Consider the following 115,343-nt stretch of genomic DNA (forward strand, 5'->3'; position numbering starts at 1 on the left):
GCCAAAGGTCAAAACCGTCGAGCAACCAGTTCAGTTCCTGGACGCTCAATACGATGGCTTCGTCGGTGACGTCGGGCGAGGTTTTGAAACGCTCGGATTCCAGGCGCTTGAGCCAAAGACAGAAGCCGTTGCGCTCCCAATAGAGGATTTTCACCCGGTTGCGGGAGCGATTCAGAAAAACGAAAAGTACCGGGTCGAAGACGGCCACCTTGATATCCAGCTCGACCAGGGCGGCCAGGCCGTCGATGGATTTTCGGAAGTCCACGGACTTGGGGTAAAGGTAAACTTTTTCGACTTTGGCGTCGGGACGCATCATGAGGTGCTGGCTCCAGAAAGAGATCGGGAGAGCAGCATCGGGCTTCAATGGGCGGCTTTGAATGTGTGGGTGATGGATCGGTTACTGAGCACATAACTCAGCTAGTGCTCGGACCTCTGGCAGATCCGCAAACTCACAAGCCCCCAGCGGGGCCTGCCCCTCCTTACCAGTAATCTGATGGTATGCGTGCCCTTCGCCCGCCAGCAGGACATCCCGCAGATTTGCGTAAAGGGAGCTGAGCACCAGGTGCGGAATACGTTGGAGAAGGCTTCGGTAGATCCGAAACGCCTCTAGATCGAAGTCTCCCCAGAACTCGATAACCGAGTGGGTAAGCAAGCTGCTTAGTTCAGCTACTTCGGGATTTCTCCGCAATTGGATCAGGTCCGCCCAACTACCACTCAGGAGGCTCTGCAGCTGCTTCTCATACGCCTCACCGCTCCTGGAAAGCCCATATCCGCGATCTCAATTCCCAGCTACGGCATATCCAGCGGCTGTGCCAAACAAATCCCCTGACGCCGGTTGCTCCGGGTCAGATCCATGACCACCACGTGGATCAGACTACGTCTTTCCTGTGGAATAAGTTCAATCAAGGCATTACGCATTTCTTCAGCAGAGGTCGGAGTCTCAACTCCCTTTGGGGGGCTGCATGGAAGACTATTTTGCGAAACCCGTGTTCCGAACCATAGCACGCAGAAAATACCCCTTTGGTCCGAGCGCCAATCAATCAGGTATTGGCGATCCAACTGGCTACTTGCCGCATGCCATACTTTTGAGTGCCATTGCCCCTTGACCTCTAGTGGCAGCTGAATAGTGCCGCAACGAAACGCGAGGTCCACCCGCTTGTTTTCGGGCATATCTACTTCACTCATCATTGAGACTTCATACCTCTCCAGACGAGATCGCAACATGCCTGCAAGGTCGTCGCGACAGCGGTTTTCTTCACGAGGCTCTTCGCTGTCATTCCAGAACATGCGTACTGGATCAAGCTCATCACCCTGTAAAATGTTCTGCACGACCGCGAGCTCCTCCACGATCAGCGTCTTGAGATCCTCAGCGTTGCAAGGCCGCTCACCGCCTAGAAGTAGCTTCAGCTGCTCTGGCTCGATGGGCCTGAACATTTCCTCTGTATTCTTTTGTCGCTGGCTAACCTGTGCGTGCTTCAGCAGTTCGCTGTAGCTGTCGCTGGGTTCTGAAACCAATCGGGAGATTGCCCAGCAGGCATCGTCGGTCGTTTCTGCAGACAGCCGTTCGATGAGCAGGATAATGAAGCGAGACGCCTCGTCAGCATCGTCTTGATGTCGCACCCTTCCATCTGAGGGTAGGATCGGCCAGAAACGCCGGAACTGCGAAACAATCCACTCGGCCTGTCCTGCGCTGTGCTCCACCAACCGTCGGTTGCGCTCCAGCGTGAAAACGTCGCGCAATTTCCAGATAAACTCCGGTGCACTCAGCCTGTCGGCAAACTGGGCTTGCGCGTCTTCAAAATCGATCAGTACCTTCAACGCCAACCACTTTGAGTCAATTTTGGGGTCACTGCCCCTCCCATACAAGCGTGCATTGGCAATCTGGAGTAGTCTGTTTGACTCTCCTGAATCTAGGAGAAATAGAAATAGCTGCTTTTCTACTTCCGCATTCAGCGAACCCGCCCGAGCAAGCCATTCAGCTGCTAACACTATCGTCGTCGATCGCCAACTTTCAATAGTGACTAACCGGGTAATTCCCGGAATTACGCTCTGATCAACTTGCAGCGCTGGTTCTATCCACAGTCGGGCGAACGCTTCACGATCGTATTCTGTGCTAAGTACGATTTTCTCAAGCTCCAGACTAAGGTTGTATCGGTCTGGGTCGTTGGGCATTCGCCCCTGCTGATAACACAGCAAAAGCCCGGTTTTCAATAAATCGTGGGACAGGTCGGTAAACCCCACCTGACCACGCAGCCGGCACAAGAGCGCGGCGAAGATGGGTAAATTGAAAAGGTAATGCCGATTCTGAGCTAGCGCTTTAGCAACATCGGCTGCTGATGGCAGATCAGTCCGCTGTAACACAGCCTCAAAACCGATCAGCGCATCACGCGTCAGAGCCTTGCCGCACCAAAGTTTTAGCCGCTCCAACGCTGGGAGGGCTGTATGGAAAAGGCGTAGCGATCCAAGATAGTGTTTGGCCGGAAGTTCGATGAACGGAAGCTCCCCCGCGCGCAACTCGTTTTTGTGCTGACGATAATAACAGCGCAGCGAACGCCTCTCCTGGAGAGTTTTTCTGCGCTCACACGAAATAGCAAGTTCTTCACGCTCTCTCGAGCTTGCTGCTGACTGGGCGATTGAGTCGATCCTCCGCTCAATAAAATCTGCAAGTTGTGAGCAACCCGCTTCAAATTTTAGGCTCGCCGAGCGTAGCTCTTGGTCAATTCCACAGGAATAGGCTGCCGAATCAACCAAACCCTGCCAATCCTCACGCATGCCCCCGTCCTGGTTGCTGAACGTAGCGAGATACTCCATGAAATGAAGGTGGTCGTCCGCCGTTAGTTCTATCAGGTGCTCCTGCAAGATGGTTGCCTGGTAGAGGAAGATGTACCTACGTGCGTCTCCGAATAGAGCGTGGTGCTGAACGGCACGGCGCAATTGATTATCACTCGCCAATAGGCGTAGCAAAGACATCATCGCGAGCCCATTGCGGTCTGCGTGGGAGAGCATGCCAAGCCACTCCCATAGCACGCTTGGATTACTGCGGGTGACGACTCGTTCCGCAATCGCTCGCGTCACCAGCGAGGCAACGAGTTCGTGAATTTCGAAGGTGGCGGTGAAGTCCCGAGCATCTACCAGATCAATACGATTCGCAAGTAAGGCCAAAACCGGCGCCAGTTCAGACGTTGAAAGCTGGTCCGACAGCGATGAATATTCGCCTAGCCTATGCCCTTGGGGCTGCGGCGATCGGGGCAGCTCACAAAAACTCACTCCCAACCTTGCCAGTGTAGTTTCGACCAACAGTTCGGAATTTATTGTGAAACCGAGCATTTCGATAATCAGATAGGCAAGCTCGGCGGAGTTTCTTCTGATTTGAAGCAGCAATGCAGCAATTAAATCCTCCCACTCATCGCATTTGTACAGTGGCTTTAATGCAAGTGCAGAGGCGTATCGTTCGTGCATCGTACGCTCAGCGTTCAACATTACGTCGCACAACGTTTGTTGCAGAGAACGGGCAAGCAGAGTTCCCCGGATACTTTCTATCAGCAATGAAGACAAGTGCACATTGTCTCTTGACCTGATAGCTGCATCGACTTCACTCAACATAGCCTCGATCATTAGGCTTTTAGCGGAGAGGCCTTTCCAATCATGATCACGAAAATAAGGGTCCGTTTGCGCAATTGCTTGAAGAGATTTGAGTAGATACTTGAGCTGAGCATTAGTCAATTTCGTCGTATCGGCATATTGCATTACACCTAGCGGATCCGCAGTTATGACGTCTTCTGCCAGTTCATCTCTGTGAACGGTCAGCCAGGCATGCAGTCCCCGAAAACTGGCCGGCACCCTGCCACTACCCTGGAACTGGGCTAGCAACCGACGTTGCTTACGAGGATTGTCAGCCTGCCGGCTCAGCCAGCGAGCCCCCAGAAACTCCGCGATCACCCTATGGATTGGCTTGGCACGATATAGTCCCTCACTGTTGAACAATTTGCACCGCACAATCGCTCCAGCCGCTACCGGGTCGATAAGCGCACTGAGATGGGCCAAGCCGATATCGCTGTCAGCCACTAATGCAGGCCTGGCCAGACCAATGGCCTCCTTTCCCGCTAGCAGCAGCCCGGCCATGAGTGCACCTGCTGTATCCAGTGCTTGTTCGGTGGTTAGATGCCTCAACGCATCCGCTGCGCGCCCCTCATTATGCTCTGCCCAGAGCAGCCCACAGACTCGCTCGAACAGCGCTGAGCGCGAACTGGGCAAATGGGCGTCGGTTCTTGCAACTTTCCCCATCATTTCCAGCGTCAAGGGATTGTGATAAAGCTCCGAAATGCAATCGACATCCATACGATTGAGCACTTCGCCGACCTGGCTGACGTCAAGGACTTCAGCGAGGAGTCCTTCTGCTTCAGCCCGGTTCAAAGGCTCCAGATGAAAGACAACGGCCTGCTCCGAGTAAACTTCCCCGAGCTTCACCAGCGCATAGTCAGGCCACTCCCGAGCTCTGCAGGCCAGAATGAAATCGGGATTGTCTAGGTTTTCCAGCTTCGACAGAATCTCGTCGACAGCTGCGCATTCGTCGCTGGCGATAGCCTCGTCCACACTGTCAATCAAGAGTGGCTTGCCGGACTGAATCCCTTGTAGGACTGCTGATTGCCGCATGAAGCGGCTGGCCGACACTGCCTTCACTCCCAGCTTAGCAGCGAGCGAGCTGATCAGTCTGGTCTTACCCATCCCAGGTTCGCCCAAAATTATCTTGGGAGCGCTCACGTCGAGTAGCCCGGCTTCATCAATTACCAGCTGTTTGTTATCAATGTGATAGCTGAGACGTCGTGAAATGTAAGTAGGGGCCATGACCGGCATTCTCTCCTTAGCAACCGGACTTCAACGAAAGTGAAGCATTTTGCCCTAATGGAGAAACTATCGGTAGGGACTTGACCGATGAGTGCCCTGAGAAGCGCGCTGGTCCAACAGTGTAACTGCCCCCCTACCAGCCCCCTCTCATGCGGCGATGGCCAGTATCAAATCGTCATTTGCTCCGAACTATCGCGCACCGCCAAGAGACCGAGACCAACCCTAGCCGTTAGGAGGCGCTGATCACAAGCACCGCCTAGATATGAGGTTCAGCTAAAGATACGATTTTTTAGCGCTGACGCGCCGTCTCAACCATTTTGATCATTGCTTCGAGACTTCCACGCGGCCTATGCCCTTCGCAGTAAGCGTCCGGCAGGCTTCGCCTAACTGACTCGTCCCTTGGCCAAATCACCGTCCACGCTGGAGTTAGTAATGAAGACATAGCGACGACTGCTATCGGCAAGCAGCTGAGCTTTGGCTCGGGATCGCGGCTTCGACCCCTTGCCCCCCCCTTCGCCCCCTTTTCGTTGACTGCGCTCGCAAACTCCTTGGCGCTCCAGGCGCCAGCGCCCTTGAACTTGATTTGCACATGCAATTCGTCGCTAGCGATGATTTTGAGGCTGGCTTCGGCCGTTTCCTCCGGCACTGCTAGAAGCGCCATTACGTCGTCGTGAGATGCTGGCTCCACCACTACTTGGTCAGTGACGGCACCCGGACCAAACATTAGGCGCAACGCCACCCAGACAGTCACCAATTTCTGGTAGTCGTAGCCGTAGTAGGACGCGTTGGCCCCACCTTCGTTGTTTCCTATGGTCATAGAGATGCTTTTCCGCTCAAGATAGTGCAACCGGCCTCAAAGACCTGACTATCCCTCTTCTTGGCCGCTGGGTTGACTTGCCAGTTTGCTCCAATCCGAGGTATAGGTGACAACGGTGCCGGTTTCGGTACACGTCAAAGAGATCTCTGCATTTAGGTTGACGCTCAAATCATCGCCGCGAATTCCCTGCCACTGTGCCAAGTACCGTAATGAACCGAACTTTCGCATTTTCTTCAACGTTCGAGAAGCGCCGCCTTTCCAGTTCAATACGGGGAGAACACCGGCCCTACACTGCTCCGCCAACTGCGGGTCTCTCCGAGCAAGTCGGCGGCCAATTTCCCAGCAGTTAATCAGTCCTCGGTCACACTCTTCCCAAACTTGCTTCCAGCTCAGGCCTTCGCGATCTGGCTCGCAGATAGACCGATAAAGTATAAGGCGTGTAGGATCCGAGCGCTCTACTATCTCTGAGCTTTCGACACCCGAAAGTTCGTCTGGGACAACGTTAATCTCCGACTCCGCGAACCAGCCACTTGTTTTTATTTTTGCCAGCGCCAACTCCGGGTTTGAAGACCAGAGCACTAAAGCCAGGCTTTCACGTGCGCGACTACAAGTGACGTAGAGCAAGCGCAACGTGCGGTCGATGGACGTCTCCCTTTTTTGCTCTACATTATTTTCATCAGTTTCGCTTAAACCCTCTGCTCCGAATATTTTGTCATAAGAAAACAGAAAGCCGCCTGCTTCCTGATCATCCATGACAACTAGGACATGCTCGAACTCCGAGCCCTTAACTACTTGATGAGTAGATAGGTTGGAGTTTCCCTCAAGATAACTTTTGTATCTCCCAACTTCACTCCAGCGCGCTTTGAACAAAGCATGCCAGCCTCGTAGCCTTCTGTCTTCAGAAGACTCCGGGACGCCACGACCAGAAACTTCGGAAGGCGGCTCGATATCTCGAAACGCCTTAGCAAGACGATCATCAATATCGAATAGACCGGCACTAATAATTGGCTCGAGGATTTGTCTGACGGTCGCATCCGTCTTTGCACATAACTCTGCAAATTCCTTGACCGCAATGTTCATCTTCGCAAGCTGCTCTTTTTGAAGATCGGTATCGATTGATAACCGGCTTAGTCGATCAAATCGGTGCAAAACCTCCATCACTAAGAACTCATCCACATCAGATCGCCCATCGAAGCAAGCAGCCAATGCCGTGACTTCACGTAGGAGTACCCGCACCGCAGCAGGCCCTGTATTCTCACCACTGCCTTGCGGAGCAGTGGAGTCGGGATCTATAAGCAATAGTGCATTGAAGACTTCAAGAAATCCCCCGCGACGGGCGGCAAGTCGGTGCTCCAAAGCTAAAATCTGAAAACCCTTACTTGGACTACCCCATTCGCGATGGCCTGAAATCTCAGTCATTGCCTGAGCGCATCGAGCTTCGCCGGCAATCTTTGCGTCGGCCGACTGGGCTGTATTACCGATGAAAATCCGTACGGTGCCTGCATTTTTTTCTATTCGTGAATGTTGCTTCACGCCTACCACCGGTTGCGTCCGGCCATCCATCTCGGTTTCCCAGATGTGATTGATCAACTCCACGATTCGCTTCTGGCTACGGTGATTCATCTGCAATGCAGGACGTGCCCACGCTTCGGGTATCAATCCGGGTAAATCCTGGTGACCATCAGCATAAATCCGCTGGCGGTGGTCCCCAAGAAAGCCTAGAGCCAATCTTGTTGACTTTTCTTCCGCTACTTTCATTAGGGCACCAAGCATTCCCTTCATCGTATCTTGAGATTCGTCGATAAGAATTACAGGATGTCGATCCGCTAAAATTTGCCTGAGCGTAGGGCGCTCCGAAAGCAGCCATTCCGTGATTGCAATGATCTGCGCATGTTGTAGGGCACCTTCACCATAGGTATTACGGTCTGGGTGATAGATAAATCTCGGAATGGCTTTGATGGCTTCGGCTTTTTCCTGGAGGTCCTCAAGAATACGTTTATCCTTGGGGGTAGGGCCTCTCACCCGCTGCGCAGCGGTCTCTTTTGCCTTTTCAAGATTCTGAGCATTGATGCCAAGCAGCGCTTCTCGAATGTCGTCATCGAATCCCCCGATCAACCCCCAGCAAAACCCATGAATGGTGGACACCTTAGTAAGGTCATTCTCGCCAAGACGACCGTTTATCACGGATATCGCATTTCTGGTATACGTGATTACACGGATTGATTGCCCGCGGGACCGCAGCCGAGCGGCAAACTGTGTACCAGCGTCGTGAGCTTCCACTCCCGTCAGCCGGCGCAGGGTCTCAACAAGCGTCCGTGTTTTACCGGAACCGGCACCCGCAAACAAAAAGAAACTTCGAGGCTGGGGGGCGGCCAAGTAGGCAGTGACTTCGTCGACAACACTCGCATCACGATCATTTCCCTCTAATAGCATCATGGCTGCTCACCCGTTGATACTGGATTCAACTCTGATTCCAGCCATGCGAGTGCATCAGTAATGTATCCGGGACAAGCAAGCGGCGCCCCAAGGGAAAGCTGTTCAAAAAGGGTCGCAGCAAAATCACCCTTTTTGAAAGACCCCCGAAGCATTTTATGCAGACTCAGGTTCAACAGCTGTAGATCGGAATGCTCCTCCACCTCCCGAGCAGCTCTCCCCAAAGCGCCCTTCTCATCGATTTTGGATTTAAACCACTCAAGATTGGTTAGGATGAAGGAGTCTTCGAACGAACTCGGCCATGGACCGCCAACTGGAATCGGGATCTGCCAGGCAAATAAAACACGATTACCCTTATGACCAGTCCAAATCTTCTCATCTAGCTTGAGCTCAGCATAACTCGAGAAATTCTTTAGTTGAGGATGCCATTGAGCAAGCGTGTCATTTGCCGACATCAATATTGCCGAATCGGAAATTGCGGTCGCGACCCAGGTGGTCTTACCCTTCTCGCTTTTCGACTCACTAACGGGGTCAATATCCGTGATAACCACAGTAGGTATGCCCAATCGCTCTACTAATGGTTTTAGTCGGTGAGCATGGCTCCCTCCCACTCCTAGGAAAGACAGATAACGACTGCTCAATTCCTCAAAGTCACGATCTATGAAAAACGGAACAAGCATCCTCTCGGCGGTCCCCTCAACGAAGATAGCGGCGTCCGCAAATAGAAGGTCAGTATGTTGTACCTGAAAATATCTCTCCGCAAATATCCGGGTAGCTGCGTCGGCGCCAAAGGTATCCGCCAAGTTGATAACCTCAGCACTGGGCATTTCTTCAGGCTTGGTCGCCCGAACACGACGAACGTAACGGAGGCGACTGAAGCTCCCTGAGTGGGCCATATGACTCGAATGAGTACTAAGCAAAATCTGGCTGGAAAGGTGAGCGTCCGCAATTTCCTTTGGCGTGATGAGCTCAAATGCTCTCTTGGGGAAAATCCTCTGAACCTGAACATGAAGATGGGCTTCTGGCTCCTCGATTAGGACAAGATGCACCGCTGCCGGCGCGCCTTTTTCGGGACGAAGGCGAGTTTCCCGAAAGGACACCAATTGGTAACTGAGGGATTGAAGATTCTGGTAGCCAAGACCAATCGCATGCTCGGGAAGAAACTCATTGGGCTGACCGTCCAGGCGATACTGCACAGCGGTGCTGTGGTCTAGCAGGTCGGCGGTCTGAATTCGAGTCCGAAAGTGAATTTCCTGAGGATCATGAAGCCCTGGGTAACCAAGTTTTCTGACATCCTTGATCGAAGGCTCTAGGGCAGTTCTGATTTTTTCATCAAGTGCCCCTTGGGCGTTGGCTACCGCCAGTACCAATTCGGGGTGATGCCCAGCGCCAGATGTAGAACTATTCAGATGACGACGAGCATATTGCAGCATCTGGTTCGAAAAAAGCCCGACGCGATGCGGGTCGGATCCAGGACGTGCATCAGCTTCCTCTGACCCAAGTCCTCGCTGCGCGGCAATAAAATTGACCTTGATCAACGACGAGAGATGCGTGCGCTCGATCGGTTTCGCGTATGGAGAAAGATCCTGTGGCTTGCTTGACGGATTTCCTGACAACGGCCCTTTCGCTGGATCTAGCCTATACGCGATCACGTGGCTGAGATCACCAGGAAAGCGCAGCCAGTAATCCAACAAATCCGTCGGCCATGGCCTTGCAGCAGAATCCAAGGAGCGAACAAGCTGTCGAGCTTCACGGTATCGCCACGCGAGCTGTTGAAGATCATCAATGGTAGTCGCTGGCTCTAGCCGTAAACGGACGCCTACAGCGCCACCAGCCCATCGTAAAGATGGCAGGAAAGGACTGACTACATGGTAGGCGCCAGCCTGCGCATTGAACCACAGGTCTAACGTTGGCATGGTCGCCAAAAGATCCTGAAGGTACTGATGCCAGATCTGTGGGCTGGTATCACTCGATGCAGGTGGTTCGTCAAGCGCTTCCCAAACTTCACCAAGCCTGCGTAGCGTGGACCACTGATCCACGCTCAAGTCAAATGCGCCAAAAGCAGGAGAATCAGCTAAGAATTTCCTCAGGGCCAATAGAATTGAGGTCTTCCCGCTGTTGTTCGCTCCGACCAAGATAGTGGTTTGAGGATCAATCTTGAGCTCGATAGCCCCTAATCGACGAAAGCGATTTATCTCGACGTACGCGAGCTGTACATGTGGGCTGACAGCAACATTTTTTTCTTCGCCAGACATCAATACTCTTCCTTGAATACAACCGCATTGGGGGAGCTCAATCTGAGGGAGCAGAGTTTAGCTCGCTTTTGTAGCGGCCACTGGCTCAAATGATGGCCAATTGAAACCAAAGGAGCAAGCGTTGCCGCTCCTCGCCGTAGCTGGGCTACGACTCCTCGCGGCGCCTTGCCTGAACATGAAAATCGCTCGGCATTGTTACTTGCGAAAAACCACTCTAGTGCCGACGTTTTCGTCTGCACTGAAGCCCCCCGTCCTGCCGCCTGAGCCATTACAGCCAAGCATTCACAATGCAATGTCCTGTAAAAAATAATTTTACATTTTTTGTAAGCTACATTTTTCGTAAGCTATATTCGATGTACGCCATGGTTGGCGACCATTACTCCGAGCCAGTGAATCCTCATGATCAACGAGCCAATCCAGCGTTCCGAACTCCTCAAGACCTTGCTGTTGTGGGGCGGTCGACTCGGCAACGCACGCCTGCGTGAACTGTTAGGAATGAAGGTCACTCGCGTCAGTCAGATCATGAGTGAATTTCATAGCGAACACCCCAACTGGATGGAGTGGGACTCCGTCGCCCGAAGCTATCGGGCCACTCCAGCGGCTTACCGCACAAAGATTGACACCTCTTCATCGCTGGATCGTTATCTGTCATTGGTAGGGATTTCCCATACCCAGAACGAGTCGTCCAGCCAGCAAACGATATGGAATGCGTTTCCCGACATTTCCACACCTGTGCCGCGTGTGTTTGCCCAGATCAGCGAAGCCATCGAGCTCTCCCGGTGCATCCAAATCAACTACCGCTCGATGAGCAACCCTAGACCCCATCGGCGCGAGATCTCGCCTCACAGCATCGTGCGAGCCGGCCGTCGGTGGCACGTGCGTGCGTTTTGTTCGACCCGCCAGGAGTTTCGCGATTTCGCGCTGGGACGCATTGACTCCCCAAAGCTGCTGACCACCCCTGCCGCACGGTCAGCGGACGATGACCACCCCTGGAACACACAACTTCAGGTTCGGCTGATCGCCCATCCTAGATTGAGTCAAGCGCAGCAGGAGATGATCCGGTTCGAATACTTTTCAGGTACGGCGGAGCGGGTAGAGCGCTGTCGTGCAGCGATGGTCTCGTACTTCATACAGGACCTGCGCGCAGCAACGAATACGTCGAAACAGCTCCCTCCGGAGTTTCAGTTGGCTGTCGAGAATATGGAGGATCTACGACAATGGATGTTCACAGTGTAGGAGGCGCTGGCGCGAAGCTGTTCGAGCGCATACCTGATCGATTGTTCAGCCCGCTCGCCTCTACCAACCGGCTTCAGTACTGGTCGCTCCTGTGTTACCTGTACCGACGCCGTTTTGGCCCAGATGCACCGTTACCACCGAGCCGCGGCTTTGCACCGCGGGACCTTTTACAGGATGTCGAAGACCATATCCGGTACGCGCCCGATTGGCATCTGGAGGACGGCGATGATCCAGGGCTTAGCGTGGACCAGCGGGCGTCGAACTACTTCCGCCGCTTAGTACAGGCCGGCTGGTTCCGCACCGAGAAGCATGGGCTCGCTCAAACCATTTCGATGGCGCCGCCCGTGAACCAGATGCTCACGTTGCTCATCGATTACGCGGACAAGGACCCGGTCTTCGTCTCCGGAAAAATCCACTCCATCGATGCGCTGATCACCAAAGTAATGCAGGGCGAAGGGGGCGGGGACCTGTTTCGCGAGGCAGCAGAGCAATGCCGGAATCTGCTCATCTACATCAGGACCACCGGGACCAATGTACGCGACCTGATGGCCTCGATTTCCACTCAGGAGACCACCGCAGACTACGCTCGCCGCTTCTTTCAGGACTACGTCGTCAACATGTTCATCGGCGACTACAAGGAGCTGCGCACCCAAGAACACCCCTTGGCCAAACGCCCGCATATTTTGCAGGCGGTCGAGAAGCTCGCCACGATCCCCGAACACCGGGCCAAGCTGATGAATTGGTACATCACTCGACTGGCCGACGGAGACGAGACAAGAGCCGCTGCGGCTTTTGGCCGCGACCTGCGACGTCTGGAGGAACTGAATCGCGTCGAGGAGTATCTTGAGCGCCTAGACGATGAGGTCCGCAGCGCAAACAAATGCGCACTGATCGTTTTGCAGTATCGACTTCAAACGATCCGTCCCATTGACGATCTGCTGCGCCAAGCCATCGACGGGCTGCTGGGCAGCGGACTGGAAGGCGGGTTTGAAGGTGCCATGGACGCCTTGCCGCAGGTGTTCGCACCGGATGCGCTGATGAGCGCTGCCAGGCTTGCACAACCGCGCAAGGAAATTCAGCGCCTACCTCCGGCGCCCCTACGAAAGGCTGTGTTGTCGGAACACACCCGGGCCGTGGGCAATCTAGTCCGACGCGCTCAGGAGCGCAGGCGCATTACTCCGGCAAAACTACGCGACTATGCCAAGGCAGCGTTAGGTGAACACGACAAGGTCAAAAGCCAGGACTTGCCCGTCGACAGCATTGAAAACCTGCGCGCCTACCAAAGCTTCAACAGTCTGGCGACGGCTCTCAAATCAAAAATCGCCACCTCCGGAATACAGGCCCGAAAGCAGATACCGGGCTTCGATGTGGTGTGCGACGAAGACGGTACGAGCGAGCACCCCTTCCTCATCGCGCAGTCATTTCAAATCCGTCTGCGCAAAACAAAATCCGACCACAAAAGGGAATAGCCATGAACAGCCACTGGCAAGATCTGGCGAGCAATTCGAATGGATACTACGAAGAAGACGATTTTGCTGCGGCCACCTATCGTTTGGTCACGGATCAAGTGATCTATCACTCAGACCTAAAAGGGCGAAAGATCTACTCCATCATCGACCAGTACGAACGCCATATCGCCAAGGCTCTGGCACCGCTGGGAGTGACCATCGGTGTGGATCGTCAGTTGCTGTACGCCTATGCCCTTCCCCAACACCCCAGCCTCACGACAGCAACGATCCCGCAGACGATGTTCGCCCTGGTATTACGCGGGCTCTATGAGGATGGCATGCGCGCGGGCCAGGTGTCGGACGACAGTGGGGAAATCATCTGCGACTTCATCGAGCTGCAGGAAAAATACCGCCTGATGACCAACCGGGAGCTGCCGCCCAAAGGTGAGCTTGAAACCCTGATCCGCACGGCCAGACGGTGGGGCATCGTTCGTCGGCTGGAGGCCGGCGACACCCATCTGTCAGGACTGAACATCGAATCCGACGATGGTGGCATCGCGATCCGCCCCGCCATACGGGTCATCCTCGGCGAAGCCGCTCTGCAGCAGCTTGCCCTGTGGGGAGCCAAGGACCGCGACGTCGAACTGCCGCCTGCAGAAGACAGCGATGCCCAACAGCCTAGCCCGGACGACATCCCATGAAGCGCCTTGAAAGCATCAAGCTGGTCCAGTTTCTATTGTACGAAAGCGAAGAATTCCCTGTAGGAGAAACCAGCGGCATCTTCGGTCCCAACGGCAGCGGTAAAAGTTCGGCGTTGGATGCGGTCCAGATTGCGATGTTCGGGGCGAACAAGAATCACATGGCCTTCAACGCCCAAGCCGACTCATCGGGGGTCAAGATGTCGCGGTCGCTTCGCTCCTATTGCCTGGGGCAGTACGGCGACGAAATCACCCAGTGCGCACGCCCTAACGCCACGACCTACATCACTCTAACCTGGAGAAACACCGAAACGAACGAGCCGACCACGACCGGCATCTGCATTGAAGCCTCACTCGACAGTGAGGATGCGACGGTGGTGGGTCGCTATGTGGTCAACGGCATTGAACTGGCCATGGCCGACCACCTGCAATCCATTGAAGGTGACCTGACCCCCCTGCCCTGGAAGAGTTTTCGCACCCGCTTGATGGAGCGCGCGAAGATTCTCGGGGAAAACCCGTTCTACGATGACCCGTCTAGCTTTACCAAGCAGGTCCTGTTCGCGTTGAGGGGCAGGAATGGGCAACCCTCCTACGATGCCTTCATCCGGGCGTTCCGCTTCGCGCTGAGGATGAAGTTCGACAAGTCTGTCGATCACATCGTCCGCAACGATGTGCTGGAGAGAAAGCCGACGAACATCAAGAAGTTCAAGGCCATTGTCGACACCTTCAAACACCTCAATCTGCTCATCGAAAACGTTGAAAAGAAAATCGCTCAGGGCAAGAAGGTCGCCGGCCGCTACCTCGAGGCACAGACCAAGCTACGCCGTGCAGTCTCATGGCGTGGCCTGGCAGCCATTGCTCAGGAGGAGGAGGCTCAACTCGCTTGCGAAACCGCCGAGGAAGTTCTTGAACAGGCCAGAAGAACGACTCAACAGCTCAATACTGCCAGCCAGCACATGAGCGATTCGCTGGCTGCCTCGGAGGGCGAACTCAGTCACCTGAGCACGCGTCAGCAACTGCATGCCGCGCACAAGGAAAATGCAGACGCCCAGCTGGATCAGCAAAATGCTCAACAGCAGCTGGCCAGAGAGACAGAAGTATTTAATGGAGACTTTCAAAAGGTCAGCAGCGCACTGGAGGGTGTTAGTCGCCTTATCTGACAGCGCTGCAAGAGCAGGCTCGATCACTTGCGGCGCGCCTGCGCTTGTTGGTCGCCACTCCGGGCTTGGCCAGCGTAGAGACCCTACGAGCGCCGCTGGACGCCATGGCAGTATTAGGGCAAGAGATCAGGGCAAAGCTGGAGACCGTCCATCAGGACCTTTCGGATCAGGCGTCCGATTTCGCAGATCAGGTGCGCATTCTGGAAGGCTCACTCAAACGGGCCGAAGAAGGACGGGCACCGCTGAGCAACTATGCCCAGATTCTGTTGGAAGAGCTGCGGGATGAGGGGCTCCATCCGACCCCGGTGTGCGATCTGGTGAAGATCACCGATGTACGTTGGCAACCGGCAATCGAAGCCTACCTGGGCAAGAACACCGAAGCCTTGTTGCTGCCTGAAGATCAGGAAGAGCAGGCGTTTGCGATCTACCGCGGCTTGAAGGGGCGCCGAACGGCCTTCGGTGTCAAGATCGTTCGCAGCAACCAAGTCAAAGTGGCCCCTATGAATCTGAACGGTCTGGCCGCAGAATTGATCGAGGGCACCAATCCCATCGCCGTCGCTTATCTGCGCGGTCAGCTCGGCAACCTGAAGCGCGCCGAGAAAACCGGCGATGCGCTCAAGGGTGAAAGAACTCTGACCGTGGACGGCATGTATGTCAGCCCGCGGGACTTTGAACGGCTCAAACTCGATGATGACAGACTGCGGATCGGCGCGGGGACGCGAAGCCAGACCGAACGAATCAAGGCCGACTTGGCATCTGCTACGCTCAAGCTCAAGCAGACACGGGAGCAACTGAGCGCTGTCAAAGACACGCTGGACCTTACCAACGGTTTCGGCAGCGAGCTTGCCAGCCGCCTGCTCGTTAGCCGGATGACGGCGTACGAACAAGCCGTTCGCCAGAGTGAGCTTGCTGACCAGCGGGTGGCCAACATCGCAGACGCGGAATACCTCGAGATCTGCGAACGTATAGCGACACTTCAGCGTGACGTGAATCAGCTCAAGCTGAAGGAGCGAGCAGCCTCTACAGCCGCCGCGAGAAGCGAATCACTTATTCCCGGGCTGGTAGCCGCTCATACCAGCAGCAAGCTTCATTATGAGCAATGCGTTCTGCTCAAGCAGCAATGCCGTGAGCAGGTCGACTATGACGCCGGTTTCGTGTCTGCCGAATGGAGCCGACTGATCGAGCGTTTCGAATCGCCACAGGCGATGGTTGCCCATTGCAACCGAGAGTCCCAGCAAGACGAGCAGGCCGGAACCAAACTGGCAACCAGCGCGCAAACCCAATTGTGGGCCTACCTTCAGGAACACCGAGAGTCCCTGACTCAACAGGATCTAGAGGATTGGCGGATCGCCAAGGCCTGGATCGACAGCTATGTACAAAAGCTCGAAGTCACCGAGCTTCCCGAATACAAAGCGCAGGCCCAAGATGCGTATCAAGCCTCTCAGGAAACGTTTCGGCGGGACGTGGCCATCGCGCTCAACACCAACGTTGTGTTTCTTCGACAGACCTTCGAACGGCTCAACGCAGCCTTGAGCAGTACTCCACTGTTTACCAATGGGGAGCGCTACCAGTTCATGTACAAGACCCGGCCACAGTACAAAACTCTGCTCGATTTCATCAAAAAAGTCGCTGACTACGGCGTAGACGGCGGGCTGTTTGGTGAGGCTGGCACCATTCCGCCTGAGTTTGAAGAGTTACTCAAGGAAAAGGCCACTGCTGGCAATGCAGGCGAGAAAAGCCCACTGGATGACTATCGTGAATTCTACGAATTCGATATTCGCATCGAGCAGGTCGCACCGGACGGCACCGAAAAGACCATTGGCCATCTGAGCAAGCGGATTGGCTCGGGCTCAGGAGGCGAGCATCGTGCTCCGCTGTACGTCATCGCCGGTGCTGGCCTGTGGTCCGCGTACCGCATGGACCATGGTGCCAATGACGGCTTACGCCTGATCATGCTGGATGAAGCATTCGACAAAATGGATACCTCCAACATTGTGGCCACGATGAAGTATCTGCAGGAGCTTGGCCTGCAGGTCCTGCTTGCAAGCCCTGGAGAAAATCTCGGGATCCTCAACGCATTTCTCGACAACTACTTCGAGATTCAGAAGGACGCCGTGCGCCACGCGGTACAGGTTGATCGAGTGGATGTTACCCAGGCGATGCGGGATCAATTCCGTGAGGATCTCTGGGAATTTCATCCAGAGCTGATCGAAGAAGAGATGCTGTCGATGAAGGCGAAGTCAAACGGCCCTCAGATCTCTCCTGACGGGGCGGCGCTATGACAGAACAGATCGCCCAGGAGCTTCTTCTGAAACTGCTAAAAATGGGTAACAAATCAGAGGCGGGAGTGCGTCAGCATGCCCCCGCGCTGACTGCTGCCAAACTCAAGCCTTATGGGTCGCTGAGAAACTGGCATCAGAAACGTGAGTGCGAGGAAATCTTCCTCGCCGCACGGGATGCCGGCGCTATCAACTTCTTGCGCGACAAACTCAATCCTGAGGACGGGCTCATCGAGCGGATTGAGCTGATCGATACCTCCGTACTCGCCCGTTTTTTGAAGCAGACAACGCATCAAGAGATCATGGCCGATGCCAGAGAGCTGCTTGCACCTCATCTGGCGCGGTATGACGTGCTGGAGGAAGTCATCGAGCGGTGGTCGCGCATGGCCAATGTGCGTAGTTACGGACCGACAGACGCAAGCAACTGGATCGAGGCCATCACCGTAATCGACCAGTGCTTGCAGATGCAGGACGTTACACTATCGCCCGTGCGCGAAATGAGCGCCCGCCTGCTTCGCAACAGCAAAAGGATCGAGCAACTGACAGTCCAACTGGATGTTCTGCTGCAAGGGTCGATTGAAGCGGCGGCGAGAACACCCGCAGAGGTCTGGCAGGAGCTTGGCCTGTTCAAGGAGGAGCAACCTGTACTGCTGGCCGGCAACGTGGCCATCGTCAGGACTCGGGTGACGGCCATGCTCGACGAGCCGTATACAGGTTTGCCTGCGACTGCCATTCAGTCGATCTCAGGGCCAGTAGAAAGCGTGCTTACCATCGAAAACCTAACTACGTTCCATTCTGAGGCCAAGCGTCATCCTAGTCGTCCCACTTTACTGATCTACACAGCTGGCATGCCATCCCCGGCGTGGCGGGCTATGTATCAGCGATTGTTGTCGGGCATTGCGCCAGGAACGCCCGTTCATCACTGGGGGGATGTCGACGAAGGCGGCTTTCGCATCGCCTCTGTTCTGGCCAAGACATCAGCGGCCGCCGGTCATGCGCTCATGCCTTATGCCATGACCCCAGACCACGTCCCTGTGAGCATGAGAAAGCCAGCCTCGAAACGGACACTGACCCGGATGAAGCATTTCGCAGAATTAGCGGGCTGGGCAAGCCTGGGTAAGGAATTGTTCGAGGCAGGGTTTATTGTCGAACAGGAAGCGCTTTAGGGGCTGTACGCAATCCCGAGAAACCTATCATTTCCCTGGAAGTGGTGTAACTCATCCTGCGGCGCTATTGAGCGTCCTCCCCGCCTATACTTGATCAGCAGAAAGCCAAGATTGACTATGTAAGGATTTTTCCTTACCATTCAATCAATACATCCGGGAGAACGCCCATGCCTGCCATCCACGAAATCGCAACGCTAACCTCGAAGGGACAGGTCACACTGCCCAAATCCGTTCGCCAGCTTTTGGGCATTGACACTGGTGGCAAAATTGCATTCGACGTACGCGGGGGTGAAATCGTGGTCAGCCGCGTAGAAACCACCCACGAAGACCCTGCCATCGGTGCGTTCCTGGGTTTGCTGGAGGCTGATATCCGAGGCGGCCGCAACCTCACCACTCTGCCAGAAGACTTGGCGCAAACCATGCTCGCCAACGCAAAGCACTCCGTAAACCTGGACGAAGATATCGATGGTGAGGTCGCGATCTGATGCTGCGAAATGGCTGGACCCTGTTGTTCCATGAAGGTGTGACTTTACAGCTACGCAAATTGCACGAAGCCGCCGCCCGAGCTGAACAGAACGATCCGCAAGGTTTTGAGAGCAACGCCAACGTCAAGCTGTTTCGGGCATTGAGCCATCTGATCATGGAGGCTGTACCTGCCGACCCAGGCCGTGATGAGTTCCGCCAAGGCAACACGCTGGGCACCGCCTACAGACATTGGCGCCGAGCAAAAATCGGCAGGCGCTTTCGGCTGTTCTTTCGCTACGACTCAAGGTCCAAGGTCATCGTCTATGCATGGGTCAACGACGAAAATACCCTACGGTCCGCAGGCAGCAAATCAGATCCCTACGCCGTATTCGAGAAGATGCTGGGCCGCGGCAACCCTCCTGATGACTGGGATGCGCTGACTGCTGCGACGCGTAGCGACTGGGACGAGCCCAAAGCATAAGTTGCGCGACTGGGTGAGGGATGAATCTTTTCAATCATGCGGTCGCCGATGTACTTACCGGTGTTCTGATCACAGCTGTTCCGTTAGCTGCTATTTCTGTATTCGATCAGAACAAAGGCGAGTTCCTATTCCGCCGCATCGACACTAAGGCACTAGACGTCCCTGATGTAACCGCAGAGCCAAGGCCGACATCGGCATAAGCGGTACCTAGGCACGCGGGCGCTCGCACTCGACCGCCCGCTAGCTGCGCCTGACTACCCGACACATGTCGAAACCGCACCGGCCACTTTGCGTTAGCGGGGCCGAACAAGAACTGGGCTGCGCATAACCAGCTTTGGTTTCCAGGTCAACGAGGGAGAACGTCTTGGCGTTCCACTTCCCTACCCCAGTTTGGGCGTACACTGAAAGCCACCCGGAGCCATGCTGGAATTTGTCAGGAATCGCCATTCGCGATCGCTCACATAGCCAGTGCGGTTGGGGGCAATAATGGGGGCACATTTGACTTTTTTCTGCCTGAAAACACCGTCCTAGAGCCTAGTCAAAATGTTTTTTGGGGACCCCGACAGTTTGTAATCGAAGTCCCCATCAAGCTTCAAAAAAAACCTTTAATAACATTGCATGACCGACTAACCCAGTGCGCCGCAGCTTGTCTGGATCCCCTGAGTTCAAAACCGAATCAGCGGCAAATTTTGGCTCGTTAAGTTGATTGTCACATCCTGAACATTCCGCAAATCAACCTTCTCTGAGTTTACTCATGTTCTGATCTTCGCTTGGTGCAAACCTCTCCTCACCCGCTACGGGTACCCAGCCGTTCAACGGTGTCAGGAAATGCAGTTCAAAACGACGTGACAGGAACGCCCATTTTCCGTTCCGACGTTCAAACCTGTCGTGATACAACCCGCTGACTTGGACCGGGCCTTTTTCAGTGTCGACTCTTCGTGCCAGATTCCGCTCAGGAGCGACACGTCGATGCGATCGAAGGCATTGGCGTAGGCGCTGATCAGCGACTCGATGGCGGCGCGACCTCCAGGGCGTCCAGTCGGGTGTTCAATTCTTCACTGTTCATGTTGAGGTGTCCTGCGGGGGGCTTCGCAAAAGCGACAAAAGCAACCCTCTGCAAGGGTTGCACCAGGTTCGATCGGGAGGTCAGATCTGCGACAGCCCGCCGTCGACCATCAGTTCCACCCCGTTGACATATTTCGCATCGGCGGATGCGAGGAACAGCGCTGACGAGGCGATTTCTTCAGGTTGGGCCATGTATCCCAGCGGAGTGATCTGCTCGACATGGTGGCGCAGCGCGGCAATGTCGCTTTCGCTCATCTTCAAGCCGTTGTCCATCAAAGGAGTGCGGGTGAAGCCAGGGCTCAGGACATTCGTTCGGATCTTGCGGCCTTTGAGTTCGTTGGCCCAGGTCCTGGCGAAGGACCGCACGGCAGCCTTGGATGCGTTGTAGAGACTCAGTCCTTCCATGCCATTGCTGGAGCAGATAGACGCCGTCAGCACAATCGAAGCGCCGTTTTTCAACAAAGGCATCAACGTCTGAACAGTAAAAAACACGCCCTTCACGTTAATGTCGAAGAGGTTGAAGTACGCCGCCTCGGTGGTCTCGCCCAGCGGGTTCTTTTCGCAAATACCCGCGTTGGCAAACACTGCGTCCAACTGATCGTTGCGCCCCTCAATCGTCGCCTTGAGCTGATCGAGATCGGCCTGGCGCGCGACATCGGAAATAACCGCGATCGCTCTATCGCCAAGCCTGGCCACCGCAGCCTCCAGCGTGGCTGCAGAACGCCCAGTGATGTAAACACGCGTGGCCCCCTCTGCAATCAAACCCTGCGCAATCGCATACCCGATCCCGGTGGATGCGCCGGTGACCACTGCCACCTGACCAGCGAATTTACCTGACATATCTGACTCCTCAGTCTCGTTTGTGTGGACCGACTGGAACCACAGTGCGGCCATTTTGAGAGGAATCAGGCACTCGACGGCACTGCCATAAATGAACGCTGGGCGTTCAATTTTGTGAGGCGTCAGCCCAAGTTTGATCGTTTAGATTGGGCCCCATTGATTCGGGGCATGACCCGCCATCGTGAATATTCTGGAACCGAAGGGTTCCAGGCAGGAGACCTTATGCCACAGACAAAAATCGCCCCACCGGAACCGCGGCGCTGGTTGATGTTCGCCATCTTATTGGTCGGTGCGTTTTTACCGCCGCTGGATTTTTTCATCGTGAACGTGGCGCTGCCCTCGATCCAGCAATCGCTCGGCACGGCCTCCTCCGCCGAACAGTTGATCATTTCCTCGTACGCGGCGCTTTATGCCGTGACACTGATTACCGGCGGACGGCTGGGTGATATCTACGGTCGCATGAGAATGTTTTTCCTTGGCCTGGTTGGTTTCGCAGTTGCCTCACTGATCTGCGGCGTCGCCGAGTCACCTTGGGTGTTGATCGCCGGACGTTCGCTGCAAGGCGTGACGGCAGCCGTCATGGCGCCCCAGGCACTCGCTTCGGCGCAGGCTATGTTTCCCGAGTCCGAAAAGCCCTTGGCGCTGAGTCTCTATGGCGCGGTCTTTGGGCTGGCGTCAGTAGCCGGCCAGGCACTTGGCGGGATATTGATAGCGCTCGACTTGATGGGCTTGGGGTGGCGGGCGATATTTCTGGTTAATCTACCGATTGCGTTGCTGGTCATTCTGATCGCCATTCCCGTGGTCAGGGAAACCCGCGCGCAACGGACAAGCAAGCTGGATCTGGGTGGAACCGTCCTGTCCATGGCGACCCTTGGGGCGCTGATCGTTCCATTGATCGAAGGGCGTGAAGCCGGCTGGCCCTTGTGGGCCTGGCTGTCGCTTGCGGCCGTACCGCTGCTGGGCTGGCTGTTCTGGCGCTACGAAGCCCGTTTGCACCAGGCGCAAGGCGCACCGTTGCTTGATCCTGTCGCATTGCGCACGCCTGGGTTGGGCCGGGCACTGCTCGTCGCCCTGACCTTCTACGCGATCGGCGTGTTTTTCCTGCTGTTTTCCATGTATTTACAAGGAGCGCTGCATACGAGCCCACTCAATGCAGGCCTGATCTTCCTTCCTTTTGGCGCGGGATTTTTGCTGGGCCCGCTTTCCACCCCTCAATTCAGGCGTTTCCTGGGGGCTTACGTGAACCCCGTCGGAATGGGGCTTGAGGTGCTGGGGTTCGTGCTCCTGGCCTGGCTCGTGACGCACACACCGATGGCCGTCACGCCCCCTGCGCTGCCCCTCGCCGTCATTCTGTTTCTGATCGGTTTCGGACAAGGACTGGCCCTGCCGACATTGATGCGAATGATCACAGGACGCGTGGCGCCCGCGTATTCCGGCATGATTGCGGGCATTGCCAGTTCTACCCTGCAAATCAGCACATCACTGAGCGTGGCGATAATAGGCGGCATTTTCTACACCCTCCTGGGCACGGATACGGACGCGGCCGCCATCACTCACGCCTTCACCGTTTCCATACTCTGCATCGCGGCATGCCTGGCCTTGGGCGCGGGACTCAGCCTAAGCCTGGCGCGCCAACCAGCTGCCCAATTGCAAACGGCAGCCCTGCGCCCAGTAAAGTGAATCATCGGCCCTGCTGCGAGCCGATCATGCTCGAGGCAAGGTCGGCAAGGGCACGAAGACTGTCCATCTGCCGCATGTCCTGGTGGTAACCCATCCAGATGTCGCGACCCGGTGGCGGTTCATGCGGATCAATCAGCCGCAGCGCTGTCAACTGGTCGCCCAGGACGCGGGGCAATACGGCGACACCCTGCCCTTGCGCGCACATGTGCGCCTGGGCTGTGCGACTGCTACTGGTGAACACCTTACGGGCCAGAGGGTAACGCTGCTGCAGCCATTGCACATCGGGATAGTGAGACTGGGCAACACTCATGGTGATCAACCCCACCCCGTCGCCCTGCGGCTCGGGGTCAGCGGATCCGACGGCCGCGTATAACCCGTAGCTCAAGGTAGTCAGTTTGCGGTGGACAATATCGGGTTCGGTGAAAGGAACGATCCGAAAGGCAATGTCGGCGTCGCGACGAGCCAGGTCAAACAATCGATGCCCTGCGATGACCTCGGGCACGATCAGCGGATAACGTCGCCCCAGTTCATTCAGGACCGGGGCCAGCACATAACAGGCGAACCAGTCGGCGCAAGAAATGCGCAACACACCTTCTGGCTGTGCGCTGTCCCCCGCAAGGCGCCTTTCGATTGCCAAGGCACTTTGCTCCATTTCCTGCGCCAGACTGAGCAGCTTTTCTCCGCTGTCGGTCAGAACCAGACCCTGGGTGGTACGCAGGAAAATGGGCTGGCCACTGGACTGCTCAAGCACCTGCAAGCGTCGCCCCACGGTCGGATGGCTGACACCCAACTGCTTGGCGGCAGCGCCCAGCGACCCGCTGCGGGCAATCGCGAGAAAGACCCGCACATCACTCCAGTCCATGCGTTACCCCGTACAAAAAAGAACAGTGAGAGTGCAGCGATGGCACTGCCGTAGCAATCTCAGGCCCGACATACTGCTCTGCATACACCTTCGTTGAAACACCAACCGGGGACTGCAAATGTCAACTTTCGGGAGTCGCGTACGACCACTTCAACCTGACCGCAGGACCCTGACGTTCATTAAATCAAACACTGAAAAGCTTCCACAGTATCGCGTAAGGCATCTCATCATCAGCAATGTCATGCGACCGAAAATAATAAACAGCCGATGCGCTTTCCAAGCCCTTATGAACAAATGCACCGTCAGACATGACACGATAAGAGGCGTACTCCATTAACCTGTCAGAACCAAGAGCGCCAAGCGCCTCTTTTATCTGACGGTAGGTCGCACCCGCCTTCGATCTGCACAGCGACGACCACTCTTTCACGTTATCTGCCTCTAGCCTATTGCGGCCATTGATTATCCAGCCTTCGACCCTGCCAGCCCTGAGTGCACTCTCCGCGGCTGCTTTGGCCGATCCCTCAGGCATATTCTTTACGGAGTTTATGATCTCTGATTGCCAGGCCTGTAACTTTGAATCGGGCAAGGAATTCGGATAGCCCCCGCTGGCGTTGGCGTATCCGAGGTCCGAGGCGATGCGCATCACAGACTCGTTGCCGCTCAGTGTGCCTGACCCGGCAGGTGCATTTGGCAATGCGAGGCAGAAACATAAGACAAACTGCGGCTACCCTGAACACGGCTACCCTGAACACTGTCCCATTCGACAACGGCAAGAATCAGGAGTGATGGAAATGCGCAGTTTTACCCTTCAACGTATCGATCACGTTGTCTTGCGGGTCAAGGACATTGAGCGCAGCCTGGCGTTCTACACATCCGTGCTGGGGTGTGATGTCAAAAAACGCCGTGACGACCTCGGCTTGATTCACCTGAGCGCTGGCACATCCATGATTGACCTGGTTGATGTGAACGGGCCGATCGGGCGTCAGGGTGGGCAGCCGCCGGGCAAGCAAAGACACAATGTCGATCACGTTTGCCTGCGGGTCGAGCCGTTCGATGAACACGCCATTCTCCAGCACCTGGCGGCGGCCGGGGTATCCGCTGAAGCGGCCGTGATGCGGTATGGCGCGGAGGGAACCGGGTTATCGATGTATCTCAATGATCCTGATGATAATCAGATCGAGTTGAAAGGCCCTGCGGTGCAGGCTTGATGGCTGGAAAGCGTCGAGCCTGAGTCATCATCCGACTGTGCCAGTGAACTTGTGCACGCACCCTTCCCGGTAAATTCAATCTGTTCGACCGCGTTACGGCGCCCCCACCGTCAGGCTTAGGCGCCCTAATCGAAAGCCCCCTCGAGCACCTCATAAATAAGGCCGGAAGCAATAGCCACGAGGATCAGATCGGTGCCCGCCTGCTGCCATTCGTAGCCGTCATAATGCGGCAGCCTGCCCAGCAGGCGCCCATCGAGCTTCTTGGCAATGCCTGGAGGCAGCGGTTTGCCTCGCGCTAACTTCTTCTGTATGCCAGGCGGCAGTGATGGGCCTGGGCTCCAATAGTCACGATAGCCACCAAGCACCCCCAGGATGCCGCCACGGTCGATACTGGGGCCGTGCCCCCTATCATCGGCGTCTGCGCCTTTGCCCTTATGGCCCTGGTTGCCATGACCCTGGCCGCCTTGCGCGTTACCCTTTGCGGAACCCTGGCCCTTGCCGTTGCCAGGGTCGGCCACCGCCGCCACCGGGCCCAGGACCAAAGCGAGGCACGTAACAGCAACCGCCAGCGTGCGGGGTTTGAACATGATCGTCTTCTCCGTAAGGGAACCTCCCTTGGAATGTAGTCGACATTGGCGATAAGCAGCGCGCCTGTTTTTCACATAATAAAAATAGGTAATTTTATTTCAGATATAAATAATATTAACTGATAATTAGCTTATTCCAAAAAAGACTTTCCACAAGGTTTTTTATAGATATATCTTCATTTCACAGACCGACCCCATACCTGGCGGAGGACGCATCCACACCCTCCAGGTTACCTCCATGCCCGACATCGCCTTCCCCACGCCCCTCAAGAAATTACCTCTTTCACTCCTGACCGGCTCCCTGCTCCTGACTGCAGCACCCTCTTTTGCCGAAGACGCCAAGCTCGACACCGTCACTGTGATTTCCACCGGTCTGCGTGGCCAGCAACGCACGGTGGCCGACAGCCCGGCGCCGATCGATGTGATCAACAGCGACCAGTTGCTCAAGACCGGCCGCGCCGAGTTGTCCGAAGCCATCGCCAAACTGCTGCCGTCGTTCAACTTCGGCACCAACATCGCCGGCTATAACTCGGTGACCCGCCCGCTGAGCAACCGCAGCCTGGGGCCGGCCTACACCCTGGTGCTGGTCAACGGTAAACGCCGGCATAACGGCGCCACCGGCCAGCGCGGTTCCATCGATAACAGCGGTGCGAATGCGGTGGACATCGACCTGATCCCGGTCAGCGCGGTGGACCATATCGAGGTGCTCAAGGACAGCGCTGCCGCGCAGTACGGTTCCGATGCAGTCGCTGGCGTGATCAATATCATCCTCAAGTCCGGGAAGAGCGGCGGCCACCTGGAGACCAGCTACGGTCAGTTGTATTCCGGCCAGGGCGAGACCATCAAGGTCGCGGGCGACCAGGGCTTCGAACTGGGCCAGGGCGGCTTCTTTCACTTCTCCGCCGATGCGCGCAAACGTGGCAGCGCATCGTGGAACGACAAGGCCGACAGCAGCGTGCGAGCGTTCGCTGACCCAGCCAAGGAAGCGGCCTGGGACCGGGTGGCGATCAAGAACGGCGACCCGGACCTCAAGGCCTTCAACCTGGCCTACAACGCCGAACTGCCGCTGGAAGACCTGACACTGTATTCGTTCTCCACCTACGGCGAACGCGATGCCGAGGCCGCCAACTACTTTCGCCTGCCGACTGGCACCGCCGCAGTGTCCGAGGTGTTTCCCGACGGTTACTTCCCGCTCAACAACATCAAGGACCGCGACTACCAGTTGCTGTTCGGCGGCAAGGGCCTGGTGGCCGACTGGAACTGGGACCTGAGCACAACCTACGGGCGCAACAACGTGCACCACTCCAGCGACCTGAATATCAACCCGTCGCTGGGCACCGCGTCGCCAACCAAATTCGACAACCTGGCGACCTTCCGCTTCGAGCAGTGGGTCAACAACCTGGACTTCACCCGCCGCTACGACAGCCTGTTCAACCTGACGCCGCCGGTGCAGGTCTCCGCCGGCCTGGAACACCGCTGGGAACATTTCAGCACGTTTGCCGGCGAGCGCGAGGCCTATATCACCGGCACCTACCCCGCCGCATCGGGCGCACAGGCGGCGGTGACGATTCGCCCGGAAGATGAAGTCAGCCTGATCCGCAACAACTACGCCGGTTACCTGGACCTGGGTTTCGATCTCACGGACCGCTGGTTCCTCGACGTCGCCGGGCGGGTCGAGCACTACGACGATGACTCGGGCAACACCTTCGGCCTGAAAGTGAACTCACGCTACGAACTCACCGACAGCGTGGCCGTGCGCGGCACAGTGGGCACCGGTTTCCGCGCCCCCTCCCTGACCCAGATCGGCTACACCGTGGCCGACAACCGCGTGGCGACCGATGTGAACGGCAACGTGGTGCCGGCCGTGACGCGCCTGACGCCGTCCGGCAGCAACCTGGCCAAGGCGCTGGGCGGCGATGACCTCAAGCCGGAGAAATCGCGCAACCTGGGGCTGGGCCTGACCTGGCAGCCGGCGCCACGCACCAGCGTCACCGCCGACGCCTACCTGATCGACATCGATGACCGCATCGCCCTGACCAGCAATATCTACGACCGTGGCAACGGAGCGATCAACGCCATTCTCGCCGCCCAGGGCGTACCCACCGGTACTTGGGTCAACTACTACACCAACGCCTTCGACACCCGCACCAGGGGCCTGGACGTGGTGGCCGACCACACCACACCGCTGGAGGCCTGGGGCGATGTGCGCTGGAGCCTGGGCTTCAACTGGAACAAGACCACGATTGAAGGCACTCGCGATACGCCGGCGGCACTGGCAGGCTCAGGCGTGACCCTGGTCGGCCGCGACCGCGAAGGCGACCTGACCGACGCCTCTCCCAAGACCAAGTGGATCCTGGGTGCCAACTGGAAGGTGCGGGACCTGGCCGTCAACCTGCAAACCGCGCGCTACGGCGCGGTCAAGACCCTGGCCGTCAACCCGACGGGCGACCGCAGCTTCGGCGCCAAATGGATCACCGACCTGGACGTCAGCTACACCTTCGTCGACAGCCTCACCGTGAGCATCGGCGGCACCAATATCTTCGACGTGCGCCCCGACAAACACGCGGTGTACAGCAACCTCGGCCTCGCGGCCTACGGCAACCCGCCGTTCTACCCCGGCGGCGGCTACTGGTACACCAAGCTCGCCTACGACTTCTGATCCACACGCCACATGAGGGCACACCATTGAATACCGCCAACTTGATGAGCCGTCTGCTGGCCCCCTGCGCCCTGGCGCTGAGCCTTGCCGCCTGCTCGCCCGGGCATGACACCCAGGCGGGCAAGACCCTGAACATCGCGTTTTTCGGCGATAACACCACCCTGGTCAGCGTCGATCCGTTCCAGGTGTATTGGCTGGAGCACCGCGTGCTGCTGCGCAACGTGGCCGAGTCCCTGACCGACCAGGACCCGCAGACCGGCCAGATCATTCCGTGGCTGGCCAAACGCTGGGAAGTGAGTGACGACGCCCTGACCTATACCTTCCACCTGCGTGAGGACGTGACCTTCAGCAACGGCGAGCGCTTCGACGCCAAGGCGGTGAAAACCGCCTTCGACAGCGACAAGGCACTGGCCACCGAATTGCCGGCCACCTTCGGCGCCACCTACCTGGCAGGCTTCGACCACGCCGAGGTGGTGGACGACTTCACCGTCAAGCTGGTGCTGTCCAAGCCCAATGCAGGTTTCCTGCAAGCTACCTCCACCACCAACCTGGCGATCCTCGCGCCGGCTTCCTACGCGCTGAGCGTGAAGGAACGCTCCCTGGGCAAGATCATCGGCACCGGGCCGTTCGTACTGGCCAGCTACACGCCGGAAGTCGGTGCGCACCTGACCAAGCGCAAGGGCTACGCCTGGGCCTCGGCCAATATGAAAAACCCGGGTGAAGCGCACCTGGACGCGGTGGACATCAGCTACATCCCCGAAGAAAGCGTGCGCAACGGCCTGTTCCTGCAAGGCAAGGCCGACATCCTGTGGCCGCGCAACCCGTTCTCGGAGGTCGACCTGAAGCTGTTCCAGTCCAAGGGCGCGACCATTCAGAGCCGTTCGCTGCCGGGGCCGGCGCTGAACCTGTACCCCAATACCCGTGGCGAGCGGATCCTGGCCGACCGGCACGTGCGCCTGGCGCTGCAAAAGGCCCTCGACCGCAAGAGCTACGCCAGCACCGTCTACAACGCTGAGTTCCCGGTGGTGGACGGCATCTTCGATGTGACCACGCCGTACTTCAAAAGCCAGGGCGCCAAGCTGGCCTATGACCCGGCAGGCGCCGAGCAACTGCTGGAGCAAGCCGGCTGGATCAAGGGTGCGGATGGTTACCGGCAAAAGAACGGCAAGCGCCTGAGCCTGAGCTACAACATCACCCCGGCCGAGACCGCGGGCGACGTGCTCATCCAGGACCAACTGCGCAAGGTCGGCATCGAGTTGAAACTCAGCGTGGTCACCCGCGCCGAGTGGGTCGCCAACAACTCGGCGGGCAACTATGACCTGACCCTCAACTACATGACCCGTGCCGACCCGATCATCCTGCAGACCATCCTCGATCCACGCAGCGCCAACAGTTCCACGCTGGCCACCAACACCTATGAACCGGCGGTGCTGGAAAAGGCCAAGGGCTTGTTCGACGCCGGCATCACGGCCACCCAAGCCCCGCAACGCGCTGCCGCCTACGGCAGCCTGCAGGATTTACTCATCGATGAAAGCTCCGCGTTCCCGGTGTATGAGCGCGTGTGGCAGGCGGCGACCTCGCCCAAGGTAAAAAACTTCCGCTGGACCGCCGAGGGCTTCGCGCTGCTGGGTGATATCGAGATCGACACGCCATGAGCCGCTACCTGATCGGCCGCATCGGCCAGGCGCTGCTGGTGCTGTGGGGGGCCTACAGCATCACCTATTTCATTCTGTATCTGCTGCCGGGCGACACCTTGTCGATCATGCTGAGCGCGTCGGGCATGGAGGCCGACGCGCTGTCGGTCGAGGACCTGGCCAAGGCGCGGGCCTACTACGGCCTGGATAAAGGCTTGTTCGAGCAGTATGTCGACCTGCTGCTGGGGGCGTTGCGGGGGGATTTCGGACAGTCGCTTTCACTGAATCGCCCGGTGGCCGAACTGCTTGCCGAACGCCTGCCGCAGACCTTGTCCCTGGCGGGCCTGGCCATTGTGCTGTCGCTGCTCGGTGGAATCGGCCTGGCTTACCTGACCGCCTATATCCGTTGGCAACCGCTGAAAACAGCCTTGGCGCGCCTGCCGTCGCTGGGGTTTTCGGTGCCGGTGTTCTGGATGGGGCTGTTGCTGATCCAGGTGTTTGCCTTCGGCCTCGGCTGGTTCCCCGCCACCGGCAGCCGTGGCCTGGAAAGCCTGGTGCTGCCGGCGATTACCCTGGCGATTCCGAGTGCGGCGGTATACGCCCAGGTGCTGCAACGCAGTTTCCAGGGGGTCTGGAAAGAGTCCTATATCACCACCGCCTACGCCAAGGGCCTGAGCCGTGGCCAGGTGCAGGCGCGGCATGGGTTCAAGAATGCGGCGCTGCCGATTCTCACCCTGATCGGCTTGCAGGTGGGCAATACCGTGTCGGGCGCGGTGTTGGTGGAGACCATCTTCGCGCGCTCCGGCATTGGCCGCCTGGCCCAGGAAGCGGTGCTGCGCCAGGACATTCCGGTAGTGCTCGCGATCGTTTCGGTATCGGCGGCGGCTTTTGTCCTTGTAAACCTGTTGGTCGACCTGTTGTACCCGTGGTTCGACCCGCGCATCTCCCACATCCCAAAGGTGTCCTAGACCATGACTGTCCTTGAGCAGAACCTGGGCCGCAATCCCCTCCCGGCCAGCCCTGCGCCGTGGCGCCGCCGCAGCCGCCTGCAACGCGTGGCGGCGACGGTGTTGCCCCTGTTGCGACGACCTGGGTTCAGCCTGGCGCTGCTGGTGGTGGTGTTTGCATGGGTGGCGGCTGTGGCGCCGCACGTATTGAGCAGCTTCGATCCTTACGCCACCTCGCCCGTCGACAAACTGCGCGCGCCCAACCTGATCCACTGGTTTGGCACCGATGAGCTGGGACGCGACCTCTATACGCGGGTGGTGCATGGCGCCGGCCTATCGGTCCTGGCGGCGTTCCTTGCGGTGGGCATCGCCCTCTTGGGCGGGCTGGGCCTGGGCATCCTGTCGGGTTTTGCCGGGGGGCGCATCGACGCGGTGATCATGCGCTTTGTCGATGTACTGCTGGCCCTCCCCGGCCTGCTGCTGGCCCTGGCGATTGTCACGGCCATCGGCTTCGGCACGGTGCCGGTGGCGATTGCCGTGGGCATCGGCATTATTCCGGGGTTTGCCCGCACCACCCGCGCCGAGGTGCTGCGGGTCAAGACCCTGCCCTACGTCGAGGCCGCGCGCCTGGGCGGTGCCAGTTGGGGGCGCACCTTGCTGCGGCACATCCTGCCTAACGCATGGGGGCCGGTGGCCGTGCTGGCGACCCTGGACTTCGGCGCCGCGATCCTGGCCACCGCAGGCCTGAGCTTTCTCGGTTTCGGCGCCGCGCCACCAGCGGCGGAATGGGGCACCCTGATCGCCAACGGTCGACACTTCCTGGTCACCGCTCCCTGGGTTTCCCTGCTGCCCGGCCTGTTCCTGGTGGCCGTGGTGTTCAGCCTCAACCATATCGCCCGCACCTTCGAGGAGATCCAGCGATGAGCGCTCTAGTAGATGTTCGTCAACTCAGCGTCAGCTATCGGCACGGCCACACGGCGGTCAATCGCCTGTCACTGAACATCGCCCAGGGCGAAACCGTGGCGATTGTCGGCGAGTCCGGCTCCGGTAAATCGACCCTGGCCAACGCTATCCTCGGTCTATTGCCGGACAGTGCGCAGATCACCGCCGGCCAGCTGTGGGTAGATGGCCACGACCTGACCCACGCCAGTGAACGCCAAAAGCGCGCATTGCGCGGCCGCACCATCGGCCTGGTGCCCCAGGACCCGATGGTCAGCCTCAACCCGACCCTGCGCGTGGGCCAGCAGATCGCCGAGGCGCTGATCCTGGCCAGGGGCAAACGCTACCCTGGCGTCGATGCGGACATTGTCGAACTGCTGCAACAGGTGGGCATCGACAAGCCCGTACTGCGTGCGCGCCAGTACCCTCATGAACTCTCCGGCGGCATGCGCCAACGCGTGCTGATTGCCATTGCCCTGGCGGGCAACCCGCGCTTGATCATCGCCGACGAACCCACCAGTGCCCTCGACGTGACGGTGCAGCGCAAGATCCTCGACCACTTGCAACGCCTGGTGAGTGAACGGGGGATTTCGCTGTTGATCATCACCCATGACCTCGGTGTGGCCGCCGACCGCGCCGACCGGATCCTGGTGATGCAACACGGTGAAGTGGTCGAACAGGGCACGCCAGGTCGGATCCTTGGCGCGCCACAACACGATTACACCCGGGCACTGATTGCCGCCGCTCCGGCGTTTGCCAAACGGCGCGAGCCCTTGCCGCGCATTGACTCGGCCCAGGCCCCGATCCTGAGCCTGAAAAACGTCGGCAAGACATTTGCGCTGCCCAAGGTCAAGGGCGAAGAATCAACGTTCGTGGCCCTCGAGGACCTCAACCTGCAGGTGTACCCCGGCCAGACCCTGGCCATCGTCGGTGAGTCCGGCTCGGGCAAGAGCACCGCGCTGCGCATCGCACTCGGCCTGGAAAAACCGACCCAGGGCCAGGTCTGGTTCGAGCAACAGGACGTCACCCACCTGAACTGGCGCGACTTCCGCCCACTGCGCCAACGCCTGCAACTGGTGCAACAGAACCCGTTCGCCGCCCTGGACCCACGCTTCACCGTGTTCGACAGCATCGTCGAACCCCTGGTGTCCTTCGGGCGGCTCAAGGGCGCCGCGCTGGAACAGGCGGCCCGGGAGTTGATCAGCCGCGTGCATTTACCGGTCAGCTACCTGGATCGGCTGCCGCGAGAGCTGTCCGGCGGCCAGTGCCAACGCGTCGCCATCGCCAGGGCCCTGGCGTTGAAACCTGACCTGTTGTTGCTCGACGAGCCAGTGAGCGCGCTGGATGTGTCGGTGCAGGCGCACATCCTTGAGCTGCTGGAAGAGCTGCAACGGGAGATGGGTATCGCGTATGTACTGGTGTCCCACGACCTGTCGGTGGTGGCCAACTTTGCCCATGAGGTGCTGGTGTTGCGCAATGGCCGGGTGATCGAGCAGGGCTCGGTGGAGCAGATCTTCCATCGGCCGGCCAGCGAGTACACGCGGGAATTGATTGCGGCCATCCCTGGCCGGCAGGTCATTGCGAGCGCCGCGTGAGACCTGTATCGCAGTGCCACACGAAACAGTTGTCGGCAACGGCGCGATCCCCGAGCATCGCGCCCCCGACCGTCGGGCTCTCCAGGGATATTCCGCGACTGTCTTTACAGCCCAGGCAAAAGACCTTTGTCATCACGCCTATTGATAGCCCCCTAACGAAACCCCCATGCTAGAGGGCTAATCTCGCGCTTATATCATTCCGAATGATAGTTACCTTTGCTTCATTCGATTCGTGACATAGCACAGCGCCGCGCATGATCCGCCCATCTCAAATACATTGGCGGATGCACCTCATGGAACAGTCACTCAAACATTTGCGCTTCCCCTTGGCCATTTTGGCGGTAGTGGTGATGAGCGCGTGCGGCAAAACCCCGGAACAAGCGGCCGCCATGCCAGCTGCCAAAGTCAGCGTGGCCAAGGTGCTGGAACAACCGGTCAACGAGTGGGATGAATTCACCGGTCGCCTGGAAGCCCCGGAAACCGTGCAGATCCGTCCGCGCGTGTCCGGCCAGATCGACCAGGTGGCCTTCACCGAAGGCGCGCTGGTGAAGAAAGGCGACCTGCTGTTCCAGATCGACCCGCGTCCGTTCCAGGCCGAAGTGCGTCGCCTTGAAGCCCAGCTTGCCCAAACCAAAGCTGCCGCGACCCGCAGCGATAACGAAGCGCAACGTGGCGAACGCCTGCGCCAGAGCAATGCGATCTCCGCTGAACTGGCCGACTCGCGCACCACCGCCGCCCAGGAAGCCCGCGCCGCCGTCGCCGGGATCCAGGCGCAGCTGGACCTGGCCAAGCTGAACCTGAGCTTCACCCGCGTGACTTCGCCGATCAGCGGCCGCGTCAGCCGTGCCGAAATCACCGCCGGCAACCTGGTGACCGCCGACGTCACCGCGCTGACCAGCGTGGTTTCCACCGACAAGGTCTACGCCTACTTCGACGCCGATGAGCGGGTGTTCCTCAAATACACCGAGCTGGCCCGCCAAGGCCGTCGTGGCGCCACCACTCCGGTGTACCTGGGCCTGTCCAACGAAACCGGCAACCCGCACCTGGGCCAGATGAACTTCGTCGACAACCAGGTCAACCCGGCCACTGGCACCATCCGTGGTCGCGCCGTGTTCGACAACAGCAAGGGCGAATACACCCCTGGCCTGTACGCCCGCCTGAAGCTGGTCGGCAGCGGCACCTACTCTGCCGTGCTGATCAACGATGAAGCCGTGGGCACCGACCTGGGCAAGAAGTTCGTGCTGGTGATGGAAGGCGACAAGCCGGCCTATCGCGCAGTGGAACTGGGGCCGAAGATCGAAGGTTTGCGCATCGTGCGCAGCGGCCTGAACAAGGACGACACCATTATCGTCAAGGGTCTGCAGCGTGTGCGCCCAGGGTCGCCGGTCGCCCCGGAAACCATTCCGATGGCCAGCAAGGAAACCCTCGCCGCCTTGGCCCAACAACGACAAGCACTTGAAGCCAGCAACCTGGAGCAAGTGGCGCCGGAAAAAACCGCGCCCAAGCTCGCAGCCGTTGCAGCTCCACGCGGTTAAGGGAAACGACTCAAGATGAATTTTTCCAAGTTCTTCATTTCGCGGCCGATCTTCGCAGCAGTGCTCTCACTGTTGATCCTGATCGCCGGTGCGATCTCGCTGTTCCAATTGCCGATCAGCGAATACCCGGAAGTGGTGCCGCCGACCGTGGTGGTGCGCGCCAACTTCCCGGGCGCCAACCCCAAGGTCATCGGTGAGACCGTGGCAGCACCTCTCGAGCAGGCGATCACCGGCGTCGAGAACATGCTGTACATGTCCTCGCAGTCGACCGCCGACGGCAAGCTGACCCTGACCATCACCTTCGCCCTGGGCACCGACCTGGACAACGCGCAGGTGCAAGTGCAAAACCGTGTGACCCGGACTCAGCCGAAACTGCCTGAGGAAGTGACGCGCATCGGTATCACCGTGGACAAGGCCTCCCCCGACCTGACCATGGTGGTGCACTTGACCTCTCCGGATCAGCGCTACGACATGCTCTACCTGTCCAACTACGCCTTGCTCAACGTGAAGGATGAGTTGGCGCGCCTCGGCGGTGTGGGTGACGTGCAGCTGTTCGGCATGGGCGACTACTCCCTGCGTGTATGGCTGGACCCGAACAAGACCGCTTCGCGCAACCTGACTGCGACCGATGTAGTGACCGCGATCCGCGAGCAGAACCGTCAAGTGGCCGCCGGTGCCCTGGGTGCGCAACCCGCGCCGACCGCCACCGCGTTCCAGTTGTCGGTGAACACCCAGGGTCGCCTGGTGACCGAGGAAGAGTTCGAGAACATCATCATTCGCTCCGGCGCCAACGGTGAAATCACGCGGTTGAAAGACATCGCTCGGGTGGAGCTGGGTTCCAGTCAATACGCCCTGCGCTCGTTGCTCAACAACCAGCCGGCCGTGGCCATCCCGATCTTCCAGCGCCCTGGCTCCAACGCCATCGAGATCTCCAACGAAGTGCGCGGCAAGATGGAAGAGCTGAAAAAGAGCTTCCCGCAAGGCATGGACTACAGCATCGTCTATGACCCGACCATCTTTGTGCGTGGCTCCATCGAAGCGGTGGTGCATACCCTGTTCGAAGCGCTGATCCTGGTTGTGCTGGTGGTGATCCTGTTCCTGCAGACCTGGCGCGCCTCGATCATTCCGCTGGTGGCGGTGCCGGTATCGTTGATCGGTACGTTTGCGGTAATGCACCTGTTCGGTTTCTCGCTCAACGCGCTGTCGCTGTTCGGCCTGGTACTGGCCATCGGTATCGTGGTGGACGACGCCATCGTGGTGGTGGAGAACGTCGAGCGGAACATCGAGCTGGGCCTGGACCCCTTCCCGGCCACTGAAAAAGCCATGAGCGAAGTGACCGGCCCGATCATCGCCACTGCGTTGGTGCTGTGTGCGGTGTTCGTGCCCGCGGCATTCATCAGCGGCTTGACCGGGCAGTTCTACAAGCAGTTCGCCTTGACCATTGCGATCTCGACGGTGATCTCGGCGTTCAACTCGCTGACCTTGTCCCCTGCCCTGGCGGCGGTGTTGCTCAAGAGCCATAACGCGCCGAAGGATGGGTTCTCCAAGTTCCTCGACAAGTTGCTGGGTGGCTGGTTGTTCAAACCGTTCAACCGCTTCTTCGACAAGGCCAGCCATGGCTACGTCGGTACCGTACGCCGGGTGATCCGTGGCAGTGGTATCGCGCTGTTCCTGTATGCCGGCCTGATGGTCCTGACCTGGCTGGGCTTTGCCCACACGCCAACCGGTTTCGTACCGGCCCAGGACAAGCAATACCTGGTGGCCTTCGCCCAACTGCCGGACGCCGCGAGCCTGGACCGTACCGAGGACGTGATCAAGCGCATGTCCGACATTGCCCTGAAACAACCGGGCGTGGAAGCCGCCGTGGCCTTCCCGGGCCTGTCGATCAACGGTTTCACCAACAGCCCGAACAGCGGCATCGTGTTCGTGACCTTGAAGCCGTTCGACGAGCGTAAAGACCCGAGCATGTCCGCCGGCGCGATTGCCGGTGCCTTGAACGGCAAGTACAGCAGCATCCAGGAAGCCTACATGGCGATCTTCCCACCGCCGCCGGTACAGGGCCTGGGTACGATCGGCGGCTTCCGCCTGCAGATCGAAGACCGGGGCAACCTGGGTTACGACGAGCTGTACAAAGAAGTGCAGAACATCATCACCAAGAGCCGTACCACACCGGAACTGTTCGGCCTGTTCACTAGCTACACGGTCAACGTGCCCCAGGTCGATGCCGCCATCGACCGTGAAAAGGCCAAGACCCACGGCGTGGCGATCAGCGACATCTTCGACACCCTGCAGATCTACCTGGGTTCGTTGTATGCCAACGACTTCAACCGCTTCGGCCGGACCTACCAGGTCAACGTGCAGGCTGAGCAACAGTTCCGCCTCGATGAAGACCAGATCGGCCAACTGAAAGTGCGCAACAACAAAGGCGAAATGATCCCGCTGGCGACCTTCATCAAGGTCAGCGACACCTCGGGCCCGGACCGCGTGATGCACTACAACGGCTTTATCACCGCCGAAATCAACGGCAACGCTGCACCGGGCTACAGTTCGGGCCAGGCACAGGCGGCCATCGAGAAACTGCTGAAAGACGAACTGCCCAACGGCATGACCTACGAGTGGACCGACCTGACCTATCAGCAAATCCTCTCGGGCAACACCGCGCTGTTCGTGTTCCCGCTCTGCGTACTGCTGGCGTTCCTGGTACTGGCCGCCCAATACGAAAGCTGGAGCCTGCCATTGGCGGTGATCCTGATCGTACCGATGACCCTGTTGTCGGCGATTACCGGGGTGATCATCTCGGGCGGTGACAACAACATCTTTACCCAGATCGGCTTGATCGTACTGGTGGGCCTGGCGTGCAAGAACGCGATTCTGATCGTCGAGTTCGCCAAGGATAAACAGGCAGAAGGCCTCGACCCACTCGCTGCGGTACTGGAAGCCTGCCGTCTGCGTCTGCGGCCGATCCTGATGACCTCGTTCGCTTTCATCATGGGTGTGGTACCCCTGGTGTTGTCCAGCGGTGCCGGTGCCGAGATGCGTCATGCCATGGGCGTGGCGGTGTTCTCCGGGATGATCGGTGTGACCTTCTTCGGTCTGTTGCTGACGCCAGTGTTCTACGTACTGATCCGTCGCTCTGTGGAGCGCAGCGAAGCGCGCAAAGCGGCCAAGGCCCTGAAGCTGGAGACACAGCAATGAGTGTGAAAGTATTCCTGCCGAGCTTGCTGGTCCTGGCGCTGAGCGCCTGTGCCGTGGGCCCGGACTACAAAGCCCAGACTCCGGAGGCGGCCAATATCACGGCCGCTGCCGACGCCAAAAAGTATGACCACGCCAAGTTCGAAGGCATTTGGTGGCAGCAGTTCGAAGACCCGACCCTCAACCAGTTGGTGACCCAATCGCTGCAAGGCAACCGTGATTTGCGCGTCGCTTTTGCCCGTCTGCGGGCGGCCCGAGCGATCCGCGATGACGCCAGCAATGACGCGATGCCGACCATCACCAGCCGCGCCAGCAGTGACCTGGCCAAGGGTCAAATCCCGGGCCAGACCACCAAGCGTGTCAACAGTGAGCGTTACGACCTCGGTCTGGACATGGCCTGGGAACTGGACCTGTTCGGTCGCATCCAGCGCAACCTGGAAGCCACCGACGCCGACCAGCAAGCCGCCGAGGCTGACTTGTACCAGTTGCAAGTCACCATGATTGCCGAACTGGTGGATGCCTACGGTCAGCTGCGTGGTGCGCAACTGCGTGAACGCATTGCTTTGGACAACCTGAAGAACCAGCAGGAATCGCGCGCCATCACGGTCAGCCTGCGCGATGCCGGTGTGGGCGACCAGCTCGACGTGGAGCGTGCCGACGCACGCCTCGCTGCGGTCGAAGCCAGCGTGCCGCAACTGCAGGCCGAGCAAGTGCGCGAGCGTAACCGCATCGCTACCCTTCTCGGCCAGCGTCCCGACAAATTGACAGTCGACCTGAGCCCGAAAGACCTGCCGGCGATTGCCAAGGCCTTGCCGATTGGCGATCCGGGGCAACTGCTGCAACGTCGCCCGGACATCCTCAGCGCCGAACGCAAACTGGCCGCCGCCACTGCGCGTATCGGCGTGGCCAAGGCCGACCTCTTCCCACGGGTCAGCCTCAGCGGCTTCCTCGGCTTTACCGCCGGGCGCGGTTCCCAGATCGGCTCGTCCGCCGCGAATGCCTGGGCCCTCGGCCCGAGCATCACCTGGGCCGCCTTCGACCTGGGCAGCGTGCGCGCCCGTTTGCGCGGCGCCGATGCCGAAGCGGATGGCGCCCTGGCGACCTACGAGCAGCAAGTGCTGCTGGCCCTGGAAGAGTCCGAGAACGCCTTCAGCGACTACGGCAAGCGTCAGCAACGCCTGGTTTCGCTGATCCGCCAAAGCGAATCCAGCCGCGCCGCCGCCGACCTGGCCGCGATCCGCTACCGCGAAGGCACCGTGGACTTCCTGGTGCTGCTGGACGCGCAACGTGAGCGCCTGGCCGCCGAGGATTCCCAGGCCCAGGCCGAAGTGGACCTGTATCGCGGCATCGTCGCGATCTACAAGGCCCTGGGGGGTGGCTGGCAGCCGGACACGGTGGTCGCCAGCGCCAAGTGAGGTAAAGAGCTCCTTTGGTTGGTCGCATCCAGCCAATTTTTTGCCCCGTGGTCCATTCGGTCACGGGGCTTTTTTTGGCCTGGGCAGCAGTGAAGGGCTGTATCAGATTCTCGGGTTCAGAATGCTTTCCCCCTCAGGTGTCAATGCCTTGAAGAACGGTCCGTCCGCTTTGATTTGTGCCAATGCATACAACGCGCGCGCGAGCCTGCCATTGCCGTCGCCATAGGGGTGAAATCGGACCGCTGCCGCGAACAGGCCGTCCGCCAGAAGCCACTTGCCTTCCTGTGCGCTTTGAGCAAGTTCAGGCAATAGCTTCTCGAACCCCGCGTGCCCGATCTCCGACGCCATATAAACAGGGTCGCTGCTGGAGCGGAAGTCACGATAAGGTTCACCCGGCCCGGGTTTGTAGACCTGCGCATGAATCTCATCAATCGTGTGAATGTCAGTCAGGTCGGCGTCTCGGTTACGCCACAACACGCCCCGAACCTCGTCCGCCGTTAAACCATCGGAGCGACTCGTATCGACAATCCACTCCGCCGCCTTTTCGTAGGGATTACCCAGTTTGAGCTCGCGAGGGACCAACGGGGTGCTGTCCAGCAGGGATCTCATTGCGGTGTTGGTTGCCTCCAAACGGGCACGGTCCTTTGCCAGGCGACGCAAACCATGGCCTACCTCGCCCTGTAACGTGCCCCAGGCAAAGCGCTGACGCGGGACGCCAAGACCGTCCAGCTTCAAGTTGTCACGAATGGATTGAACAACGGTGGCTTTATCGGTGGAACCCATCAGCGCCCGGGCGTCATCACTTAGCAACAGTCGGTTTACCAGTTTTTCGGACCCAACAATTGAAATCCTGGATTATCAATAGCAAGGGGGGGCGGTGCAGCGCTGGATATGGGTACTTGAAGGCCGGGTTTACGGTTCGCAGTATCCTGGGCGCGCACGCGAGCAATCCCACGTACGGAAGTGCTCACTTTGTCCAGCGGCGTAGGGCCGGACGCTGCATTCGGTTGCGCGAGGGTTGGCTTGCTCCAGCCGTAACTGAGCAGGTGGCCGCCCTCGATAAACTGCTTAGGCCCGGGTGCGGAAAAACCTGAAAAAGCTGCCTCTGCCGACCGCAGGTTGGAAAAGTCCTTGTACTTGATCAGTGCCTTGTTCGTAGCAGCCTGATAGGCCTGCATTAATGCCGGCTCCGGCAGAATCATCGGGTCTGTAAACGAGGGCATGCCTTTATTGGCAAACTGTGGCGCCGTCAGATCAAACGCGTAGGTTTTGCCCTTGAAGTCGCCTATAGGTAAAAAATGGTTGAATACACCGTCCGGGTTGCGCGAACTCCAGATCAGCATCGCTCGAAACTTGATGTTTTCAAACCCATTTGTACGCATGAATTCGGCGACCGTTTCCGCGGCGCTTGCGCACTGTCCTGCGGGAGCCATGAAAGCATTGTGCAGCTTGGGATTGGTGCGCAATGTGTCCATGAACCCATGCATCTCAACGGGTAGTGCTCGTGAAGGGCTGCCTTCAATCTGTCGAAAGGGCTCGATTCGGGTATCAACGTCAGGCGCGCTTGAGGGCGCCGCAAGTACGCGGGTCGGTGGCTTTTTGAATGATATTGAAGGCGGTGATAAGCGTAATTCTGAGGTTTTGACGAGGGCACTGAATCCTTTGTTGGTATCCTGAAGATGTGCCAACGCATAGAGTGTCCTTGCCAATGGATCGTTATTAGTCGCATAGGGTTTAAAACTCTGGGTCAACCCGAACAACCATTCAGCTCGGGACAATCCCGTTGGAACACCCGAGTTCTTCAGTTGGTGTGCAAATGCACCACGAGCGATATCAGACCCCATCTGACCAGCTTCTCCACTGAGGCGAACCGCTTCTTCGGAAGTCCCGCTGATTGCCCGATGAATATCATCAATCACACTGATTTTGCTCAAATCGGCCTGCTGAAACTGCGCAATAACCCGCTGCAAACGCCCTTCCGGTATCCAGGGGCTGCTGGACGCCGCAATCCAGCCCGCCGCCCTCTGCACAGGTGGCCCACTGACGGCGCGTGTCTCAATGGTCGGCGGCTGCTTATGCAGTTGTTTTATAAACTGGTCCACGGTATCGAGGCGTTTTGAATCAGATTCAAGCAATGCTTTTGCAGGATTGATTTCACTACGTTCACTCTTCCAATTCGTCGCTGTCGTGAGATCACGTCGCAAATTATTGGCAATCGACTGTCTGACAGACTGCTCACTGGTCCGCGCGATCAACTTCTTGCCGATACGGGAGGCCATTAACTTAGTCGACAAGTAACTGACCTTTTGTGCATCGGTCATTTGGTTCCAGATCGTTGGTGTTCCTGCTACCCCTTGGATGCCTGGCGCCGCTCCTGATGCCACAACATGGCCCGTTGCAGATGAAGAGCCTGCACTTTTAGGGAGCAATGCAGCCGCACTTGCCGGCGAGTGGGAAGCAGAAGCGGCAGGGCGAAAGTTGATCCCGTACTTGCGTGCCAGCACGTTGTTTATTATGCGAAACGTATCAGGCCGAATAATGTATTCCTTGGAAAAACGGTAATAATTCACCGCCGAGGCCAATGTATTTGCCCCTTTTGCTCCGCCAATCGCCAAAGGAATGCCGAGTGAAATAGCCGTTGAAATAAGAGATACCCAAGCGGACGTTTTGGCGGTATCTCGCTCCGTCGGATCGTCGCTGATTTCAGCTTTCAACGCGTGGGCGCCTGCGCTGGCCAACCCCAGGCCAGTGGCGTAGATCATCCCTTTCAATGCGGCGCCGCTGCCGGGAGCGCCGAACATAAATATTAAGCCTTGGACCTTCAGAAACTCGGTGAGGACATCCAGTGCTTTGAGCGAATAGTACTCCCAATCAGCAAAAATCAACGTGTCAATATCTGATTCGACACGTTCCATATTTGACTTGAACAAGGAGGCGCTCAGTTGCTGTATGCTTTCCTGGGCCGTAAAAGTCAAGGGTTTGATATTGACCTGGCCACCGTTACGGCCCATCCCTATTTGAACGTTTGTCGACATCTTTGTTCGAGTGACCTCAAACGCCTGTGGATTCCTGGCGGCCTTAATTTGCTCAATGAGCGGCAGTTTTATACGGATCCAGCTTTTGAATTTTTCATCTTTTGGGTAAACAGGCATCCCCTCAGTATAAGACGCCCCGAACTTCCAGTAGCTATTACGTTTTTCACTGATATAAAAACAGTTGTCGTCATCCACACTACACAGGACCGCCGCCTGCCCTTGAGTGACAGCAAACACACCATTGACCTTCGCGCCATGAAATTCAACCTCAGATGCCTTTAATTCTCCATTCAGAAAACGACTCATCAACACATGACCAGGATGCTCAATGGAAGTGTTAGAGAGATAGTTAAATGCAGCATTCTTGATCCTGCCATCATAGAAGTCTACCCATTTCTGCTCTATGTCTGGCCGAGATTTATAAGCAGAAAGCTCAGCCTCCAATGCCGGCCCCAATGAATGTTTAATAAATTTGACTAGCTGCGGATGGGAAACGCGGGAAACCTTATAGCCCATATCGAGATATCCGCGCATCGATCTTATCTCCTTCAAGTAAGTACCGGTGACGACTTCCTTGAGCGTGAAATATTTTTTACGTTCTACTGTAGCCACGATATTGTAGTTAAGGTTGCGTGACTGGTCTTCCTCGTACCAAACGGTTATCGTGCTGTTAAGTCGCAGACTCACGGTCTCTCCCGTCTTCCTTTCAAATGCCTTGATACGCTGAATGATCATTTCGTCCAATGCAGCAGACGGTTCCAGAATGGGTGCATAAAGGTTGGTCATCCATTCGAGGGAGTCTTTAATGTGCGCTTCCAGACTACTGGTCAATTTTTTCTCATACGTCGCTTGGAGTTCGGTACGCTGAATTTCGAAGCGCTGCAATCCCGTGGTAATCGCCCCTGCCAGCATCTTGTCATCCACCTCGGCACCGATGCCTCCAGCGTTTCGCACAAGCTCACCATTGGTCTGGTTTTCGCCATGGGCACGATGCTTCAGCATTGCGTCGACTGAGCCTGTCCGTGCAACCGAAAGGTTGCCATCATCCACACTGCGAGGGGCGCGAGACTTCACTGTGTACAACTGATCCAGAAACACTTGCCCGATCGATACATCCGGGTGATCAGGCGGTGCCTGTTCGAGTGCGATATCCACCTCTGCGTCCAGCATCGGCAAGCGATCGCTTGAATACGTCCTTCGTTCGTTATCTTCCAGTCCTGGGGAAGCTGGCAGGAACCAGTTGCTATAAAACGTACTGATGCCGCCATAGGCGGCAAGCACCCCCAACGCAAGCACAGGGTGTTCTCCGACAGCATCGCCGACGCGTTGCGTCAGTAGAACCCCCTTGCCGAGCAACCAACTGCCCAAGGCAATGCCCAAGCGTTGCATCTCTGGCGTGTAACCTTGCTCCTCAACAGGCCCTGTGGTTTCACGGTAGACACCATTGGCGCCCGTGGCGTAACGACCCGACATCGGCGGACTGGCTTGGCTGAGCACGTCTTTGAGCAGGACTCTGACTTCCTCCAACTCGACACCTTCGGCACCCGGCAGGCTCAACGCGGCATCGATGCGGCTCAGCACCTGCCGGGTTTGAGAAGTGAACGACGCCAACCATTGTTTATCCGCAGGGGCGGCCTCTGCGTGTTTTTCCCGAAGATCATCGACAACATTAGGACCATGGTCGACTGCGGCCATCCGCAGCTCGTCCTCGTAGTACATCTGGGCCTGGTTGACCTGCAGCAGGTCGGGCCGCACACACTGTTTGTTGTACATGCCCTTGATTCCATCAGCAGCATCCAGAATCCCCTGCCCGGCCTGCTGTAACCCCAAATAGGTCTGCACGTTAAACAGTGGCAGTAGCGGCGCCGTGTCCTTCGCCAAGGTTTCGCCGACATCGATGGCGAAGGCAAACTTGGCGGCCTCGAAACGCTCTCTCAGTCGATTGACATGGACGCTGACCACGGCGGCCTTATCGCCAGTGAGCCCACGCAGGCTGTCCTCGGCGTCCATCAGTTGCTCGCCCATTTGCGCAAGCGCTTCAGCCTTGGCGAGGGGAATATAGCGGTTGTTCAACCTGGCCAGCCGCTCTCTGGCCTTCCACGCCTGTTGCAGGGACCGATTGGGTGTATGCCCCGGCTGATGCCCTGACCCCGCCATTTGCACACTCACCCACAGGTCCTTGATTTTCTGGCGGGTGCTGAGCGGCCGTGGACGAACATCTTCATATGCCGCCCGTAACATATGGTGTTGATAGGCGTCGGACTCACGTTTTATCTGAGTGCGTAACTGGTTCAGCTCGTTGCCGAGCGCTTCGCTTTCCTTGCGAGGTATTGCATTCGTAGCCACTGGCAACTGCGCCACGGCAGCGTTACCCGGCCCTGATTCACCGGCAGTGAGAGATTGAGAGGTTATCGACAGCGGCATCTGACAGACTCTTCAGCGAGGAAAGATGCCTGAGAGTTGCGGATTGAGCGCTTGGCTCCTATCGGATAAGTCGCAGTGCGTTGTGGTACTCAGCCCTCAGCCAGCACCGTCCAAAATCAGACTACGATAGTGCCCCGGGTTGGAACCGGCCCACTTGCGAAAGGCTTTGTAGAATGAGCTGGTATCAGCAAATCCGAGCCGTGCGGCAATCTCGGCAAAACTGATCTGCGGCTCCGCCAACCACACAATCGCCAACTCCTTGCGCACACTGTCCTTGAGCCCCTGGTAGGTCTGCCCTTCTTCCGCCAGGCGCCGGCGCAGGGTCGAGGCGGAAATGCACAGGCTGGCGGCGAGGCCTTCGGTTTCCGGCCAGGTGTCGGGGGGCATCTGGCGCAAATCGTGCTTGATACGGGTGGCGAGGCTGGCGGGGTCGCGGTATTTGACCAGGATGTTGGCGGGCGCGTGGGCGAGGAAACGCTTGAGTTCCTCTGAGCTGCGCTTGATCGGCAGGTCCAGGCAGTCGGCGGAGAAGATCATGCGCGTGCGGGGTCGGTCGAAACGCAGGTTGTCGGAGAACATCACCTGGTAGTCATCACAGAAATCCGGTTTTGAGCAACGCAGCTCAATCGCCAGAATCGGGATCCGCCGCCCGGCCAGCCAACAGGCCACACCGTGCACGATCATCCAATAGGTAAAGTAAGTGAAGGCCCGATTGGGTTCGGACTCGGGCTCCAGTAATACGATCTCCGCCAGGCTTTGTTGGCGCACCAACTCGGCAGGCAGGCGCTCCAGCATCAGCGACAGAAACCCCAGTCCGGTTTCCAGCCCGGTGGCGACGGTAGGTTGCGCCATCGCGGCGCGGCAGAGGAACGCCAGGCTGCCGGACTTGAGCTTGCGCGGGTCCATGCCGAAGAACTCATCATCCATGCGTCGCGCCAGCAGGCGCCACAGACGTGCGTAGGTGGTGGCCGAGACCCGCGCGTTGGGCTCGGCCAGCAGTGCCGGGTCAATCCCGGCTTTATGCAGCACTTCGGCACTGGCCGCGCCGGGCGCGCAGCTTTGCAGCAAGGCCTCACGCACCAGGTGGAGGGAGATGGTGTCTTTTTCCGACATGGGGAAACGGGCATCCGGCGGCGCAAATAATGACGTGCATCATAAGGTGGGTTGCGATTCGCCACCACCGTTCAGCCCATGTTCAGCAAACGTCAAGAATTGTTGTTTAGCAATGAGTATCATTATGTTACAACTTAGCCTCCTATCTAGTTGTGGCGCGGTGCCGAATGCTCGTTCCTTTTCTCATCATGCTGCGCGAAGGCATTGAAGCCGCACTGATCGTCGGCATTATCGCCAGTTACCTGCAACAGACCGGCCGTGGTCAGTGGATGCCTGCGGTGTGGATCGGCGTGTTTCTCGCCGCTGCGTTAGCCCTGCTGGTCGGCGGCGGCCTGGAATTGGTCAGCGCCGAGTTTCCGCAAAAGCAACAGGAACTGTTCGAAGGCATCGTCGGCCTGGTCGCCGTGGGCATCCTCAGTTCCATGGTGTTCTGGATGCGTAAAGTGGCGCGTTCCATCAAGCACTCCCTGCACGAATCCCTCGATCACGCGTTGGCCGGCTCCAAACACCAGGTCACTGCGCTGATCGTGATGGTGTTTTTCGCCGTGGCCCGTGAGGGTCTGGAAACCGTGTTCTTCCTGCTGGCGGTGTTCCAGCAGAGTGAAGGCCCTGGCGCACCGATTGGCGCCCTGCTCGGCCTGATCCTGGCGATCATCGTCGGTTTCCTGATCTACACCGGCAGCATGCGCCTGAACCTCGGTGCATTTTTCCGCTGGACCGGCTTGTTCATCCTGGTGGTGGCGGCCGGCATCCTCGCCAATTCGGTACAGGCCCTGCACGAAGCAGGCGTGTGGAACCACCTGCAGACCGTGCTCTTCGACTTCAGCACCGCCCTGCCCATGGACAGCCCGCTGGGCTCGGTCCTGGCCGGCATGTTCGGCTATCAGGAAGCCCCCACCGTCAGCACCCTCGGCGCCTACCTGATTTACCTGGTGGTGGCGCTGGTGATGTTCTTCCTGCCCGCCGCGCCCCCCAAGCCGGCCGTCACACCCTCCTCCGTTTCCAGCCAGTAAGGACCGTCTCTTGTCCAACCCAACCCCTCAACCGGCTTCGCCACCTCGCGCCCTGCGCTGGGCCGTGGCGGGCTCGGTGGTCGTGATGATCGCCGCCGGCGGCCTGTTCTATTACGCCTCGCAACTGGCAGCCAGCAAACGACAGACCAACCACAATGAAATCGCCGTGACCATTCACGGCCACGCTTGCGAGCCGAATGAATTGACGGTCCCCGCCGGCCACGCCAGCTTCCGCATCATCAACCGCTCCGATCGTGCGGTGGAATGGGAGATCCTGGACGGCGTGCTGGTGGTCGAAGAACGGGAAAACATCGCTCCCGGCCTGAGCCAGGTGATCAACGCCAACCTGTTGCCCGGTGACTACGCGATCACCTGCGGCCTGCTGAGCAATCCGCGTGGCACCTTGCACGTAACACCGACCGCCGAGTCCGACGCCCAGGCCAAGGCCAAACCGTCGATGGTGGCGTTCATTGGCCCATTGTCGGAATTCCGCGTGTACTTGAGCGGCCAAGGCAGCGCACTGGTCAAGGCGGTAACCGCGTTGCAACAGGCCATCGACCGTGGCGACCTGGCCCAGGCCCAAGCACTCTACCTACCGGCTCGGGAGGCTTACCAGCGCCTGGCTCCGGCATCGCAACGCCTCGCGCAACTGGACAACGCGATCAACGCTCGTGCCGACTATTTTGAAAAACGCGAACAGGACCCGGCCTTCAGCGGCTTCCACCGCCTGGAATACAGCCTGTTCCAGCAACGCAGCCTTGACGGCCTGGCGCCGGTTGCCCAGCGCCTGCTGACCGACGTCAGCGCCCTCAAACAACAACTGCTGGCCCAGTCCCTGCCACCGGAGCAACTGGTCAGCATCGTGGTGCGCAACCTCAACAGCCTTGCCGATGTACGCGCCATCAGCGGTGAAGAAGAACGCTACAGCCATGTCGACCTGAATGGTTTCGCCGCCAACCTGGAAGCCGCCCACAAGGTGGTGGAGCTGATGCGCCCGCTGCTGACCAAGTCCGCCGCCGACCTGTTGCCTGAAATCGACAGCGCCCTCGCCGCCTTCGATGGCGAACTGCAAGGCTTCAAGGTCGACAAGGGCTACGCCACCTACGACACCGTAACCGCCGATCAGCGCAAGCAGATCGCCGACAAGGCCAAGGCTCTGGCCGTTGCACTCGATGGAATCGACCCCGCCCTTGGCCTTTCCGGCCTGCAGTGAAGACGACCGCACACATGAGTGATTCAGAACACACCAACCTTCAGCGTCGCCGTGTCCTGCTGGGCATGGCCGCCACCGGTGCCGCGATTGCCGGCAGCGCCCTGACCTGCCCGGCCATGGCCGCTGCGACGGAGCAAGTCACCACCGCACCGCGCAGTGACAAGACCCAGGACCACCACGACTTCTTCGGCAAACACCAGAGCGGTATCGTCACCCCACGCCCGGCCTGCGGCATGATCGTGGCGTTCGACGTGCTGGCCAGCGACCGTGACGACCTGGAGCGCCTGTTCCGTACCCTGAGCGAACGCATCGCCTTCCTGATGACCGGCGGCACCGTGCCGCAAGTCGATCCGAAACTGCCGCCCACCGACTCCGGCATCCTCGGCCCGGTAGTCACGCCGGATAACCTGACCATCACCGTTTCTGTCGGCGAGTCACTGTTCGATGAGCGCTTCGGGCTCGCCAAAGCCAAACCCAAGCGCCTGACTCGCATGGTCGGTTTCCCCAACGATGCGCTCGAGCCGGCGCAGTGCCATGGCGACCTGAGCCTGCAGTTCAGCTCCAACACCCCGGACACCAATATCCACGCCCTGCGCGACATCGTGAAAAACCTGCCCGACCTGCTGCTGGTGCGCTGGAAACAGGAAGGCAGCGTACCGCCCCAGGCGCCTGCCAAGCCCGGCGAGCCGGCCCAGAGCGCGCGTAACTTCCTCGGTTTCCGTGACGGTTCGGCCAACCCGAACTCCAACGACGACAAGGCGATGAACCAGATTGTGTGGGTACAGCCCGGCAGCGACGAACCGGCATGGGCGGCCAACGGCAGCTATCAGGCCGTGCGCATCATCCGCAACTTCGTCGAGCGCTGGGACCGCACCCCATTGCAGGAGCAGGAAAGCATCATCGGCCGGGTAAAGCCCACCGGTGCGCCGATGGATGGCCACAACGAAACCCAGGTGCCCGACTACAGCAAGGACCCGGAAGGCAAACTGACCAAGCTCGACGCACACATCCGCCTGGCCAACCCGCGCACGCCGCAGACCCAGGCCAACCTGATCCTGCGTCGGCCGTTCAACTACTCCAACGGCGTCAACAAGAACGGTCAGCTGGACATGGGGCTGTTGTTCATCTGCTACCAGGCTGACCTGGAGAAAGGCTTTATCAGCGTGCAAACCCGGCTCAACGGCGAACCCCTGGAGGAATACCTCAAGCCGGTCGGCGGCGGGTACTTCTTCACCTTGCCAGGCGTCACCGGGGCCCAGGATTTCCTCGGGCGCACGCTGCTCGCTGCAACGCACCCTCAAACCACTGCCAATACCTGAAAAACACACTCAGAGCGGATACCGTCCCATGAAAAAGTCGACTATTGCGTTGTCGTTGTTATTGACCCTTTCGCCGCTGGCAGCCTTCGCTGCCGCCGCACCGCTGGACCTGGTAGGGCCGGTGTCGGACTACAAGATCTACGTCACCGAGGAAATCGGTGAGCTGGTCACCCAGACCCAGGCGTTCACCGACGCCATCAACCAGGGCGACCTGGCCACCGCCAAGAAGCTCTATGCGCCGACCCGCGTGCACTATGAGTCCATCGAGCCGATCGCCGAGCTGTTCAGCGACCTCGATGCGTCCATCGACTCCCGCGTCGACGACCACGAAAAAGGCGTGACCGCCGAAGACTTCACCGGCTTCCACCGTATCGAATACGCGCTGTTCTCGCAGAACACCACCAAGGGCCTGGAAGCGCTGACCGCCAAGCTCAACAACGACGTCAACGACCTCAAGACCCGCGTCGACGGCCTGACCTTCCCACCCGAGAAAGTCGTAGGCGGCGCCGCAGCGCTGCTGGAAGAAGTCGCCGCCACCAAGATCTCCGGCGAAGAAGACCGCTACAGCCACACCGACCTGTATGACTTCCAGGGCAACATCGACGGAGCGAAGAAAATCGTCGACCTGTTCCGTGGCCAGATCGAGAAGCAAGACAAGGCCTTCCTGGCCAAAGTCGACAAGAACTTCGCCAGCGTGGACAAGATCCTGGCCAAGTACAAGACCAAGGACGGCGGCTTCGAGACCTATGACAAGGTCAAGGAAAACGACCGCAAGGCCCTGGTCGGCCCGGTCAATACCCTGGCGGAAGACCTGTCCACGTTGCGTGGCAAGTTGGGTTTGAACTGACCCAGGGGCCCGGCGACCGCTCAGCCATCAGCGGCGCAGCGGTCGCTATGCTCAAGCAGCTTGCGATCCGGGCGGTTTGGTAGGGTCTACCTGGCCCATACCGACCAGAAAATAACAGCGCATTTTTTCGTCTACCGTCATCAGGTGAGGCATTGCCTTGCTCAAGCCCGCACTGACAGCGCCCCGGCTGGACAACTTGGACAGGCCTTTGGACGCGGCACTGATCAGGCGCGGATAACCATCCACCGGATTGAAGACCGCGTTCAAGAACAGTGCTGTCTGCTTGGAAAAATCAAATGCGGCGTCGCTGAAGCGCACCTTGGGTTCATTCCAGGACCAGGCAACCTTTGGGGTGCTCGGGGCGACGCGAGCGCTGAATCTGCCGATGGACGGCCGGCTGGTGTTTTTTGCCAGGGTCTTGAGCGAACGGATCAGCGACCGTGCCTGGCCTCCCGCACCGATCATCAAACCTGCGCCGTCCAACGCCAGACTTTGCAGGCCTTTGCCAAAATTACCATCGCGAAAGTCCTGATAGGCACCGACGAAGGGAACCAGCGATAGCAGCAGGTTGACATCCCGCGCATGGGCCTCGCGGCTTTTTTCCACGGGTAACTGGCCCTTTGCCCGTGCAAGCATGTCCTCGGCACTTTCGTAGAAATTGCGTTCGGTGATTTCAACGGCAATGTCCTCGATACGGTCTGACTGATAGGTATCAGGAACAAACGTTTCCCTGGTCACGTTTTCGGGGAGTGGGCGCGGCCCCCTGGTAACACCGACTTTATCGAGAATGACATCGGAAGAACTGACGCCTTCGCGTGCCGGTGCACCGCTGGCATACGCATTGAAATCCAGGCCGACGTCATGACCGCGACGGATGTATTTGTCTGCAAGCAATTTGTACTTTGCCAGGTAGCTTCTGTCCGAGGCCACCTTATCCAGGGCATTCGTTACCTCAAGGCTGTCGTGCTTGACGATGTTTGCGCTGTAGAGCACTTCGTAATAGGTGACAGTATTGTCGTGAACTACACGCATCAATATCCCCTGCCGCGCGGTCACCGCCGCTCGGTCCTGGTCCGACTCCCACACCTGCTGTTTGCCAGTGGCCTTGCGCAACGTGAACAGTTCTACACTGCCCAGTTCGATGCGCTGGCGATCGACCAACGGCAACCCCGCGAACATCAGTTTGAGCTTGGTGACGAAGCCCATCTTTTGATCGTTGTGGTGACGGGTGACGGCGCTTTCCAGTAGGGGGTCCAAGGCGGGAAGCCGCTCGATGATTTCGTTGAGATTTTGTCGAGCCGCTGGCGAATTCGTAGAGGACTCATCAATATGCCGATAGGGGGTATTCGAACGTTTGCCAGCGTTGGACATATCGGTGGTCAAGACCCATCTGTCCTTGGTCAGATCGCCGCTCATGTACGCCTCGATCAGCGAGCGCGTACGCGGTTCGGAGCGCCTCAGGTTGCGGCGTTCGTCGGAGTCGGGGAGATGAACCTTCATCGCCTCCAATTGGCTGAGGCTGGTCTGAGGCACGGCCTTGAGCAACTCTTGGGTCGCCATCTGCCTGCGCGACGGCAAGGCGGTGCTCAAACGGTTGAACGAACGAGCCGAGAGTGTCCGTTGCCGCGAGAACACACTCGACGTTTTCTTGAGATCCTCCTGAGTATGCCGGCCTTGAGGCTTGTCCGGTATGACACCATTGAGCACTCCCCAGTCAAGCAATATGCCAAGGGCTTGCTCCTGCATGAGGGTGCGTTGACCATCGGACGTAGGCTCCAGGCCCGTCAGTGCGCAGACCTGCTCCTCATCCATCATCCGGGAGGTGCCTGGCAACATGCGTTCAGCCATCGCACAGCCAAGTCGCAATTCCGTCCAGGCCGATGTGCCGATCTTGATGCCCTCGGGTAAGTCCCGGACCAGAAACTCGGGGGCTTTCCTCGCCAGCGCCACATGGGCCACCAGGAACGCAAGGCTTGGGTCCATTGCCTTGTTGTCACACAAATACTGTTCCAGAGCCCGGCGGACTTCACCCAGGGTGCGTCCCGCATTGCTGGGGCTGTAAAGCGCGTAACCGCCTATCGAACCGGCAGGCCCTTGCAGCACCGCAGCAAGGATGTTGCCAAACGCTACAGCGTCCGGGCCCTGGCTCAACCTCCCAAGGTGAGCGTCGGGATCGGCACTCAGTGTTGCCGGGGTGTACATCGCGAGCGTAGCCAGCGGTTTGTAGTCCGGATCGCCCGGTTGTAGCGGGACCAACCCAGAATAATCACCCAAGGGCGGGGCCGGTGGCAGGACTGTGCGCAACCACCGAATGACGTTGCGGGTCGCCGCAGCCGTACGAGGTACGCCCAACCCCTTATGCTCAAGCAATTGGGCAACATCGTAGCTGGAGTGGGGCCCCATACCCTTGGCAGAGGCCGGCGATGGCTGGATCTTCAGTGTTGACCAATCGGTAGCACGGCTATCCGCCAGTGGCTGCACCTGCTCTTCAAGCAAATTCGCCAGGAAAGCGCGCTCATCCAGGTCACTGATCACGCCGCGCACATCGTCGAGCGCGGCCAAAAACCGAGGAGCTACCGTCAAGCCATGCGCCGCCACCTGGCCTTTGAGTGCCCGCTTCTGTTCAGTGGATTCACCGGGATCCAGGCCGTAGGCGTTCAGCACGACGTGCAGGGGCATACGAGGCTCATCAAGACTGACGCAAGGCAAGCCCTTATCGTCGGGGTCAAGCACATTGCACATCGCCCGTAGATGCCGGCTCGCCTCCCCCCAGCCACTGTCGTCAGTACTGCTGAACGCTACGGGAGTGCGTATGCCCCCCGCGGCGGTGAAACCCTCTACGCGATCCTTGCGCAGTGTCAGGGTGTCCATTGCCAGGCCTTTGAGCGAGAACCAGGACTGAGAAGACGGTTGATCAAGCAACTGGCGGTAGAGGGCCAAGGCCGCACCGAGACTGCTGTCATCAGGGATTGCCACACTATTCTGGCCGCTGTCGAGGGCCTGTGCCAGACGCTCAGCCAAGGTGGAGTCTCCGACAGTGCCGGTGGCACTGGGCGACATAGGTAATGTCCAGGTGGGCGCCGCAATTGCGGGCGTACCGGGGCGTTCAGGGACAGTTTCGCAGGGGTTGGATGGGACAAGGGAAATTGAAGGTTGGGACATGGGCGCCAGGTCAGGCGCCGGAGTGGCTGGCGCGCAGATGACCGAACCGCTTTGGGCAAGAATAGATGGCATGTTGCTATCCTCTTTATGGCAAATCCATTGAGGGAAAAGCCGTGCCTCCTTGAACGGTTGGAAGGCACTGTAAGAGGGGAAAAGGCAGCCGTTCTATAAGCCGACGCCTAAAACCAGCGATGAAATCGGGCAGAGACTCTAGAGAATCCGATACAACAACCGCTCGATTCGTACCCGGCTGACACGGCGCAGGAACTTGCCGACCGCCTCCGGGTAGTCCGGCAACGCCTGCAAGTCCTGGTAACGCTCGATTCGCGTGGTGTGCTGGAAAATCTGCGCCAACTCGGTACGTCTCGGCTCCAGCCACTCGCTCTTGGGATCATCGATCAGCAAGGCGTTTTCCAGGTCGAGGCGAAACGCGCGCGGATTGAGGTTGTTGCCGGTGAGCAAGGTGTAACGCTGGTCGACCCACATGCCCTTGAGGTGGTAGGTGTTGTCGTCGTGGTGCCACAGGTGCAGGTTCAACTGGCCGTGGTCGATGTCGCGCTGATGGCGCTTGGCGAAACGGCGCAGGCTGATCTCGTACAGGTACGGCAGCGCGGCGATCACCTTGAACGGCTCGCTGGGCGGGATGTAGAAGTCGTTGGCGGTCTTGTCGCCGACGATGATATCGATCTTCACGCCACGCGCCAGGGCGCGGTTGATTTCGCGGGTCACTGGCAGCGGCAGGTTGAAGTATGGCGTGCAGATGGTCAGTTGATGCTGGGCACTGGCAATCAGCTCCAGGATCACTCGACTCAACGGATTGTTCTTGCCCACGCCCAGCAGCGGGCTGACCGATAGATGGCCGTTGGGCAATTGCCCGGCGGTGGTGTCGTATGCCGCGTGCTTGAGACGGCTACGCAGGTCGCCAATGTCGTTGCGCAGGCTGCGGGTGGTGGGCGGGTTGGGCAGGTCCAGGCGATGCACCGCCTTGGACGCCACCAGGCCGTGCTCCACCAGGTGCTGCATGGAGTCTGCGAGCGGTTGGCTGTGGATCAGGTGGTAGCGGTCGTAGCGGTATTTGTCGAACTTGTGCAGGTACACGTTGTTCAGGCTCGCGCCGCTGTAGAGCACCGTGTCGTCGATCACAAAGCCCTTGAGGTGCAGCACGCCGAACAGCTCGCGGGTTTGCACCGGCACGCCATACACCGGCACTTCACTGCTGTGGCTCTGGGTCATGGCCTGGTACCAGGCACTGTTGCCCGGCTGCTTGCCGGCGCCGATCAAGCCACGCTGGGCGCGCAACCAATCGACCACCACCACGATATCCAACTCCGGACGCGCTGCCTTGGCGGCGTGCAGGGCGTCGTAGATCTCCTGCCCTGCCTCGTCCTGCTGCAAATACAGCGCGACGATGTAGATACGCCGTGTGGCCTGGGAGATTTTCTCCAGCAGGCAGCGACGATAGGCAGCAGCGCCGGACAGCACGTCAATCGCATCAGGAGTCAGGGGGAAACCGCGCAGTTTGGGCAACAGGGAGCGTTTGAAGAACGACGGCATAAGGCTCGCAATGGGTCGAATCCGAAGAGGCCCCGAGCTTACACCATGGGTGGGCCCAGGTCTTGCTGTGACGCATGGAAAAAATTTAATTGACCAAGAAGAACGATCGTTCTACTGTTCACGACATGAACGATATGACCAGTAATGAAACCCGCGACATCATCCTCGACGTCACCGAGAAGTTGATCTATCGCCATGGCATCGCCGCCACCGGCATGGAGTTCCTGGTGAAAACCGCTGGTGTCTCGCGAAAAAGCATCTACCGCTACTTCGCCAATAAAGACGATTTGGTGATTGCCGCCCTGCAGCGTCGTGACGAGCGCTGGATGCAGTGGCTGCGCACAGAGGTGGAGTGTAGCGAAGGCACCGGCCAACGCCTGCTGGCGGTGTTCGATGCACTTAAAACCTGGTTTGGCTCCGCCGATTTCCGCGGCTGCGCCTTCATCAACACCAGCGGCGAAACCGGCGACCCGCAGGATCCGGTACGCCAGTTGGCCAAGGCCCACAAACAGAAACTGTTCGAGTACCTGCTCGAACTGTGTCAAGCACATGGCACCCCCGACCCTGAGCGGCAGGCCGCGCACCTGCTGATCCTGATCGATGGCGCCATTACCGTTGCCCTGGTGATGGGCGATTCAACAGCTGCCGATAATGCGCAATGCATGGCGCAAACCTTGTTGGGACTTTGATCGCACAACGGCGCAACTTTCAACACACCCTGATTGTTTGAGGAACTGCCCCCATGTCATCGACTGCAGAAACACGTCCGCCCCTGCCGCCATTTACCCGCGCATCGGCCATCGAAAAAGTGCGTTTGGCCGAAGACGGCTGGAACTCCCGCGACCCCCACCGGGTGTCCCTGGCCTACACCCTCGACACGCAGTGGCGTAACCGCGCCGAGTTCGCCCATAACCGCGAAGAAGCAAAAGGCTTCCTGACCCGTAAATGGGCCAAGGAGCTGGATTATCGGCTGATCAAGGAGCTGTGGGCGTTTACCGATAATCGCATCGCCGTGCGTTATGCCTATGAGTGGCACGACGATTCGGGCAACTGGTTCCGTTCCTATGGTAACGAGAATTGGGAATTCGACGAGAACGGCCTGATGGCCAATCGGTTTGCCTGCATCAACGACATGCCGATCAAGGAAAGCGAGCGCAAGTTCCACTGGCCGCTGGGACGGCGCCCGGATGATCACCCGGGGCTGTCTGACCTGGGTCTGTAAACCGTGGCGGCGATGGCGTTGCTGAAATCGCCATCGCCGCCAGGCCGGGCTCCTACAGGTTGTTGTCGGCTTCAGTCCTGATTGAGGCCGACTCGATATAGCACGCCATCATCCTCATCTGTCAGCACATACAAAAAGCCATCCGGCCCCTGCCGTACATCGCGAACCCGCGCTTTCAAAGCGCCCAGCAAACGCTCCTCGTGAATCACCTTGTCACCGTCGAACTGCAAGCGGATCAGTTCCTGGCTGGCCAGCGCGCCGATGAACACATTGTGCTGCCAAGGCTTGAAGCGGTCTGCATCGTAGAATGCCATGCCGCTGATACCCGGTGATTTTTCCCAGACATGATGGGGCGGCACAGTGCCTTCTGCGGTCTTGCCTTTGGCTTCGGGAATCGGTGCCAGCGAGTAATTGATGCCGTGGGTCGCCAACGGCCAGCCGTAATTCTTGCCGCGCTCGATGATATTGATCTCGTCCCCCCCGCGTGGCCCATGTTCATTTTCCCAGATCGTGCCACTCCAGGGATTCAGCGCCAGGCCCTGGGGGTTGCGCTGGCCGTAGGACCAGATCTCCGGGCGCACGCCTGGCTGGCCGACGAAGGGGTTGTCATCCGGCACGCGGCCGTCGGGGTAGATGCGCACCACCTTGCCCTGCAGTTTGTCGAGGTCCTGGGCGGTCGGGCGGTCGTTGTTTTCGCCCAGGGTCACAAACAAATAACCGTCGCGGTCGAAGGCCAGGCGTGAACCGAAGTGATTGCCGGTTGACAGCTTCGGTTCCTGGCGCAGGATCACTTTGAAGTCGGTCAGGCCACTGAGGTCAGCCGCCAGACGTCCACGCCCTACCGCAGTACCGGCTGTTCCGCCCTTGCCGCCACCTTCGGCGTAGGAAAGGTAGACCATGCGGTCCTGCTTGAAGTCCGGCGACAGCACCACGTCCAGCAAGCCGCCCTGCCCCTTCGCCCACACTTCAGGCACGCCCGTGAGTGGCGCGGACAATTTACCGTCCGGGCTGACAAAACGCAGGTGGCCAGGCCGCTCGGTGACCAGGAAGCCTTGCTTGTCCGGTAGAAAAGCCACGGCCCAGGGATGGTCCAGGCCTTTGGCGATCGGCGTGACGGTGATGCTGCCTTGTTCACTGGGGAACTGCCGGGCATCGGCTGCGAAACTGGCCGTCAACGGCAGCAGAGAGGTTGCGCACAGCGCGGCTAGCAGGGTTTTGCGTAGAAACATAAGACGGAATCCTTACCGGCGATTGCCGTTGGCATCATAAGTGGGGGCTTTGGTTTCGGTGGCCGGGCGGCTGGGCGCAGCGTCGCGCTTGGGGTAGCTGTTGCCAATGCCGCCGTTTTCCAGGGTCGGTGTGCGCGTAGTCGGCCCGGTCTGAATCCCGCGAATCGCCGGCGCGTTGGGCTGGGTGCCCTGCATGCTGTTGGGGTTGGCCCGGTGGATCGGGCCATTGTTGGCGTTGTTGCTGCCGGGCAGGTTTTGCGCCTGGGCCACGGGGATCAGGGCCAGACCCAACAGCAGCGCTGCAACGTGACGCATACAAGTGTTCATTGACAAAGCCTCTCGGGAGTGAGGAGTACGTGCTTTCGATAACACGCTACGCCTTGGGTTCGGCTTTCGACACTAAATAGTTTCTCATCAGGTGTAACACGATCTGTCCGCGCATCTGCCAGGGGAAACTTTTCATATCGGCACCGAGTCACCAGAACACCCCCTCTACTCAAGGAGTCGCACCGATGCCACGAGCTATCTGGAAAGGCGCCATCAGCTTTGGCCTGGTGCACATCCCCGTTTCGCTGGTCTCGGCCACGTCATCGCAGGGCGTTGACTTCGACTGGCTGGACAAGCGCAGCATGGACCCGGTGGGCTACAAGCGCATCAACAAGACCACCGGCAAGGAAGTCACCAAAGACAACATCGTCAAGGGTGTGGCCTTCGAGAAAGGCCGCTACGTGGTGCTCAGCGAAGAGGAAATCCGCTCGGCCCACCCCAAGTCGACCCAGACCATCGAGATCATCGCGTTTGTCGCCAGTGACCAGATCCCGTTGCAGAACATCGACACGCCCTACTTTCTGGCACCGGACAAGCGCGGTGGCAAGGTCTACGCGCTGCTTCGGGAAACGCTGAGGAAGACTAAAAAAGTCGCGCTGGCCAACGTGGTCCTGCACACCAAGCAGCACCTGGCGGCACTCATGCCGCTGGAGTCGGCGCTGGTATTGGTGATGCTGCGCTGGCCCGCCGAAGTGCGCAGCCTGGACGAACTGGAACTGGGCAGCGACGTGACCAAACCCAGCCTGGCCAAGGGTGAACTGGACATGGCCAAGCGCCTGGTCGACGACATGAGCGCCGACTGGCAGCCCGATGAATATCGCGACAGCTTCCAGGAAAAGATCATGGCGCTGGTGGCCAAGAAGGCCAAGGCCGGCAAGATCGAGGATGTGGAAACCAGCCAAGACAGTGAAGAGCGTAAGTCCGCCGATGTGATCGACCTGACGGAGTTACTCAAGCGCAGCCTGGCCGGCAAACCCGCCAAGAAGCCCGCCGCGAAGAAAACCACCAAGGCGTCATAAGCCATGCCAAAGCCCCTCAGCGAATACAACCGCAAGCGCGACTTCGGCGTCACCGGCGAACCGGCGGGTAATGCGCCCGCAGGAACACGCAACGCTTCGGCGCTGTCCTTCGTGATCCAGAAACATGACGCGCGCAACCTGCACTATGACTTCCGCCTGGAACTGGATGGCGTACTGCTCAGTTGGGCAGTGCCCAAAGGGCCCAGCCTGGACCCGACGCAGAAGCGCCTGGCCGTGCATGTCGAAGATCACCCTCTCAGCTACGGCAGTTTCGAAGGCAGTATCCCGGTGGGCCAATACGGCGCCGGGGACGTCATCGTGTGGGACCGCGGTGTGTGGCGACCCCATGACGACCCGCGCAAGGCCTACGCCGCCGGCAAGCTCAAGTTCACCCTGGTCGGCGAAAAGCTGTCCGGCGATTGGACACTGGTCCGCACGCGCCTGAAAGGCAGCGGCGATAAGGAACAATGGCTGCTGATCAAGGAAAAAGACGCGCAGGCACGACCTGCCCAAGACTACGATATTGTCCAGGCCCAGCCCGACAGCGTGCTCAGCGACGCCTCGCTGAGTAAGCCAAAACCACGCGCAAAAGCCCGAAAAACCAGCGTCGCCCTCCCCGAGCACTTCACCCCGCAATTGGCCACCCTGGTGGATCGCGCCCCCGAGGGCGATTGGCAGTACGAAATCAAGTTCGACGGTTACCGCATGCTTGCGCGCATCCGCGACGGCGAGGTGCGGCTGTTCACGCGCAACGGCCACGACTGGACCGACCGCCTGCCGCGCCAGGCCAAGGCCTTGCAAGCCCTCAAGCTCAAGGACAGTTGGCTCGATGGCGAGGTGGTCAGCCTCAACGGCGATGGCCTTCCGGACTTCCAGGCGCTGCAGAACGCCTTTGATATCGGACGCAGCCTGGACATTGTCTACTACCTGTTCGATGCGCCGTTCCTGGATGGCCAGGATCAGCGCCAGGCCCCCGTCGAAGATCGCCGTGCAGCGCTGAAGACTGCGTTGTCCGGCAGCAGAAGCAAGCTATTACGCTTCTCCGAAGCCTTTACTGCCCATCATCGGGACATCTTTGAAAGCGCCTGTGACCTGGCCCTCGAGGGTGTCATCGGCAAGCGCCTGGGCAGCCCGTACGTGTCCAGTCGCAACACCGATTGGGTCAAGCTCAAATGCCGCCTGCGCCAGGAATTCGTGATCGTCGGCTACACCCGGCCGCAGGGTTCGCGCAGCGGTTTCGGTGCACTGCTGCTGGCAGTGAATGACATCTCGGGATTGGTGTACGCCGGACGCGTGGGCACCGGGTTTGATCAAGCGTCACTGAAGGCGATCCATGCGCAACTCAGGCCATTGGAGCGCAAGTCATCGCCCCTTGAAAAAGCCCTGACCAGCGCCCAGGCCCGTAACGTGCACTGGGTGGAACCGACACTGGTCGGCGAAGTGCAGTTTGCCGAATGGACCCGTGAGGGGGTGATCCGCCAGGCGGCGTTTGTCGCGATGCGCACCGACAAACCGGCCGCACAGGTCATTCATGAGCAACCGCGCACGGTCAAATCCATGAAATCTGCGAAAAAAACCACCGGCACCGTGAAGATCACCCACCCGGACCGCGTGATCGATAAGCAGAGCGGCATGCAGAAGGAGCAATTGGCGCAGTTCTACAACAGCATCAGCGAGTGGATCCTGCCTTTTCTGCGTCACCGTCCCGTGTCACTGCTGAGGGCACCCGAAGGCATCGACGGCGAGCAGTTCTTCCAGAAACATTCGGAGCGCCTGGCCATTCCCAACATCAAGCAGTTGGAACAGGCACTCGATCCCGGCCATGCGCGCCTGATGGAAGTCGACAGTGCCAAGGCGTTGCTCGGGGCGGTGCAAATGGGCACCGTGGAGTTTCATACCTGGGGCGCCACTGTCGACAAGATCGAAACCCCGGACCTGTTTGTACTCGACCTCGACCCCGACCCGGCACTGCCGTGGAAAAGCATGCTGGAAGCGGCGCAACTCACCCTCTCGGTCCTGGACGAATTGGGCTTGCAAGCCTTCGTCAAAACCAGTGGCGGCAAAGGCCTGCACCTGGTCGTGCCGCTGGCGCGCCGAGATGACTGGGACACTGTCAAGGCATTCGCCAAAGCGATTGCCCAATTCATGACCGAGCAACTGCCCGAACGCTTCACCGCGACGTCAGGGCCAAAAAACCGGGTGGGCAAGATCTTCATCGACTACCTGCGCAACGCAAGGGGCGCCAGTACCGTGGCCGCTTATTCGGTAAGGGCGCGGCCAGGTTTGCCGGTGTCGGTACCGGTCAGTCGCGAGGAATTGAAGGGATTGCGCGGGGCCCAACAATGGACCGTCGCCAATCTGCAGCAGCGCTTGGACGGCTTGAAGAACGATCCCTGGGACGGCTATGCCAATCGACAGAAGATCAGCAAAAAGATGTGGGACAAACTGGACGCCCATCCACCGGAGTGAATGGCGCCCGAAGCACTCAGATCAGCAGGAAAATGGCGGCCAACCCTGCAAAGATCGCCCATTTTTCCAGGTAATAACGCGTACGGTTGCGCTTTTTCAGCTCTTTGCCGCGCAAGCGAATCTTGTACAGCCGGGTGAAGGCGCGGTTGAGCCCGCCCGTCTTGTCACCGGCATCGTTGGGCGAGCCCGCAGCCGCCATTACGTTGCGGCTGAACCAGCGATTGAACGCAGCGGCCCAACGGTATTTCATCGGGCGCTCGATATCGCAGAACAGAATGATGCGGTTCTGCTGCGTGGTGTTTTCCGCGTAGTGGATGTAGGTCTCGTCAAACATTACCGGCTCGCCATCACGCCAGTAGTAGTTCTCACCGTCCACGTTGATGTAGCAGCCCGGGTCGTTCGGCGTGTCCAGGCCCAGGTGATAGCGATACGAGCCGGCATACGGGTCGCGATGGCGCACCAGCCTGGACCCCGGCGGCAGTTCGGCGAACATCGCGGCCTTGATCGAACCGATGCCCTGCACCAGCTCGGTGGTACGCGGGCACAGCTTCATCGCCGACGGGTGGCTGTCGCCATACCATTTCAGATAGAAGCGCTTCCAGCCGGACTTGAAGAACGAATTGAAACCTACGTCGTTGTACTGTTCCGAGCGCTTGATTTCGCCGGCGCGCAGCAGGTTCTGGCCTTCCTCGCGAATCTCCTGCCAATGCTCCTGGAGCGGGCTCAGGTCCGGGAAATCGCTGGGCGACAGATAAGGTCGGCTGGGCAGCCTGGAAAAGAGGTAGAGAAAGCAGTTGATCGGCGCGAGGAAGGTCGAATGATCACTGAGTTGGCGCCCCAGCTTGTGCCGCACCCGCCCACGCAGGTGTACATACGCAATCGAGGCAACGTAGAGAATAACAATGATGAGTTTCAAGGGATTTCGTCACAAGTCAGAAGAGAACAGGCTGCTCCTGCGTGCCTACAACGGACGAGGATGGATAGCAGCACCTGAAATCACAATTCACACAATCGGCACGACCGGCTGAGTGACCACCCGGCGCGTGGCCCTTTGCAGTTATTTAGCCACAGGTTGTAACCAAAAGTTAACTAAGAATTGTGAAAAGCTGTCTTCTGACGGATGTTGCGAAGGCGCACAACCACTGGGCATGAACCGCCGTTGTGCGCGATGCTGTTACAGCAAAGGTTCATCGTCCTTGCGCTCTCGGCGGGAAAAACGCCCCTCTTCCAGCGGCGAGTAAGGTGCCGGTTGTCCACGATTCTGCACAACGTAGCGGATCAACGCGATGACCAGCCCCAGCACCAGCCCTGCAGTCAGGCTCAAGGCAACCACCAGCGCTTTCTTCGGCTTTATCGGCGCCAGCGGCTCCTGGGCGCGACGATCAATGGTCACCAGTTTGAGGTTGCTCATATCGATGTTCAAGTTGCGCAACCGCGCGACTTCGGCACGCAGCGGTTCGACATCCTGCAGGAAAATGTCCTCATTGTCGCGCCTGCGCAGCACCTCGACCTTACGGTTCACCTCTAACATTTGCAATTCTTTGCCGATCTCGGCGACGCGGGCGTTGGTGAAATCGTCGCTGGTGCGTCGCTGGAGTGCGTCGCGCTCCGCTTCAAGCGCATTGGAGCCCATGAAATACAGCGGGATTTTCTGGTTGTTGACTTCAGTACGCATGACCTGCCCGCTTCCACCGCGTGATGCATCCGCCATTGCCGACGGCGTCGTCGGGGTTTTGATTCCCAGGGACTTGGCAATGGCGATGGCCTCGGTCAGTTCTGCCAGCCGATCACTGCGCTCCATCTTCATCTGCAGACGCAGCGCACTGAGCTCATCTTGCAACTGGGCACGCTTGAGCCGGTCGCTTTCCAGCAGTGAGGCGATCTTCGACTCTTTCTCGTTCTCATAATTGGCGCGAGCGGCATCAATCTTGCCCTTGAGCTCGTTCAAGCGGTTATTGACGATCACCTTGAGGTCCGCGCCCACTTGCTCGCGCTCGGCGCTAATAGCGTAATCGACAAACCCGTTGAGAATCGCCACACCATCGACATCGGCGGGGTACTGCAACTCCAGGCGGATGTAACTGCTCAACGAGTCAGCCTTTTTGGGGTCAGGCAGAATGAGGTTGACCGCGTTGCGATTGAAGTCTTCGAAAGACTGCTCCAGGCTTTGGCCTGGTTTCTGAAATGCCTTGAACAATTGCTGGTGCGACTTGAAAAATTCCAGCCGTGTTTCGTAAGAGTCCAATTGCGACCCCACCTTTGACAGCGCATCGGCGGGCGGTAGCTTATAAACCTCGGAACGGTTCAACGCGTCCAGCTCATTCAGCGCGGCAGGACGCAATACACTGCTGACCTCATAAGTCCGGGGCGCCAAAAGCGCGTAACCGCCCCCCAAAACCCCCGCAATGATCGCACACCCAAGGACCAGTCTTTTTTGCCGCCAGATCGAATGAAAGAGGTCGTACAGGTCAATTTCATCTGAAGAAGGAGTCACATGAAGCGGGACGTTTCGATTCAAAATTAGCTCACCTAAAAAAATGACATTAAACGGCCATCACCGCAAATGTTTGGAAAGCCCGTTGAAGGGCCAGGGGCAACGCCCTGCGACACCGATGTACAAGTCTTCGGAGCAATCTGACAACTCAGGGTAATGAAAAATCCCAACCCATTAAACTATGTTCGCCGCGCGTTGCGTAAATATTCCTACAGACATCAACGACTGGAAATATGCTTGTCATAAGAATAGACAACTTCAGTTGAATAATTGCCTTAAAACCGAAATAAACCCGAAAGGACTCTCTATGCCGATTACTCGCGATCCGGATTACCAACTGCTCCAAGGCGTCTGGGAGCAAATCGCCCTTGAAGACAACGGCGTGCCAAACCCCGTTGACGATGCCCATAGCGCGCCCGGTGCACTGACCACCATCAGCGGTGACCAATTTGAAGTGCTGACGGTCAATGGTGAAGTGCTCCTGGCTGGCCAGTTTTTCCTCGACAGCCGCACACTTCCTAAAAGCATCACTTGGATCGATTCCATCGGCGAAGATGCCGGCAAGCGATTGCCCGCAAGCTATCGCCTGGAAGGGGATGAATTCGTTTTTATCGCTGCAGATGAAGGCATGCCCAGGCCAATCATATTCAATACCGGCCCAGGTCAAACCATGCGTACTTTCGTGCGTCGCGCCTGACCAGCGCGTTTTTGCTTTTGGAAAAGCCCTCTCACTCAAGACGCCTGGTGGCGGTCAAGGTAAAGCACATCGGCAATTGTGCGGGCTGGTGCTCGTACTGGTCGTACAGTTCTTCGCGATTGGAATGGGGATATTCCTGCAGGTGGCCGATCTGCAACTGCGCGCCGATCGCGGCACTGACTATGTCGCCTAAGGTATGCACGTACCAATAGGAGGTCGGTCCGGCCACTTCACCCTGGCCTTCATAGACAATCGACTCCTGCAGCACGAACGGCTCGCGCTGAAAGTAGGAACTGGCCGGCAGGAATGGGTTTTGCGCCCGGGGATCGAACACCTCCAGAAACGGGTGGGTTTCATACATCACCAACGTGCCCCCCGGCTTGAGGGTGCGCGCAACATGCTGCATGAACAGCGCTGCATCCGGCATCCAGCCCAACACCCCAATCGTAACCAGGGCAATATCGAAGCGCCCGTGCAACGCTGGCGGCAGATGATGGATGTCACTCTCGATGAACTCAGGGTTGTGCGGCGAGACATCCGCCAGTTCCCGGGCCTGCTGGAGAAATGCCGGGGATTGATCCACCCCTACCACCGAACGCGCGCCCAGGCCAAACAGCGACAGGCTTTCGCGGCCATTGTTGCAGCACAGCTGCACCACGTCCTTGCCGGCCACGCCAATGTCTTGCAGCAGCCCGGTAATCGTGGGGTCCAGGCAGGAAAAGTCCGCCTGGCCGACGCTGTTGAGCAACGCGTTCCAGGTGTCGGTGGTCTTGTGCAGGCCGGCCGATTGATCCCAGGCGTCTTTGTTGCAGGCAATTGCCTGTTGAGCTGAGGGCATGTCCATTGCGTCTCCAGGTAATCCATAAAAAGGGGCTCAGAAAATAAGCCATGTCCCCACGGAATAAAACCCAGCTAATGCACGAAACTTAACGCAAGGCCAACGGGTCACTAACGCAATGCGTGTTCAGTCCTTGAACACCGCTTGCGAAGTGCTCGCCGTGGCCAACCATTCCGACCTGCGTAATACCTTGTCCCTCGACAGCCTGAATTTCTTCCTCGCGGATGTGCGCGACGGCCTCGGTCCCTACCTGGCCATTTACCTGCTGGCCGTGCACAAATGGGACCCGGCCAGCATCGGCGTGGTCATGACCCTGGCAGGCATCGCGGCATTGATCACCCAAGGCCCGGCGGGCGCGTTGATCGACCGCACCCGCAGCAAGCGCGCGGTGATTGCGCTGGCCGCCATTGTGGTAACCGTCAGTTGCCTGATGCTGCCCTTTGTCAGCTCGTTCAGCCTGGTGGCATTGACACAGGCAGCCAGCGCTGTCGCTGCCTCGGTGTTCGCGCCGGCGATTTCCGCGATTTCCCTGGGAATCACCGGACCGCGCGCGTTCACCCGCCGCACCGGACGCAACGAAACCTTCAACCACGCCGGCAATGCCGTGGCTGCCCTGTTGGCCGGCGGCCTGGCCTACTTGTTTGGTCCGGTGGTGGTGTTTTACCTGATGGCGTTCATGGCGCTCGCCAGCATCATTGCGATCAGCTGTGTGTCCGCCGAGGCCATCGACCATGAAGTGGCCCGCGGCTTCGACCCGGAACATCACACCGACCATGAACAACCATCCGGGATGAAAGTACTGCTGGCCAATCGTCCGCTGCTGCTGTTTGCCATTTGCTGCGCCCTGTTTCACTTGGCCAACGCCGCCATGCTGCCGCTGGTCAGCCAGAAACTGTCGCAGATCAACCTGCAGATGGCCACGCCGCTGACCTCGGCATGCATCGTCGCCGCGCAGTTGGTGATGGTACCGATGGCCTGGCTGGTCGGACTCAAGGCTGACCTGTGGGGGCGCAAACCGTTGTTGATGATCGGCTTCATGATCCTGCCGCTGCGCGGCGTGCTCTACACCTTGTCCAATGATCCTTACTGGCTGGTGGCCGTGCAAATGCTCGACGGCATTGGCGCGGGGATCTTCGGCGCGCTGTTCCCGGTGATCGTCAAGGACCTGACCCAAGGCACCGGCCGCTTCAACGTCAGCCTGGGCGCCCTCTCCACCGTGTTTGGCCTGGGCGCGGCGTTGAGCAGCAGCCTGGCGGGTTTCGTGGTGCAGCAAGCCGGCTACAACGCTGCCTTCCTGACGCTTGCCGGCGTTGCGGCGCTGGCCTTGGCGTTGTTATGGCTGGCGATGCCGGAGACCTTGGAGAAACCTTCCTTCGCCGGACATACAACTGTCGCCTGACATATGCGACAATGCGCGCCAAATTCCAACACACATCCCCCATTTTCTGCTCAGCGACCGGGTTTCGCGCCTTGATGTCGCTGTTGACGCATGCCTGAAGGCTCTTGCCAACACGCTCGCAACCCATTGATAGGTAAAGTAATTGATCTCCACAGCTAACATCACCATGCAGTTCGGCGCCAAGCCGCTCTTCGAGAATGTCTCGGTCAAGTTCGGCGCTGGCAACCGTTATGGCTTGATCGGTGCCAACGGTTGCGGCAAGTCGACCTTCATGAAAATCCTCGGCGGCGACCTCGACCCGTCCGGCGGCCAGGTCATGCTGGAACCGAACGTACGCCTGGGTAAACTGCGCCAGGACCAGTTCGCGTACGAAGAATTCACCGTGCTCGACACCGTGATCATGGGCCATGAAGAGCTTTGGAAGGTCAAGGCCGAGCGCGACCGCATCTACTCGTTGCCGGAAATGAGCGAAGAAGACGGCATGGCCGTGGCCGAGCTGGAAACCGAGTTCGCCGAGATGGACGGCTACACCGCCGAATCCCGCGCCGGTGAGCTGCTGCTGGGCCTGGGCATTCCCCTGGAACAGCACTTCGGCCCGATGAGCGAAGTGTCTCCAGGCTGGAAACTGCGCGTATTGCTGGCCCAGGCGCTGTTCTCCGATCCTGAAGTGCTGTTGCTCGACGAACCGACCAACCACCTGGACATCAACACCATCCGCTGGCTGGAAAACATCCTGACCCAGCGCTCCAGCCTGATGATCATCATCTCTCACGACCGTCACTTCCTGAACAGCGTGTGCACCCACATGGCTGACCTGGACTACGGCGAGCTGCGCCTGTTCCCGGGCAACTACGACGAGTACATGACCGTGGCGACCCAGTCCCGCGAGCAACTGCTGTCGGACAACGCCAAGAAGAAGGCGCAGATCTCCGAACTGCAATCCTTCGTCAGCCGCTTCTCGGCCAACGCCTCCAAAGCCAAGCAGGCCACCTCCCGTGCCAAGGCGATCGACAAGATCCAGCTGGCCGAAGTCAAGCCGTCGAGCCGGGTCAGCCCGTTCATCCGTTTCGAGCAGAACAAGAAGCTGCACCGCCAGGCAGTCATGGTCGAAAAAATGGCCAAGGGCTTCGACGGCAAGCCGCTGTTCAAGGACTTCAGCTTCCAGGTCGAAGCTGGCGAACGCGTGGCGATCATCGGCCCGAACGGTATCGGCAAGACCACCCTGCTGCGCACCCTGGTCAACGAACTGACCCCGGACGCCGGCAGCATCAAGTGGACCGACGCCGCGGAACTGGGCTACTACGCCCAGGACCATGCGCATGACTTCGAAGACGACGTAACCCTGTTCGACTGGATGGGCCAGTGGACCCAGGGCGAGCAAATGATCCGTGGCACCCTGGGCCGTATGCTGTTCTCCAACGACGAGATCCAGAAGTCGGTCAAGGTGATTTCCGGTGGTGAGCAGGGCCGCATGCTGTTCGGCAAGCTGATCCTGCAAAAGCCGAACGTACTGATCATGGACGAACCGACCAACCACTTGGACATGGAATCCATCGAAGCGCTGAACCTGGCGCTGGAGAACTACCCGGGCACGCTGATCTTCGTCAGCCACGACCGTGAGTTCGTCTCGTCCCTGGCCACCCGTATCATCGAGTTGAGCGCCACCGGCGTGATCGACTTCAGCGGCAGCTATGACGACTACCTGCGTAGCCAGGGTGTGGTGTTCTAAAGCACTCCGCCAAAAAGCCGTGCCAAGCGGGCCCGTTGTGATTGAGAGGGCCTGTTGTGATTGAGCGGGCCTGTTGTGGCGAGCGGGCTTGCCCCGCGTTAGGCTGCGAAGCAGCCCCAATAGAAAACACCGAGTTCTGTCAGACAGAGCGCGGTGTTTTTTAGGGCCGCTTCGCGCCCCAACGCGGGGCAGCCCGCTCGCCACAACAAGCCCGCTCGCCACAACAGCATCGTTTACCGCACAAAGCCTATTCATCAGACAAAGTCGTTAGCCAGCTTCCTTTTCCCCCGCGCCCTTGCCATCATGCCCGCACCGCCCGCCCGCGAACGAGTGCCCATGCCTGCCGCCGCCCCCAGCTCGATATCGATCACCCTGCAGATCGTTTCCATTGTCTTCTACACCTTCATCGCGTTTATCTGCATCGGCCTGCCGATTGCGGTGATTCCTGGCTATGTACACGAACAACTGGGTTTCAGCGCGGTAGTGGCCGGGATCACCATCGGCTCGCAGTACCTGGCGACGCTGCTCAGCCGCCCCATGGCCGGGCGCATGTCAGACAACGTCGGCACCAAGCGCGCGATTGTGCTGGGCCTGGCCGGGATTCTAGTGAGTGGCGTACTGACGTTCTTCGCCACGCTGGTGGCAAGCCTGCCATCGTTGAGCCTGGGCATCCTGATCGTCGCGCGGCTGCTGCTGGGGGTGGCCCAGGGGCTGATCGGCGTGGGCACCATCAGTTGGTGCATGGGCGCGGTGGGTGCGGAACACACCGCACGGTCGATCTCGTGGAATGGTATTGCCTCCTACGGTGCCATCGCGATTGGGGCACCGCTTGGCGTGGTGATGGTCGCGGAATATGGCTACAACAGCCTCGGCATCGCTCTGACGGTATTGTCCGCGCTAGGGCTGGTGCTGATCCGCAATAAACCCTCGGTGCCGGTGGTACGTGGCGAACGGCTGCCGTTCTGGGCGGTATTCGGACGTATCGCGCCGTTTGGCGCCAGCCTGTGCCTGGCTTCGATTGGCTACGGCACCCTCACCACCTTTATCACCCTGTACTACCTCAATCGTGGCTGGGCCGGCGCGGCTTACTGCCTCACGGTATTCGGCGTGTGCTTTATCCTGTCGCGACTGGTGTTTATCTCTGCCATCAGCCGTTTCGGCGGTTTTCGCGCAGCCGTTGCCTGCATGACCATCGAGACCCTCGGCCTGACCCTGCTGTGGCTGGCGCCGTCCACCGGGGTGGCATTGATCGGCGCCGGGCTGACCGGCTTTGGCTTGTCGCTGGTGTACCCGGCGCTGGGTGTGGAAGCCATCAAGCAGGTGCCCAACAGCAGCCGTGGCGCGGGACTGAGTGCGTATGCGGTGTTTTTTGACCTGGCCCTGGCGATTGCCGGGCCGTTGATGGGCGCCGTGGCGCTGAACCTCGGCTACGGCTGGATCTTCTTCTGTGCCGCACTGTTGTCGGTCACGGCCCTGGGCGTGACCCTGCTGCTTATGCGCCGCGCTTACTGATCAGCGGTCTGCAAGCCCGCCCGGGTAGATTGGCCGAGGGTGTGACTGAAGAACCGCCCCGCCTCGGAGATCAGGTCGCGGTGAATGCCTTCGCGATCAACCCCGTCGGCATCCGTGCAGATCGCCGGCATTGTTGCCAACTGATCGCTGTCGCACGGCGCCATGAACACGAAGTGCCCTGCCCCGGCCAGTAGCTTGAAGTCCGGCGGCTCCGGCAGTTTGCGCGCCAGCGCGGCGGCGTTCTTGTCCACCGCCACCAACTTGTCACCGTCGCCGCTGTAGAGCAGCACGGGCACATGCACATCGGCCAGGGTGTGACGGCCGAACATCAGGCTCAGCGGTGCCATCAACATCAAGGCATGAATGCGCGGGTCGGATTGCGGTTGCAGGTCATCACGGTCCACCACCAGTTCACCCTTGGTGGTGCAGGCGTCGCGATCTTCCGGACGCTCCTGGCAATACCGGCGCAGGCGGTCGAAATCCGGCTTGGCGCCGGCCAGGATCAACGCGGTCTCACCCCCGGCTGAATAGCCAATGACACCCACCTGGTCCACGTTGACGAACGGCGAGAGCATCGGGTCGCCCAGGGTGGCGGTGATCGCTTCGGAAATCTGGATCGGCCGCCCGTACAAGTTGCTCACCGTGCCCAGGCGACTGTGATCCTTGTAGTTGTCGCCAGGGTGCAGCACCGCTACCACTACAAAGCCCTTGCGCGCCAGGGAGGTGGCCAGGTCATGCAGCGCCAGCGGCGTGCCGGTGTTGCCGTGGGACAGCATCAGCATCGGGAAACGGCCGATGGCGATCTTGGCGTCTTCGGTAGCGGCGACGTGGTAGGCGCCCAGTTGCGTGGTGTGCTCAAGGCCGGTGGACGGGTAGAACGCCACGGCTTTCATCGGCTGCAGGTCCAACGGATCCAGAAACGTCATGCGATGGAAGCCCACACTCCAATGCGGGTGCGGCGCAGGTGCGGCGTGCACTGAAATCAGGCCGCCGAGCAGGGAAAGAACCATAACGGCACAAAGACGCATCATGGGGATGTCCACCTTTGCTGCGTGAGAACCGACATATCGAAAAAAGTCCAGGGTGTTAAACCCACGCTTGCACAACCTGGGCCAAAGTAATGACAGCGCACAAACGAAAAAACTCCGTACTCCGTTCGCTTTGAGGCGAGCAGAATACAGAGTTTAGGCGCCCGGCTTCAGAATGAAACCGAGGGAAGGTGGAATTTACACAAGCCTTACGCGGTGGCGAACAATTGTTCGTTGATGACTGCGTTGGCGTCGTTCAGGGCTTTGCTGCGCACTTCATCACCGTAGGCCAGGCCTTCGGCGCGTACGATTTCGATATCGGTGATACCCAGGAAGCCGAACAGCAGCTTCAGGTAGCCTTCATGGGCAGCACCCGAGGCCTGGCCGGCGTGCAGGCCGCCCGCGGTGGACACGATGATGACCTTCTTGTTGCCGCACAGGCCTTCAGGACCGGCTTCGCTGTAGCGAAAAGTCTGGCCGGCGACGGCGATACGGTCGATCCAGGCTTTCAACTGGGTCGGAATGGTGAAGTTGTACATCGGTGCGCCAACTACTACTGCGTCGGCGGCGAGGAATTCAGCCAGCGACGAAGCGCTCAGGTCAGCCTCATGCTTCTGCGCGGCATCACGCAGTTCGGCGGCGGTGCCTAGGGCGCCGAGGGTTGCGCCGGAAAAGTGGTTGATGCCTTCGCTGGCCAGGTCACGGTAGGTCACTTCCACACCCGGTTCAGCCGCTTGCCAGGCCTTGACCACGCCCGCGCTGAGCTGACGGGACGCCGAGTTGTCGCCGAGGATGCTGGAATCGATATGCAACAGTTTCATGCGGAATCTCCAAGTGAGGATCGCCGTGGGGCGTTCGAGTGAGGTTCATCCTACAGATGATCCGAATAAAGGATTAGACCATTGAAACGCGACTGTTTGTCCCGCCAGCAGGACAATGTTCAATGGGACGACACGTAAATCGACGCCGACGTAGGCGCCGGCAACGCATAGGTGCGTTTCATCCACTGGATTTCCGCCTGGGGTGTGCGCCCGAAGAAGCGCTTGAACTCGCGACTGAACTGCGAAGGGCTTTCATAGCCGACCTTGGCACTTGCCGTGGCGGCGCTGATATCGCTGCGCAGCATCAGCAAACGCGCCTGGTGCAGGCGCGTGGACTTGAGGTACTGCATCGGCGAGGTGTCGGTGACCGTGCGGAAATGCGCGTGAAAGCTCGGCACGCTCATCATCGCCTCCCGGGCCAACGCCTCCACGTCCAGGTGCTGGGCATAACACCCGTGGATCTTGCGAATCGCCCGCGCCACCTTGCCGAACTGCCCCTGGCGATTCAACGCGGCGCGCATCGAACCGCCCTGCTCGCCCGTAAGGATCCGGTAGTAGATTTCGCGCATCAACGCCGGGCCGAGGATGTGCGCGTCCATCGGCGTGCCCATGGCTTGCAGGAAGCGCAACAGCGACTCGCTGAGCAAGTCATCCATGGGCGATGAATACATACCCCGCGGTTTGGCGTCGACCAGCGCCGGAAACTCATCCAGCGCTACCATCAGTTCGGCCGCGAGGGTGAAGTCCAGGCGCAGGTACACCGCCAGCATGGGCTCGGCTTCGCTGGCGTCGGTCTCCATGGTGAACGGCACCGGCACTGACACCACCAGGTAATGCCGGGCGTCGTACAGGTAAACCTCATCCCCCAGGTAACCGCGCTTGCGCCCCTGGCAGACCATCACGATGCCGGGGTCATACAGCACCGGCACCCGCTGCAACGGGCGGTTGGAGCGCAGGAAGCGCACGTCATCCAGAGCGCTGAGGTTATAGCCCTCGACAGGCGCCAGGGTGTCCATCAGCGCGATGATTCTGTCTGTACGGTCCATGGATCCAGGCCTCTGTGCAAAGTACCAAGGTAGCGCGCAATCCGCATCCAGGCTACGGCCTCATAGGAATAGGCAATCAGCACATTGGAATGGATATTCGCTCAAACACTGTCTCTGCGTAGCCTGGAACCGCACTTTCAGCCCTCGGAGACTCCCCATGCTTATCGTCTACAACCCTGCTACCGGCGAAGAAGTCGGCCGCGTCGCCCAGAACACCACCCACCAGGTCAAGGCCGCCGTCGACCGTGCCTGCGCCGCCTTTCCCGCATGGTCGTCCAGGCTGGCCAAGGAGCGCAGCGACCTCCTGCGCCACTGGCATGACGCAGTCAAAGCCGACAAGGAAGCCTTCGCCGAATTGCTCTGCCGCGAAAACGGCAAATGCCTCAGTGAAGCCCGTGGCGAGATCGACTACGGCCTGGGCTTTATCGAGTGGTATGCCGAAGAGGCCAAGCGCGTGTACGGCGACACGATCCCTACCCATGACCGCAACGCCAATGTGCTGGTGACCAAGGAAGCCATCGGCCCGGTCGCGGCCATCACCCCATGGAACTTCCCGTTCATGATGATCACCCGCAAGGTCGCCACGGCCCTGGCCGCCGGTTGCACCATGGTGATCAAACCCGCCGAGGATACACCGCTGACGGCCTTCAAATTACTGGAGTACGCACGCAAGGCTGGCATCCCCGAAGGCGTGCTGGAGGTGGTAGCGGGCGACCCCAGGGAGATCGGCCTGATCCTCACGGGCGACCCGCGTATCCGCAAGATCTCGTTTACCGGTTCCACCGGCGTTGGCAAATTGCTTGCCGCACAATGCGCGGCAAGCATCAAGAAGATGACCCTGGAGCTGGGCGGCAACGCGCCGTTTATCGTGTTCCAGGACGCCGATCTGGATGAGGCGGTGAAGGGACTGGTCGGTGCCAAGCTGCGCAACTCAGGCCAGGTATGCATCTCGCCGAACCGGATCTTTGTGCAGCACAGCATCCTCGAAGACTTCATCCAGCGCGTGCAGCATGCAGTGGCCGGGATCGAAGTGGACCAGGGCCTGCGTGAAGGTTTTGTGGTCGGCCCGCTGGTCAATCAAGCGGGCTTTGACAAGGTCGTGCGCCTGGTGGAAGCCGCCAAGGCTGCCGGAGCCAGCGTGCTGATGGGCGGCAGGCCCCACGCCAAGGGCGGCCTGTTCTACGAGCCGACGGTGTTGACCGGTTTGCGGGACGACTCCCCCCTGGCGACCGAGGAGATCTTCGGGCCGGTGTTCGCCATCTACTCGTTCAAGGACGAAGAAGAAGTGATCGCCCGCGCCAACCAGACGGAGTTCGGCCTGGTCGCCTATGCCTACACCAGCGCGCTGGGGCGATCGTTGCGCCTGTCGTGCCAGTTGGAGGCCGGGATGGTGATTCTCAACTCAGGCTCGGTCGGCACCGCGTCGGTGCCGTTTGGCGGGATCAAGCAGTCCGGTTATGGCCGCGAAGGCAGCTATTACGGGATCGAAGAGTATGTGCAGGTAAAGTATGTGTTGATGGGCGGTGCGCATTTGTAGTGGATTTGCCCTCGTCAGGCGCGGATAGTTCGTCCCATTGACAGGACAATGGGCTGACCATGCAAGACCTCAACGACCTCTATTATTTCGCCAAAGTCGTCGAAGCCGGCGGTTTCGCCGCCGCCGGCCGGCTGCTGGGAATTCCCAAGTCGCGGCTGTCGCGGCGCATCGCCGAGCTGGAAGAGCGCCTCGGTGCACGCCTGCTGCAACGTACCACCCGCCAGCTTACCCTCACCGCCGTCGGCGAACGCTACCTGCGCCATTGCCAGGCCATGCTGCTGGAGGCGGAAATGGCCGATGAGGCCGTGGCCAGCATGTCCAGCGAGCCCCGTGGGCGACTGCGGGTGAGCTGCCCGGTGGGCATGGCCCAGCACATCCTGCCGGAGCTGGTCGCCGGTTTTCTTGCCGCCCACCCTCAGGTGCAGTTGGAGATGACCCTGGTCAACCGCCGCGTCGACCTGGTGGCCGAAGGCATCGATGTGGCCTTGCGCGTGCGTGAGCTGGGCGATGAGGACCCGCTGTTGGTGACCAAACGCCTGCGCCAGGCCCAGACCGTGCTGGTGGCCAGCCCCGCACTGATGCTCGGGCGTCAGGTCACGACCCTGGACGACCTCAAGCAGCTGCCGATCCTCGGTGCACTGGAGGCGGACCGGCTGGTGCACCAGCGCATTCTCGATCCCCTGGGCAACGCCCACGACCTGGCGATGGAAGCCCGCCTGGGTATCGACGACTTTATCGTGCGCAAAGCCAGCGCCATCATGGGCCTGGGCTTTACCGTACTGCCGATGATGTACTGTGAAGAGGAACTGGCAAACGGCCGGTTGGTGCAACTGTTGCCCGAATGGTCGTTGCCGGGCGGTTGGCTCCAGGCCGTCTACCCGCATCGGCGCGGCGTGCTGCCGGCGATCCGGGCCTGGATCGACTACCTCGAAGAAGGTTTCAAAGGCTGTGGAGACCGCTTGCTATGAAGATGACCGAAGCACAAGTCGCGGCGTTCTGCCTGGCGCTGCCCGGCGCGCGCGAAGACTACAAATGGGGCGGCGTGCGGGTGTTCTCGATTGCCGGCAACAAGATGTTCGCCCTGCAAAACCTGCGTGGTGAATCGCTGGCGTTCAAGGTCGACAAGGAGCTGTTCCTCGGCCATGTGGATCGCCCCGGCATCCACCCGGCGCCGTACCTGGCGCGTGCACAGTGGATCATCATGAACACGCCCTACCCGCTGGGCGCCGAAGAACTGCGCGGCTTGTTGCAGCGTTCCCACCAGTTGGTGGTGAGCAAGTTGCCCAAGCGCACGCAGGTCGGGTTGCGGCTAGAGGACTGAGAGCAAGGTGCCGCCGAGGAACAACTGGTCCAGCCAGAACACCTCATGCAACAGCACGATCACCCAGAACAGCACCTGGTACGACACCTTGCGCGTCTTGTGCCGGAACACCTGCTGGGCAATCAACGCTCCCGGCCAGCCACCCGCCAGCTCCACGGCGTGCAGGATGTTTTCCGGGGTGCGCCAGCGGTCGGTCTGCGCTTTGCGCTTGTCGCTCCAGTACAGGAAAAACGCGATCACGCTGACGACACCATAGGCGGCCAGCGGGATCAGCGTCTCGCCGCGATACCAGACCAGCGCGGCCCCTATCAACGGCGGCGCGCACAACAGCGCGAAGATCGCCGCCTTCAAACGCGGATACTGGATGTTCAAGGCTTGACCGCCGTCCAGTCGATCCAGCCGAACTGCCAGGTCGCCAGGATCAGCAGGCCGAATGCGATGCGGTACCAGGCAAATGCCGCGTAGCTGTGGCTGGCGATGAACTTGAGCAAGCCCTTGACCGCAATCATCGCGAAGATGAACGAGGTCACGAAGCCGATGGCGAACACCGGGAAATCCGCTGGCTGGAACAGGTCACGGTACTTGTAGCCCGAGTACAGCGCAGCACCGACCATGGTCGGCATGGCCAGGAAGAACGAGAACTCGGTCGCGGTCTTGCGCGACAGGCCGAACAACAGGCCGCCAATGATGGTCGCACCGGAGCGCGACGTGCCGGGGATCATGGCCAGGCACTGGGCGAAGCCGATCTTGACCGCGTCTTTCCAGGTGATCTCGTCGACGGTGTTGGCGTGGCTACGGTGCTGACGCTGCTCGGCCCACAACATGATGATGCCACCTACCACCAAGGCGGTTGCCACGGTGATCGGGTTGAACAGGTAGTGCTTGATCAGGTCGGCGAAGATCACCCCCAACACCACTGCCGGCAACACCGCAATGATCAGGTTGATGGTAAAGCGCTGGGCATTGCGCTGGGTCGGCAAACCGATGACCACGTCGAGAATCTTGCGGCGAAACTCCCAGACCACGGCAAGGATCGCCCCCAGCTGGATGATGATGTTGAAGGCTTCGAAACGCTCGCCGCCGAAGCCGATCAAGTCGGCGACGATGATCTGGTGGCCGGTGCTGGAAATCGGCAGGAACTCGGTCAGCCCCTCCACAACGCCAAGAATCAATGCCTGTATGGCGGTCCAAAAATCCATGCTTCCCCCAAAGGTCTTGCTCTATGGCAAGCCTTGTTGATCTTTTTAATGGTTCACTGACGACAAGACCCGGGGGTGACTCTCACACCCGGTACGCAAAAATCTTGTGAAAAATCAGACAGTACTCAGGTTTTCCGAATACAGGCCGAAAGCCTATCAGACAAGGCGGAAAAGTCGATGCAGCGCCCACAATTATAAAAAGCACGGAGTGACAGGACGATGAACAGTTTGCGCAATATGTCGATCAGCCGGCGCCTCTGGCTGATCCTGATAGTCGCCGTGCTGATGCTGCTGGCCCTGGGTTTATTGATGCTCAAGCAGATCCACGACGACCTTTACCAGGCCAAGCGCCAACAGACCCAACACGTGGTCCAGACCGCCAGCGGGATCCTGACGTTTTATCACGGCCTGGAAACTACCGGCGTCATGACCCGCGAAGCCGCCCAGAAACAGGCCCTGAGTGCCGTGCGCGGTTTGCGCTATGACCATGACGACTACTTCTGGATCAACGACCTCACGCCGGTGATGATCATGCACCCGGCCAACCCCAAGCTCGACGGCCAGAACCTCTCGGCCATCCGCGACCCCGACGGGTTTGCGGTGTTCAATGAATTCGTGAGCCTGGCCAAGGCCAAGGGCGCCGGCATCGTCAACTATCGCTGGCCGAAACCGGGTGCCGAAGCGCCGGTGGCCAAGACCTCGTATATCCAGTTGTTCGAGCCGTGGGGCTGGATCATCGGCTCCGGCGTGTACGTGGACGATGTGCAGGCCGAGTTCAGCGGCCAGCTGTGGAAAGCCTCGTTTATCGGCCTGGGTATCGCGGTGCTCATGGCATTGCTGGTAGCGCTGATCGCCCGCAGCATCGTGCGGCCGTTGCAGGATGCGGTGAACGCCATGGGCAACATCGCCAGCGGCGAAAGCGACCTGACCCGCAGCCTCGACACCCATGGCCAGGACGAAGTCACCCAACTGGCCCGGCACTTCAACAGCTTCACCGCCAAGCTGCGCCAGGTGGTCAGCCAGTTGCAGGAATGCGCCAACGCCTTGGGCCAGTCGTCCCAGGAACTGGGCACCAATGCGACCCAGGCCCATGATCGCAGCCAGCAGCAGTCCCAGCAGATGGAGCTGGTGGCTACTGCCATCAACGAAGTCACCTACGGCGTGCAGGACGTAGCCAAGAACGCCGAACACGCCGCCAGCGAAATGCGCGACGCCCAGGCCCAGGCGCAACAAGGCCAGGTCAATATCGACGGCAGCCTGCAACAGATCGACCAGCTCTCCGGCACCATCAGCCAGGCGGTGGAGGTGATCCGTACCCTGTCCGCCGAAAGCACCCAGATCGGCAGCGTGCTCGAAGTGATCCGCTCGATCGCCGACCAGACCAACCTGCTGGCCCTCAACGCGGCAATTGAAGCGGCGCGTGCCGGCGAGCAAGGCCGCGGCTTTGCCGTGGTGGCCGATGAAGTGCGGCTGCTGGCCCAGCGCACACAAAAGTCCACCGCCGAGATCCAGGGCATGATCGAGCGCCTGCAGGGCCACTCGGAAGCGGCGGTCAAGGTGATCAGCGACAGCCACAGCGCCTCCCAACTGACCATCGAACAAGCCGGCCAGGCCGGGGCCAGCCTGACCGCCATCGGCCAGGCATTGCGCAACCTCAACGGCCTCAACGCCTCGATTGCCAGCGCGACGCTGCAACAGGCCCATGTGGTGGAAGACATCAACCAGAACGTCACCCAGGCGGCGGGGTTGTCCCACAGCACGGCACTGGCAGCGGAGCAGTCGAGTCTGGCAAGTGCACAGTTGCGTGGCCTGAGCGACCAGCTCGACAGCCTGCTGCGCCAATTCAAAATCTGATACGGCTTGTGGCGAGCCCGCTTAATGTGGCGAGCGGGCTCGCCCCGCGTTGGGCTGCGCAGCAGCCCTAAAACCAGACACCGCATACTGTCAGACAGTACGCGGCGTATTTATTGGGGCTGCTACGCAGCCCAACGCGGGGCAAGCCCGCTCGCCACAGAGATAATGCCCGCAGCATTCTTCTTTGGTTACAATCCCCGCCCTCTCCCACTCTCCCAAGGAACCACCATGTCCGGGCTTGAACTGTTCGCCGCCGCCCTCGGGGTGATCGCGGTGTGGCTGACCGTCAAGCAAAACCCCTGGTGCTGGCCCATCGGCCTGGTCATGGTGCTGCTCTACACCTGGGTGTTCTTCGATGTGAAGCTCTATTCCGACATGCTCTTGCAGGTGGTCTACGCCGCGCTGCAGGTCTACGGGTGGTGGCAGTGGACCCGCGCCGGCGAGGTCAAGCAAGGGCGACAGGTCACCAGCCTGGGAGTGCCGGCGATCATGGCCAGCCTGGCCGTGGGCGCAGTGGGCAGCCTGTTGCTCGGCGCCGCCATGGCACACTGGACCGATGCCGCCCAGCCCTGGCTGGACGCCGCCCTCACCGGCTTCAGCCTGGTGGCGCAGATGTGGATGGCGCAGAAACGCGTGCAGTGCTGGCCACTGTGGATCGCAGTGGATGTGATCTTCGTCGGGCTGTTCCTCTACAAAGGCCTGTACCTTACCGCCGCGCTCTATGCACTGTTCACCGTGATCGCCGTGCAAGGCTGGCGTGAATGGCGCGCCGATCCGGCGTTGCACGCATGAAGGTGGTGGTACTGGCCGGCCCGGAATCCAGCGGCAAAAGCTGGCTGGCCGCAGAGTTGCAGGCGCATTTCGGTGGGTTGATGGTCGGTGAATATGTGCGCCATTTCATCGATCACCATCAGCGCGACACCACCCTGGCCGATATCCCGGCCATTGCCCGTGGTCAACTGGCCTGGGAAGACGCCGCCCGCGCCCAACAGCCTGCGCTGTTGATCCTCGACACGCATTTGCTGACCAACAAGCTCTGGAGCCAGACCCTGTTCGGCGACTATCCGGCCTGGCTCGACAGCGAACTGCTGGCCCGCCATTACGACCTGCACTTGTTATTATCGCCGGAGGATGTGGAATGGACCGCCGACGGGCAGCGCTGCCAGCCGGACCTGGCGGATCGCCGAGCGTTCTTCCGTGGCAGCCTGGAGTGGCTCGAGCACCATCAGCAGCCCGCCCTGGTGATTCGTGGTCATTGGGCACAGCGCCGCGCCACCGCGTTGGCCGCGGTTGAACAGCTACTCGCTGGCACGCTCCAGGTTGGCATTCACCCTTAGCAGCAACGCCAGCAAGGTCGCCTCCTCCTCTTCACTGAACCCCTCCAGCGCCTGCGCGCTGCCTTGCAGCATGATCGCGCGGGCGGCGGGCATGCGTTCGCGCGCCGCGTCGGTCAGGGTAATCAAGCGGCTGCGTTTATCAGCCGGGTCAGCCACCCGCTCGATCATGCCGTCACGCTCCATACGGCCCAGCAACTGGGCCATGCTCGACTGCTCGACACGGGCAATGCGCACCAGTTCGGCCTGGGGCAAACCCTCGCTGTGCTTGAGCGCCGCCAGCACCGGAATCTGCGCGACAGCAAAGCCCAGCTCTCTCAGGCGACCTTCGTAGAGGCGGATGAAACCGCGGTTCGCCAGGCCGATTTGTTGCATGGGGTTTGGAGCAGGCGTTTGAGTCTTCATGAGGGCGTTGACTTTCCATAGGATCCTATGAACTAAATGTATAGGATCCTATAAACATCGCCAAGGACAATTTCATGAATACCTCATTGCGCATCGCCATCGTCGGCGCCGGCCCCGGCGGGTTGACCTTGGCGCGAATCCTTTACCGCCATGGCGTCCACGCCAGCGTATTTGAACGTGAACGCAGCCCGCTGGAGCGCCCACAAGGTGGCACGCTGGACCTGCATGCCGAATCCGGCCAACTCGCCTTGCAGCGTGCCGGCCTGGAGGAGGCATTCAAACGCATCGCCCGTTACGAAGACCAAGGCTCGCGCTTGATGGATCAGCACGGTCGCTTGCTGTTCGAAGCCCCCAACCCGGACGCAGGCGACCGCCCTGAAGTCGACCGTACCGCCTTGCGCCAGGCGCTGCTGGACTCACTGCCGCCAGACTGCGTGAGCTGGGGTGTCAGCGTCACCGACGTTCGCCCGACCGGTGATGAACGCTGGACACTGCATCAAGGCGCCCTCACCCACGGCCCCTTCGACCTGGTGGTGGGTGCCGACGGCGCCTGGTCGAAAATACGCTCGCTGCTGTCGACCTATCAGCCGCAATACAGCGGGTTGACCTTCATCGAGTTCGGCATCGACGATGCAGACCGTCAGCACCCGCACCTCGCCGGACTGGTCGGCCGAGGCACCCTGCAGGTTGCCGGCGAAGCCAGGGCGATCATCGTGCAGCGCAACGCCAACGCGCATTTGCGCGGCTATGCGATCTTTCGCGTGCCATCAGACTGGGGCGCCGATCACCTCAGCCTGCCCGCACTGAAAGCCCAGTTCCATGGCTGGCACCCGCAGGTATTGGCATTGTTTGATGCGGCGAACGAGACGCTACTGGCGAGACCGATCCACGCCCTGCCCGTCGGCCATCGCTGGTGCCACCGCCAGGGGTTGACGCTGATCGGCGATGCGGCCCATCTGATGTCGCCGTTTGGCGGCGAAGGGGTGAACGCGGCGATGCTGGATGCGGCCGAACTGGCGCAGCACCTGCTGGAGACACCCGACTGCTCATCAGCAGTGCAGGCCTATGAAAACCACATGTTCGAACGAGTGATACCGGCGGCCCAGGGCAGCGCCGAAGCCGCCGCCATCCAGTTATCCCACGACAGCCTGGCGCTGTCCCTGGCCCACCTGCATCACCACCTCACGCCTCAGTAGCCCAACGACAGCCCCGTATTGCGACGCGGGTCATTCGCCCCATAGAAGCGGTTGTTACCCACCGGCTTGCCATCCAGGGACGGCGCGCCCACCAGGATCGCCGCCAAGTGGTTGGCATCCTGCGGGCCGGCAAACTTGTGGCCCCAGCTTTCGAGGATCTTCTGGGTATCCGGGCTCACTGCAAACCGCTCGAGGTTGGTGGTTTCCGGCATCCACTGCTGGTGGAAACGCGGTGCGTCCACGGCTTCCTGGATGTTCATCTTGTAGTCGATGACATTCAGGATGGTCAGCAAGGTCGCCGTGATGATGCGACTGCCACCCGGCGTACCGACCACCATCACCGCCTTGCCATCCTTGGTCACGATGGTCGGGCTCATCGACGACAGCGGCGCCTTGCCCGGTGCGATGGCGTTGGCTTCACCCTGGACCAGGCCGTACATGTTCGGCACGCCGACCTTGACGGTGAAGTCGTCCATTTCATCGTTGAGGATCACCCCGGTCTTGCTCGCCATTACCCCCGCACCGAACCAGTCGTTGAGGGTGTAAGTGACCGACACCGCGTTGCCCCACTTGTCGACGATGGAGTAGTGAGTGGTGTTGTTGCCTTCATGGGGCGACACGCCCGGCTTGATCGCCTGGGAATCGCCAGCTTTTTGCGGTTCGATGGCGTCACGCAGTTTGGCCGCGTAGTTTTTGTCCAGCAGGTGCTCGATCGGGTTCTTCACGAAGTCCGGGTCGCCGAGGTAGCTGTTGCGGTCCACGTAGGCGTGGCGCATGGCTTCGATCTGGTAGTGCAGGCCCTGGGCCGAGTGATAGCCCAGGTCGGCCATCGGGTAGCCTTCGAGAATGTTCATGATCTGGCAGATCACTACGCCACCCGAGCTTGGAGGCGGTGCCGAGACCACGTGGTAGCCACGGTAGTCGCACTCGATGGGTGCCAGTTCGCGGGTCTTGTACTTGTCGAGGTCCGCCTGGGTGATGATGCCCTTGCCGGCCTGGCTGGAATCCACCAGCGCCTTGGCCACCCAGCCTTTATAGAAACCATCGCTGCCCTTGGCCGAGATTTCCTTGAGGGTCTTGGCCAGGTCTTTCTGCACCAGCTTCTGGCCGACCTGCATCGGCTGGCCGTTGTGCAGGAAGATTGCGCGCATGTCCTTGTCTTTTTCGAATTCGCCGGTGGCGGTGTGCAGCAGGTCGATATCGCCCTGCTCCAGGGCAAAGCCGTTTTCCGCCAGCTTGATCGCCGGGGCGATGACCTGGGCGCGCTTGAGGGTGCCGTATTTGCTCAGCGCCAGTTCCATGCCCGACACGGTGCCGGGGACGCCGACGGCCAGGTGGCCCTTGGCGCTGAGGCCGTCGATGACGTTGCCGTCCTTGTCCAGGTACATGTCGGCGGTCGCCGCCAACGGGGCTTTTTCGCGGAAGTCGAGGAAGGTCTTGCGCCCGTCCGCCAGTTGCACGGTCATGAAACCGCCGCCGCCCAGATTACCCGCCGCCGGGTACACCACCGCCAGCGCATAGCCCACGGCGACAGCAGCGTCGACCGCATTACCGCCGGCCTTGAGCACGTCTACCCCCACATGAGTGGCCAAATGCTGGGCCGTTACCACCATGCCGTTTTCACCGGCCACCGGGGCCTGGGAAGCGGCCTGCACACCACTGACGGTCAACACCAGGGCGGTGGCAATCAAGGTACGGCTGAAAGGTTGGTATTTCATCCATGGCTACTCTAGTTATTGAGACGCACCAAAATAGCCCGTTGCGGATTTAATCCCCAGCGCAATGGCGTTTTTATTACAGAACTTGTCGGTCATGGAACGGACGTGAAAAAGCCCATGCTATATTTCGCGCCCTGACTGTCCTGCAAGGCGCTCTGACATGGTGATCAAGAAGACCGGCATTCGCGCCCAACAGGCCGACCAGACCCGCGCGCGCATCCTCCAGGCGGCGGTCAAGGTGTTCACCCGTGACGGTTATTCCGGCGGGCGCGTCGACAGCATTTCCAAGGAAGCCGACTCCAACGACCGCATGCTTTATTACTATTTCGGCAGCAAGGAACACCTGTTCGTCTGCGTGCTGGAACACATCTATGAGCAGTTCAACCAAGCCGAAAGCAAGCTCAAGCTGGACCTGGACGCACCGGAGCAGGCCCTGCGCGACCTGGTGGCGTTTATCTGGAATTACTACGTCAAGCACCCGGAATTCGTGGCGATCCTGAGCATCGAGAACCTGCACCAGGGCAAGCATGCCCAGCAATCCGGCGAGATGCGCAGGTTGTCGGGGGAGGCCGTGGGCGTCTTGAAGCCGATCATCGAAGCCGGCCAGGCCCAGGGCGTGTTTCGCCAGGATGTCGACCTCAAGCACGTGTACCTGATGATCGCCTCGCTCTGCTACTTCTATAACTCCAACCGGCATACCCTCAGCTCATTCCTCGGTGAAGACCTGGCGAACAAAGGGCAGCAGCAGGATTGGCTGGGGTTTATCAGCGATTTAGTGGTACGCGGCGTCACCCCGACCTCCCTGTAAGAACCGAATCCAACTGTGGGAGGGGGCTTGCCCGCGATAGCGGTGGGTCAGCTAAACATAGGCTGGCTGATGCACCGCTATCGCGGGCAAGCCCCCTCCCACATGTTTTACCCCATTGCGTCAATGGGTGCCGGGGTTGGCGCGCAGATGCGCCACCTTCTGCTCCAACCCCTTCCACTGCGGCGCATTCGGCGCAAATTGCCCGCGCAGATACGCCGCCAGATCCGCCACCTGGCTGTTCGACAGACTGTCCTTGAATCCCGGCATATACCCCAGGTCCTTGGTCGCCGGGTGGCTGATGCCTTGCAGAATCACCTTGATCAAGTTATCCGGCTGGTCGCTGTGCACATTGGTATTGGTCGCCAGCGACGGGCTTACCCCAAACAGCTTCGGCCCCAGCCCCTCGGCATGGCAGGCCTTGCATGAACCTTCAAATACGCGTCGGCCATTGGGATTCGGCACGCTGACGGCGGCCGCCACCTGGGCCTCGGCTGCGGCTTCGCCATTGAGCGACGCCAGGTACACCGCCATGGCGCGGATATCCGCCTTGGGCAGTTTGGACAATTCACTCACCACCGGTCCCATCGGGCCTGCGGCCACGCCATGGGCGTCGGAATAGCCGGTACTCAGGTAGGTGAACAACTGGTCTTCGGTCCATGGCGTCGGCGCCTTGGACAGGCCGGTCAGTGCCGGTGCTTCCCAGCCATCGACCATGCCCCCGGCCAGGAACGCCTTGCCGCCCTTCTCCGCTCCCATCACATTGCGAGGGGAATGACAGGCCGCACAATGCCCCAGGCCATTGACCAGGTAGTTGCCACGATTCCATTGCTCGCCACGCTCCGGCTGCGTGGTGATTTCGCCACGTCGCAGGTTCAGTGCATTCCACCCCGCCATCAACGGCCTGATGTTGAACGGAAAGCCCATGGCATTCGGCGTCGGCGCCTGGCTCACCGGCGCCTGGGACATCAGGTAGGCGTACAGCGCCTGCATGTCCGCATCGTTGATATTACGGAACGCCGTGTAGGGAAACGCCGGGTATAGGTTGCGCCCGTCGCGGCCGATACCGTCGCGCATCGCACGCTCGAACGCCGGGTACGACCAGGCACCGATGCCGGTCTCCACGTCCGGGGTGATATTGCTGCTGTACAGCGTGCCGAAGGGGGTTTGCATCGCCAGCCCACCGGCATTGGTCGCGCCGCCCGGCGCCGTATGGCACACCGCGCAATCGCCGACTGCCGCGAGCAAGCGCCCGCGTTCCAGAGTGGCCTTGGACCAGGTGCCGGCGCTGGGCGGCGCAATCGGGGCGATTTCATTGTGGAATGGCCAGGCCGTCGCCAGCACCGCGCCCAGGGTGGCGAACAGCGCGCCGAACCACCATTTGCGCCGTTTCTCCGGCGACTTGGCCGGCTCGCCCAGGGTGCCGGCATTCAGCGCCGCCAACACCCGCTCCGGGGTGATCGGCAACTCGCGAAAACGAATGCCGGTGGCGTCGTAGATCGCATTGGCAATCGCCGCCGCGCTGGGCACCGATGCCGACTCACCGGCGCCCAGGGGCGGCTGGTCCTGGCGCGGCATCATCATCACGTCAATCTGCGGCACTTCAGGGAAGGTCAGGATCGGGTAACCGCCCCACTCCTTGCTCGCCACCGTCGATTCTTCAAAGGTCACGCGCTCTTTCAGCACACGGCTGGTGGACTGGATCACATTGCCGTGGATCTGATGCTGCACCCCGGTCGGGTTGATCATCATCCCCGAGTCATGGCCGATCACCACGCGGGTCACCGACACATCGCCGGTCTGCTTGTCGATGGCCACGTCCGCCACCCACGCCGCCCACGCCGCGCCGAAACCGGGGAACTTGCTGTGGATGTAGCGCGCGTAGGCAAAGCCCCGGCCACGCAGCAGGTGGTCCTCATTGGCGGTCTGCATCGGCGCGGTGCGCGGGGCCCAATTGGCGCGCTCGGCGGTGGATTTGACCAAGTCGATGGCGCGTTCGTCCTTGAGGTAGCGCAGGCGATACTCCACCGGGTCGACACCGGCGGCGAAGGCCAGTTCATCGATATAGGATTCGTGGGCAAAGGTGTTGGGCAACGCCGACACGCCGCGCATCCACGAGGCGCGCACAATGGGCGCCATGTCGTTGATGCTCACGCGCATGTTGTCGATGTCGTAGGGCGGGATCGAGGTGCGATCGCCCATCTCGAACATCGCCGCCACCGGTTCCACGCGGCCGGTCAGCAACAACGCCAGGGTTGGCGCGCCGTTGGAGGGGTAGCTGGTTTCAAAGTCGTAGGCGGCAATGCTGCCATCGGCGTTCAGGCCGCCATCCACATCCATCAACTGCGCAGTGCCCTTGGGCTCCCACAGGTGTTCCTGTTCACGGCTCAATTGCACGCGTACCGGTTTGCCGACTGCACGGGACAGCAACAAGGCATCGGCACACACATCATCCGCACAATTGCGCCCATAACAGCCGGCGGCTTCCATGCGGATCACATCGATCAACGCCTCATCACACTCCAGCAGCCACGCCAGGTCGGCGCGCAGCAGATGCGGATTCTGGCTGCCCGACCACACCCGGCTGCCGGCCGGCGAGTAATCCGCCACGCCACAGGAGGGGCCGATCGAGCCGTGCATCTGGTATGGCCACAGGTAACTGCGCGGCATGCGCTGGCTGGCACCCGCCAGGGCTTCATCGACATTGCCCTGGTCAAGCACGGTGCGGCGCACGCGAGGGTTGTCGCGGATGGCCTGCTCGACATCACGCATGTCCGGCAAGGCGTTGTTCCAGGGTTTCCAGTGCACCTGCAAGGCGCTGGCGGCCTTGATCGCCTGCTCCTCACGCAACGCGACCACGCCGACAAAATCGCGGATGACCACCACCGCAACAATGCCGGGAATATGGGCGATGGACGACTCATCCACGCTCAACAGGCTGTTGCCGACAAAATCGCCGCAATCCAGCCCCGCATACGGTGGGCGGATCACCCGGCCATGGAGCATGCCCGGTACGCGCATGTCGTGCACGTAAGTCAGCTCACCGGTGGCCTTACCGGGGATATCCACCCGTGCGGCGCCCTTGCCCACCAAGCGATAGTCCTCAGCGGCCTTTAGCGGCGCGTCGCCGCTGATGCGCAGTTGGTCGTGCTGGCCGCTGACCAGTTCGCTATAGGTGGTGGTGCGCCCATCCGGCGCTTGAATAACGCCAGCATCCACTTTCAGGCCGGCTGTACTCACGCCCCAGCGCCCCGCTGCCCGCGCCAACAGAAAACGCCGGGCTTCGGCGGCCGCGTTGCGCAGGGGGATTGCTGATATCTGCAACGTAGCGCTGGCAATCGTCGCGCCCTGGTTGGGCACGCGCTCGGTATCCCCAAGCACCATCTGCACCTGGTCCATCGCCAGGTCCAGTTCCTCGGCCACGATCTGCGCCAGCGACGTACGGATGCCGGTGCCCAGGTCCACATGGCCGTTGAACGCATACACCAGGCCGTCATCGTTGACCGCAATAAACAGCCCAAGCTCCTTGGGCTTGACCGTGGGCGTGCCCCCCTTGGCCACTGGCCCCGAGGGCGGCAGCACATCATCGACGATCAACAGGACACCGGCCTTGGCCAGCCATTGGTCACGGGAAAGCGGAATGTTCGGCATGGTCATCACTCCACGGTCATCAGGCGGGCCGCACGCAGCACGGCGCGCAGGATTTCGATATGGGTGCCGCAGCGGCAGAGGTTGCCCGACAGCTCGTTGCGCACCTGGGCTTCGCTGGGGTTGGGGTTACGGTCGAGCAAGGCCTTGGCGGTCATGATCATGCCGTTGAGACAGTAGCCACATTGCGCGGCCTGCTCGTCGATAAAGGCTTGTTGCACCGGGTGCGGCGCCTGGCGCGTGCCCAGGCCTTCGAGGGTGACAATCTCGCGGCCCACGGTCCCCGACAACGGAAACACGCAGGCGCGCGCCGCCGCCCCATCGATGATCACAGTGCAGGCACCGCACTCCCCCAGGCCACAGCCATATTTGGGACCATTGAGTTCCAGGTCATTGCGCAGCACCAGCAACAGCGGCGTGTCCGCCATGGCGCTGACTTCGTGTGTTTGCCCGTTGACCTCAAGCGCTACTGTGATGTGCTGGCTGATCATGTGCTTCGCCCGTAACAGTTGATGAAGTACCCACTACATGAAACAGTCAAAAAAAAGCGTCGCGGACCTGGGGCCTCGCGACACACTTGACTGGTGAAGTGATTACTACACGAACTTAGAGCAAGATCGGTGCCAGGGAATGCTTTGGCGAGCGGGGATATTGTGGTGAGGGGGGGCGCCCACCCCAATCAGTCCTGGGGATCGTCAATCATCTTGCGCAGCAGGAACAGCACCGCCACCCGTTCGGCGGGGTTGAGATTGCTCATGGTCAATTCGCTGATCTGGGCGGCACGGGGCGTGGTCTGGGCGACCAGTTCGGCGCCTGCCGGGGACAGGTCCACCACCACCTTGCGCTTGTCCTGCGGGTCCGGTTCCAGGCTGATCAGTGCCTTGGCCTTGAGCCGCTCGACGATCCCACGGATGGTCGCCTGGTCCACCGCAGTCGCCTTGACCAACTCGGTCAGCGAACTTGCACCGTGATCGCGCAGTGCGCACAGGGTCACGAACTGCACGGCGGTGAGCTGTGAGTCGCCGACATTCTGCTGAAAGATCGCCAGGTGGCGCTGGTAGGCCTTGCGCAGCAGGTGGCCAACTTGTTCAGAAAAGACGTAGGAATCAGGCACGGCTTGGCTCGGTGGATGGCTGGCGATGGGGAAGCATGATGGCTTCGTTGTTGGATGCACTCAAGTTTCTCATGCTCGAATGTAGTCTACATGTGGGAGGGGGCTTGCCCCCGATGGCGGTGTATCAGCGAGCTAATTTCCAGCTGCTCCTCCGCCATCGGGGGCAAGCCCCCTCCCACACGGGTTAATCAGCGGGCCAGGGAGCCTGCTGGGGCAACCACATCCCCTGCAATCACGACGGCCTCATCATCCAGGTACACATCGCAATTGCGCAGCGGAATGTCCATATGGCACGGCGTCTTGCGTGTCCCGCCGACTTCGGTGTTCGGCCCGGTGGAGAACAGGAAATTGCCATAGAACGCCCGCGCATCCATGCACATGCCGTCGTTCTTGTCGTGCAGGCCCATGGCGGTCCACTGCGCCCGTGGCTGCAGGCCCCAGCCGATATGGGAGATGCCGTACACCTCGGGGTCGTTGAAGTACTTCATGTAGTCACGCAGGTACTCGGCCTCGAACCCCCCGTGGATCTTCGTGATGAAGCCCTTCTCGATCTCCAGGGTGATCTTCTCGCGGGTGTAGGTCTTGAAGGGCAGCAGGATGTCGCCGATGTCCAGCACCAGCACGCCCTCGGCGGTTTCTTCGTTGGGCCAGGAAAACAGGAAACCGCTGGGCCAGTGGTCCCAGCGCCCCGGTTCATCGGCAAAGCCGTATTCGGTCACGGAGGGGTATTGCCCCAGGGCGGCACGGAAGTCACTGCCGGCGCGGGATTTGACATGGATCGAACGCGCCTTCTTCAACAACTGCTCGGCCGCCAGCACACGCACCTTGTCCTCTTCGGTGGGCAGCATGCGCGCCAGCACTTCCGGAGGTTCCACGGCCAGCAGGATGCGCGTGCCGGTCTTGAGGATCTGCTCCTGCTCCGGCGAGTGCAGCAGCATCATGGTGTCGATGATCAGATCCGCCGCCTCCAGGGCGCGCTGGGCGGCGATATTACCGGTGAGCGCGGTGTCGCCGCAGTAGGCGGTCATGTCGTTGCCCATGGCCTTGGGATGGTTGAACGATGGCAACTCCACCGCATACACCTTGGCCCCCAGGCGCTGCGCGGCGTCCATCGCGGCGCGCACGGTGCGCGGGTCGGAATAATGGCTCTTGAGCACGGCGACGCTCTGGGTCGGGTCGACCCTGGACAGCTTCAACACGTGCTCGAACATCTGGGTCAATTCGCAATCGCTTACCGGCATTTTCCTGTCTCCTGTGGGCCCGCACCAAGTTCAGGCACTGCGCTTCACTCTAGTGCACTTTTATAGCGTATACGCCATTTAATAACGATAAGACCCGAATTACGAACAGACTGCAAGCGGCGCGCCACAACGTTACCTATCGGAACAACTCCAATGTTAATTGGCTACATGTCGTTACACAGGAGCCGTACGGCCAGAAAATAAATTTTCAGAGACAGGCTTCCCATTTCAAAAAATTAGCGTATACACTTTAAAAACCTTGCGGACAGACGCTACCGAAAATCACAAAGACAGAGGAATACGCCCCATGGGAAGCACGCAAAAAATCGCCATCGTCGGCGCAGGCCTGGGCGGTGCCGCCGCTGCCACCCTGTTGCAGCAAGCCGGCTTCGACGTGGATGTATATGAGCAGGCGTCGGAGTTTTCCCGATTGGGCGCGGGGATCCACATGGGCCCCAATATCATGAAAATCTTTCGCCGCATGGGCATCGAAAAGCAGTTGGACCTGATGGGCTCGCACCCCGAGCACTGGTTCAGCCGCTGCGGCGAAACCGGCGACTACCTCTCGCGCATCCCGCTCACCGGCTACGGCGCGTCCTACATCACGGTGCACCGTGGCGACCTGCATGCGCTGCAAATGTCCACCCTCAAGCCCGGCACCCTGCACTTCAACAAGCGCCTGGAAAGCCTCGAGGAAACCGACACCCAGGTGCGCCTGACCTTCGCCGACGGCCAGGTGACCTACGCCGACATCGTGATCGGCGCCGACGGCATCAATTCCAAGATCCGCGAAGAACTGCTGGGCGTGGAAAAACCGCTGTACAGCGGCTGGGTCGCACACCGCGCACTGATCCGTGGCGACCAACTCGCCAAGTACGACTTGAAGTTCGAAGACTGCATCAAGTGGTGGACCGAGGACCGCCACATGATGGTCTACTACACCACCGGCAAACGCGACGAGTACTACTACGTGACCGGCGTACCCCACGCCGAATGGGACTTCCAGGGCGCGTTCGTCGACAGCAGCCGCGAAGAGATGTTCGACGCCTTCAAGGGCTACCACCCCACTGTGCAAGCCTTGATCGAATCCACCGACAGCGTGACCAAATGGCCGCTGCGCAACCGCAACCCACTGCCGCTGTGGAGCCGTGGTCGCCTGGTATTGCTCGGCGACGCCTGTCACCCGATGAAACCGCACATGGCCCAGGGCGCCGGCATGGCCATCGAAGACGCCGCCATGCTCACCCGCTGCCTGCAGGAAACCGGCATCAGCGACTACCGCACCGCCTTCGAGCTGTACGAAGCCAACCGCAAGGAACGTGCCTCCCGGGTGCAGGCAGTGTCCAACGCCAACACCTGGCTGCGCACCCAGGAAGACCCGGCCTGGGTCTACGGCTATGACCTGTACGCCCAGGAACTGAAATCGGGGGTGGCCGCGTGAGCACCTTCCTCTACGGTGGCAACGTGCAGGCCAACGGCATTCGCCAGCATTACTTGCGTTACGGCGGCAAAGGCCCGGCGTTGATCCTGATCCCGGGCATCACCAGCCCGGCGATCACCTGGGGGTTCGTCGCGGAGCGCCTGGGCGCACAGTTCGACACCTATGTGCTGGACGTGCGCGGTCGCGGGCTGTCCTCCACCGGCCCCGAACTCGACTACAGCGCGGACACCTGCGCCGACGACATCGGTGCCTTTGCCGATGCGCTGAACCTGGACAGCTACCACCTGATGGGCCATTCCATGGGCGCCCGTTTTGCCGTACGCAGTGCGGTCAAACATCCGCAGGGCGTGAAGCGCGTGGTGCTGATCGACCCGCCGGTGTCTGGCCCGGGTCGGCGTGAGTACCCGAGCAGACTGCCGTGGTACGTGGATTCGATCCGCCAATCCCTGGTCGGCATGGATGCCGAGGCGATGCGCGCCTTCTGCGCCACCTGGACCGACGAACAACTGCAACTGCGTGCCGAATGGCTGCACACCTGTTTTGAGCCCGCCATCGTGCGCGCCTTCAATGATTTCCACACCGTGGATTTCCACCAGGACCTGCCCCACCTCAAGGCCCCTGCCCTGTTGATGGTGGCCGGTCGCGGCGGGGTGATCCTCGATGAGGACATTGCCGAAATCCAGGGCCTGCAACCGCGCATCCAGGTCGCCCGCGTACCCAACGCCGGGCACATGATTCCGTGGGATGACTTCGACGGTTTCTTCCACGCCCTCGGCGACTTCCTCACACAATAAAAACGGAGACCACCATGCAGAAGCCTTACCGCATCGGCCAGATCGTGCCGAGTTCCAACACCACCATGGAAACCGAAATCCCGGCGATGCTCACCGCGCGCCAGGCGATCCGTCCCGAGCGTTTTACCTTTCACTCCAGCCGCATGCGCATGAAGCAGGTGCGCAAGGAAGAACTGGCGGCCATGGACGGTGAGTCCGACCGTTGCGCCGTCGAGTTATCCGACGCCAAGGTAGACGTGCTGGGTTATGCGTGCCTGGTGGCGATCATGGCCATGGGGCTGGGGTATCACCGCAACTCCGAACAACGCCTGCGCAAGGCCACTGCCGACAACGATGCCAACGCCCCGGTCATCACCAGCGCCGGCGCCTTGATCGAAGGCCTGAAAGTCATGGGCGCCAAGCGCATCGCGATTGTTGCACCGTACATGAAGCCGTTGACCGAACTGGTGGTGAACTACATCCGCGAAGAAGGCTTTGATGTGGTGGACTGGCGCGCCCTGGAGATCCCCGACAACCTCGAAGTGGCCCGCCACGACCCGGCCAACCTGCCGGCCATCGTCGCCGGCATGAACCTGGAAGGTGTCGACGTGATCGTGCTGTCCGCCTGCGTGCAGATGCAGTCGCTGCCGGTGGTGGCCAAGGTCGAGGCGCAAACCGGCAAGCCGGTGCTCACCGCCGCTATCGCCACCACCTACGCCATGCTCAAGGCCCTGGACCTTGAGCCCATCGTACCCGGCGCGGGAGCCCTGCTCTCCGGCGCCTATTAATGTGTGGCGAGCGGGCTTCTGTGGCAAGCGGGCAAGTTGTGGCGAGCGGGCTTGCCCCGCGTTGGGCTGCGAAGCGGCCCCAAAAAAAGCGGGAGCGCTACGCACTCCAACGCGGGACAAGCCCGCTCGCCACAAGGTAAGTGCACTGTCCAGAAATGAGGGGGTTAAACGATGAGCGAACAATCCGCCGACGCCAATTACCAGGGCGTATGGGGCAACCGCATCGGCTTTGGCAAAAAGGCCGCGCTGTTGATGATCGATTTCATGCAAGGCTACACCACCGAAGGCGCGCCGCTGTTCGCGCCGGGTGTGGTCACAGCCGTGGCTGAAAGCGTGGAGCTGCTGGCCAGCGCGCGCCAGCACGGGATTGCAGTCGTCCACACCAATATCCGCTACCATCCCGGCCATTTCCTGGATGGAGGCATATGGGTCAAGAAGGCCCCGGTGATGAAAGACATGGTCGAAGGCAACCCACTGGCCGCGTTCTGCGCCGAGGTACTGCCCCAGGCCGATGAAGTGGTGATCACCAAACAGTACGCCAGTGCGTTTTTCGGCAGCAGCCTGGCGCCGATGCTGCATGCACAGGGCATCGACACCGTGGTACTGGCCGGGTGTTCCACCAGCGGCTGCATCCGCGCCACGGCGGTGGATGCAGTGCAACACGGGTTTCGCACCATCGTCGTGCGCGAATGCGTCGGCGACCGGCACCCGGCCCCCCATGAAGCCAATCTGTTCGATATCGACAGCAAGTATGGCGACGTGGTGAGCAAGCAGGAGGCAATGCGCAAATTCAGGGAGCAATAAACGGTACCGAGAATCGCGCCATAGAGTGCGGTCTCGCCTAAAACTGGGGTACACGCCCCAGTCTTCTGACACTGCCTTTGGACGTCGCTTCTACAGCACTCCGAAGTGCTGGAACAAAAGCGGCTGTATAAAAACCATAAGTCACCGCCAGGAGACACCCCATGCCCATTGCGAATGCAGCGCCGGCGACCACGGTCGCCGATCCCGTCAACACGCTTTACCACAAGATCACCTGGAAACTGATTCCGTTCCTGTGCTTCTGTTATCTGGCCGCCTATCTGGACCGGATCAATATCGGTTTCGCCAAATTGCAGATGCTCGACCAGTTGCAGTTCAGCGAAACCGCGTTCGGCCTCGGTGCCGGCCTGTTCTTTGTCGGCTACATCATCTTTGAAGTGCCAAGCAACCTGGTGCTGGAACGGGTCGGCGCGAAGATCTGGATCGCGCGCATCATGATCACCTGGGGCCTGCTCTCGGCATGCACCATGCTGGTCACCTCCACCACCCAGTTCTACATCCTGCGCTTTCTGCTCGGCGCGGCCGAAGCGGGCTTTCTACCGGGCGTGCTGTACTACCTGACCACCTGGTTCCCCACCCACCGACGTGGGCGCATCATCGCGCTGTTCATGATTGGCCTGCCGCTGTCCAGCGTGATCGGCGGCCCGCTGTCCGGCTGGATCATGGGTCACTTCGACCACATCGGCGGTCTGCGCGGCTGGCAGTGGCTGTTCCTGATCGAGGCGGTGCCCAGCGTATTGCTCGGCGTGCTGACCTTCTGGGCGCTGCCCAACACCTACCAGCAAGCCAAATGGCTGTCGGACGAGGAAAAGGCCCTGCTGGAAACCGAACTGCACAAGGACGACGCCGATGGCACCGCCAGCAAGCACAGCTTCCGCGACGGGTTCTTCAACCTCAAGGTGTGGATGCTCGGCGGTATCGACTTCTCGATCCTGCTCAGCGCCTACGCCATGGGTTTCTGGATGCCGACGTTCATCCGCAACGCCGGGGTCACCGACACCTTCCATATCGGTGTGCTCACCGCCTTGCCGAGCGTCGCCGCCCTGCTCGGCATGCTGTTGATCGGCGCCAGTTCCGACAAACACCGCGAACGCCGCTGGCACATCATCGTGCCGTTTTTCATCGGCGCGGCGGCGATGGCCACCAGCACCTTCTTCACCCATAACGTAGCGGCTACCGTGGCGCTGTTCGCGATTGCTTCGGCGGCGATCATCGGCGCGGTGCCGGTGTTTTTCAGCCTGCCGGCGACGTTCCTCAAAGGCACTGCGGCGGCCACCGGCTTTGCCCTGGCCTGTTCGGTGGCGAATATTGCCGGTCTGGTGAGCAACTCGTTGATGGGCGTTGCGATTGACGTCACAGGCAGCAGCGCGGGTGCCTTGTGGTTTTTCGCCGGCTGCCTGATTCTCAGCAGCTTCCTGGTCATCGCCTTGCCGGCGAAACTGGTGAACCGCTGATAACCCCAATTATTCCGGATGAACCACCATGCAAGGCTTCTTGATAGGCACGCAGAAGGCCAAGGTGGTGTTCGGTGTCGACCAGAAGAAATTCCGGGATGGCTACGTCAACCTCGTGACCCTGCCGACGCCGGTCAAGCACTGACCGGCCGGGCGCTCTCACCTTGCGTGGGAGCGCATTCTTTTTCAGTTGCTCAGCGTTGAGTACATATCCGTTATTGGTCAACGGTTATGCACTTATCAATCACCTCACGCAAAACCACTACAATCCCCACCGCATCCGACATAGAAGCCACATTGGTAAACCCCATCAACACCCCCTGCCCCCGCCCAGTCTCAAGCGTCCAGGAAGACAGTGCCTGCACCGCCAACCCCGCTCTACCAGCGGCCTCAGCCACGACAAGGTCCGGCACATCCACCACCAACCGCGCCAGCAAATTAATCCCGCCCGCCTGCTCATCCACCCGCAGATACCCCGCACAATGCACGCGCAACGCCTCCACCAGATACGCCCTGCGCTGCGCATACAACAGGCGCATCTTCTTCAAATGCCGGGTGAAATGCCCCTGCTCGAGAAAATCCGCCGCAGTCAATTGCAACAACTGCGCCCCACGCTGCTGCAACGCCTCGGCCGCACGCTCAAACGCCGACACCAACGACACAGGCACCACCAGATACCCCAAGCGCAACCCCGGGAACAGCATCTTGCTGAAACTTCCGGCATAGATCACTCGGTCATCCGTATCCTGGCTCTTGAGCGCCGCCAAAGGCTGCCCGCGATAGCGAAATTCACTGTCATAGTCATCCTCTACCACCCAACTGCCCTGCTCTCGCGCCCATTCCAGCAAGGCCTGCCGCCGCAGCGGGCTCAACGCCACACCCAAGGGGCTCTGATGCGCCGGGGTGACTATCGCCAGTCGCGCCCCACGCCCCCGTGCAATGCCCTGCGCGACATCCAGCCCATCGCGATCCACCGGCACCGGCACCAGTTCCACACCGCGATGCCTCAACAACTGCCGCGCATGCAAGTACCCGGGGTCTTCGAACCAGCAGCGCTGCCCCGCCATCGCCAGCGTTTCGCAGACCAGGGTGAGGCCACCCGCATACCCGGCACACACAACCACCTGCTGGGGCGTGCACTCCACGCCGCGATACAACGCCAGGTAGCTGGCAATCGCCACACGCAGCGCCTGGGTGCCGCGCACGTCGCCCATCGCCAGGCTGTCCGCATCGGTGCGGCGCACTTGCTGGGTCACCAGGCGCGCCCACAATTTGCGGGGGAACGCATCCAGGGCGGGCAGGCCCATTTGCAACGGCCGAGGGCCTGAAGTCACCGGCAGCGCAACCGGCATGGATTTCACCGACACCTGCGGCAGCGCCTCGGCAATCACGGTCCCCGCTTGCCCGCGCGCCTCGAAGAAACCTTCGCTGACCAGCAGTTGATACGCCGCCTCCACCGTGCCCCGCGCCACCTTGAGCTCCTGGGCCAGCGCCCGCACCGAGGGCACGCGCTCGCCGGCGCGCAATTGGCCCTGGTCGATGGCCTGGCGAAAACGCCGGTAGATTTCCTGGTATTTGGGCAGCGACGACATCGCAAGTGGCTCGGCGGGAAGACAGGCCGAAGTCTGATCATGTCCCAACCCACTTGTCCAATCATGCCCCTGTCAGGCCACCTGGCCAGCCACGAAAATGGCGCATCTCTTCACCGCAATAAGGATCGCCCATGAAACACCGTCTCGACTACGCCCTGGCCGCCCCCGCCGGTTATAAAGCCCTGGGCTCGGTGCACAGCTATATCCACGGCTGCGGCTTGGAAAAAGAACTGATCGACCTGGTGTACCTGCGAGTCTCGCAACTCAACGGCTGCGCCTATTGCCTGGATAGCCATTCCCGCGACCTGCTCAAGCTGGGCGTAAGCCTGGAAAAAATCATGCTGCTGGCCGCCTGGCGCGAAGGTCTGCCGCTGTACACCCCGCGTGAGCAGGCCGCCCTGGCCTGGGCCGAAGTGGTGACGCCGGTCGCGCAAACCCAGGTGCCGGATGCGGATTACGCACAGGTCGCGGCGGTGTTCAGCGACAAGGAAGTCGCCGACCTGACCCTGGCCATCGGCTTGATGAACGCCCTCAATCGTGTCGCCATCAGCTTTCGCAAAGTGCCGGCGGCAATCAAGGCTCACCTGGAGAACCACGGCCATGAATGAACACGTCGAGTTCGTCCAGATGGAAACCGAGGCCGATTGCGTCGCCAGCTTTGCAGTGATGCAGCAGCTGCGCCCGCACCTCACCGACGCCAAGGCGTTCGCCGAGCAAGTCCAGCGCCAACGGCAAAACGGCTATCGCCTGCTCGCCGCGCGGGAACACGGCCAGGTGATCGGCCTGGCCGGCTACCGGTTGACCGAGAACACCCTGTATGGCCGCTTTATCTACATCGATGACCTGGTGGTAGACGCCACGTTGCAGCGGCGCCGCCTCGGTGAACGACTGCTTGACCACGTGCGTGACGCAACCCGCGCCCACGGCTATCGCTGGCTGGTGCTGGACACCGGCATGCACATGGCCCTGGCCCAACGCTTCTATTTCCGCCAGGGCCTGTTGCCCCTGGGCATGCACTTTTCCCAGGACCTCAACCAATGACTCGCGCCCTGCTCCTCGGTTTCAGCCCCCACGGTAAAGCCGCGCAGACCTTCAAACTGGCCCGTGCCCTGCTGCGAGACCTGGTACCGGATGCCGAGGTGACCGAGCGTGACTATGGCGGCCAGGCGCTGCCGCCGCTGACCCGTGAATATGCCAACGCACTCACCACAGCGGGGGGCTTGAGCGGCAAGGCGACGGCACTCTCGGAACAGTTGATCGTGGAACTGGAAGCCTGCGACCTGCTGATCCTGTGCACCCCGGTGCACAATTTCACCGTGCCGGCGGCGCTCAAGGCCTGGATCGACCACGTGGTGCGCATCCAGCGCAGCTTTACGGTGAATGCGCAATTGGCCAAGGTCGGCTTGCTGGAGGACCGGCGCACCTTTGTGCTGGTCAGCTCGGGTAACGCCCGCAAAGGCCATGAACCGGACTTCCTTACCCCGTACATGACCGCGATCCTGGCGACGGTGGGTATTGAGTCGGTAGATTTTGTGTACCTGCCGGCCATGGTGCGCGGTGAAGAAGCGGTCAATCGCGCGCTGGAACAGGCGCACCGGCAACTGTCGCTCGCAATCAGCTCTGGCCTATAAAAATAATGGCGCTAGAATCAGCGCCATTCCTGCGCCTGACGCCCTGATACGAGCCCCCCATGAGCTTTGATTTCGACACGATCCACCCCCGCCTCGGCACCGGCAGCACCAAGTGGAACCGCTACCCGCAAGACGTTTTGCCGATGTGGATCGCCGACATGGACATCGCCGCCCCACCCGCCGTGCTGAAGGCCCTGCACGCACGCCTCGACCAACAGGTGCTGGGCTACAGCGTCGCGGGGCCGGATGTGCGCGAGGCGATCATTGCCGACCTGTGGAACAAGTACGCCTGGCGCGTGCAGCCGGATGAGCTGCTGTTTTTGCCGGGTGTGGAGCCGGGTTTCAATATGGCGCTGCATGCATTTGTAGAGCCGGGCCAGCCGGTGGTGCTGCAAACCCCCAACTACCGGCCGATCCGCCTGGCGCCGGGGCACTGGAACCTGCCGCGCATCGAAGTGCCGTTCGAGTGGGTCAACGGCGAATACCTCACGCCAATGCCAGCAATGCGCCAGGCACTGACCGGCGCCGGCGCGCTGTTGTTGAGCAACCCGCACAACCCCATGGGCAAAGTCTTCCCTCGCGATGAACTGCTGGCCGTGGCCAATGCCTGCCTGGAACAGGGTGCGCTGATCATCTCCGACGAAATCCACGCCGAGCTGTGCTTCGACGGTCGCCGCCATATCCCCACCGCCAGCCTCAGCCCCGAGATTGCCCAGCGCACCATCACGCTGATGTCGGCGAGCAAGGCCTATAACGTCGCCGGCCTGAAGACCTGCTTTGCCGTGGTGCAGAACGCCGAGATCCGCGAGCGTTTCAACCAGGCCCGTTGCGGCATGGTCGACAGCGTCAGCCCCCTGGGCCTGGAAGCCACCCGCGCCGCCTACAGCGAATGCGCCGACTGGCTCGATGCCTTGGTGCAGTACCTGCAAGCCAACCGCGACTACCTGCTCGACGCCGTGCAGACCCGCCTGCCCGGCGTGGTCATGCACGCGCCGCAAGGCACCTTCCTGGCCTGGCTGGATTGCAGTGCGTTGGGCCTGGATGACCCGCAGCAGTTTTTCCTGGAACAGGCCAAGGTCGGCTTGAGCGCAGGGATCGAATTCGGTGACGACAGCCAGCAATTCGTGCGCCTTAACTTCGGCTGCCCACGGGCGTTGCTGGAGGAAGGCTTGCAGCGCATGGAGCGCGCCCTGCGTCACCGCCAAGCCTAATTCACAATTTTTCGCAACGCGTGCCGAACGCCTGCTGTTACTGTTTTTGCCGATACGCCCCACCGGTAACAGCAGGAGTTTCATGGCATGACGACCCAGCCCCTCGATCGCTCGTCCGACCCCAAAGTCCTCCCCCGCACGCCGCCCAAGTCAGGCACGCAGTTCCATGCGTTGCTCAAGCAAAGCGCCAACAACAAAAAGGTCGAGGCCCAGGACAAGACACCATCGGGGCTGGAGGCCAGTAAAAAAGACGGCTATGAGTTGGCCGCCAAGGATGCCACGCCGCCAGAGACGTTGGCCGACTACAAGGCCATCGGCCCGCCCGATGAAGTCGGCCCCGGGTTGATTCGCTATGAGACCCAGGACGGCAAGAAAATCATCGTCAGCGAACAGGACAGCCCCGAGCTGTTCAAGCAGGTCAGCCAGGATTTCAAGGCACTGACCGGCGTGGTCGCCAGCCAGAATGCCGGCTACCAGAGCCTCGGCGCCGACGGCACTGCGCCGGGCAAACTCGCCGATTACAAATCCCTCGGCCCACCGGATGAAACCGGACCGGGTGTGATCCGCTACGAGACCCAGGACGGCACCAAGGTCGTCATCAGCCAGCGTGACAACCCCGAAGCCTTCCAGAAAGCCAAGGACGCCTATGCCAGCTTTACCGGCCTGTCCAGCAGTGAAGACGCCGGGTACAAACGCGCCAGCGACAATGAAGTGTGGCCGCCCTACGCGGGCACCACGGTGGGCCCTGTGGATGAAGTCGGCCCGGGCCTGATCCGCTTTGAAAGCAACGGCCAGAAAATGGTGGTGGCCCGCGACGACAACCCCAAGCTGTTCGACTACCTGGCAGGCCTGCACGCGGTCTACACCGACCCCGGCAAGAAAGCCGTGGTGGAAGGCGAACTGAACAACGGCGCGGTACTGGCCGATGCCAACACCCCGTTGCCGGGCCTGAACGACTACAAGAACTTCAGTTGGAACAACGACCAGAAAGACCACATCCTCACCTACGAGCTGCATGACGGCACCAAGGTGGTGGTGTCGTCCGACGTCAGCCCCGAGCTGTTCAAGAGCGTCGCCACCGCCAATGACACCTGGGCCAAGATCCACACCAGCGAGGGCGAAGGCTACAAGCTGGCCGGGCCGAATGACTTCCTGAAAAACACCGATATCACCTTCGGCTCCCCGGATGAACTGGGCGACGGCCTAATCCGCTATGAAACCAGCGAAGGCAAGGTGATCGTCTCCAAGGAGCTCAGCCCGCAGCTCTACGACGACGTGGCGGCCAAATGGGAAGCCTGGAGCGCCAGCTCGGTGGACGATACCCGCGCCAAGCACAACCTGCCCAAGGCCGACGACCTGGATGTGCTGAACCTGGACACCGGCGTGCACGCCGATGAAAAGGACGACAAATCGCCGACCCTCAGCGTCAGCGAGCTGGCCACCACGCAACTGATCGACACCTACCGCGAAGGCGTGAAGAACGGCTCGATCCCCAAGGACGACCCGCGTGCGAAGCTGGTCCGGGCCCTCGAAGCGCAAGCCGCGTACCAGAACGGCCATGGCATCACCGGCTACGAAGAAGCCAAGCGCCCATTCGGCACGACCTGGCGCGAGTTCGATGACAAGCAGACCGAGCTGACCTCGGCCGACATGCACGACATCATCGACGGCAAGGCCGTGCAGAAGCAGATCGGCGAACTGTTCAACGACCCCACCGTGCAGGCCGACTATAAGTCGAAGATGGACGAGGCGATCAACAAGCTGCCGAACAAGGACGAGATCAAGCAGAAGCTGCTCGACCTCACCTCCAACCCGGACTACGTGCTGTACCTCAAGGACCTGCAAAGCCAGGGCAAGACCTACGAGGCGCAGAAAGACCTCAGCGACACCCTGACGTCGCTGTCGCTGTTCGACCCGGCGGCCGCCAGCAAAGCCGCGCAGAACATCCAGGCGGACGGCTTGACCACCGACCTGAATGCCATTCTGTCGGACCCGAGCAAAATCTCCGACGAGAACAAGGAACTGGCGACCAAGGACCTGTTCGGCCTGCTCAAAGGCGTGCTCAAGGGCAACGTGCTGGACTTGCCGCGCCGCACCCAGGAAACCCTGGAGAAATTCCTCAACGAAGGCCTGCAAGGCAAGGAAAAATCCGCCGCCGTCACCAAGGCCCTGGAAGAGCTGGGCGCCGTGTACCAGAAAAACGGCGTGATCAGCGAAGCCGACCTGAAAACCGCCCTGAGCAAACCCTACATCCCGGTGGCCGATCGCGGCATGCTCGGCGAGGTGTTCAACACCCTCAACAGCAAAGGCATCCTCGGTTCACTGGGCGCCGGTGTGAGCCTGTTTTCCGGGATTTACCAACTGGTGGGCAAAGGCGGCAAGCTCGGCGAAACCCCAGCACAACGCATGACCATCGCCAAGGACTTCCTGAGTTTTGCCGGCGGCTCCAGCCACTTTGTGCGCCTGGGCGACAAGATCGGCGAGAGCCTGGGCAAAGGCGGCCTGGTGGATTTCCTCGGGCTGGACAAGACTCTGCCGGAGATCTGGGGCAAGACCGGCATGCAGGAGCCGAACTTCGAATTCCGCGTCAGCGAACTGCCCTCGGATGTCAAAGCCAAGATCGCCACGGCCCTCGACGCGGTGCCGGACAGCCAGTACGACGGCATCGCCAAGATGTTCGGCGAAGGCGACAAGGCCGTCACCGAAGCCACCGAAGGCCTGGCCACCCACCTGGACGACGGCCTGGCCGCTGCGGGCGCGGCCAAGCTCGGCGCTTCCAAATCGGCGAAGATCGCCGGTTCCGTGATCAAGGTGCTGGGCCCGGCCACGGACATTGCCGGCGGTTTTGCCGACATCGTACTGGGCGCACTGGCGATCAAGAGCGGCGTGAAGGACAAAGACCCCTTGGCCCAGGCGGCCGGCGGCCTGCAAGTGGCCGGCGGTGCGTTCGGTGCATCGGCCGGGGTACTGGGGGCTGCGGCCCTGTTTGGCGCGGGCACGGCGGCGGCGTTGACCGGGCCGTTGTTCCTGGTGGGTGTGGTGCTGGCGGTGGTCGGTGGGATCATCGGCTACTTTGTCGACCACAACAAAAAGCAGAAGGCCACCGAGAAGGAAAACGACTGGTACCGCGACCTGGCGGGCGACGGTCTGTTGCAGGACAACTGGGCCGACAAGGTCGAATACGCCCACTACGAAATCCACCATTACGGTGGCCGTGACGCGCCGACCGACGACAGCATCTTCCGCTTCCAGCAATCGGAGTGGGAACACTTCGACCAGACGCCACAAAAAGGCGGCTCGTCGAGCAACCGCCTGGATGGCGGCTTGCACAAGGGCTACAAGGACCCGAACGAGAAACCCAAGAGCCTGCCGACGGATGCGCCGCCGGAGAGGCCGCAGCCGCATCCACCGGGTGGCAGTGGACCGAAGATCGCTTGAGTCATGCCAGCCCCCGCCTGAGTGCGGGGGCTGTCATTTACAACTTGGCGATGGACACTTCGGTGGACTTCACAAAGGCAATCACTTCACTGCCCACTTTCAATTCCAGGTCACGCACCGAACGGGTGGTGATCACCGATGTGACGATGCCGGACGCGGTCTGCACGTCGATTTCCGACACCACTTCCCCTTGCAGGATTTCCTTGATCACGCCCTTGAACTGGTTGCGCACATTGATGGCTTTAATGGTCATGTCGGCTTTCCTTCAGGCTGTTGGGTCAATCCGCACGAATGCGCAGGCCCTCAAAATGCGCCATCGACGAAGATATTAAAAGGAATATATATCTATTTATTTATTCTTTATTGATATATAAAAGCTGTTGCACCATAAACAGCTGATCAACAGTTTGCCCTCTCCCACCACAGCCCTTCCCCCTCGAAGCCCCCGTGATTACGCGTCCGAAGCCAATGGCACAGAGACTGCATATTCTTTAAAAGCATGATGGAGCATGCAGTTTTATTTTTCTGAATATAAGAAAAGCCTTCTCTCAACGCCTTGCCGGAGCTGTTCCATGACCCCCTTCACCCAACGTCTATTGGGCGCCTGCGCCCTTGCCCTGTGCCTGCAACCGCTGGCCCACGCCACCGAAACCGATCCAGCCGAAGTCAACCTGGACTACGCCTACTACTCGCCTGTCAGCCTGGTGCTCAAGCATTTCGGCTGGCTCGAACAAGCCTTGCCGGACTCCAAAGTGGGCTGGGTATTGAGCCAGGGCAGTAACCGGTCCCTGGAATACCTCAACAGTGGCGGCGTGGATTTCGCTTCTTCGGCCAGCCTGTCCGCAGTACTGAGCCGCGCCAACGGCAGCCCGATCAAATCGGTGTACGTCTACAGCCGCGCCGAATGGACCGCCCTGGTGGTGCGCAAGGATTCACCGCTCAACAGCGTCAGCGACCTCAAGGGCAAGAAAATCGCCGCCACCAAAGGCACCGACCCGTACCTGTTCACCTTGCGCAGCCTGCAAAAGGCCGGGCTGAAAAAGGACGACGTGGAACTGGTGCACCTGCAACACCCGGACGGCCGCACCGCCCTGGAAAAAGGTGACGTGGATGCCTGGGCCGGTCTCGACCCGCACATGGCCGCCAGTCAAATCCAGGCTGGCTCGCGCCTGCTGTACCGCAACAAGGACTTCAACAGCCACGGTGTGGTGAGCGTCACCGAGAAGTTCGCCAAGGCTCATCCGCAAACCATCACCAAGGTCATCGGCGCCTATGAAAAGGCCCGGGACTGGGCGGTCAAGCACCCGGATGAATTTGCCAGGCTGCTGGCCGACGAGTCCGGCCTGCCGTTGGAAGTGGCCAGGCTGCAACTCTCGCGTACCGACCTGAGCACGCCGTTCTTGAGCAGCAAGGACGTGGTGTCGTCCAAGGCCGCCGCACCGATCCTGGTGTCCGAAGAGTTGGTGCGCAAAGGCGTGAATGTGGACCAGGTGATCGACCAGTTGATCGACACTTCGTTCGGCCACTGAGGAGCACGTGATGACCAGCAAAACCCAAGCAGTGCCTCTTGCCACGCCCTTGGCGATCAATCGCAGTGCCTGGCCGAGGCGCCTCAAGGGCCTGGTGTTGCCGGTGCTGATCCTGCTGGTGCTGGAGGTAGTGGTTCGAGTGGGCTGGCTGCCGTCCTACCAGATGCCGGCGCCCAGCGAAATTGCGCTGACCCTCACCGACCTGGCCGAAGGCGCACTGTGGAAACACATCAGCGCCAGCCTCGGCCGGGTAGTGCTGGGGTTCGTCATTGGTGCCAGCCTGGCGTTGGTGTTTGCCGCCTGGGTGGGGTTGAGCCGTGAAGCCGAGGCCTATCTGGAACCGACCTTCGCCGGCTTGCGCTCGATCCCCAGCCTGGCCTGGGTGCCGCTGTTGCTGCTGTGGTTGGGCATCGACGAAACCTCGAAGATCGTACTGATCGCAATTGGCGCGTTTTTCCCGGTGTACCTCAACGGCGTGGCGGCCATCCGCGACATCGACCGCAAGCTGGTGGAAGTCGGGCAGATGTACGGTTTCAGTCGGCGGCGCCTGGTGCGTCGTATCCTGTTGCCGGCCGCCCTGCCCGGCCTGTTCACCGGGTTGCGCAGCGGCTTGAGCCTGGCGTGGATGTTTCTGGTGGCAGCCGAGTTGATCGCGGCCACCAAAGGCTTGGGTTACCTGCTCAGCGATGGGCGGGAGACCTCGCGGCCGGACATCGTGCTGGCGGCGATCATCGTGTTGGCGCTGCTGGGCAAGGTCAGCGATGGCCTGCTCGCCGCGCTGGAAAAGCGTTGCCTGGCCTGGCGCGATACCTTCCAGGGAGCTGGGCAATGAGCGTGCGAGCGTTGTTGGATATTCATGTAGCGCGCAAGCGTTTCGCCGACACCACCGTGCTGAAAGACGTGCGCCTGGCCCTGCAACCTCGCGAAGCCGTGAGCCTGCTGGGGCCCAGTGGTTGCGGCAAAAGCACCTTGCTGCGCATCGTCGCCGGCCTGGAACAGGACTTCCAGGGCGAACTGCGCAGCCCCGACGGCGAAGTCGCCTTTGTGTTCCAGGAACCCCGACTGATGCCCTGGCTCACGGTTGAACAGAACATCGGTTTCAGCGACGACAACCATTACGACAGGGCCTGGGTCACGCAACTGATAGAGGAAGTCGGCCTCAAGGGCTTTGCCCAGGCGTTGCCCAAGGCATTGTCCGGCGGCATGGCGCAGCGAGTGGCCATCGCACGCGGTTTGTACTCACGCCCACAGGTATTGCTGCTGGATGAACCGTTCAGCGCGGTGGACGCGTTTACCCGCATGAAGCTGCAGGACCTGCTGCTGCAACTGGCCGAACACCATGCCATCGCCTTGTTGCTGGTGACCCATGATGTCGACGAGGCGTTGTATTTGAGTGATCGGGTGCTGGTGATGGATAACCGGCCGAGCAGCATTCGCCAGGCGCTTGCAGTGGAATTGCCACACCCCAGGGACCGGCGTGATCCGCGGCTGGCGCAACTGAAGGCGCTGTCACTGACGGCGTTGCAGCAGGCACACGTGATCTAGGCGATCTTGCGCAAGGTCACCCAGTACCGCGTCCGCGCCTGCACCTCGAGCCCCAGGGTCTGGGCCAGCAGGTTGAGGATGCGGTCAGTGTCGTCCAGGCGAAAACTGCCGGTCACTCGCAATGTTTCCAGGCTCGGATCCCAGCGCAACACACCGGGACGATAACGCTCCAACTCCCGTAAAAAGTCGCCCAGTGCCTGGTTCTGTGCGGTCAGCACACCGTCGCGCCAGCCCGGTTGCAACACATCGAACGGAGCCCAGGCGCCGAGCCCCTCGGCTTGCAGCGAGGCTTGCCGACCACCCGGCAACGACACCATTTGCCCGGTCAAGTCGCGTACCTGAACCGAGCCCTGGAGCACCGACACCAGACAACCCTTGGCCATCTGACGGACACACACCTCAGCCTGGCTGACCCGCAACTCGCCATAGCGGGTCTGCACCGTCATCGCCGCTGGCCCTGGCACATTCAGCGCCAGCTCACCGTCCACCAGCGTGATGCGCCGCTGTGCAAGGTCCATGTCCACCGCTGTCGCCGTATTGAGCTGCAAGCTGCCACCATCGGCCAAGGACATGCGCTTGCGCTCGCCGGTGGCGGTGTGCAGGTCGGCGCGCCAGGCCTCGATGGGCAACTGACGGCTGACCAGCCAGGCCGTCGGCACCAAGGCCGCGATACCCAATGCACGCTTGAGCACCGCGCGCCGCCCCGGTTGCGGACGGTCGAGGCTGGCCATCGCCAGGGCCTGGGGCAAGTCGCTGAAACGCTGGCGCAGGGTCTGGGCTTTTTGCCAGGTCTGCTCGTGCTGGGGGTGGCTGTCTCGCCAGTGCTGCAACGCGGCGTGGTCACGCTCGGTGGCCGCGCCGGATTCGAGCAGCGCCAACCACTGGGCAGCGGCACGCGCAACGTCACGGCTCACAGGTCCACCAGCAGGCAATGCTCGTAGGCCTGGGCCATGTAGCGTTTGACCGTGCGTTCAGACACCTCAAGCCGCTCGGCGATGTCCCGATAGCCCAGGCCTTCCAGCTGGCTCCACAGAAAGGCGCGGCGGACCAGCACCGGCAAGCCATCGAGCAACTCGTCCAGGGCTTGCAGGGTCTCCAGCACCAGCCAGCGCTGTTCGGGCGATGGCACACAGGTCTCCGGGAGACTCGCCAACGCATTCAGATAGGCCTGTTCAAGGCTGCGCCGCTGATGGAAATTCACCAGCAGGCGCTTGCCAACCGTCACCAGATAAGCCCGCGGTTCCTGCATCTGCGCAATCGGCTGGGCGCTGGCGAGTACGCGCAGGAACGTATCCTGGCTCAGGTCGGCCGCATCCCAGGCGTTGCCCAGGCGCCGGCGCAGCCAGCTTTCCAGCCAGCTGCGATGGTCGCGGTACAGGCTCGACAAGGTCAGTTCGGGGGCGTGGGTCGGAACAACAGCATCATTCATGGCAAGCGACCTGCGCGGCGCGAGTGAGTCTCAAATGAGATTCATTCTATTTAATATCGTGCCGACTGACCATGATCTTTTCAACGCGGTGTTTATAGGGAGGCTTCAGCATCAAACACCTGCCCGCGTCCCACCACGCTGGCAGGCTTGAGCACCGCCCCCGGCGCCAACACCGCATTGGCGCCGATACGGCACTGGTCGCCGAGCAGCGCGCCAAACTTGTCGCAACCGGTGCGCTGCAAGGTGCCGTCGACCCGCACTCGCACCTCCTTGTCATCACGCTCGTTACGGTAGTTGGCGACGATGCTCCCCGCCTCCAGGTTGATGCCGTGCCCCAGCACCGAATCACCGACGAAATTGAAGTGCGCCAGCTTGCTGCCGCTGAACATGAACGAGGTCTTCAACTCAGCGCCCGGGCCGATGATGCAATGTTCATCCAGCCAGCACCCTCCACGCAGCAGCGAACCACTGGCGATGAAGCAGTGGGGGCCGATGATCAGGGGCGGCTTGAGCAGCGCGCCGGGTTCGACTGTGGCGGTACGGTGGATGGCGATCTCATCCTGGATGACGTACTGGTCTGCCGGCAGCTCGGCCAACAATTGGCGAACGACAGCAGGCGCCTGAGCGGCGAGAACCCAGGGCGAGAGGTCCGCCCACGGTGCCAGGGCAGATCGAGAAAAGTCGGCGATATAGTCGGTGAGGCGGATCAATGTTGAATCCTCCAGCGGTCAGAGAAGTGCAAAACGCTAACATGCACTCAGCGACCTTTACTATTTGTCTTGTTATGGATATTTTATCCATATCAGCCAGTGAGGTTCGCCCCATGCCATTGCCGACTTACCACGACGTCATCGCCGCCGCCCAACGCCTGGATGGCGTTGCCCATCACACCCCAGTGCTCACCTCACGCACCCTCGACGCACTGACCGGCGCCCAAGTGTTCATCAAGTGCGAAAACCTGCAACGCGCCGGTTCCTTCAAGTTCCGGGGTGCGTTCAATGCCCTGTCGCAGTTCGATGCACAGCAGCGCAAGGCCGGGGTGGTGGCGTTCTCGTCCGGCAACCACGCCCAGGGCATTGCCCTGGCGGCGCAGTTGCTGGGCATGCCGGCAACCATCGTGATGCCCAGCGATGCGCCGGCGGCCAAGGTCGCGGCGACCCGTGGCTACGGCGCCAGTGTGGTGCTGTATGACCGCTTCACCGAAGACCGCGAACAGATCGGCCACGACCTGGCCACCGAGCAGGGCCTGACGCTGATCCCGCCCTACGACCACCCGCATATCCTCGCCGGGCAAGGCACCGCCGCCAAGGAATTGCTGGAATTCACCGGCCCGCTGGATGGATTGTTCGTTGGCCTGGGTGGTGGCGGCATGCTCTCGGGCACGGCGTTGTCGACCCGTGCCCTGGCGCCGGATTGCCAGTTGTATGGTGTGGAACCCGAAGCCGGCAATGACGGCCAGCGCTCGTTCCGCAGTGGCAGCATCGTGCACATCGACACGCCGGCGACCATTGCCGATGGTGCGCAGACCCAGCACCTGGGCAACTGCACCTTCCCGATCATCCGCGACCAGGTCAACGACATCCTCACCGTGTCGGATGCCGAGTTGGTCGGCGCCATGAAGTTCTTTATGCAACGCATGAAAATGGTGGTCGAGCCCACCGGCTGCCTGGGGTTGGCCGCGTTGCTCAACCAGGGTGAACGCTTCAAGGGCCAGCGCGTGGGCATTATCGTCACCGGTGGCAACGTCGATATCGAGAAGTACGCCGCGCTGCTGTGCGAGGCCTCATGAAGATCATCCAGACCGCCCAAGCGGCCCAACCCGCCGGCCATTACTCGCAAGCCATCCGCCACGGCGACACGCTGTATATCTCCGGGCAATTGCCGGTGAGCCCGGATGGGCGGCACAACCTGACAGCGTCATTTGCCGATCAGGCGCGGATTGCCCTGGATAATCTATTGGCCATCCTCAACGCTGCCGGCGGAACCGCGCAGGACCTGGTGAAGGTCACCGTATACGTAGCCGGCGTCGAGCATTGGCCGGCCTTCGATGGCCTCTATGCCGCCGCGCTGGGCGAGCACCGCCCTGCCCGCGCGGTGGTGCCGGTGCCGGAGTTGCACCACGGTTACCTGATCGAGATCGAGGCTGTGGCGCGCTACTTGGCGTAGGTGTAGACCGCCGCACGCGACACGCCCAGATGGGACGCCACCGTCTCCATCGCCCGGCGGATGTCCAGGCAGCCCGAGTCCTTGAGTTCCTGCATCAGCACACGCCGATCGGCTGTCTTCAGCGCACGCGGGGTGGTGGCCAGGCGGGCGGCGAACTGGTCGATACGCGCACGGATCACGTCGGCGCCGGAAGGGTCCAGGGACTCGATGAGCTTGTCGCCGCTGACCGAGCCGAATTGTTCGAGCATGCCTTGCAAGCCCCGGAACAACGAGAGGTCGACGTTCATGCACAAGGCCGCGACGTACTCGCCGCCGGCGCCCTTGATGCCGATCGACGTGCTCTTGACCTGGCGGCCGTCGCTGAACTGGTTCTGGTAGTTGGCGATGACTTGCGGGTAGTCGGGGTCGGCAATGCGCGCCAGGCCCAGCTCGGTGGTCGGGTCGCCCGGTGCACGCCCGGACAAGTTGTTGTGGATGGCCAGGATCGAGTGCCGGGGGTCGCGCAAGTCGTGCAGGACCACTTCGCAGAAGGGGCTGAAGGTCTTGCTCAGGCCCTCGGCGATCTGTTCGAGCTGGCTGATCAAGTGAGTATCGTCGGGAGAGGTGGTTTTCATGCAAGACAACATATCCAGTCCTGGACAGGGCGTCAATTTACCCCCTGCCCCTCAGTGTGGCGCCCGTACCCGAGGCGTGCGGTCAGAGACCACGCTGGCGCAACCACTGCAGAAAGCCTTTCTTGACAGGCACCACCGGTGCCTCTTGCGTCAGCGCCTGCGCGGCGTGCACACGGAAATCCAGCAAAGCCTTCATCGCTTCGCCGATGTCGTGGCGCGCATCCAGGCACGGCTTCAAGTATTCCTTCTCGATGCGGTACAGGGTGCAGAACGTCTTGGCCGAGAAATCCGCCAGCGTCGCCTGGTCCGACAGGATCCCGGCCTCGCCGATCACCTCACCCGGCCCCATGCGCCCGGCTTCGAATTTGTGCCCGCCCTTGGTCAGCATCACCGAGACCACACCGGACTCAACGATGAACAAATGATCGCTGACCTCCCCGGCCGGCAGGATCATCTCGCCGGCGCGATAGGTGTGCAGGGTCATGTTCTGGCTGAAGGTGTCTTTCTCTTCCTGGCGCAGGGTGGAAAAAATCGACGAACGCTCCAATAAAGCGCGCGCTGCGGACATGGCCGGTGGCGCGCTGCTTTCAGTGGCCGACAGCACGCCGACGCCCGCCGCCTGCAAATGCCGGAAAGCCAAGTCATAAAGCTGGTTGCGCACTTCGCGCTTGAGGGCCATGGCCGGTACGAATCCGCTGATTTCATACTCGACGCCACCACTGGCCGACGTCTTGAACGCCACACTTGGCGCCGGCGTGCCCAGCAGCGGCCGACACCCTTGCATCGCCCGCTCCAGGGCTTCGATCACCGTTTGCGGCCGCGCATGGGGGCTTACCTGCAGGCTGACCGCCAGGCCGAACATGTCCGCCGGGCGCGAGAAATTGATGATCTTGGCCTTGGCCGCCAGGGAGTTGGGAATCACCGCCATGCTGCCCTGGGAGGTTTGCAGGCGCGTGGCGCGCCAATCGATGTCCGTCACCCGGCCTTCGGTGCCGTCGATGGAGATCCAGTCATCGATTTGATAAGGCTTGGTGGTGTTGAGGACGATCCCGGAGAATACGTCACTCAAGGTACTTTGCAGCGCCAGGCCGACAATGATCGCTACCGCGCCGGAGGTGGCGAGCACACCCTTGACCGGCAAGTCGAGCACGTAGGCCATGGCGGCAATGATCGCGATCAGGAAGATCACCGCCCCCATCAGGTCCTGCAACAGGCGGCCGGTATGCCCGACCCGCTGCATCATGAGCGTGCCGAGCAACACGGTCAGCGTACGCGCCGCGAACAGCCACCAGCCGATCTGCAACGCTGTGGCGGCCAGGTGCAAGGCGGTGTTGTCCGCATAGGGCGCCAGTTGCATGGGGTTCATGCCGTCGTTGAACAGCACCGCGCTGAACACCGCGAAGATCACCAACCGCGCCGCCAGCTTCCAGTTGGCGAGGTTGGCGGAAATCAGGCGCCACACGGCGATGTCGATCAAGATCAGCGCCAGGGCGCACAGCATCGGGTGATCAGCGATAAATGAGGGCATCCAGGCGACTCCAGGGCGAATGCCGTGAAGATCGCATGAAATGCCGCGCCAGGGTATAGCGGGTGTGCTTACATCTGCCCGAAACGACCCGACTGAAAGTCCACGAACGCCTGGTGAATCTCCTGCTCGGTATTCATCACAAACGGCCCGTGCCCGACGATCGGCTCGTCAATCGGCTCACCGCTGAGCAGCAGCACCTTGGCGTCATCATTGGACTCCAGCGTCAGTTGGCTACCCTCGCGCTCGAACAACGCCAATTGCCCCTGCCGCGCAACTTGCTCGCCATTGACCAGTACCGTGCCGCGCAGGATCACCAGGGCGGTGTTGCGCCCTTCGTGCAGGTCCAGGGTGACGGGCTTGCCGGGGTTCAGGCGCAGGTCCCACACGTCAATCGGCGTAAAGGTACGGGCCGGGCCCTGGGTGCCGGCAAACTCACCGGCAATCAGGCGCAGTTGCCCGGCGTCGTCGGCCAAGGGCAGTACCGGGATGTCGCCATCCACAATCGTCTGGTAACCGGCATCGGCCATTTTGTCCTTGGCCGGCAGGTTGACCCACAGTTGCACCATCTCCAGCGCGCCGCCCTGGCGGGCGAAGGCGGCGGAGTGGAACTCTTCGTGGAGGATGCCTTTGGCAGCGGTCATCCATTGCACGTCGCCGGGGCCGATGGTGCCGCCGGCACCCGTGGAATCGCGGTGTTCGACTTCGCCGTCGTAGACGATGGTCACGGTTTCAAAGCCGCGATGGGGGTGCTGGCCGACGCCGCGACGCTGCTCGGTCGGGGTGAAATCGGCCGGGCCGGCGTGGTCCAGCAACAGGAATGGGCTGATGTGCTTGCCCATGGCGTCGTAGGAAAACAACGTGCGCACCGGGAAGCCGTCGCCGACCCAATGGGCGCGGGGGCTGGTGTAGATGCCGATAAGCTTTTTCATGGTGTACCTCCAAAGTGCATACACCATAAGGCTGCTGGCGGTTGAGCACTAGCCGGCAAAAGCAGCCCTGTTCGTCCTACGTATAGGACAATCCCTTGGCCTGACGTTGCCGCAGCAGGTGAAACGCCACGAACGCCGTCAGCGCGAAGCTGGCCTGGATGATGATCATCGGCGCGGCACTGCCGTCCCGCAACTGGCTCAACAAGACACCACTGCAGGTAGCGCCGAACATCTGCGCAAACCCCATCAGTCCCGCGCCAGGCCTGCACGATGCGCATTGGGCATCACGCCACCGGTCACCGCACCCGGCAACACCAGGCCACCGCCCAGGGTGACCAGCGCAATCGGGATGTCCAGGCCGAGCACCGACAGGCCGAACAGTTCATAAATGACCACGGCCGACACCCCGCCGGCGGCGACCATCGTCACGCCCATCGCCACAATCCGCTGAGGCCCCAGACGCATGATGTTGCGGCGGGTATAGGTGGACCCCACGATCAGCATCGATACGATCAGGCCGAAATTGATGCCGTACTCCAGGCTGCTGAAGCCCAGCAGGTTGATGAACACCGCCGACGAACCGGCGATTACCGCAAACATGGCGCCATAGGTGCACGCCAATGCCACGGCGAACGCCCGGTACTGGCGCCCCTTGAGCAGGTCCAGGTATTGCCCGCCGAGGGTACGCCAGTGACCGGCCTTGGGGTCTAGGTAGTGGTTGCTCTCGCGAAAGAACAGCAACGCCAGCAACAGCACCACGCTGCCAATCGCCAGCGCCAGGAGGATCGGCGCGTGCCAGCCGAACAGCTTGATCAGCAGGCCACCGACCATCGGCGCCACCACGATGGCGTAGAGCATGCCGATCATGGTCAGCGCCAGGGCCGGCCCGGCTTCGGCCTTCCACACATCCCGCACCACCGTGCGCGCCAGCACCAGCGCAGCACAGGCGCCCAGGCCTTGCAGCACGCGGGCGGCAATGAACTGGTGGATGTCGTGGACCAGCAGCATCGACAAGGTTGCCAGCACGTACAGCACCAGGCCGCCGATCAGCACCGGGCGCCGGCCGATACGGTCCGACAGCGGGCCGAACAACAGTTGCCCAAGGCCGAAAGCGGCGACAAATGCCGAGAGCGCCATCAGTGCCGAACCCGCCGGCGCCGCCAGCGCCTGCTCGATGGCGCCCAGGCCGGGAATGATCAATTGGGTCGAGACCTCACCCAGTGCCGTCAGGGCCACCAGTAAAAACAGCAGGCTTCGCGATGGGAGCGGGGCGTTTGTCATGGGGAGCATCCGGGGGCTGGATTAATTTATATTTCGACCATAATATGCGTAAAAAATTATGTCCATAATTTTTTTGCCCAATGGTTACCCCGGAGCCCGCCATGCACCCTCTCCCCCTGCGTCTTCTCACGCCCCTGGCCCTGTTGATCGTCCTCAATGGCTGCAACAGCAAGGCCGACACCGCCGCCGAAGTTCCTCAACCTCGCCCTGTCCTGGCCGCCAAAGTCGAAGCGGCCGGCACCCAGCAAAGCGCCTATACCGGCGTGGTCGCGGCGCGTACCGAAAGCGACCTGGGGTTCCGGGTCGGCGGCAAGGTCATCGAACGCAAGGTCGACCCCGGCCAGCATGTGTCCCGTGGTGACACCCTGCTGGTGCTGGATATCGGCGACTTCGAACTGGCCCTGCGCTCGGCAAAAAACCGCGTCAGCGCCGCCCAGGCACAATTGCGCCAACGCCGTGACGACGAAAACCGCTATCAGCGCCTGGCCAGCACCGGCGCCGTGTCGCGGCAGATCTTCGACCAATCGGCGACCAACCTGCGCGTGGCCGAAGCCGAACTGGCCGCGGCGCAATCCGACGCCAGCCAGATCGAAAACCGCCGCACCTACTCGGTGCTCAAGGCCGATGGCGACGGCATCATCACCGATGTGCGGGCAGACCGCGGCCAGGTGGTCGCCGAAGGACAGATCGTCGCGCGCCTGGCCCACGACGGTGCCCGTGAAGCTATCGTCAACCTGCCGGAAAACCAACGCGAACAAGCCTCGCAGAAAGCCCTGGCCTTCGCCTTCGGCGCTCCGGACCAGGCGGTGACCGCCACCTTGCGCGAACTGTCCGCCAGCGCTGACCCGA

Annotated in this window: 92 protein-coding genes and 2 pseudogenes (1 of these 94 running past the window's edge); 55 read left to right on the top strand and 39 right to left on the bottom strand. The window is 60.4% G+C overall.

Annotation, left to right across the window (positions count from 1 at the left end):
* The 5 genes from tnpB to BM017_RS26385 all read right to left on the bottom strand — a co-directional run.
* A partial coding sequence (gene tnpB, locus BM017_RS26360; protein ID WP_139216879.1) for an IS66 family insertion sequence element accessory protein TnpB occupies positions 1 to 316 on the bottom strand: 316 nt, incomplete at its 3' end.
* Positions 317 to 789: 473 nt separating this feature from the next.
* Entirely contained in the window at positions 790 to 4,845 is a 4,056-nt protein-coding gene (locus BM017_RS26370; protein WP_092493173.1) for an NACHT domain-containing protein, read from the bottom strand.
* A 289-nt stretch (positions 4,846 to 5,134) separates the two neighbouring features.
* Positions 5,135 to 5,662 (bottom strand): hypothetical protein, encoded by a 528-nt coding sequence (locus tag BM017_RS26375; protein WP_092250082.1) that lies wholly within the window; start codon positions 5,660 to 5,662, stop codon positions 5,135 to 5,137.
* Positions 5,663 to 5,710: 48 nt separating this feature from the next.
* Positions 5,711 to 8,098 carry a UvrD-helicase domain-containing protein gene (locus tag BM017_RS29770; RefSeq protein ID WP_092250084.1) on the bottom strand — a complete coding sequence of 796 codons (2,388 nt, stop codon included), beginning with the start codon at positions 8,096 to 8,098 and terminating at the stop codon, positions 5,711 to 5,713.
* The gene (locus BM017_RS26385) at positions 8,095 to 10,350 is read right to left on the bottom strand and encodes an AAA family ATPase (protein ID WP_092250087.1); all 2,256 of its coding nucleotides are present in this window, start codon (positions 10,348 to 10,350) and stop codon (positions 8,095 to 8,097) included. Before BM017_RS26385 ends, BM017_RS29770 begins: the two co-directional genes overlap by 4 nt.
* Before the next feature lie 399 nt (positions 10,351 to 10,749).
* Here BM017_RS26385 and BM017_RS26390 point away from each other — a divergent pair, with 399 nt between their 5' ends.
* The 8 genes from BM017_RS26390 (at position 10,750) to BM017_RS26425 (ending at position 19,283) form a co-directional block, all read left to right on the top strand.
* Positions 10,750 to 11,586: a helix-turn-helix transcriptional regulator gene (locus tag BM017_RS26390; RefSeq protein WP_092250089.1), complete on the top strand. Its 837-nt coding sequence runs from the start codon at positions 10,750 to 10,752 to the stop codon at positions 11,584 to 11,586.
* Positions 11,568 to 13,055: a Wadjet anti-phage system protein JetA family protein gene (locus tag BM017_RS26395; RefSeq protein WP_092250092.1), complete on the top strand. Its 1,488-nt coding sequence runs from the start codon at positions 11,568 to 11,570 to the stop codon at positions 13,053 to 13,055. Before BM017_RS26390 ends, BM017_RS26395 begins: the two co-directional genes overlap by 19 nt.
* Before the next feature lie 2 nt (positions 13,056 to 13,057).
* On the top strand, positions 13,058 to 13,735 hold the full coding sequence (locus BM017_RS26400; RefSeq protein WP_092250095.1) for a DUF4194 domain-containing protein: 678 nt from the start codon (positions 13,058 to 13,060) through the stop codon (positions 13,733 to 13,735).
* A complete protein-coding gene (locus BM017_RS26405) occupies positions 13,732 to 14,892 on the top strand; it encodes an ATP-binding protein (RefSeq protein ID WP_092250098.1) in 1,161 nt (386 codons plus the stop codon). The genes BM017_RS26400 and BM017_RS26405 overlap by 4 nt, the downstream gene beginning before the upstream one ends.
* Before the next feature lie 44 nt (positions 14,893 to 14,936).
* Positions 14,937 to 17,174, top strand: coding sequence for an SbcC/MukB-like Walker B domain-containing protein (locus BM017_RS29210; RefSeq protein WP_170856124.1), 2,238 nt, complete (start codon positions 14,937 to 14,939; stop codon positions 17,172 to 17,174).
* Positions 17,171 to 18,337: a Wadjet anti-phage system protein JetD domain-containing protein gene (locus BM017_RS26415; protein ID WP_092250101.1), complete on the top strand. Its 1,167-nt coding sequence runs from the start codon at positions 17,171 to 17,173 to the stop codon at positions 18,335 to 18,337. Before BM017_RS29210 ends, BM017_RS26415 begins: the two co-directional genes overlap by 4 nt.
* A 167-nt stretch (positions 18,338 to 18,504) precedes the next feature.
* Positions 18,505 to 18,822 (top strand): type II toxin-antitoxin system PrlF family antitoxin, encoded by a 318-nt coding sequence (locus BM017_RS26420; protein WP_092250104.1) that lies wholly within the window; start codon positions 18,505 to 18,507, stop codon positions 18,820 to 18,822.
* Positions 18,822 to 19,283: a type II toxin-antitoxin system YhaV family toxin gene (locus BM017_RS26425; RefSeq protein ID WP_092250107.1), complete on the top strand. Its 462-nt coding sequence runs from the start codon at positions 18,822 to 18,824 to the stop codon at positions 19,281 to 19,283. The genes BM017_RS26420 and BM017_RS26425 overlap by 1 nt, the downstream gene beginning before the upstream one ends.
* A 1,146-nt stretch (positions 19,284 to 20,429) precedes the next feature.
* On the opposite strand, the gene BM017_RS26435 is transcribed toward BM017_RS26425, so the two are convergent.
* Positions 20,430 to 21,188: an SDR family oxidoreductase gene (locus tag BM017_RS26435; RefSeq protein WP_092250278.1), complete on the bottom strand. Its 759-nt coding sequence runs from the start codon at positions 21,186 to 21,188 to the stop codon at positions 20,430 to 20,432.
* 168 nt (positions 21,189 to 21,356) lie between these two features.
* Here BM017_RS26435 and BM017_RS26440 point away from each other — a divergent pair, with 168 nt between their 5' ends.
* A complete protein-coding gene (locus tag BM017_RS26440; RefSeq protein WP_371914606.1) occupies positions 21,357 to 22,868 on the top strand; it encodes an MFS transporter in 1,512 nt (503 codons plus the stop codon).
* 1 nt (position 22,869) lies between these two features.
* Here BM017_RS26440 and BM017_RS26445 read toward each other — a convergent pair whose 3' ends face one another.
* Positions 22,870 to 23,730 carry a LysR family transcriptional regulator gene (locus tag BM017_RS26445; protein WP_092250113.1) on the bottom strand — a complete coding sequence of 287 codons (861 nt, stop codon included), beginning with the start codon at positions 23,728 to 23,730 and terminating at the stop codon, positions 22,870 to 22,872.
* Between the two features lie 184 nt (positions 23,731 to 23,914).
* On the bottom strand, positions 23,915 to 24,373 hold the full coding sequence (locus tag BM017_RS29220; protein ID WP_175486663.1) for a hypothetical protein: 459 nt from the start codon (positions 24,371 to 24,373) through the stop codon (positions 23,915 to 23,917).
* 148 nt (positions 24,374 to 24,521) lie between these two features.
* Here BM017_RS29220 and BM017_RS26455 point away from each other — a divergent pair, with 148 nt between their 5' ends.
* Positions 24,522 to 24,938: a VOC family protein gene (locus tag BM017_RS26455; protein ID WP_092250116.1), complete on the top strand. Its 417-nt coding sequence runs from the start codon at positions 24,522 to 24,524 to the stop codon at positions 24,936 to 24,938.
* 125 nt (positions 24,939 to 25,063) lie between these two features.
* Here BM017_RS26455 and BM017_RS26460 read toward each other — a convergent pair whose 3' ends face one another.
* A complete protein-coding gene (locus BM017_RS26460; RefSeq protein WP_092250118.1) occupies positions 25,064 to 25,525 on the bottom strand; it encodes an anti-virulence regulator CigR family protein in 462 nt (153 codons plus the stop codon).
* A gap of 238 nt (positions 25,526 to 25,763) precedes the next feature.
* Here BM017_RS26460 and BM017_RS26465 point away from each other — a divergent pair, with 238 nt between their 5' ends.
* The 8 genes from BM017_RS26465 to BM017_RS26500 all read left to right on the top strand — a co-directional run bounded on the left by BM017_RS26465 (position 25,764) and on the right by BM017_RS26500 (position 39,441).
* Positions 25,764 to 28,184 (top strand): TonB-dependent receptor plug domain-containing protein, encoded by a 2,421-nt coding sequence (locus tag BM017_RS26465; protein ID WP_092250121.1) that lies wholly within the window; start codon positions 25,764 to 25,766, stop codon positions 28,182 to 28,184.
* Between the two features lie 44 nt (positions 28,185 to 28,228).
* Positions 28,229 to 29,839, top strand: a complete 1,611-nt coding sequence (locus tag BM017_RS26470) for an ABC transporter substrate-binding protein (protein ID WP_170856127.1) — start codon at positions 28,229 to 28,231, stop codon at positions 29,837 to 29,839.
* Complete coding sequence (locus tag BM017_RS26475) at positions 29,836 to 30,786, top strand: ABC transporter permease (protein WP_092250127.1); 951 nt, start codon at positions 29,836 to 29,838, stop codon at positions 30,784 to 30,786. The genes BM017_RS26470 and BM017_RS26475 overlap by 4 nt, the downstream gene beginning before the upstream one ends.
* A 3-nt stretch (positions 30,787 to 30,789) precedes the next feature.
* Entirely contained in the window at positions 30,790 to 31,689 is a 900-nt protein-coding gene (locus tag BM017_RS26480) for an ABC transporter permease (protein ID WP_092250130.1), read from the top strand.
* A complete protein-coding gene (locus BM017_RS26485) occupies positions 31,686 to 33,299 on the top strand; it encodes a dipeptide ABC transporter ATP-binding protein (protein ID WP_092250133.1) in 1,614 nt (537 codons plus the stop codon). Before BM017_RS26480 ends, BM017_RS26485 begins: the two co-directional genes overlap by 4 nt.
* Before the next feature lie 293 nt (positions 33,300 to 33,592).
* Positions 33,593 to 34,834: a multidrug efflux RND transporter periplasmic adaptor subunit MexE gene (gene mexE / locus BM017_RS26490; RefSeq protein ID WP_071488457.1), complete on the top strand. Its 1,242-nt coding sequence runs from the start codon at positions 33,593 to 33,595 to the stop codon at positions 34,832 to 34,834.
* A 15-nt stretch (positions 34,835 to 34,849) separates the two neighbouring features.
* Positions 34,850 to 38,029 carry an efflux RND transporter permease subunit gene (locus BM017_RS26495; RefSeq protein ID WP_071488416.1) on the top strand — a complete coding sequence of 1,060 codons (3,180 nt, stop codon included), beginning with the start codon at positions 34,850 to 34,852 and terminating at the stop codon, positions 38,027 to 38,029.
* Entirely contained in the window at positions 38,026 to 39,441 is a 1,416-nt protein-coding gene (locus BM017_RS26500; protein ID WP_092250136.1) for an efflux transporter outer membrane subunit, read from the top strand. The genes BM017_RS26495 and BM017_RS26500 overlap by 4 nt, the downstream gene beginning before the upstream one ends.
* A gap of 102 nt (positions 39,442 to 39,543) precedes the next feature.
* Here the strand turns inward: BM017_RS26500 and BM017_RS26505 are convergent, their stop codons facing one another.
* The 3 genes from BM017_RS26505 to BM017_RS26515 all read right to left on the bottom strand — a co-directional run bounded on the left by BM017_RS26505 (position 39,544) and on the right by BM017_RS26515 (position 46,013).
* Complete coding sequence (locus BM017_RS26505) at positions 39,544 to 40,224, bottom strand: Fic family protein (RefSeq protein ID WP_139216880.1); 681 nt, start codon at positions 40,222 to 40,224, stop codon at positions 39,544 to 39,546.
* A gap of 35 nt (positions 40,225 to 40,259) precedes the next feature.
* Positions 40,260 to 44,837: a hypothetical protein gene (locus BM017_RS26510; protein WP_170856125.1), complete on the bottom strand. Its 4,578-nt coding sequence runs from the start codon at positions 44,835 to 44,837 to the stop codon at positions 40,260 to 40,262.
* Positions 44,838 to 44,996: 159 nt separating this feature from the next.
* A complete protein-coding gene (locus tag BM017_RS26515; RefSeq protein ID WP_092250144.1) occupies positions 44,997 to 46,013 on the bottom strand; it encodes an AraC family transcriptional regulator in 1,017 nt (338 codons plus the stop codon).
* A 167-nt stretch (positions 46,014 to 46,180) separates the two neighbouring features.
* On the opposite strand from BM017_RS26515, the gene efeU reads away from it, so the two are divergent.
* From efeU to efeO (BM017_RS26535), 4 genes are read left to right on the top strand one after another with little or no spacing between them, the layout of a single operon-like run.
* Positions 46,181 to 47,026, top strand: coding sequence for an iron uptake transporter permease EfeU (gene efeU, locus BM017_RS26520; RefSeq protein WP_092250147.1), 846 nt, complete (start codon positions 46,181 to 46,183; stop codon positions 47,024 to 47,026).
* 10 nt (positions 47,027 to 47,036) lie between these two features.
* The gene (gene efeO, locus BM017_RS26525) at positions 47,037 to 48,239 is read left to right on the top strand and encodes an iron uptake system protein EfeO (protein WP_092250150.1); all 1,203 of its coding nucleotides are present in this window, start codon (positions 47,037 to 47,039) and stop codon (positions 48,237 to 48,239) included.
* A 14-nt stretch (positions 48,240 to 48,253) separates the two neighbouring features.
* Positions 48,254 to 49,558: an iron uptake transporter deferrochelatase/peroxidase subunit gene (gene efeB, locus BM017_RS26530; protein WP_092250280.1), complete on the top strand. Its 1,305-nt coding sequence runs from the start codon at positions 48,254 to 48,256 to the stop codon at positions 49,556 to 49,558.
* A gap of 28 nt (positions 49,559 to 49,586) precedes the next feature.
* Positions 49,587 to 50,405, top strand: coding sequence for an iron uptake system protein EfeO (efeO, locus tag BM017_RS26535; RefSeq protein WP_092250153.1), 819 nt, complete (start codon positions 49,587 to 49,589; stop codon positions 50,403 to 50,405).
* A 51-nt stretch (positions 50,406 to 50,456) separates the two neighbouring features.
* On the opposite strand, the gene BM017_RS26540 is transcribed toward efeO (BM017_RS26535), so the two are convergent.
* Positions 50,457 to 53,426 carry a hypothetical protein gene (locus BM017_RS26540; protein WP_139216881.1) on the bottom strand — a complete coding sequence of 990 codons (2,970 nt, stop codon included), beginning with the start codon at positions 53,424 to 53,426 and terminating at the stop codon, positions 50,457 to 50,459.
* Between the two features lie 351 nt (positions 53,427 to 53,777).
* On the bottom strand, positions 53,778 to 55,121 hold the full coding sequence (pssA, locus tag BM017_RS26545; RefSeq protein ID WP_092250159.1) for a CDP-diacylglycerol--serine O-phosphatidyltransferase: 1,344 nt from the start codon (positions 55,119 to 55,121) through the stop codon (positions 53,778 to 53,780).
* 125 nt (positions 55,122 to 55,246) lie between these two features.
* Here pssA and BM017_RS26550 point away from each other — a divergent pair, with 125 nt between their 5' ends.
* The gene (locus BM017_RS26550; protein WP_092250162.1) at positions 55,247 to 55,810 is read left to right on the top strand and encodes a TetR/AcrR family transcriptional regulator; all 564 of its coding nucleotides are present in this window, start codon (positions 55,247 to 55,249) and stop codon (positions 55,808 to 55,810) included.
* A gap of 53 nt (positions 55,811 to 55,863) precedes the next feature.
* A complete protein-coding gene (locus BM017_RS26555) occupies positions 55,864 to 56,343 on the top strand; it encodes a nuclear transport factor 2 family protein (RefSeq protein ID WP_071495778.1) in 480 nt (159 codons plus the stop codon).
* Between the two features lie 71 nt (positions 56,344 to 56,414).
* On the opposite strand, the gene BM017_RS26560 is transcribed toward BM017_RS26555, so the two are convergent.
* Positions 56,415 to 57,572, bottom strand: a complete 1,158-nt coding sequence (locus BM017_RS26560; RefSeq protein ID WP_071495779.1) for a PQQ-dependent sugar dehydrogenase — start codon at positions 57,570 to 57,572, stop codon at positions 56,415 to 56,417.
* A 12-nt stretch (positions 57,573 to 57,584) separates the two neighbouring features.
* Positions 57,585 to 57,899 (bottom strand): hypothetical protein, encoded by a 315-nt coding sequence (locus BM017_RS26565; RefSeq protein WP_092250165.1) that lies wholly within the window; start codon positions 57,897 to 57,899, stop codon positions 57,585 to 57,587.
* Between the two features lie 185 nt (positions 57,900 to 58,084).
* Between BM017_RS26565 and BM017_RS26570 the strand changes: the two genes are divergently transcribed.
* Positions 58,085 to 58,918 (top strand): non-homologous end joining protein Ku, encoded by an 834-nt coding sequence (locus tag BM017_RS26570; RefSeq protein WP_092250168.1) that lies wholly within the window; start codon positions 58,085 to 58,087, stop codon positions 58,916 to 58,918.
* 3 nt (positions 58,919 to 58,921) lie between these two features.
* Positions 58,922 to 61,387 carry a DNA ligase D gene (ligD, locus tag BM017_RS26575; protein WP_092250171.1) on the top strand — a complete coding sequence of 822 codons (2,466 nt, stop codon included), beginning with the start codon at positions 58,922 to 58,924 and terminating at the stop codon, positions 61,385 to 61,387.
* 16 nt (positions 61,388 to 61,403) lie between these two features.
* Here ligD and lpxO read toward each other — a convergent pair whose 3' ends face one another.
* Positions 61,404 to 62,303: a lipid A hydroxylase LpxO gene (lpxO, locus tag BM017_RS26580; RefSeq protein WP_092250175.1), complete on the bottom strand. Its 900-nt coding sequence runs from the start codon at positions 62,301 to 62,303 to the stop codon at positions 61,404 to 61,406.
* Between the two features lie 258 nt (positions 62,304 to 62,561).
* On the bottom strand, positions 62,562 to 63,905 hold the full coding sequence (locus tag BM017_RS26585; protein WP_092250178.1) for an LPS O-antigen chain length determinant protein WzzB: 1,344 nt from the start codon (positions 63,903 to 63,905) through the stop codon (positions 62,562 to 62,564).
* Between the two features lie 283 nt (positions 63,906 to 64,188).
* Here BM017_RS26585 and BM017_RS26590 point away from each other — a divergent pair, with 283 nt between their 5' ends.
* Positions 64,189 to 64,578, top strand: a complete 390-nt coding sequence (locus BM017_RS26590; RefSeq protein ID WP_071488433.1) for a TIGR03067 domain-containing protein — start codon at positions 64,189 to 64,191, stop codon at positions 64,576 to 64,578.
* Positions 64,579 to 64,609: 31 nt separating this feature from the next.
* Here the strand turns inward: BM017_RS26590 and BM017_RS26595 are convergent, their stop codons facing one another.
* Complete coding sequence (locus BM017_RS26595) at positions 64,610 to 65,422, bottom strand: class I SAM-dependent methyltransferase (protein WP_092250181.1); 813 nt, start codon at positions 65,420 to 65,422, stop codon at positions 64,610 to 64,612.
* A gap of 154 nt (positions 65,423 to 65,576) precedes the next feature.
* On the opposite strand from BM017_RS26595, the gene BM017_RS26600 reads away from it, so the two are divergent.
* The 3 genes from BM017_RS26600 to BM017_RS26610 all read left to right on the top strand — a co-directional run bounded on the left by BM017_RS26600 (position 65,577) and on the right by BM017_RS26610 (position 70,056).
* Positions 65,577 to 66,815, top strand: coding sequence for an MFS transporter (locus BM017_RS26600; protein ID WP_092250282.1), 1,239 nt, complete (start codon positions 65,577 to 65,579; stop codon positions 66,813 to 66,815).
* Positions 66,816 to 66,957: 142 nt separating this feature from the next.
* Positions 66,958 to 68,544 (top strand): ABC-F family ATPase, encoded by a 1,587-nt coding sequence (locus BM017_RS26605; protein WP_083351449.1) that lies wholly within the window; start codon positions 66,958 to 66,960, stop codon positions 68,542 to 68,544.
* A 336-nt stretch (positions 68,545 to 68,880) separates the two neighbouring features.
* Positions 68,881 to 70,056 (top strand): MFS transporter, encoded by a 1,176-nt coding sequence (locus BM017_RS26610; RefSeq protein ID WP_092250184.1) that lies wholly within the window; start codon positions 68,881 to 68,883, stop codon positions 70,054 to 70,056.
* Here BM017_RS26610 and BM017_RS26615 read toward each other — a convergent pair.
* The 3 genes from BM017_RS26615 to BM017_RS26625 form a co-directional block, all read right to left on the bottom strand.
* Positions 70,050 to 71,087: an alpha/beta hydrolase family protein gene (locus BM017_RS26615; protein WP_071488437.1), complete on the bottom strand. Its 1,038-nt coding sequence runs from the start codon at positions 71,085 to 71,087 to the stop codon at positions 70,050 to 70,052. The two genes, BM017_RS26610 and BM017_RS26615, sit on opposite strands and share 7 nt — an antisense overlap.
* Before the next feature lie 206 nt (positions 71,088 to 71,293).
* Positions 71,294 to 71,905: an FMN-dependent NADH-azoreductase gene (locus BM017_RS26620; protein WP_092250187.1), complete on the bottom strand. Its 612-nt coding sequence runs from the start codon at positions 71,903 to 71,905 to the stop codon at positions 71,294 to 71,296.
* A 119-nt stretch (positions 71,906 to 72,024) separates the two neighbouring features.
* Complete coding sequence (locus tag BM017_RS26625; protein ID WP_092250189.1) at positions 72,025 to 72,951, bottom strand: AraC family transcriptional regulator; 927 nt, start codon at positions 72,949 to 72,951, stop codon at positions 72,025 to 72,027.
* A gap of 157 nt (positions 72,952 to 73,108) precedes the next feature.
* Here BM017_RS26625 and BM017_RS26630 point away from each other — a divergent pair, with 157 nt between their 5' ends.
* Genes BM017_RS26630 through BM017_RS26640 form a run of 3 tightly spaced genes read left to right on the top strand, consistent with a single transcriptional unit; the run spans position 73,109 to position 75,809 of the window.
* The gene (locus BM017_RS26630; RefSeq protein WP_092250192.1) at positions 73,109 to 74,488 is read left to right on the top strand and encodes an NAD-dependent succinate-semialdehyde dehydrogenase; all 1,380 of its coding nucleotides are present in this window, start codon (positions 73,109 to 73,111) and stop codon (positions 74,486 to 74,488) included.
* Between the two features lie 59 nt (positions 74,489 to 74,547).
* Positions 74,548 to 75,456 (top strand): LysR substrate-binding domain-containing protein, encoded by a 909-nt coding sequence (locus BM017_RS26635; RefSeq protein WP_092250195.1) that lies wholly within the window; start codon positions 74,548 to 74,550, stop codon positions 75,454 to 75,456.
* On the top strand, positions 75,453 to 75,809 hold the full coding sequence (locus BM017_RS26640; RefSeq protein ID WP_092250198.1) for an MmcQ/YjbR family DNA-binding protein: 357 nt from the start codon (positions 75,453 to 75,455) through the stop codon (positions 75,807 to 75,809). Before BM017_RS26635 ends, BM017_RS26640 begins: the two co-directional genes overlap by 4 nt.
* Here BM017_RS26640 and BM017_RS26645 read toward each other — a convergent pair.
* Positions 75,798 to 76,181: a DUF1294 domain-containing protein gene (locus BM017_RS26645; protein ID WP_092250201.1), complete on the bottom strand. Its 384-nt coding sequence runs from the start codon at positions 76,179 to 76,181 to the stop codon at positions 75,798 to 75,800. The two genes, BM017_RS26640 and BM017_RS26645, sit on opposite strands and share 12 nt — an antisense overlap.
* The gene (locus tag BM017_RS26650) at positions 76,178 to 77,008 is read right to left on the bottom strand and encodes an undecaprenyl-diphosphate phosphatase (RefSeq protein ID WP_071488443.1); all 831 of its coding nucleotides are present in this window, start codon (positions 77,006 to 77,008) and stop codon (positions 76,178 to 76,180) included. The genes BM017_RS26645 and BM017_RS26650 overlap by 4 nt, the downstream gene beginning before the upstream one ends.
* A gap of 219 nt (positions 77,009 to 77,227) precedes the next feature.
* Here BM017_RS26650 and BM017_RS26655 point away from each other — a divergent pair, with 219 nt between their 5' ends.
* From BM017_RS26655 to BM017_RS26665, 3 genes are all read left to right on the top strand, one after another.
* The gene (locus tag BM017_RS26655; RefSeq protein ID WP_092250205.1) at positions 77,228 to 78,862 is read left to right on the top strand and encodes a methyl-accepting chemotaxis protein; all 1,635 of its coding nucleotides are present in this window, start codon (positions 77,228 to 77,230) and stop codon (positions 78,860 to 78,862) included.
* A gap of 228 nt (positions 78,863 to 79,090) precedes the next feature.
* On the top strand, positions 79,091 to 79,654 hold the full coding sequence (gene pnuC, locus BM017_RS26660; protein ID WP_010210641.1) for a nicotinamide riboside transporter PnuC: 564 nt from the start codon (positions 79,091 to 79,093) through the stop codon (positions 79,652 to 79,654).
* A complete protein-coding gene (locus tag BM017_RS26665; RefSeq protein ID WP_092250208.1) occupies positions 79,651 to 80,199 on the top strand; it encodes an AAA family ATPase in 549 nt (182 codons plus the stop codon). The genes pnuC and BM017_RS26665 overlap by 4 nt, the downstream gene beginning before the upstream one ends.
* Here BM017_RS26665 and BM017_RS26670 read toward each other — a convergent pair.
* Positions 80,161 to 80,601, bottom strand: a complete 441-nt coding sequence (locus tag BM017_RS26670) for a MarR family winged helix-turn-helix transcriptional regulator (RefSeq protein ID WP_092250211.1) — start codon at positions 80,599 to 80,601, stop codon at positions 80,161 to 80,163. The two genes, BM017_RS26665 and BM017_RS26670, sit on opposite strands and share 39 nt — an antisense overlap.
* Before the next feature lie 74 nt (positions 80,602 to 80,675).
* Here BM017_RS26670 and BM017_RS26675 point away from each other — a divergent pair, with 74 nt between their 5' ends.
* Positions 80,676 to 81,797 carry an FAD-dependent oxidoreductase gene (locus BM017_RS26675; protein ID WP_092250214.1) on the top strand — a complete coding sequence of 374 codons (1,122 nt, stop codon included), beginning with the start codon at positions 80,676 to 80,678 and terminating at the stop codon, positions 81,795 to 81,797.
* Here BM017_RS26675 and ggt read toward each other — a convergent pair.
* Complete coding sequence (gene ggt / locus BM017_RS26680; protein ID WP_071488448.1) at positions 81,791 to 83,515, bottom strand: gamma-glutamyltransferase; 1,725 nt, start codon at positions 83,513 to 83,515, stop codon at positions 81,791 to 81,793. The genes BM017_RS26675 and ggt overlap by 7 nt on opposite strands.
* Before the next feature lie 160 nt (positions 83,516 to 83,675).
* Between ggt and BM017_RS26685 the strand changes: the two genes are divergently transcribed.
* Positions 83,676 to 84,323, top strand: coding sequence for a TetR/AcrR family transcriptional regulator (locus BM017_RS26685; RefSeq protein ID WP_092250217.1), 648 nt, complete (start codon positions 83,676 to 83,678; stop codon positions 84,321 to 84,323).
* Between the two features lie 120 nt (positions 84,324 to 84,443).
* Here BM017_RS26685 and BM017_RS26690 read toward each other — a convergent pair whose 3' ends face one another.
* The 4 genes from BM017_RS26690 to BM017_RS26705 form a co-directional block, all read right to left on the bottom strand.
* The gene (locus BM017_RS26690; protein ID WP_092250220.1) at positions 84,444 to 87,977 is read right to left on the bottom strand and encodes a molybdopterin cofactor-binding domain-containing protein; all 3,534 of its coding nucleotides are present in this window, start codon (positions 87,975 to 87,977) and stop codon (positions 84,444 to 84,446) included.
* Positions 87,977 to 88,459: a (2Fe-2S)-binding protein gene (locus BM017_RS26695; protein WP_092250224.1), complete on the bottom strand. Its 483-nt coding sequence runs from the start codon at positions 88,457 to 88,459 to the stop codon at positions 87,977 to 87,979. Before BM017_RS26695 ends, BM017_RS26690 begins: the two co-directional genes overlap by 1 nt.
* A 188-nt stretch (positions 88,460 to 88,647) precedes the next feature.
* The gene (locus BM017_RS26700) at positions 88,648 to 89,082 is read right to left on the bottom strand and encodes a MarR family winged helix-turn-helix transcriptional regulator (RefSeq protein ID WP_092250227.1); all 435 of its coding nucleotides are present in this window, start codon (positions 89,080 to 89,082) and stop codon (positions 88,648 to 88,650) included.
* A 188-nt stretch (positions 89,083 to 89,270) separates the two neighbouring features.
* Positions 89,271 to 90,323 carry a 2,5-dihydroxypyridine 5,6-dioxygenase gene (locus tag BM017_RS26705; protein ID WP_092250230.1) on the bottom strand — a complete coding sequence of 351 codons (1,053 nt, stop codon included), beginning with the start codon at positions 90,321 to 90,323 and terminating at the stop codon, positions 89,271 to 89,273.
* Positions 90,324 to 90,630: 307 nt separating this feature from the next.
* Between BM017_RS26705 and BM017_RS26710 the strand changes: the two genes are divergently transcribed.
* The 6 genes and pseudogenes from BM017_RS26710 to BM017_RS28970 form a co-directional block, all read left to right on the top strand.
* Positions 90,631 to 91,764, top strand: a complete 1,134-nt coding sequence (locus BM017_RS26710) for an FAD-dependent monooxygenase (protein WP_092250233.1) — start codon at positions 90,631 to 90,633, stop codon at positions 91,762 to 91,764.
* Complete coding sequence (locus BM017_RS26715; RefSeq protein WP_092250236.1) at positions 91,761 to 92,558, top strand: alpha/beta fold hydrolase; 798 nt, start codon at positions 91,761 to 91,763, stop codon at positions 92,556 to 92,558. Before BM017_RS26710 ends, BM017_RS26715 begins: the two co-directional genes overlap by 4 nt.
* Before the next feature lie 14 nt (positions 92,559 to 92,572).
* Complete coding sequence (locus tag BM017_RS26720) at positions 92,573 to 93,325, top strand: maleate cis-trans isomerase family protein (RefSeq protein ID WP_016977977.1); 753 nt, start codon at positions 92,573 to 92,575, stop codon at positions 93,323 to 93,325.
* Between the two features lie 171 nt (positions 93,326 to 93,496).
* The gene (locus tag BM017_RS26725) at positions 93,497 to 94,129 is read left to right on the top strand and encodes an N-carbamoylsarcosine amidohydrolase (RefSeq protein WP_058426134.1); all 633 of its coding nucleotides are present in this window, start codon (positions 93,497 to 93,499) and stop codon (positions 94,127 to 94,129) included.
* Between the two features lie 161 nt (positions 94,130 to 94,290).
* Positions 94,291 to 95,601, top strand: a complete 1,311-nt coding sequence (locus tag BM017_RS26730) for an MFS transporter (protein WP_071489532.1) — start codon at positions 94,291 to 94,293, stop codon at positions 95,599 to 95,601.
* Positions 95,602 to 95,632: 31 nt separating this feature from the next.
* A pseudogene (locus BM017_RS28970) lies at positions 95,633 to 95,746 on the top strand (nucleoside hydrolase); the annotation flags it as partial.
* 70 nt (positions 95,747 to 95,816) lie between these two features.
* On the opposite strand, the gene BM017_RS26735 reads toward BM017_RS28970, so the two are convergent.
* The gene (locus tag BM017_RS26735; RefSeq protein WP_092250239.1) at positions 95,817 to 97,193 is read right to left on the bottom strand and encodes a MocR-like pyridoxine biosynthesis transcription factor PdxR; all 1,377 of its coding nucleotides are present in this window, start codon (positions 97,191 to 97,193) and stop codon (positions 95,817 to 95,819) included.
* A gap of 131 nt (positions 97,194 to 97,324) precedes the next feature.
* On the opposite strand from BM017_RS26735, the gene BM017_RS26740 reads away from it, so the two are divergent.
* From BM017_RS26740 to BM017_RS26760, 5 genes are all read left to right on the top strand, one after another.
* Positions 97,325 to 97,801, top strand: a complete 477-nt coding sequence (locus BM017_RS26740) for a carboxymuconolactone decarboxylase family protein (protein ID WP_071489535.1) — start codon at positions 97,325 to 97,327, stop codon at positions 97,799 to 97,801.
* Positions 97,794 to 98,234: a GNAT family N-acetyltransferase gene (locus BM017_RS26745; protein WP_092250242.1), complete on the top strand. Its 441-nt coding sequence runs from the start codon at positions 97,794 to 97,796 to the stop codon at positions 98,232 to 98,234. The genes BM017_RS26740 and BM017_RS26745 overlap by 8 nt, the downstream gene beginning before the upstream one ends.
* Entirely contained in the window at positions 98,231 to 98,824 is a 594-nt protein-coding gene (locus BM017_RS26750; RefSeq protein WP_078048273.1) for an FMN-dependent NADH-azoreductase, read from the top strand. Before BM017_RS26745 ends, BM017_RS26750 begins: the two co-directional genes overlap by 4 nt.
* Before the next feature lie 59 nt (positions 98,825 to 98,883).
* Complete coding sequence (locus tag BM017_RS26755) at positions 98,884 to 100,035, top strand: MalY/PatB family protein (RefSeq protein ID WP_092250245.1); 1,152 nt, start codon at positions 98,884 to 98,886, stop codon at positions 100,033 to 100,035.
* A gap of 87 nt (positions 100,036 to 100,122) precedes the next feature.
* Positions 100,123 to 103,473 (top strand): hypothetical protein, encoded by a 3,351-nt coding sequence (locus BM017_RS26760; protein WP_092250248.1) that lies wholly within the window; start codon positions 100,123 to 100,125, stop codon positions 103,471 to 103,473.
* Between the two features lie 37 nt (positions 103,474 to 103,510).
* Here BM017_RS26760 and BM017_RS26765 read toward each other — a convergent pair whose 3' ends face one another.
* On the bottom strand, positions 103,511 to 103,726 hold the full coding sequence (locus BM017_RS26765) for a TOBE domain-containing protein (RefSeq protein ID WP_060752785.1): 216 nt from the start codon (positions 103,724 to 103,726) through the stop codon (positions 103,511 to 103,513).
* Positions 103,727 to 104,045: 319 nt separating this feature from the next.
* On the opposite strand from BM017_RS26765, the gene BM017_RS26770 reads away from it, so the two are divergent.
* Genes BM017_RS26770 through BM017_RS26780 form a run of 3 tightly spaced genes read left to right on the top strand, consistent with a single transcriptional unit; the run spans position 104,046 to position 106,547 of the window.
* Positions 104,046 to 105,002, top strand: coding sequence for an aliphatic sulfonate ABC transporter substrate-binding protein (locus tag BM017_RS26770; protein ID WP_092250251.1), 957 nt, complete (start codon positions 104,046 to 104,048; stop codon positions 105,000 to 105,002).
* A gap of 10 nt (positions 105,003 to 105,012) precedes the next feature.
* Positions 105,013 to 105,834 carry an ABC transporter permease gene (locus BM017_RS26775; protein WP_092250254.1) on the top strand — a complete coding sequence of 274 codons (822 nt, stop codon included), beginning with the start codon at positions 105,013 to 105,015 and terminating at the stop codon, positions 105,832 to 105,834.
* Positions 105,831 to 106,547 (top strand): ABC transporter ATP-binding protein, encoded by a 717-nt coding sequence (locus BM017_RS26780; protein WP_092250256.1) that lies wholly within the window; start codon positions 105,831 to 105,833, stop codon positions 106,545 to 106,547. Before BM017_RS26775 ends, BM017_RS26780 begins: the two co-directional genes overlap by 4 nt.
* On the opposite strand, the gene BM017_RS26785 is transcribed toward BM017_RS26780, so the two are convergent.
* The 3 genes from BM017_RS26785 to BM017_RS26795 all read right to left on the bottom strand — a co-directional run bounded on the left by BM017_RS26785 (position 106,544) and on the right by BM017_RS26795 (position 108,686).
* On the bottom strand, positions 106,544 to 107,461 hold the full coding sequence (locus tag BM017_RS26785) for a FecR domain-containing protein (protein WP_092250258.1): 918 nt from the start codon (positions 107,459 to 107,461) through the stop codon (positions 106,544 to 106,546). The two genes, BM017_RS26780 and BM017_RS26785, sit on opposite strands and share 4 nt — an antisense overlap.
* Positions 107,458 to 107,976 (bottom strand): sigma-70 family RNA polymerase sigma factor, encoded by a 519-nt coding sequence (locus BM017_RS26790; RefSeq protein WP_092250260.1) that lies wholly within the window; start codon positions 107,974 to 107,976, stop codon positions 107,458 to 107,460. Before BM017_RS26790 ends, BM017_RS26785 begins: the two co-directional genes overlap by 4 nt.
* Before the next feature lie 92 nt (positions 107,977 to 108,068).
* Entirely contained in the window at positions 108,069 to 108,686 is a 618-nt protein-coding gene (locus BM017_RS26795; RefSeq protein WP_092250262.1) for an LbetaH domain-containing protein, read from the bottom strand.
* 113 nt (positions 108,687 to 108,799) lie between these two features.
* On the opposite strand from BM017_RS26795, the gene BM017_RS26800 reads away from it, so the two are divergent.
* A complete protein-coding gene (locus BM017_RS26800) occupies positions 108,800 to 109,765 on the top strand; it encodes a threo-3-hydroxy-L-aspartate ammonia-lyase (RefSeq protein ID WP_092250264.1) in 966 nt (321 codons plus the stop codon).
* The gene (locus BM017_RS26805) at positions 109,762 to 110,142 is read left to right on the top strand and encodes a RidA family protein (protein WP_092250266.1); all 381 of its coding nucleotides are present in this window, start codon (positions 109,762 to 109,764) and stop codon (positions 110,140 to 110,142) included. Before BM017_RS26800 ends, BM017_RS26805 begins: the two co-directional genes overlap by 4 nt.
* Here the strand turns inward: BM017_RS26805 and BM017_RS26810 are convergent.
* The 4 genes and pseudogenes from BM017_RS26810 to BM017_RS26825 all read right to left on the bottom strand — a co-directional run bounded on the left by BM017_RS26810 (position 110,130) and on the right by BM017_RS26825 (position 114,494).
* The gene (locus BM017_RS26810) at positions 110,130 to 110,756 is read right to left on the bottom strand and encodes a helix-turn-helix transcriptional regulator (protein ID WP_071489548.1); all 627 of its coding nucleotides are present in this window, start codon (positions 110,754 to 110,756) and stop codon (positions 110,130 to 110,132) included. The two genes, BM017_RS26805 and BM017_RS26810, sit on opposite strands and share 13 nt — an antisense overlap.
* Positions 110,757 to 110,838: 82 nt before the next feature.
* Positions 110,839 to 112,284, bottom strand: coding sequence for a mechanosensitive ion channel family protein (locus BM017_RS26815; protein WP_092250268.1), 1,446 nt, complete (start codon positions 112,282 to 112,284; stop codon positions 110,839 to 110,841).
* Positions 112,285 to 112,352: 68 nt separating this feature from the next.
* Positions 112,353 to 113,213: a pirin family protein gene (locus BM017_RS26820; protein WP_071489550.1), complete on the bottom strand. Its 861-nt coding sequence runs from the start codon at positions 113,211 to 113,213 to the stop codon at positions 112,353 to 112,355.
* A gap of 76 nt (positions 113,214 to 113,289) precedes the next feature.
* Positions 113,290 to 114,494: pseudogene (locus tag BM017_RS26825) on the bottom strand (multidrug effflux MFS transporter).
* Positions 114,495 to 114,595: 101 nt separating this feature from the next.
* Between BM017_RS26825 and BM017_RS26830 the strand changes: the two are divergent.
* On the top strand, positions 114,596 to 115,343 hold the 5' portion of the coding sequence (locus BM017_RS26830; RefSeq protein ID WP_092250270.1) for an efflux RND transporter periplasmic adaptor subunit. Its footprint extends 359 nt past the window's final position; the window shows 748 of its 1,107 coding nt (coding positions 1-748); the start codon lies at positions 114,596 to 114,598; the stop codon falls past the right edge of the window.

It is taken from the genome of Pseudomonas sp. NFPP04 (assembly GCF_900113815.1).
Taxonomy (GTDB): Bacteria; Pseudomonadota; Gammaproteobacteria; order Pseudomonadales; family Pseudomonadaceae; genus Aquipseudomonas; species Aquipseudomonas extremorientalis.

Coding starts and splice junctions, on each gene's coding strand:
- BM017_RS26370 (WP_092493173.1), bottom strand. CDS start 4,845: ATGGCCCCTACTTACATTTCACGACGTCTCAGCTATCACATTGATAAC.
- BM017_RS26375 (WP_092250082.1), bottom strand. CDS start 5,662: ATGACCATAGGAAACAACGAAGGTGGGGCCAACGCGTCCTACTACGGC.
- BM017_RS29770 (WP_092250084.1), bottom strand. CDS start 8,098: ATGATGCTATTAGAGGGAAATGATCGTGATGCGAGTGTTGTCGACGAA.
- BM017_RS26385 (WP_092250087.1), bottom strand. CDS start 10,350: ATGTCTGGCGAAGAAAAAAATGTTGCTGTCAGCCCACATGTACAGCTC.
- BM017_RS26390 (WP_092250089.1), top strand. CDS start 10,750: ATGATCAACGAGCCAATCCAGCGTTCCGAACTCCTCAAGACCTTGCTG.
- BM017_RS26395 (WP_092250092.1), top strand. CDS start 11,568: ATGGATGTTCACAGTGTAGGAGGCGCTGGCGCGAAGCTGTTCGAGCGC.
- BM017_RS26400 (WP_092250095.1), top strand. CDS start 13,058: ATGAACAGCCACTGGCAAGATCTGGCGAGCAATTCGAATGGATACTAC.
- BM017_RS26405 (WP_092250098.1), top strand. CDS start 13,732: ATGAAGCGCCTTGAAAGCATCAAGCTGGTCCAGTTTCTATTGTACGAA.
- BM017_RS26415 (WP_092250101.1), top strand. CDS start 17,171: ATGACAGAACAGATCGCCCAGGAGCTTCTTCTGAAACTGCTAAAAATG.
- BM017_RS26420 (WP_092250104.1), top strand. CDS start 18,505: ATGCCTGCCATCCACGAAATCGCAACGCTAACCTCGAAGGGACAGGTC.
- BM017_RS26425 (WP_092250107.1), top strand. CDS start 18,822: ATGCTGCGAAATGGCTGGACCCTGTTGTTCCATGAAGGTGTGACTTTA.
- BM017_RS26435 (WP_092250278.1), bottom strand. CDS start 21,188: ATGTCAGGTAAATTCGCTGGTCAGGTGGCAGTGGTCACCGGCGCATCC.
- BM017_RS26440 (WP_371914606.1), top strand. CDS start 21,357: ATGACCCGCCATCGTGAATATTCTGGAACCGAAGGGTTCCAGGCAGGA.
- BM017_RS26445 (WP_092250113.1), bottom strand. CDS start 23,730: ATGGACTGGAGTGATGTGCGGGTCTTTCTCGCGATTGCCCGCAGCGGG.
- BM017_RS29220 (WP_175486663.1), bottom strand. CDS start 24,373: ATGCGCATCGCCTCGGACCTCGGATACGCCAACGCCAGCGGGGGCTAT.
- BM017_RS26455 (WP_092250116.1), top strand. CDS start 24,522: ATGCGCAGTTTTACCCTTCAACGTATCGATCACGTTGTCTTGCGGGTC.
- BM017_RS26460 (WP_092250118.1), bottom strand. CDS start 25,525: ATGTTCAAACCCCGCACGCTGGCGGTTGCTGTTACGTGCCTCGCTTTG.
- BM017_RS26465 (WP_092250121.1), top strand. CDS start 25,764: ATGCCCGACATCGCCTTCCCCACGCCCCTCAAGAAATTACCTCTTTCA.
- BM017_RS26470 (WP_170856127.1), top strand. CDS start 28,229: ATGAGCCGTCTGCTGGCCCCCTGCGCCCTGGCGCTGAGCCTTGCCGCC.
- BM017_RS26475 (WP_092250127.1), top strand. CDS start 29,836: ATGAGCCGCTACCTGATCGGCCGCATCGGCCAGGCGCTGCTGGTGCTG.
- BM017_RS26480 (WP_092250130.1), top strand. CDS start 30,790: ATGACTGTCCTTGAGCAGAACCTGGGCCGCAATCCCCTCCCGGCCAGC.
- BM017_RS26485 (WP_092250133.1), top strand. CDS start 31,686: ATGAGCGCTCTAGTAGATGTTCGTCAACTCAGCGTCAGCTATCGGCAC.
- mexE (WP_071488457.1), top strand. CDS start 33,593: ATGGAACAGTCACTCAAACATTTGCGCTTCCCCTTGGCCATTTTGGCG.
- BM017_RS26495 (WP_071488416.1), top strand. CDS start 34,850: ATGAATTTTTCCAAGTTCTTCATTTCGCGGCCGATCTTCGCAGCAGTG.
- BM017_RS26500 (WP_092250136.1), top strand. CDS start 38,026: ATGAGTGTGAAAGTATTCCTGCCGAGCTTGCTGGTCCTGGCGCTGAGC.
- BM017_RS26505 (WP_139216880.1), bottom strand. CDS start 40,224: ATGGGTTCCACCGATAAAGCCACCGTTGTTCAATCCATTCGTGACAAC.
- BM017_RS26515 (WP_092250144.1), bottom strand. CDS start 46,013: ATGTCGGAAAAAGACACCATCTCCCTCCACCTGGTGCGTGAGGCCTTG.
- efeU (WP_092250147.1), top strand. CDS start 46,181: ATGCTCGTTCCTTTTCTCATCATGCTGCGCGAAGGCATTGAAGCCGCA.
- efeB (WP_092250280.1), top strand. CDS start 48,254: ATGAGTGATTCAGAACACACCAACCTTCAGCGTCGCCGTGTCCTGCTG.
- efeO (WP_092250153.1), top strand. CDS start 49,587: ATGAAAAAGTCGACTATTGCGTTGTCGTTGTTATTGACCCTTTCGCCG.
- pssA (WP_092250159.1), bottom strand. CDS start 55,121: ATGCCGTCGTTCTTCAAACGCTCCCTGTTGCCCAAACTGCGCGGTTTC.
- BM017_RS26550 (WP_092250162.1), top strand. CDS start 55,247: ATGAACGATATGACCAGTAATGAAACCCGCGACATCATCCTCGACGTC.
- BM017_RS26555 (WP_071495778.1), top strand. CDS start 55,864: ATGTCATCGACTGCAGAAACACGTCCGCCCCTGCCGCCATTTACCCGC.
- BM017_RS26560 (WP_071495779.1), bottom strand. CDS start 57,572: ATGTTTCTACGCAAAACCCTGCTAGCCGCGCTGTGCGCAACCTCTCTG.
- BM017_RS26565 (WP_092250165.1), bottom strand. CDS start 57,899: ATGAACACTTGTATGCGTCACGTTGCAGCGCTGCTGTTGGGTCTGGCC.
- BM017_RS26570 (WP_092250168.1), top strand. CDS start 58,085: ATGCCACGAGCTATCTGGAAAGGCGCCATCAGCTTTGGCCTGGTGCAC.
- ligD (WP_092250171.1), top strand. CDS start 58,922: ATGCCAAAGCCCCTCAGCGAATACAACCGCAAGCGCGACTTCGGCGTC.
- BM017_RS26590 (WP_071488433.1), top strand. CDS start 64,189: ATGCCGATTACTCGCGATCCGGATTACCAACTGCTCCAAGGCGTCTGG.
- BM017_RS26595 (WP_092250181.1), bottom strand. CDS start 65,422: ATGGACATGCCCTCAGCTCAACAGGCAATTGCCTGCAACAAAGACGCC.
- BM017_RS26610 (WP_092250184.1), top strand. CDS start 68,881: ATGCCTGCCGCCGCCCCCAGCTCGATATCGATCACCCTGCAGATCGTT.
- BM017_RS26615 (WP_071488437.1), bottom strand. CDS start 71,087: ATGATGCGTCTTTGTGCCGTTATGGTTCTTTCCCTGCTCGGCGGCCTG.
- BM017_RS26620 (WP_092250187.1), bottom strand. CDS start 71,905: ATGAAACTGTTGCATATCGATTCCAGCATCCTCGGCGACAACTCGGCG.
- BM017_RS26625 (WP_092250189.1), bottom strand. CDS start 72,951: ATGGACCGTACAGACAGAATCATCGCGCTGATGGACACCCTGGCGCCT.
- BM017_RS26630 (WP_092250192.1), top strand. CDS start 73,109: ATGCTTATCGTCTACAACCCTGCTACCGGCGAAGAAGTCGGCCGCGTC.
- BM017_RS26635 (WP_092250195.1), top strand. CDS start 74,548: ATGCAAGACCTCAACGACCTCTATTATTTCGCCAAAGTCGTCGAAGCC.
- BM017_RS26640 (WP_092250198.1), top strand. CDS start 75,453: ATGAAGATGACCGAAGCACAAGTCGCGGCGTTCTGCCTGGCGCTGCCC.
- BM017_RS26650 (WP_071488443.1), bottom strand. CDS start 77,008: ATGGATTTTTGGACCGCCATACAGGCATTGATTCTTGGCGTTGTGGAG.
- BM017_RS26655 (WP_092250205.1), top strand. CDS start 77,228: ATGAACAGTTTGCGCAATATGTCGATCAGCCGGCGCCTCTGGCTGATC.
- pnuC (WP_010210641.1), top strand. CDS start 79,091: ATGTCCGGGCTTGAACTGTTCGCCGCCGCCCTCGGGGTGATCGCGGTG.
- BM017_RS26665 (WP_092250208.1), top strand. CDS start 79,651: ATGAAGGTGGTGGTACTGGCCGGCCCGGAATCCAGCGGCAAAAGCTGG.
- BM017_RS26670 (WP_092250211.1), bottom strand. CDS start 80,601: ATGAAGACTCAAACGCCTGCTCCAAACCCCATGCAACAAATCGGCCTG.
- BM017_RS26675 (WP_092250214.1), top strand. CDS start 80,676: ATGAATACCTCATTGCGCATCGCCATCGTCGGCGCCGGCCCCGGCGGG.
- ggt (WP_071488448.1), bottom strand. CDS start 83,515: ATGAAATACCAACCTTTCAGCCGTACCTTGATTGCCACCGCCCTGGTG.
- BM017_RS26685 (WP_092250217.1), top strand. CDS start 83,676: ATGGTGATCAAGAAGACCGGCATTCGCGCCCAACAGGCCGACCAGACC.
- BM017_RS26690 (WP_092250220.1), bottom strand. CDS start 87,977: ATGACCATGCCGAACATTCCGCTTTCCCGTGACCAATGGCTGGCCAAG.
- BM017_RS26695 (WP_092250224.1), bottom strand. CDS start 88,459: ATGATCAGCCAGCACATCACAGTAGCGCTTGAGGTCAACGGGCAAACA.
- BM017_RS26705 (WP_092250230.1), bottom strand. CDS start 90,323: ATGCCGGTAAGCGATTGCGAATTGACCCAGATGTTCGAGCACGTGTTG.
- BM017_RS26710 (WP_092250233.1), top strand. CDS start 90,631: ATGGGAAGCACGCAAAAAATCGCCATCGTCGGCGCAGGCCTGGGCGGT.
- BM017_RS26720 (WP_016977977.1), top strand. CDS start 92,573: ATGCAGAAGCCTTACCGCATCGGCCAGATCGTGCCGAGTTCCAACACC.
- BM017_RS26725 (WP_058426134.1), top strand. CDS start 93,497: ATGAGCGAACAATCCGCCGACGCCAATTACCAGGGCGTATGGGGCAAC.
- BM017_RS26730 (WP_071489532.1), top strand. CDS start 94,291: ATGCCCATTGCGAATGCAGCGCCGGCGACCACGGTCGCCGATCCCGTC.
- BM017_RS26735 (WP_092250239.1), bottom strand. CDS start 97,193: ATGTCGTCGCTGCCCAAATACCAGGAAATCTACCGGCGTTTTCGCCAG.
- BM017_RS26740 (WP_071489535.1), top strand. CDS start 97,325: ATGAAACACCGTCTCGACTACGCCCTGGCCGCCCCCGCCGGTTATAAA.
- BM017_RS26745 (WP_092250242.1), top strand. CDS start 97,794: ATGAATGAACACGTCGAGTTCGTCCAGATGGAAACCGAGGCCGATTGC.
- BM017_RS26750 (WP_078048273.1), top strand. CDS start 98,231: ATGACTCGCGCCCTGCTCCTCGGTTTCAGCCCCCACGGTAAAGCCGCG.
- BM017_RS26755 (WP_092250245.1), top strand. CDS start 98,884: ATGAGCTTTGATTTCGACACGATCCACCCCCGCCTCGGCACCGGCAGC.
- BM017_RS26760 (WP_092250248.1), top strand. CDS start 100,123: ATGACGACCCAGCCCCTCGATCGCTCGTCCGACCCCAAAGTCCTCCCC.
- BM017_RS26765 (WP_060752785.1), bottom strand. CDS start 103,726: ATGACCATTAAAGCCATCAATGTGCGCAACCAGTTCAAGGGCGTGATC.
- BM017_RS26770 (WP_092250251.1), top strand. CDS start 104,046: ATGACCCCCTTCACCCAACGTCTATTGGGCGCCTGCGCCCTTGCCCTG.
- BM017_RS26775 (WP_092250254.1), top strand. CDS start 105,013: ATGACCAGCAAAACCCAAGCAGTGCCTCTTGCCACGCCCTTGGCGATC.
- BM017_RS26780 (WP_092250256.1), top strand. CDS start 105,831: ATGAGCGTGCGAGCGTTGTTGGATATTCATGTAGCGCGCAAGCGTTTC.
- BM017_RS26790 (WP_092250260.1), bottom strand. CDS start 107,976: ATGAATGATGCTGTTGTTCCGACCCACGCCCCCGAACTGACCTTGTCG.
- BM017_RS26800 (WP_092250264.1), top strand. CDS start 108,800: ATGCCATTGCCGACTTACCACGACGTCATCGCCGCCGCCCAACGCCTG.
- BM017_RS26805 (WP_092250266.1), top strand. CDS start 109,762: ATGAAGATCATCCAGACCGCCCAAGCGGCCCAACCCGCCGGCCATTAC.
- BM017_RS26810 (WP_071489548.1), bottom strand. CDS start 110,756: ATGAAAACCACCTCTCCCGACGATACTCACTTGATCAGCCAGCTCGAA.
- BM017_RS26815 (WP_092250268.1), bottom strand. CDS start 112,284: ATGCCCTCATTTATCGCTGATCACCCGATGCTGTGCGCCCTGGCGCTG.
- BM017_RS26820 (WP_071489550.1), bottom strand. CDS start 113,213: ATGAAAAAGCTTATCGGCATCTACACCAGCCCCCGCGCCCATTGGGTC.